The sequence below is a fragment of the Chitinophaga arvensicola genome, from assembly GCF_900110835.1.
GTDB classification, from domain to species: Bacteria; Bacteroidota; Bacteroidia; order Chitinophagales; family Chitinophagaceae; genus Chitinophaga; species Chitinophaga arvensicola.
Window position 1 is genome coordinate 4,113,310 of the sequence record NZ_FOJG01000001.1, and the last position, 104,490, is coordinate 4,217,799.

General features: G+C 45.9%; 82 protein-coding genes, 1 pseudogene and 1 riboswitch (1 of these 84 only partly in view). Of the genes and pseudogenes, 37 read left to right on the forward strand and 46 right to left on the reverse strand.

Going from position 1 to position 104,490, the window contains the following annotated elements; translation table 11 throughout:
- The 6 genes from BMW79_RS16900 to BMW79_RS16925 all read right to left on the reverse strand — a co-directional run.
- On the reverse strand, nucleotides 1-1,983 hold the 5' portion of the coding sequence (locus BMW79_RS16900; protein WP_089896651.1) for a PVC-type heme-binding CxxCH protein. It extends 1,206 nt beyond the left edge of the window; the window shows 1,983 of its 3,189 coding nt (coding positions 1-1,983); the start codon lies at nucleotides 1,981-1,983; its stop codon lies off the left edge, out of view.
- A gap of 37 nt (nucleotides 1,984-2,020) precedes the next feature.
- Entirely contained in the window at nucleotides 2,021-2,893 is an 873-nt protein-coding gene (locus BMW79_RS16905; RefSeq protein ID WP_089896652.1) for a ThuA domain-containing protein, read from the reverse strand.
- A 130-nt stretch (nucleotides 2,894-3,023) separates the two neighbouring features.
- Nucleotides 3,024-3,974 (reverse strand): 2-hydroxyacid dehydrogenase, encoded by a 951-nt coding sequence (locus tag BMW79_RS16910; RefSeq protein ID WP_089896653.1) that lies wholly within the window; start codon nucleotides 3,972-3,974, stop codon nucleotides 3,024-3,026.
- A gap of 3 nt (nucleotides 3,975-3,977) precedes the next feature.
- Entirely contained in the window at nucleotides 3,978-4,463 is a 486-nt protein-coding gene (locus BMW79_RS16915) for a VOC family protein (protein WP_089896654.1), read from the reverse strand.
- Between the two features lie 24 nt (nucleotides 4,464-4,487).
- Nucleotides 4,488-5,654 carry a mandelate racemase/muconate lactonizing enzyme family protein gene (locus BMW79_RS16920; RefSeq protein WP_089896655.1) on the reverse strand — a complete coding sequence of 389 codons (1,167 nt, stop codon included), beginning with the start codon at nucleotides 5,652-5,654 and terminating at the stop codon, nucleotides 4,488-4,490.
- 19 nt (nucleotides 5,655-5,673) lie between these two features.
- Nucleotides 5,674-6,558: a sugar phosphate isomerase/epimerase family protein gene (locus BMW79_RS16925; RefSeq protein WP_089896656.1), complete on the reverse strand. Its 885-nt coding sequence runs from the start codon at nucleotides 6,556-6,558 to the stop codon at nucleotides 5,674-5,676.
- Between the two features lie 281 nt (nucleotides 6,559-6,839).
- Here BMW79_RS16925 and BMW79_RS16930 point away from each other — a divergent pair, with 281 nt between their 5' ends.
- Entirely contained in the window at nucleotides 6,840-7,772 is a 933-nt protein-coding gene (locus BMW79_RS16930; RefSeq protein ID WP_089896657.1) for an AraC family transcriptional regulator, read from the forward strand.
- Nucleotides 7,773-7,782: 10 nt separating this feature from the next.
- On the opposite strand, the gene BMW79_RS16935 is transcribed toward BMW79_RS16930, so the two are convergent.
- The 3 genes from BMW79_RS16935 to BMW79_RS16945 form a co-directional block, all read right to left on the reverse strand.
- Entirely contained in the window at nucleotides 7,783-8,262 is a 480-nt protein-coding gene (locus BMW79_RS16935; protein WP_089896658.1) for a hypothetical protein, read from the reverse strand.
- Nucleotides 8,263-8,389: 127 nt separating this feature from the next.
- On the reverse strand, nucleotides 8,390-9,934 hold the full coding sequence (locus tag BMW79_RS16940) for an FAD-dependent monooxygenase (RefSeq protein WP_089896659.1): 1,545 nt from the start codon (nucleotides 9,932-9,934) through the stop codon (nucleotides 8,390-8,392).
- A 40-nt stretch (nucleotides 9,935-9,974) separates the two neighbouring features.
- Entirely contained in the window at nucleotides 9,975-10,790 is an 816-nt protein-coding gene (locus BMW79_RS16945) for a helix-turn-helix domain-containing protein (RefSeq protein ID WP_089896660.1), read from the reverse strand.
- Nucleotides 10,791-10,913: 123 nt separating this feature from the next.
- Between BMW79_RS16945 and BMW79_RS16950 the strand changes: the two genes are divergently transcribed.
- Entirely contained in the window at nucleotides 10,914-11,144 is a 231-nt protein-coding gene (locus BMW79_RS16950) for a hypothetical protein (protein ID WP_089896661.1), read from the forward strand.
- A 27-nt stretch (nucleotides 11,145-11,171) separates the two neighbouring features.
- Here the strand turns inward: BMW79_RS16950 and BMW79_RS16955 are convergent, their stop codons facing one another.
- Entirely contained in the window at nucleotides 11,172-11,576 is a 405-nt protein-coding gene (locus tag BMW79_RS16955) for a hypothetical protein (protein WP_089896662.1), read from the reverse strand.
- 76 nt (nucleotides 11,577-11,652) lie between these two features.
- On the opposite strand from BMW79_RS16955, the gene BMW79_RS16960 reads away from it, so the two are divergent.
- Together BMW79_RS16960 and BMW79_RS16965 are read left to right on the forward strand one after the other, a co-directional pair.
- Nucleotides 11,653-12,534: a helix-turn-helix domain-containing protein gene (locus BMW79_RS16960; protein WP_089896663.1), complete on the forward strand. Its 882-nt coding sequence runs from the start codon at nucleotides 11,653-11,655 to the stop codon at nucleotides 12,532-12,534.
- A 79-nt stretch (nucleotides 12,535-12,613) separates the two neighbouring features.
- Nucleotides 12,614-13,738, forward strand: coding sequence for an FAD-dependent monooxygenase (locus BMW79_RS16965; protein WP_089896664.1), 1,125 nt, complete (start codon nucleotides 12,614-12,616; stop codon nucleotides 13,736-13,738).
- 73 nt (nucleotides 13,739-13,811) lie between these two features.
- On the opposite strand, the gene BMW79_RS16970 is transcribed toward BMW79_RS16965, so the two are convergent.
- The 6 genes from BMW79_RS16970 to BMW79_RS16995 form a co-directional block, all read right to left on the reverse strand.
- The gene (locus BMW79_RS16970) at nucleotides 13,812-14,687 is read right to left on the reverse strand and encodes a glycerophosphodiester phosphodiesterase family protein (protein WP_089896665.1); all 876 of its coding nucleotides are present in this window, start codon (nucleotides 14,685-14,687) and stop codon (nucleotides 13,812-13,814) included.
- Nucleotides 14,688-14,704: 17 nt separating this feature from the next.
- A complete protein-coding gene (locus BMW79_RS16975) occupies nucleotides 14,705-16,246 on the reverse strand; it encodes a RagB/SusD family nutrient uptake outer membrane protein (protein WP_089896666.1) in 1,542 nt (513 codons plus the stop codon).
- Between the two features lie 18 nt (nucleotides 16,247-16,264).
- Complete coding sequence (locus BMW79_RS16980; protein ID WP_177192211.1) at nucleotides 16,265-19,495, reverse strand: TonB-dependent receptor; 3,231 nt, start codon at nucleotides 19,493-19,495, stop codon at nucleotides 16,265-16,267.
- A 247-nt stretch (nucleotides 19,496-19,742) separates the two neighbouring features.
- A complete protein-coding gene (locus BMW79_RS16985) occupies nucleotides 19,743-20,717 on the reverse strand; it encodes a FecR family protein (protein ID WP_089896668.1) in 975 nt (324 codons plus the stop codon).
- 80 nt (nucleotides 20,718-20,797) lie between these two features.
- A complete protein-coding gene (locus BMW79_RS16990) occupies nucleotides 20,798-21,379 on the reverse strand; it encodes an RNA polymerase sigma factor (protein ID WP_177192212.1) in 582 nt (193 codons plus the stop codon).
- Between the two features lie 283 nt (nucleotides 21,380-21,662).
- Nucleotides 21,663-22,733 carry a flavin monoamine oxidase family protein gene (locus tag BMW79_RS16995; RefSeq protein ID WP_089896670.1) on the reverse strand — a complete coding sequence of 357 codons (1,071 nt, stop codon included), beginning with the start codon at nucleotides 22,731-22,733 and terminating at the stop codon, nucleotides 21,663-21,665.
- 251 nt (nucleotides 22,734-22,984) lie between these two features.
- Here BMW79_RS16995 and BMW79_RS17000 point away from each other — a divergent pair, with 251 nt between their 5' ends.
- The 3 genes and pseudogenes from BMW79_RS17000 to BMW79_RS17010 all read left to right on the forward strand — a co-directional run.
- Nucleotides 22,985-23,884, forward strand: a complete 900-nt coding sequence (locus tag BMW79_RS17000; RefSeq protein ID WP_089896671.1) for an AraC family transcriptional regulator — start codon at nucleotides 22,985-22,987, stop codon at nucleotides 23,882-23,884.
- Between the two features lie 195 nt (nucleotides 23,885-24,079).
- A complete protein-coding gene (locus tag BMW79_RS17005; RefSeq protein ID WP_089896672.1) occupies nucleotides 24,080-24,832 on the forward strand; it encodes an SDR family NAD(P)-dependent oxidoreductase in 753 nt (250 codons plus the stop codon).
- Nucleotides 24,833-24,856: 24 nt separating this feature from the next.
- Nucleotides 24,857-25,288: pseudogene (locus tag BMW79_RS17010) on the forward strand (thioredoxin family protein); the annotation flags it as partial.
- Between the two features lie 215 nt (nucleotides 25,289-25,503).
- Here the strand turns inward: BMW79_RS17010 and BMW79_RS17015 are convergent.
- The 4 genes from BMW79_RS17015 to BMW79_RS17030 form a co-directional block, all read right to left on the reverse strand.
- Nucleotides 25,504-26,886 (reverse strand): efflux transporter outer membrane subunit, encoded by a 1,383-nt coding sequence (locus tag BMW79_RS17015; RefSeq protein WP_089896673.1) that lies wholly within the window; start codon nucleotides 26,884-26,886, stop codon nucleotides 25,504-25,506.
- Nucleotides 26,887-26,905: 19 nt separating this feature from the next.
- Complete coding sequence (locus BMW79_RS17020; protein ID WP_089896674.1) at nucleotides 26,906-30,082, reverse strand: efflux RND transporter permease subunit; 3,177 nt, start codon at nucleotides 30,080-30,082, stop codon at nucleotides 26,906-26,908.
- A gap of 82 nt (nucleotides 30,083-30,164) precedes the next feature.
- Nucleotides 30,165-31,322, reverse strand: coding sequence for an efflux RND transporter periplasmic adaptor subunit (locus tag BMW79_RS17025; protein ID WP_218150327.1), 1,158 nt, complete (start codon nucleotides 31,320-31,322; stop codon nucleotides 30,165-30,167).
- A complete protein-coding gene (locus BMW79_RS17030; RefSeq protein WP_089896675.1) occupies nucleotides 31,319-31,927 on the reverse strand; it encodes a superoxide dismutase in 609 nt (202 codons plus the stop codon). The genes BMW79_RS17025 and BMW79_RS17030 overlap by 4 nt, the downstream gene beginning before the upstream one ends.
- Nucleotides 31,928-32,228: 301 nt before the next feature.
- Here BMW79_RS17030 and BMW79_RS17035 point away from each other — a divergent pair, with 301 nt between their 5' ends.
- Nucleotides 32,229-32,843: a helix-turn-helix transcriptional regulator gene (locus tag BMW79_RS17035; RefSeq protein ID WP_089896926.1), complete on the forward strand. Its 615-nt coding sequence runs from the start codon at nucleotides 32,229-32,231 to the stop codon at nucleotides 32,841-32,843.
- Between the two features lie 190 nt (nucleotides 32,844-33,033).
- Here BMW79_RS17035 and BMW79_RS17040 read toward each other — a convergent pair whose 3' ends face one another.
- Both BMW79_RS17040 and BMW79_RS33745 read right to left on the reverse strand, forming a co-directional pair.
- Nucleotides 33,034-34,383, reverse strand: coding sequence for a GDSL-type esterase/lipase family protein (locus tag BMW79_RS17040; RefSeq protein WP_089896676.1), 1,350 nt, complete (start codon nucleotides 34,381-34,383; stop codon nucleotides 33,034-33,036).
- A gap of 101 nt (nucleotides 34,384-34,484) precedes the next feature.
- On the reverse strand, nucleotides 34,485-34,700 hold the full coding sequence (locus tag BMW79_RS33745) for a hypothetical protein (RefSeq protein ID WP_143059189.1): 216 nt from the start codon (nucleotides 34,698-34,700) through the stop codon (nucleotides 34,485-34,487).
- 350 nt (nucleotides 34,701-35,050) lie between these two features.
- Here BMW79_RS33745 and BMW79_RS17045 point away from each other — a divergent pair, with 350 nt between their 5' ends.
- The 6 genes from BMW79_RS17045 to BMW79_RS17070 all read left to right on the forward strand — a co-directional run bounded on the left by BMW79_RS17045 (nucleotide 35,051) and on the right by BMW79_RS17070 (nucleotide 43,648).
- Nucleotides 35,051-35,713 (forward strand): hypothetical protein, encoded by a 663-nt coding sequence (locus BMW79_RS17045; RefSeq protein ID WP_089896677.1) that lies wholly within the window; start codon nucleotides 35,051-35,053, stop codon nucleotides 35,711-35,713.
- A gap of 107 nt (nucleotides 35,714-35,820) precedes the next feature.
- Entirely contained in the window at nucleotides 35,821-36,519 is a 699-nt protein-coding gene (locus tag BMW79_RS17050; RefSeq protein ID WP_089896678.1) for a DUF1826 domain-containing protein, read from the forward strand.
- Between the two features lie 601 nt (nucleotides 36,520-37,120).
- Nucleotides 37,121-37,693, forward strand: a complete 573-nt coding sequence (locus BMW79_RS17055) for a discoidin domain-containing protein (protein WP_089896679.1) — start codon at nucleotides 37,121-37,123, stop codon at nucleotides 37,691-37,693.
- Nucleotides 37,694-37,755: 62 nt separating this feature from the next.
- Nucleotides 37,756-40,875, forward strand: coding sequence for a SusC/RagA family TonB-linked outer membrane protein (locus BMW79_RS17060; RefSeq protein ID WP_089896680.1), 3,120 nt, complete (start codon nucleotides 37,756-37,758; stop codon nucleotides 40,873-40,875).
- Between the two features lie 63 nt (nucleotides 40,876-40,938).
- Entirely contained in the window at nucleotides 40,939-42,741 is a 1,803-nt protein-coding gene (locus BMW79_RS17065) for a RagB/SusD family nutrient uptake outer membrane protein (protein ID WP_089896681.1), read from the forward strand.
- Nucleotides 42,742-42,949: 208 nt separating this feature from the next.
- The gene (locus tag BMW79_RS17070; protein WP_089896682.1) at nucleotides 42,950-43,648 is read left to right on the forward strand and encodes a response regulator transcription factor; all 699 of its coding nucleotides are present in this window, start codon (nucleotides 42,950-42,952) and stop codon (nucleotides 43,646-43,648) included.
- A gap of 150 nt (nucleotides 43,649-43,798) precedes the next feature.
- On the opposite strand, the gene BMW79_RS17075 is transcribed toward BMW79_RS17070, so the two are convergent.
- A complete protein-coding gene (locus tag BMW79_RS17075) occupies nucleotides 43,799-45,319 on the reverse strand; it encodes a glycosyltransferase family 39 protein (RefSeq protein ID WP_089896683.1) in 1,521 nt (506 codons plus the stop codon).
- Between the two features lie 287 nt (nucleotides 45,320-45,606).
- Here BMW79_RS17075 and BMW79_RS17080 point away from each other — a divergent pair, with 287 nt between their 5' ends.
- A complete protein-coding gene (locus tag BMW79_RS17080) occupies nucleotides 45,607-46,113 on the forward strand; it encodes a hypothetical protein (protein WP_143059190.1) in 507 nt (168 codons plus the stop codon).
- Between the two features lie 41 nt (nucleotides 46,114-46,154).
- Here BMW79_RS17080 and BMW79_RS17085 read toward each other — a convergent pair whose 3' ends face one another.
- Nucleotides 46,155-46,643, reverse strand: coding sequence for a hypothetical protein (locus BMW79_RS17085; protein ID WP_143059191.1), 489 nt, complete (start codon nucleotides 46,641-46,643; stop codon nucleotides 46,155-46,157).
- Between the two features lie 69 nt (nucleotides 46,644-46,712).
- Here BMW79_RS17085 and BMW79_RS17090 point away from each other — a divergent pair, with 69 nt between their 5' ends.
- The gene (locus BMW79_RS17090; protein ID WP_089896927.1) at nucleotides 46,713-48,614 is read left to right on the forward strand and encodes a GxGYxYP domain-containing protein; all 1,902 of its coding nucleotides are present in this window, start codon (nucleotides 46,713-46,715) and stop codon (nucleotides 48,612-48,614) included.
- Between the two features lie 59 nt (nucleotides 48,615-48,673).
- Here BMW79_RS17090 and BMW79_RS17095 read toward each other — a convergent pair whose 3' ends face one another.
- The 6 genes from BMW79_RS17095 to BMW79_RS17120 all read right to left on the reverse strand — a co-directional run bounded on the left by BMW79_RS17095 (nucleotide 48,674) and on the right by BMW79_RS17120 (nucleotide 58,683).
- Complete coding sequence (locus BMW79_RS17095) at nucleotides 48,674-51,142, reverse strand: zinc-dependent metalloprotease (RefSeq protein WP_089896686.1); 2,469 nt, start codon at nucleotides 51,140-51,142, stop codon at nucleotides 48,674-48,676.
- 10 nt (nucleotides 51,143-51,152) lie between these two features.
- Nucleotides 51,153-51,599 carry a hypothetical protein gene (locus BMW79_RS17100; RefSeq protein ID WP_089896687.1) on the reverse strand — a complete coding sequence of 149 codons (447 nt, stop codon included), beginning with the start codon at nucleotides 51,597-51,599 and terminating at the stop codon, nucleotides 51,153-51,155.
- A 56-nt stretch (nucleotides 51,600-51,655) separates the two neighbouring features.
- The gene (locus BMW79_RS17105) at nucleotides 51,656-53,164 is read right to left on the reverse strand and encodes a RagB/SusD family nutrient uptake outer membrane protein (protein WP_089896688.1); all 1,509 of its coding nucleotides are present in this window, start codon (nucleotides 53,162-53,164) and stop codon (nucleotides 51,656-51,658) included.
- A gap of 19 nt (nucleotides 53,165-53,183) precedes the next feature.
- Complete coding sequence (locus BMW79_RS17110; protein ID WP_089896689.1) at nucleotides 53,184-56,606, reverse strand: SusC/RagA family TonB-linked outer membrane protein; 3,423 nt, start codon at nucleotides 56,604-56,606, stop codon at nucleotides 53,184-53,186.
- A 190-nt stretch (nucleotides 56,607-56,796) separates the two neighbouring features.
- Complete coding sequence (locus BMW79_RS17115; RefSeq protein ID WP_089896690.1) at nucleotides 56,797-57,990, reverse strand: FecR family protein; 1,194 nt, start codon at nucleotides 57,988-57,990, stop codon at nucleotides 56,797-56,799.
- A gap of 84 nt (nucleotides 57,991-58,074) precedes the next feature.
- Nucleotides 58,075-58,683, reverse strand: a complete 609-nt coding sequence (locus BMW79_RS17120; protein WP_089896691.1) for an RNA polymerase sigma factor — start codon at nucleotides 58,681-58,683, stop codon at nucleotides 58,075-58,077.
- Between the two features lie 135 nt (nucleotides 58,684-58,818).
- On the opposite strand from BMW79_RS17120, the gene BMW79_RS17125 reads away from it, so the two are divergent.
- The 3 genes from BMW79_RS17125 (at nucleotide 58,819) to BMW79_RS17135 (ending at nucleotide 60,077) form a co-directional block, all read left to right on the forward strand.
- Nucleotides 58,819-59,145 (forward strand): ArsR/SmtB family transcription factor, encoded by a 327-nt coding sequence (locus tag BMW79_RS17125; protein WP_089896692.1) that lies wholly within the window; start codon nucleotides 58,819-58,821, stop codon nucleotides 59,143-59,145.
- Entirely contained in the window at nucleotides 59,142-59,627 is a 486-nt protein-coding gene (locus BMW79_RS17130; protein ID WP_089896693.1) for an SRPBCC family protein, read from the forward strand. Before BMW79_RS17125 ends, BMW79_RS17130 begins: the two co-directional genes overlap by 4 nt.
- Before the next feature lie 84 nt (nucleotides 59,628-59,711).
- Complete coding sequence (locus BMW79_RS17135; protein WP_089896694.1) at nucleotides 59,712-60,077, forward strand: MmcQ/YjbR family DNA-binding protein; 366 nt, start codon at nucleotides 59,712-59,714, stop codon at nucleotides 60,075-60,077.
- A gap of 101 nt (nucleotides 60,078-60,178) precedes the next feature.
- Here BMW79_RS17135 and BMW79_RS17140 read toward each other — a convergent pair whose 3' ends face one another.
- The 10 genes from BMW79_RS17140 to metE all read right to left on the reverse strand — a co-directional run bounded on the left by BMW79_RS17140 (nucleotide 60,179) and on the right by metE (nucleotide 76,472).
- Nucleotides 60,179-61,141, reverse strand: coding sequence for a PorP/SprF family type IX secretion system membrane protein (locus BMW79_RS17140; RefSeq protein ID WP_089896695.1), 963 nt, complete (start codon nucleotides 61,139-61,141; stop codon nucleotides 60,179-60,181).
- A 28-nt stretch (nucleotides 61,142-61,169) separates the two neighbouring features.
- Nucleotides 61,170-66,203 (reverse strand): MBG domain-containing protein, encoded by a 5,034-nt coding sequence (locus tag BMW79_RS17145; protein WP_177192213.1) that lies wholly within the window; start codon nucleotides 66,201-66,203, stop codon nucleotides 61,170-61,172.
- A 551-nt stretch (nucleotides 66,204-66,754) separates the two neighbouring features.
- Entirely contained in the window at nucleotides 66,755-68,275 is a 1,521-nt protein-coding gene (locus tag BMW79_RS17150) for a DUF6770 family protein (RefSeq protein ID WP_089896697.1), read from the reverse strand.
- A 71-nt stretch (nucleotides 68,276-68,346) separates the two neighbouring features.
- Complete coding sequence (locus tag BMW79_RS17155; RefSeq protein ID WP_177192214.1) at nucleotides 68,347-69,741, reverse strand: M48 family metalloprotease; 1,395 nt, start codon at nucleotides 69,739-69,741, stop codon at nucleotides 68,347-68,349.
- Nucleotides 69,742-69,839: 98 nt separating this feature from the next.
- The gene (locus BMW79_RS17160) at nucleotides 69,840-70,664 is read right to left on the reverse strand and encodes a phosphatase PAP2 family protein (RefSeq protein WP_089896699.1); all 825 of its coding nucleotides are present in this window, start codon (nucleotides 70,662-70,664) and stop codon (nucleotides 69,840-69,842) included.
- A 71-nt stretch (nucleotides 70,665-70,735) separates the two neighbouring features.
- Entirely contained in the window at nucleotides 70,736-71,182 is a 447-nt protein-coding gene (locus BMW79_RS17165; RefSeq protein ID WP_245752515.1) for a 6-pyruvoyl trahydropterin synthase family protein, read from the reverse strand.
- 35 nt (nucleotides 71,183-71,217) lie between these two features.
- Nucleotides 71,218-71,871, reverse strand: a complete 654-nt coding sequence (locus BMW79_RS17170; protein WP_089896700.1) for an epoxyqueuosine reductase QueH — start codon at nucleotides 71,869-71,871, stop codon at nucleotides 71,218-71,220.
- Nucleotides 71,872-71,884: 13 nt separating this feature from the next.
- Complete coding sequence (locus BMW79_RS17175; RefSeq protein WP_218150328.1) at nucleotides 71,885-72,811, reverse strand: methylenetetrahydrofolate reductase; 927 nt, start codon at nucleotides 72,809-72,811, stop codon at nucleotides 71,885-71,887.
- A gap of 30 nt (nucleotides 72,812-72,841) precedes the next feature.
- Nucleotides 72,842-74,113 (reverse strand): serine hydroxymethyltransferase, encoded by a 1,272-nt coding sequence (locus BMW79_RS17180; protein WP_089896702.1) that lies wholly within the window; start codon nucleotides 74,111-74,113, stop codon nucleotides 72,842-72,844.
- A gap of 55 nt (nucleotides 74,114-74,168) precedes the next feature.
- Nucleotides 74,169-76,472 carry a 5-methyltetrahydropteroyltriglutamate--homocysteine S-methyltransferase gene (gene metE / locus BMW79_RS17185; protein WP_089896703.1) on the reverse strand — a complete coding sequence of 768 codons (2,304 nt, stop codon included), beginning with the start codon at nucleotides 76,470-76,472 and terminating at the stop codon, nucleotides 74,169-74,171.
- Between the two features lie 151 nt (nucleotides 76,473-76,623).
- A riboswitch (cobalamin riboswitch) is annotated at nucleotides 76,624-76,822 on the reverse strand.
- 124 nt (nucleotides 76,823-76,946) lie between these two features.
- Here metE and BMW79_RS17190 point away from each other — a divergent pair.
- The 3 genes from BMW79_RS17190 (at nucleotide 76,947) to BMW79_RS17200 (ending at nucleotide 78,736) form a co-directional block, all read left to right on the forward strand.
- Entirely contained in the window at nucleotides 76,947-77,450 is a 504-nt protein-coding gene (locus BMW79_RS17190; protein WP_245752516.1) for an Lrp/AsnC family transcriptional regulator, read from the forward strand.
- Nucleotides 77,451-77,474: 24 nt separating this feature from the next.
- Nucleotides 77,475-77,822, forward strand: coding sequence for a hypothetical protein (locus BMW79_RS17195; protein WP_089896704.1), 348 nt, complete (start codon nucleotides 77,475-77,477; stop codon nucleotides 77,820-77,822).
- Nucleotides 77,823-78,001: 179 nt separating this feature from the next.
- The gene (locus BMW79_RS17200) at nucleotides 78,002-78,736 is read left to right on the forward strand and encodes a 3-keto-disaccharide hydrolase (RefSeq protein ID WP_089896705.1); all 735 of its coding nucleotides are present in this window, start codon (nucleotides 78,002-78,004) and stop codon (nucleotides 78,734-78,736) included.
- Between the two features lie 132 nt (nucleotides 78,737-78,868).
- Here the strand turns inward: BMW79_RS17200 and BMW79_RS17205 are convergent, their stop codons facing one another.
- On the reverse strand, nucleotides 78,869-79,618 hold the full coding sequence (locus BMW79_RS17205; RefSeq protein WP_089896706.1) for a DeoR/GlpR family DNA-binding transcription regulator: 750 nt from the start codon (nucleotides 79,616-79,618) through the stop codon (nucleotides 78,869-78,871).
- Nucleotides 79,619-79,768: 150 nt separating this feature from the next.
- Here BMW79_RS17205 and BMW79_RS17210 point away from each other — a divergent pair, with 150 nt between their 5' ends.
- The 7 genes from BMW79_RS17210 (at nucleotide 79,769) to mgrA (ending at nucleotide 86,065) form a co-directional block, all read left to right on the forward strand.
- Nucleotides 79,769-80,944 (forward strand): MFS transporter, encoded by a 1,176-nt coding sequence (locus BMW79_RS17210; RefSeq protein ID WP_089896707.1) that lies wholly within the window; start codon nucleotides 79,769-79,771, stop codon nucleotides 80,942-80,944.
- A 121-nt stretch (nucleotides 80,945-81,065) separates the two neighbouring features.
- Nucleotides 81,066-81,941, forward strand: coding sequence for a sugar phosphate isomerase/epimerase family protein (locus BMW79_RS17215; protein ID WP_089896708.1), 876 nt, complete (start codon nucleotides 81,066-81,068; stop codon nucleotides 81,939-81,941).
- Between the two features lie 46 nt (nucleotides 81,942-81,987).
- Nucleotides 81,988-82,377, forward strand: a complete 390-nt coding sequence (locus tag BMW79_RS17220; RefSeq protein WP_089896709.1) for a VOC family protein — start codon at nucleotides 81,988-81,990, stop codon at nucleotides 82,375-82,377.
- 5 nt (nucleotides 82,378-82,382) lie between these two features.
- A complete protein-coding gene (locus BMW79_RS17225) occupies nucleotides 82,383-82,988 on the forward strand; it encodes an HAD family hydrolase (protein WP_177192215.1) in 606 nt (201 codons plus the stop codon).
- Between the two features lie 193 nt (nucleotides 82,989-83,181).
- Entirely contained in the window at nucleotides 83,182-84,063 is an 882-nt protein-coding gene (locus tag BMW79_RS17230; RefSeq protein WP_089896711.1) for a helix-turn-helix domain-containing protein, read from the forward strand.
- Between the two features lie 68 nt (nucleotides 84,064-84,131).
- The gene (locus tag BMW79_RS17235; protein WP_089896712.1) at nucleotides 84,132-84,869 is read left to right on the forward strand and encodes an SDR family oxidoreductase; all 738 of its coding nucleotides are present in this window, start codon (nucleotides 84,132-84,134) and stop codon (nucleotides 84,867-84,869) included.
- Between the two features lie 164 nt (nucleotides 84,870-85,033).
- Nucleotides 85,034-86,065 (forward strand): L-glyceraldehyde 3-phosphate reductase, encoded by a 1,032-nt coding sequence (gene mgrA / locus BMW79_RS17240; protein WP_089896713.1) that lies wholly within the window; start codon nucleotides 85,034-85,036, stop codon nucleotides 86,063-86,065.
- A gap of 95 nt (nucleotides 86,066-86,160) precedes the next feature.
- Here mgrA and BMW79_RS17245 read toward each other — a convergent pair whose 3' ends face one another.
- Complete coding sequence (locus BMW79_RS17245; protein WP_177192216.1) at nucleotides 86,161-86,964, reverse strand: helix-turn-helix domain-containing protein; 804 nt, start codon at nucleotides 86,962-86,964, stop codon at nucleotides 86,161-86,163.
- A gap of 126 nt (nucleotides 86,965-87,090) precedes the next feature.
- Nucleotides 87,091-88,128 carry an SDR family oxidoreductase gene (locus tag BMW79_RS17250; protein ID WP_089896714.1) on the reverse strand — a complete coding sequence of 346 codons (1,038 nt, stop codon included), beginning with the start codon at nucleotides 88,126-88,128 and terminating at the stop codon, nucleotides 87,091-87,093.
- A 421-nt stretch (nucleotides 88,129-88,549) separates the two neighbouring features.
- On the opposite strand from BMW79_RS17250, the gene BMW79_RS17255 reads away from it, so the two are divergent.
- From BMW79_RS17255 to BMW79_RS17290, 8 genes are all read left to right on the forward strand, one after another.
- Nucleotides 88,550-89,386: an STM3941 family protein gene (locus BMW79_RS17255; protein ID WP_089896715.1), complete on the forward strand. Its 837-nt coding sequence runs from the start codon at nucleotides 88,550-88,552 to the stop codon at nucleotides 89,384-89,386.
- Nucleotides 89,387-89,484: 98 nt separating this feature from the next.
- Complete coding sequence (locus BMW79_RS17260; protein WP_089896716.1) at nucleotides 89,485-90,057, forward strand: RNA polymerase sigma-70 factor; 573 nt, start codon at nucleotides 89,485-89,487, stop codon at nucleotides 90,055-90,057.
- Between the two features lie 65 nt (nucleotides 90,058-90,122).
- Nucleotides 90,123-91,085 carry a FecR family protein gene (locus tag BMW79_RS17265; RefSeq protein ID WP_089896717.1) on the forward strand — a complete coding sequence of 321 codons (963 nt, stop codon included), beginning with the start codon at nucleotides 90,123-90,125 and terminating at the stop codon, nucleotides 91,083-91,085.
- 125 nt (nucleotides 91,086-91,210) lie between these two features.
- Nucleotides 91,211-94,480 carry a TonB-dependent receptor gene (locus BMW79_RS17270; RefSeq protein ID WP_089896718.1) on the forward strand — a complete coding sequence of 1,090 codons (3,270 nt, stop codon included), beginning with the start codon at nucleotides 91,211-91,213 and terminating at the stop codon, nucleotides 94,478-94,480.
- Nucleotides 94,481-94,504: 24 nt separating this feature from the next.
- A complete protein-coding gene (locus BMW79_RS17275; RefSeq protein WP_089896719.1) occupies nucleotides 94,505-96,226 on the forward strand; it encodes an NHL repeat-containing protein in 1,722 nt (573 codons plus the stop codon).
- Nucleotides 96,227-96,259: 33 nt separating this feature from the next.
- Nucleotides 96,260-96,994, forward strand: a complete 735-nt coding sequence (locus BMW79_RS17280; protein WP_089896720.1) for a DUF4397 domain-containing protein — start codon at nucleotides 96,260-96,262, stop codon at nucleotides 96,992-96,994.
- A gap of 9 nt (nucleotides 96,995-97,003) precedes the next feature.
- Nucleotides 97,004-98,176 (forward strand): IPT/TIG domain-containing protein, encoded by a 1,173-nt coding sequence (locus tag BMW79_RS17285; RefSeq protein ID WP_089896721.1) that lies wholly within the window; start codon nucleotides 97,004-97,006, stop codon nucleotides 98,174-98,176.
- Nucleotides 98,177-98,377: 201 nt separating this feature from the next.
- Nucleotides 98,378-98,983, forward strand: a complete 606-nt coding sequence (locus BMW79_RS17290; protein ID WP_089896722.1) for a DUF6630 family protein — start codon at nucleotides 98,378-98,380, stop codon at nucleotides 98,981-98,983.
- Between the two features lie 82 nt (nucleotides 98,984-99,065).
- On the opposite strand, the gene BMW79_RS17295 is transcribed toward BMW79_RS17290, so the two are convergent.
- The 3 genes from BMW79_RS17295 to BMW79_RS17305 all read right to left on the reverse strand — a co-directional run.
- Nucleotides 99,066-101,012 (reverse strand): OmpA family protein, encoded by a 1,947-nt coding sequence (locus tag BMW79_RS17295; RefSeq protein ID WP_089896723.1) that lies wholly within the window; start codon nucleotides 101,010-101,012, stop codon nucleotides 99,066-99,068.
- A gap of 14 nt (nucleotides 101,013-101,026) precedes the next feature.
- Complete coding sequence (locus BMW79_RS17300) at nucleotides 101,027-101,995, reverse strand: PorP/SprF family type IX secretion system membrane protein (RefSeq protein ID WP_089896724.1); 969 nt, start codon at nucleotides 101,993-101,995, stop codon at nucleotides 101,027-101,029.
- A gap of 54 nt (nucleotides 101,996-102,049) precedes the next feature.
- Nucleotides 102,050-104,490, reverse strand: a 2,441-nt coding sequence (locus BMW79_RS17305) for a T9SS type B sorting domain-containing protein (RefSeq protein WP_143059192.1), incomplete at its 5' end; no start/stop codon positions are given.

Here is a 104,490-nt window from a genome sequence, read left to right on the forward strand (position 1 = left end):
CAGGGTATGTTCTTTTGTTCCCAGGAAGCCGATGGTATTGTTGATGAGGAAGTCGCCCTGCACTTCATCCGGAAAATGACGGCTGGACACAAACTCAAGGCCTGATGTAGGCCGTACTTTGTGTTTGTCTTCTATCAGCTGGATGGATTTATGCGTAGCCTGGCCATACCTTGGTAATACCGTGCCGGGAAGCATCCAGCGTACATCCGGACTGGAGGTTTCCGCGAAGAAGGGTTGTCCCCAGTCATCGAAGGCAATGCCCCATGGATTGGGAATGGAAAGCTGTGCGGTGCGTTCCAGTTTTTTCCTCCTGGGATCATACCGGTAAAAACCGCCGTTGGAGCCGCGTACGGTGCCGTAGGAAGTTTCGATATGCGTTTGCAGAAATACACCTTCTCCTGAATAGATGGCGCCTGAAGGATCCACTGTAAACGCGTGACTACTGTGATGGGTATCATGGTCATCGAATCCGCTGAGCAGGATTTCTGTTTTATCTGCTTTATCGTCGCCGTCAGTATCTATTAACAGTTTAAGATTGGTGCCCTGTGCCACATAAACTCCTTCCGGCGCTATTTCAAAGCCAATGGGCAGGTGGAGGCTATCGGCGAAGATGGTTTGTTTATCGGCTTTGCCGTCGTTATCGGTATCTTCCAGGATAATAATTTTATCATTGGGCCTGGCATCTCCGGGTTTGTAATGCGGGTAGCTGGGCATGGTAGCGATCCATAGGCGGCCTTTATTATCGAACGACATCTGCATCGGTTTGGCCAGCTCAGGAAACTGTTCTTCAGAAGCAAAGAGTTCAATCTTGTATCCGGGTGGTACTTTCAGCGTTTTAACGGCTTCCTCTCCACTGAGATACCGCAGACTTCCATTTTTTGCAGGATTATAGTTGGTTTTAACTACCGGTAATACTTTGGTGTTTTTATCGGCGGCGGCGATGTCCATTTTTGTTCCTTTGGAAGCGGCCTGCCAGATGGCGGTATCACGGATAGCCGTCATCTCACGGATTTTCTCTATTTCGGCGGGATAGTTATCTGGTCCGTATGGATCATAACGGCGACCGTATACATGCACACCATTGGGAATTTTATAATCGTTGAGCCACATCCAGTTCTTTTCCATCACGGCGTTGTGTACCAGCTGGCGGTTGGCGGTTGCTTTTGGAGAAGTGTTTCCAAAGATCTGGTCGGCCAGCAGCAGCCCCAGTTTTTTATAACCGTCGTCGTTTAGCTGTGAACCATCGATGGTTAAAGGTGATTTGGCCTCTTTATACCATTTTTGAGACGGTGTAAAGGCATCCACAAATAACACGTTATTATCATCCGCTACTTCCTTCATGGCCTGGGTATACATGGCGAGGTTTTCATTTTCCTTGCGGCCATCAGGCAGATCATATCTCCCGGAAAGATTTTCAAAAGCAATAGGGGAGACGATGGCCAGTTGCGGTGCAGAGGTGCCATTGTATTTTTGTTTCAGCGTCCATTTTATAAAGGCATCCAGTTCGCCTTTGTAATTGGCCAGTCCTTCTTTGCCGCTGAATGATTCGTTGTAGCCGAAGAAGGCAATGATCACATCGGTTTTGAGCCGGGTGAGCCATTGATCGGGTGTTTCAAAACGTCCTTCACTGGGGCCCTCCATGGTGGCTACTTCACTGGCCAGTTCCGGGCAGAATTTTTCTGCACCGGGAAATGCCCAGGGAGAATTCCGTGCAGAATGCGGACGGAATCCGGGTGTTTCCCCACCATCGCACATATTGCGTATGAGTAGTTTATAATCCGGGTGGCGGACAAATAATTCCGTTTCGAAATGATCATAGTTGATCATTCTCGATCCCAGGTTATTTCCGATCAGGGAAATATGGGAAGTCGCGGAAATAGTGAGTGGAGCAGGCTTGTTGGATTTACAGGCATCCAGTATTATTATCGCCAATGCGATGGGAATAAGCGGTGCATAAATGCCAGCTTTTAATAGTCTGAACATCTTCAATAAATTTAGCTGCGTCAGGAAGCGTTGATTATTATTTCGTCACACGGTAGGGCACCTGGATATCCAGTTTTCCTTTCCATTTCTTCGGGATCTTGAGGCCCAGTTCATAGTGAACGGCGTTGATGACCAGGCGTTGAAAGGGTTCCTGCTGGAAGTCTTCCGGATGGCCCATGGTAGTCATAAAAACGCGGCCGCCGAAACTATTGGTGCCTGTCCAGGCAACTGGGTTTTCGATGGCTTCTTTATCAGGATTCACCGCTTTGCCCATCAGTAGCCAGGTAGAACCTTTTACAGGGTAATCAGGCAGCACGCGGTATAACCAGGAGCGTACGTGGAAATTGGTAGCTACGCCGGTGAGTATTGGATTGTTGGCCTGCGCCGGAATGATGTGTACATCTGTGCTGCTCTCGTGTCCGTAGTGGGTATGTCCGGCAGCGCCGCCCCATCCCGGAGGAGCATTCAGGGCAAATTCCCCGAAGGCATTCCATTTTTCATTGGGATCTCCGGCCGGAAAATGAAAAGCGTGGGTAGTGGTGCGGAAGCCCATTACCGGTTTACCGGATTTCAGATAGGCATCGATATGTGCCAGTTGATCTGCTGGAAGTCTGCGCCAGCGCAGATAGAACACTGCCAGATCGGCGTCTTTCAATGCTTCCAGGCCGGGAATGTTTTCTTCGCTGTTATGATCAGGGGATGCTTTCAGAACGATCGTTTTCATGCCATAATCCTTCTCCAGTGCAGCGGCTATCAGTGGCAGGGTTTCTTCACCGCTGTATTCATGATCTCCCGTTACGAAAACAACCAGTGGCTTTTTGGCTTTTTTGGATGATTGCGCAAAGAGTGAGCCGGTGCAGGTAATGCTGGCAATGACCAGGAGTAATAGGTAAACGCAGAATTTTTTCATTTAAGCAGAGATTAATGATGACCGTTTTATTATACGCCGGGTACGGTATGGCATAGCTGAGTTGGTGCTGAATTCAGCGTATGGTATCGTAATAGTATTTTGTTTATGCTGACAAATAACCGGTTGTTGCTTACAACAGCGCATCCCGGTTATATATACTGTTTTGTTCGGGTGGTTCACCGGTGAGTACCGCCACTACATTGTTGATTGTGAGCAGGCACATTTTCCGGTAAGTGGCTGCTGTAAGGCTGCCGGAATGCGGTGTGATAATGGTCCGCGTGTGATGCACAATAGCAGAATACCGCATAGGTGGTTCCTCTGGAAGCACATCCGCCGCAAAGCCCGCGATCCCTTTGGTATTTAATGCGTGCAATAATGCGGCATGGTCAATGAGCGCTCCTCTTGCCGTGTTGATCAGTAACGCCCCCTGCTTCATTAAGCACAATTGTTTTTCTCCTATGAGCCGGTCTGTTTCTTTATTAAACGGAAGATGGAGACTCACTACATCTGAATGTTGTAATACTTCTTCGAGGGGGGCGTATCTGTAAGGAAGATCCTGTGCAGATTTGCTCCAGTAAAGTACTTCCATGCCAAAAGCATCTCCCAGTTTTGCTACCCGCCTGCCAATATTTCCCATTCCCAGTATGCCGAGGGTTTTACCGTTCAGTTCATCGCCTGCATACTGACTACGCCAGTTCCAGTTGTCCTGTTTTACCTGGGAAACCGATTCATACATCCGGCGCATCAGCATGAGCATCAGGGTCAGGGTATGTTCCGCAATAGTAGCTGCGTTGCTGCCGGGAGCATTGATGACCGGGATTTTTCTTTCCGTTGCTGCTGCTACGTCTACGTTGTCCAATCCTACGCCACATCTGGCCACCACCTGTAAATGCGGGCAGGCAGCTATGAGTGGTTGATGGATCAACCCTTTTCCCCTCGTGATGATGGCATGGACCTCTTCCTGTTGCAACACGTTGTTCAAACTGGCTTCATCATACCCTGTGAATACATTCACTTTTTCCTTAAGTATGGCTAAAGCTTCGTCTGCAACGGTTTCGAGCAGCAATACGTTTTTTTTCATCTGTTATTTATGATATAAGGTGGCATCGTCCGATCTGTATCCTCTGAAATCATTTCTGTTGGAAACGTATAGTCCTTCTTCGTACAGTTCATCTGTAAAGATCCGTGGGTCTGTTTCTGCTCCCGGTACGGAGGAAATTTCCACGAGGTTGCCGGCAGGATCGCGCACAAACATCTGCATGGCGCCGTCGGGTAGCTTTCTTACTTTTCCCCATGGATGTATATCGATAACATTCAGTTCCTTCATCCGGAAGAAAATACTGCTAAAATCATCTACCTGCACACAGATATGTCCACGGAAGGAGGTTTTGTCTTCCCATTCGGAAATATGCAGCTGTTGTTCTTCATTGAACCTGAAAAACATCACCGGGTAATCGAACCGGAAAGCGGCAAGTGGCTCCAGGCCTAATTCATGCTGATAGAAATGACCTGCTTTTTCCAGGTTGTCTACAATCAGTGTAACGTGATTTATTTTAAGTGCTTTGGCCATAAGTTGGTATTTACAAGATCACTTTTAAACTTTTTGTTTATACTCTTTTACAAAATCCCAGTCTGGCGTAACACCCAATCCTGGTGCGGTAGGCGCGGGTATCCGGCCATCTGTAACGGTAATCTGTTCTTTCACCAGTTCATACATCATCGGATTTCCACCTGATGAAAATTCGATGATCGTGGCGGATGGCGAAGCAAAAGCTACGTTCAGTCCTGCCATGAAAGAGAAGGCGGAGCCCCAGCAATGCGGCGCCAGTTCCAGTTGATGTACACTGGCCAGGTGTGATACGCGCACTGTTTCTGAAATACCGCCAATGATGGCTGCATCGGGCTGTATCACATCAATGGCTCTCAGTTCCAGCAGGTCGTTGATATCAAAACTGGTATACTCGCTTTCGCCTGCAGCGATCGGAATATGTGTGGATGCTCTTACTTCCGCAGTTCCTTTTTTGTTATCCGGACTGATGGGTTCTTCGAACCAATATAAGTTACAATCTTCTACGCCACGGCAAAACTGTTTCGCTTCCGGAACGCTGAAGGTGCCATGTGCATCGGCCATGATTTTGATATCCGGTCCTAATGCAGCCCTCGCCGCTTTTACCCTGTCGATGCTGTTTTGTACAGTCTGATCCATCACGCCCACGCGCATTTTTACACTTTGAAATCCTTTATCTACGTAGCCTTTCAATTGTGCGCCAATGTTGTCAACATCTGCCCATCCGCCACTGGCGTATGCCGGCATGTAATCGCGGCAGGTACCTCCGATCAGGTCCATCACCGGTACCTGGAGCATTTTACCTTTGAGATCCCATAAGGCCGTATCAATGCCGCTCATAGCGGATACGGTGAGACCTCTTCTTCCGAGGATCGGAAATTTCCTTCCCCTCGACAGCGCATAATGGTCGCGGGTACCGTTATACATCTCTTCCCATAAACGGGTAATATCTTTGACTTCCCTGCCCAGCAATGCGGGCTTCAGCTCATTTTCGATACAATTAACAATAGAGGCGCATACCCCCGAAGACCCAACCGCCGCTTTTGCTTCTCCGAATCCCTGCAAACCGTCTTCTGTCGTGATCACCACCAGCGTCATGTCAAAATTGGCCAGGAGCCCATAATCCGACGTGTGTTGTTTTTCTTTAGGAACGGGACAGCGTAACCAAAATGCTTCTACATTAGCTATTTTCATCTGTTAGCAGTTGACTTCTTTAAATAAGTTTTGACAAAGTATTGAATGATTGGGTGGTCAGCATGGTATAGAACTCTTCTGTTACCGCTGTACTGCCGTGATCCTGCAGGAATTTCTCCTGTTCGGAAGACAGGTTCTCCGGATTTTCATCGATAGAATCCGGGTAAGGATTGGCTGGCGTACGATCCAGTGGTGCACAGAATTCTACGGAAAGCACGTCATTGTAATTGATTTCACGTAACGTAGCGATGATCTTTTCCCAGTTGAGATGGCCCATACCGGGCGCCATCCTGTTGTTATCTGCCACGTGAAAACCAATGAGTTTTCCTTTGGATTTCCTGATGGCGGCAAACATATCTGCCTCTTCGATATTCATGTGAAAGGTATCGAGGCAAACCCCGCAATTGGGGCCTACTGCGGCTGCCAACGCCAGTGCCTGATCAGCCCTGTTGATAAAATAGGTTTCAAACCTGTTGATCGGTTCAATACCTATCAGTATGCCGGCAGCTTCACTGTACGTATATATTTCCTTCAGGGCGTCCACTGCCCAGTTCCATTCTTCCTCCGGTCTTCCGTCGGGAATGATTTTTCCAACGGTGCCGGGTACCACCGATACCATATGGCCATCGAGTTCCTTTACCATTTTGATGACATCCTTTACATACTGCACTGATTTTGCACGTTGGGCCTCATCCCTGGCGAGCAGGTTACGTTCTCCCAGCATCAGGGTAACAGATCCCCAGCAGGAAAGGCCATGGGCCTTCATCAGCTGGTTGATGCTTTTTGTGTCGTACTGTTCGGGATTGCCGGCAATTTCAAGTTTGGTATATCCAAGCGCAGCTACTCTTCTGATAGTCGTTTCTATCGTTTCGGATCGCATCCAATTGTGTATCGCTAGTTCCATAACGCATTAATATATAAAAGTGGATGAATGGTTTCTACAGGTGATTGCTACTTAAACTTTACTTGTCCATCATAGAAGAATAACCAATGGCATAGCAGCTTTCATGCGTGGCCCGGCCGGTTTCATAACAGGAACGTTTATAAAAAATTCATTGTATCACAAACTTATTCAGACTTCCGTTGAAATAAAAGTACTTCATTTGCAAGATATCAATACTATATTTACCATAATTCTGTTTTTTTGCTTTAGAAAATAAATAGTGTACTAAAAATAAAGACATTATGAAAGTTTCTTACCGACCCGTGTCTACTCCGGAGGTTTCATACCGGCATATTTCTACCCCGGAGGAAGCCAGCTTTGTGGTAAAAGAATTTTGTCAGCCGCGATTCACGAATACTTTCCATTTTCATCACGGGTATGAACTGATCCTGATTGTAAAAAGTGCCGGCAGGATGTACGCAGGAAATAAAGTCATGAATTATCATGAAGGCGAAATTTATATGTTTGGTCCGGGTCTGGTGCATTGCTTTTGTAACAATAGCACCCCTGTGGGCAGCGACGAGATCGCGCATGCTATTATCATACAGTTTACAGAAGATTTTATCGGCAAGGATTTTTTTGATAACCTGGAGTTACGGAAGATAAAAGAACTCATGCAGCTATCTGAATACGGTATCAAATTCAAGCAAACCTCTTCTAATGTGGATTCCCTGTTTTTTCAGTTCAGGGCCAATCAGCAAATGAAAAACCTGATCCTGCTTTTGCAGATCCTGGATGAGTTGTCGTTCCGCAGTAATGAAAGTGTGCAGCTGCTCACAGATGATTCGAGGAAAATACGGTATAAGGATGCCGACTCAAAAAAACTGGAATCGATCTTTAAATATGTGCTGGAGAATTACAATAATCAGGTAGATAGCAAGTCGGCCGCCTCACTGGCCTGTATGAATGAAGCTGCCTTTTGCCGCTATTTCAAAAAAAGAACGACTAAAACGTTTTCACAATTTGTAAATGAAATCAGGATCAGTCATGCTACGAAGTTGCTGATTGGCACGGATACCGGGATCTCTGAAATATGCTATGCCTGTGGCTTTGACAATATTTCCTATTTCAACCGGCAGTTCAAAATTTACCAGGGCAAATCTCCCAGGGAATATCGCAAGGCATTTGAGGAGAGTAATGCCGTGGCGCCGAGTTTCCGGCCAACGGGGGAATGAGGCTCTTTTATCACATGGTCATAAACCAATGTTGATCGTTATGTGCATAATATCTGTCCAGGTCACCAAAATCTTCTTCTTCATCACATCCCGCAATATATGTCAATGCCTTCGCTGCGTCCGGGTCTGTATTTGTTTTCAAGTATGCAATGGTTGCGGGAAGTCCCATGAAAGGCACTAGTTCAATATCCACACCACAATAGGTATCAAAATCTGTATTCTTCGCTTTCCAGACAAGCAGACAATCTCCGATCTGCCGGTGCAGGGCTACCATCAGGCATCCAAACGCGATATCCTGTATGCCGATGTCGTGCATGTAGGTTTTGCGCAGATCGACCAGCGACGCAAGGAGCCGGATGGCAAAATTCCTGTTGGTGCGCACCTGCAATGCGTTGTAGACTTCCAATTTATTTGCAATCATCCAGGTTACATCATCAACCGGAATCTCTTGATGAGTGTTGAAATGATCAAAGATAGCCTGCATGTTCATGGTGAAAGCGATTATAATAACGGATCAGTGGCATTAGCAGCGAATTTCATCAATACCTGCACAAAAGTAATCAGATCAGTTATATCAGGCTATTGAATGTTTTTGACTTGATAAAATGATGGGCGATCTATGACTTTTTTTCATGTACGGTCCCGGGAATACCGATGAACCAGTGCGCCATCGCCTGTTCCAGTTCGCTGTAATCAGGGGTTGAGGCAGCCGCCCATGCAATATACCCATCAGGACGTATCAACGCAGCGCTCAATCCCGGCTGTTCTTTCGCCCGTCCGGCCACATACAATACATCATATTCATCTGCCAAAGTTTTCAGGAAAGGATCCGTATTAAAGTCGATCAGCCATCCCCGGCCATCGCTCAGCAGCTCACTGATGGTGGTACCATCCTGCCATTCAAAATTTGGAACACTATGTCCTGTTAAAGGATGGGCGCCGTCCAAAGGGTAATGGGTATGTATGCCCCATACCCGGCCAGCCATATAGGTGGCCCCATCGCGGGTATTGATCAGGTCGCGGAAAATGGCGTATAAAGCGTGTGCTTTGGGTGTTGGTTCCATGATGGCTACCTGGGCGCGCGACCAATCCAGCACTTGCGCCCCGATGGGATAACGTTCTGTATGATAGCTGTCCAGTAAGTCTGCGGATGCCTTACCATGTATGGTATTGGCGAGTTTCCAGCCGAGGTTCATGGCATCGCAAAGTCCGAGGTTAAGTCCCTGGCCTCCCAGGGGAGCGTGAATATGTGCGGCATCACCGGCTAAAAATACCCGGCCATTGCGGTAGGCAGTGGCTTGTCGTGCCCGGTCGGTCCAGGTAGTAGCAAAATGCAGGGAGCTGATGGTTACAGTTGTATCGGAGATACGGCGTAACACTTCCTGCACCTGTTCGGGTGTGACAGGTTGTTTGGAATCGTGAAATGCACCGCCGTCAAAATCCTGTATCACTACATACCCCGGTTGGGATTGAAGATACATACCCGTGGCAGTGACATTGCGGCCGGGGTTAAGTTTTTCGGGATCAGCGAGATCTATTTTTGAGGAGTAACCCGTGAATGCCGGCTCTGTGCCTGCAAATTCAATACCGGCGGTCTTGCGGACAATGCTGCGGCTGCCATCGCAGCCTACCAGCCATTTACTTTGAAAAGACTGGCCACCTGCCTGCACGCTTACCCCATCGGCAGTTTGATGAAAGCCAGTGATGGGCAGTCCCCATCTGATCACTACTCCCAGTGCTGCTGCGCGGTGGGTGAGCACTGTTTCCAGTTCCTCCATGGTAGTCACCAGGCTGGTTTCAGTGGAACCCGGCAGCCGGTTGGTCCATTGTGAAGTATCGATATTGCTTTCAAGAAATGGAATGCCGGCAAAGTGTCCTGCCTGGCGGCCTGCGCCCTGCGCAGCATTGGCGTTTGGTTTTTTTAGATGTTTGTGGAGCTCCAGTTCACTCAGTAGTCCGCGACGGTAAAGCGCTTCAATAGTGGGGGCGGAGAGGCCGCGTATACCGAATGGCGCCTGCTTTAACGGCGAATGCGGAGTGTCTGCTTTTTCCAGTATAAGAACAGCACAATTGGCCAGGGCAAGTTCACAGGCGAGGAACAGCCCCACAGGTCCGGCGCCGGCAATGATCACATCAGGTATTGTTGCGGATGTATTTGTCATATAGCATGATTATGACACAAAATTCCGGAATGCTGCTGGCTCAGGATTGTATAAATGCGACAAAATCTTTTTCTACGGCTTGTTTTCTTTTCTTTGCCTTCCGCGCAAAGGCGGCGGGAGTGGTGCCGCAGTAACGCTTGAATTCTTTGCTGAGGTGGGATTGGTCCGTATAACCGAGTTCATGTGCCAGTCCGGCAATATTGGTATCCGGATGAAGCCAGAGGTGATTGCGTACCTGTTCAAAACGTATGAGTGCAGATACGTCTTTTACCGTATAGCCGGAAGAGTGCTTAAACTTTCTTTCCAGGGTACGAACAGTAGCATGTGCCGCCGCTGCAACTCCGCTTACCGGCATAGTGCCATTGGCTTTTCTCATGGCTACACCTGCTTTGAACAGCATACTATCCATCCCTACCTGCGACCGTGCTTCCAGGAAATACTGCTTGAGGATCGTCAACGCTTCATCAATATTACCCGCTTTTATTAATTGGCTTAAGGTGGATTGCAACCGGGCGATAGGATGCTCAAACATGTGTACACTGTTTTTCCCGGAAGGAAGTCCGAGCAGATCGAACACAGTCCAGGGAAAGCACCTGACACCAATCACCTCCAGTACGTTTGTTGCCTTTAACACCACCGGCCGATTGAGCAGGCCCATCATAAAGGGAGATGGCAACGGCTGCAGTTGTTCCTGGTGCGAAATACTACAGGTGCCGCCGAAATAAAAAATAATCTCCGCATAGCCATCCGGTAATATTTCGAAATCGGACGGCTGTTTTCCGAAGTCTCTTTTGTGGTACCAGAAGCACTTGATGGTATCCTGCAGCGCTTCAGGGGATTCAAATTCCTGGTGCATCCCGGCAATTTAGCATAATTATTTATAGCGATGTTGCCGCTTTATCGGCACATTTTCCCGGCATGTCTATTTGTGATTAAAGGAGATAGGGGCATGGAATAGTTTTGTGTAACAGACATTTTTATGAAAGCAGCCACAGAACGTAAGATCATCCGCTGGTTACACCTCGTACTCAGCATTCCCATCCTGGGGTACATATATGGGCCGGTAGCCAATATTCCACCAGCTGCCAATGCCGTGCGCTGGGTATTTTTGCCGGTGGTAGTACTCAGCGGGCTCTGGATGTGGAAAGGGCACCTGCTCCGGAAGAAGTTACCTAAACGGGTACATCATTCTTCCCGGATGGAAAGATAACGGAGGAGGCAGGCGATCCTGGTGGATTTACTTTTCCAGCGTTACTACTTCGACTTCTACCTTCGTCTTACCTTTTTTTTCCTTTTGTTTGGTTTTGGTTAATATCAGCTTGCTGCCGCTCACAGACACAACATAAGGCTGCTTGTGCTTTTCCGGTTCACCCATAAACACCTGGTTACCCTGAATACGAAGCGGCAATGTTTCGGTATGCTTGCCAAATTTCTGGCTGATTGTTACAGTGGTGGCTGTGAACGTATACGTTTTTTCTCCGGCCTGATATATTTCTTTATCTTCTTCTGTCACTGTTCCTGCAGTGGTCTCTGTTTCTATTTTTGAAAGCGCCTTCCAGGTCCCGTTGAGATTTGGAATCGCCTGTTGGGAAAAAGCTTGTCCGGATAATAACAACGCCAGAAAAAAGAATACGTTTTTCATAAGATCATCAGTTTATGATTTATAAGTTACTAATTTTAAGGGAAATAACCGGTTATTAAACAGTACTTGAAAAGTGATGCGTAAAAAAACTACCTCCATCCCGGTGAATGTAAAGGCAGATGAATCAGGCATAGGTATTTCCATTGAAAGAATGTCTGCTAAAGATTTACCCGCCGCGGATAAGGCGATAATAGACGCTTTTATAGCATCCGGGCAATCACACCGGGAGGATGGTCATTCTTTCTTTTTGCTGGAAGAGGGAAGTGTTTCCATAGAAATTGATTTTCAGCAACACAAAATACCGCGTTCATCTGTGTTGTACATGCACCCAAACCAGGTACATCGTATCACTGCGTTTAAGAATGTGGTAGTGAGTAGTTGGTCCATTAATAATGAGCACCTGCGGCCCGAATACCTGGCGTTGCTGGAGAGCATCGTACCCGCAAAGCCTTTGGTATTGAATAAAGAAACCTTTTCCCTTTTTTCTGAAGCGGTATCGCTTGGGATAAAATTTTCCGAACGGAAGGAGGATAAACTATATCAGTCGTTATTGAGAGACAGCTGTAACGCGTTGGTGGCATTGGTAATTTCCCAATATCTGGATGAAGCCGGATCAACAGGGAAGCCCTCGCGCTTCCAGGTGATTACCAAAGCTTTCCGGGAGATGTTGGAACGCAATTATAACACCGGAAAACGACCCACGGCATATGCACGTGAACTCAATATATCTGTTCCTTACCTGAATGAATGCGTCAAAAATACGACCGGCTATTCTGTATCCTATCATATACAACAACGTGTGATCCTGGAAGCCAAACGCTTGTTGTTCTATTCAGACAGATCGGTGAAAGAAATTGCTACCGAACTGGGATTTGATGATTACCCCTATTTTTCCCGGCTGTTTACCAAAACAACAGGCATGACACCGCTTACCTTCCGCAACAAAAACCTCGGTTAGTCCAATACTTACCCTCTTTGGATATTTTGTATCCCCGTGATGTGTAGTTCCTTTACAGCATCAAAAAGGAAATTACACCATGAACATACAACAACAAAAGAAAGTACTTATTTCCGGCGCAAGTTTCGCCGGACTATCAACGGCTTACTGGATGCATCAACTGGGATACAAAGTAACCATCGTTGAAATTGCAGGCGGCCTCAGAATGGGCGGTACACCGGTTGATATACGTGGCAATACCGTAGATATCGTGAAGCGTATGGGCATTTTTGACCAGATCAAAGCCCATAGGTTACAATTGGAATTGTGGGAATTTAAGAATGCCGACGATGTAACGGAAGGCTCGATGTTATTAAGAAAAGAAGGGGAGCCGCTTCCGAATGATGAATTTGAAATAGAGCGGAATGTCTTACTGAATATTTTATTTAATACCGTAAAGGAAAGTACTGAATTTATTTTCAACAACAGGATCATAGCATTGGAAGAAGGGGAAGATGAAATGCTGGTTAACTTTAAAGACGGGACAGAACGGGCATTTGACCTGGTATTTGGCTGTGATGGTATACACTCTGCTGTAAGGGACCTCTGGTTTGGTAAAGAAACGGAGTATATGCATTTCCTTGAACAATATTTTTCCATCTCCATCGTCCCGAAATCGCTGATCAGACAAAAAACGGCGCAAATGTATAATGTGCCGGGCAAGTCCGTTATGCTTAATGCTTACAACGATAAGACCGACATCGTTCTTTGTTTTGTGTCAGAAAACGAAATTCCTTACGACTATCGTAATGAACAGCAACAACTGGAAATCATCCTGGAACAGTTTACCGGCGAGGGCTGGAGAATCCCTGAATTACTGGAAGAGGTAAAGCAATCGGAAAATTTCTATTTCGATAAGTTATGCCAGATCAGGATGCCTTCCTGGACAAAAGGCAGGGTGGCATTGATAGGCGATGCCGGTTATTGCGCTTCACCAGCTGCAGGAATGGGTGGGTCGTTGGCGATAGATGGGGCTGCGGCGCTGGCAGCGGCTTTTGAAAAGCACGAAGGAAATTTTGAATTGGCGTTTCAGGCATATAACAAAGATTTTCGTCCGTTTATTGAACAGGTGCAGGCGGAAGCCGTGAGAACAGAACTGGAATCGCTGGTGCCAAGAACAGAAGAAGCCATCCGCAAAAGAAATGCGCAAAGTACTTTCTTTTAATACAGGCAGAGTATTATTGATGCAAAAAGCCCTACAGTATTCAACTGTAGGGCTTTTTTGTTCAAGGGCACCGTTATTGATGCCGGCCTTTTTTCCTTAAATACCGGAGCAGCTTTTCCGGTAAATCAGTCTGAATAATATTTGCCTGCGGATACTTTGAAAACAGCAGGTCAAATCCTGTATTTTCATTTGCTTTTTCCATATTATCTATTTCGTCAAGTGCGTTGATCCATACCCGTGAGCCTGCCTTGAGGATATCGGTCATGAGCTTTTCTGTATAAAAAGAGGGATCAACGTGAATCGCCGGAAACTTGCCTATACCTAAGATGGCAGCCGTTTCCGCTGCATCATGTGCCCGGGGCATAATGGGAACCTGCTTACTGATGCTTTGCAGAAAAGTAGCATCCTGGTAATCATAAATAAAGAACAGGATCTGTTTGGTGGTGCCGGTGGAATTTATCAGCGCATATGCTTTACGGGCTGCTTCCTGGCCATCGGCTTTGAAATCAACGTCTATGATAATCTTCCCTTTTGCCAGCAGCAATGCTTCCTTGAAAGTCGGTATCCTCTCAGCGGTCGGCTTCCCGTTGTGTAGTAAAGGGAATTGTTTCAGCTCTTCATAAGTAAAGCTGCTGACTTCTCCTTTCTGTCCGGTAGTGCGGGTAATGGTTTTATCGTGCATCAATACGAGTATGCTGTCTTTGGTCAGACGAAGATCGATTTCTGCGATATCAATACCCTGTTTGATGGCTTCGCTGATCGCGGCCAGCGAGTTTTCCGGATAGTTGGTATGGGCGGAGCGATGGGCTGCCACCAGGATCCGGTCCGGGCGTTGGTGGAAATCTTTTAAAATGAGATCCACGTTTGCTTTGGAAGATTTGGTAGTTTGTGCCTGAACAGATGCCCAGGTACCACCTAATATGAGGGCAATAAAAAAGTAGCGTTTCATTCGTTCTTATTTTTGATTTAAAAATATCCCTCGTTTTGTGGGAATTTAACGGTCGATAAGTCTATCTGCGCCTGCGGAATAGGACGTAATACGTGATATGCTTTTATGTTGACCGCATTGGGATTATATTTCTTCACCCTTTCTACCAGTTTACCCGTGCGTACCAGGTCCATCCAGCGCATGCTTTCGCCGCCCAGTTCCCGGGCGCGCTCATCCAGGATCTGATCTATGTTCAGTTGGGCGGCGGTTACTTCCGGTAATTGCTTACCTGGCTTGGCTGCCCTGGCTCTTACTGCATTGAAGTAGGGAAGGGCTTCATCTGCTTTTCCCGCCAGCATGAGGGCTTCTGCTGCCAACAGGTAGGTTTCGGAAAGACGATATACGAAGAAGTCGCGGAACCCATTGAGGTCCTGTACGCTGGCACGGGTAGGATCATCGTGTTTTTTGATGGCCCAGTGCATATTGTCGTTGTTCGGCGCAATAAGGGACGTAACGCCGGGGGAGATCTGCCATACTACGGTATCGCCTATCTTTTTTCCGGCTGGCAGGGTAGCGGTATTATTATATGTCCAGGTATAACGGAAGGTAGCGTCAAAGCGGGCATCGTTCTGGTCAAACAGCTCCCGGAAAAACGCGGTAGGCCTGAACCTGGTATAAGGACGGCCACCTTGCAGCAGATCGCGTTTTAAGCCGGCAAACTGGTCATAGGCAGGCGTGAAGAAAGCATGTCCCTGGTTACCGTCGTCATTAAACAGGGCGTTGTTGATGTATTGTACGGCAAATACAATTTCCGTATTCCGCTGATTGTTGTAATCAAATACGCTACCATAAGTCTTTACCAACTGGTAAGGTCCTTCTTTGATTACCTTTATAGCGGCGGCAGCGGCGCCTTCGTTATCTTTCAATAACAATTTTATTTTTGCCAGCTGATGAAGGGCGGTACCTTTGGTAATCCGGCCATAATCAGGGGAAGTCCAACCCAGTTCATCGACTGCAAACTGGGTATCTTCCAGCATACTTTTCCAGATCTCTGCTTTGGCTGTTCTGCCGGCATCTGTTACCACTCCTTTGGTTTCATGCGCGGAGTACACCACATCTCCAAACTGAAGGGTGAGCCAGTAGTAGTAATGCGCACGTAAAAAACGCGTTTCTGCTTTATACTGTTTTTTAAGTTTATCGTCCATGGTCACGAGGTCGATCTTGTCAAGAACCGTATTGGCAGCATTGATACCGGCATAGCAATCGTTCCAGATACCATTGAGATAATCATTGGCCGGATTGAGGGCCGTGGAATAATCGTCCATAAATTTGTAGCCGCCATCTTTCCCATGCTGGAAAAGATCGGTACCCATAGTGGTAGCGGTAAACCCTTTTTGTGAGCCGTATAGTCCCCGCAGTTTGCTGTATACACCGGTAACACCGTTGGCAATGCCGGCCTGGTTGCTGTATATGGCTTCCGGTACCGGTTTATAGAGATCTTTTTCGTCCAGGCTGCAGGAAGCAAACATCGTGCAGCTGAGGGAGATGGCAGTAAGTATATGAAGTTTATTAAATGGCATAACCTGTTGTTTTAATCATTAGAAAGCAGCATTGAGACCGATGGCATACATTTTCACTGTAGGGTACATGGCGCGGGTGCCGTCTGATTCAAATTCCGGATCCTGTCCTTTGTATCCGGTGATCGTAAATGGATTTTCAGCGCTCAGGGTGATTTTCAGCGTTTTAATGGCGGCACGTTGCAACCATAATTGCGGAAGGGAATAACCCAGGGAAAGATTTTTTATTCTTACGAAAGAGGCGTCTTTATAAGCCAGTGTTGCGCCCTGGTATACGCCTTCCTGGTTTTTATCAGGCCGGGGATTTTCGTTGGTAGGATTTTCCGGCGTCCAGTAATCTACATTGATATTGTTGTACCTGCCGGCCAGGCGGTTATTGTTTTCATACCACCTGGAATAGATCAGGTAATTCTGTCGTGTATTGATCACCACATTCAGCTCCATGCCCTTATAGGAAAAACGGTTGGTCATACCGCCAATCCAGCCAGGGAATTGCGATCCGAGGATCATACGGTCCTGGTCACTGTATTTTTTATCTCCATTTTTATCCAACAGCTTTATCTGTCCTGGTTTGGCGCCGTAAGAGGCAGCCAGTTCGGTTTCACTGGTTTGCCAGATCCCCGTTTTCTGATAATCATAGAATACTTTGATAGGCTGACCAATGAACCATTGGTTACCTATATCATCTTTTCCATCTCCATACAGTTGTACAATTTCATTTTTGTTGGTAGAGAAGTTCAGATCGGTAGTCCATTGAAAACCGTTTTCAGTATTTATATTGACGGTCGATATAGTAACTTCCCATCCTTTGTTGCGCGTGGCGCCAATGTTTTCCAGTACTTCAGTGTACCCGGTGCTACCAGGGATACTTCTTCTTAACAGGATATTTTTGGTGTTGGAAATATAATGTTCAACGGTACCGGTAATGCGATCATTGAACAAACCAAAGTCGATCCCGGCATTCAGGGATGCGGTAGATTCCCACTTAAGATTTGGATTCGCAATGGTAGCGGGCTGGAAGCCGTTCATACCTGTTTCACCAAAAGCATAGCTGCTTTTTTTGAGCGTACTGAAAGTACCATAAGGCAGGATACCATTAAAGCCGGTGCTACCGTAACTCAAGCGCAGTTTCAATGTATTCACTTTAGGGAGCGCCTGCATAAATGGTTCTGCATCTACACGCCAGGCAACGGCGGCAGAAGGGAAGTACCCCCATTTATGACCAGCGGCAAAAACAGAAGAACCATCGGCCCTGCCGGTAACTGTAAAGAGATAGCGGTTTTTGTAATCATAATTGATACGCGCCATGTAAGACAGTAACAATGATTTGCGGTAGTCGCTCGTGATACCGGTTACTTCGCCTGCTGTTTCCAGGTTGTGATAGCTCTGGGCCTCATAGGGCAGCTTATTGGCACGGATACCGGAGCTGTTGATGGTTTGCTGCTGGGAGCTTTGCAACAGGGTAATGCCCAGGCGCTGCGACTTTGATAACTGCTTATTGTATTTGAGTATATTCTCTACCGTTATCGAGAACATGTCTGAATTGCTTAAACCTGCGGTGGCATTTCCTCCCTGGTTATCATCCGTTTCACTGCCTTTAAAATAGCCATCTTTGGAAGCTTCCATTTCCGGTCCGATATTCAACCGGTAGGTGAGGTCTTTGAAGATATCCCATTCGCCGTACATACTGGCAAATACACGCGTTTTATAGCGTTGGTTTACGGTGTTCCGAATAACCGATAGTGGGTTTACGCGCTGGCCTTCGTCGTTGTTGGGACGGAACAGCAGTTTGCCGGTACTGTCGTAGGGAATACCGAGCGGATTTAAACGCAGTGCGTTATCAAATACCGTATTGTCTGTCACATTCTGGGTGGACATACTCGCCAGGGTAGATACGCCCATGCGGATACGGCTGTTGACCTGGTGGTCGAGGTTAATGCGTAAGGCGCCACGGGTAAAATCTGTTTTGTCGATGATCCCTTTTTCCTTGAAATAGTTGAAGGAAACGGCAAACTGTGTTTTTTCTTTACCACCGGTTACAGACAACTGGTGATTCTGTTTGGCGCCGTTGTGATAAATAAGATCCTGCCAGTCGGTAGATCTGCCTTTCGCCAGTGACTGGAGGGCAATATCATCAAAAAGCGTGGCGTCTGCCGGGTAATTGTTATTGGGATCGGCTGTTCTGGCGGCTTCGCGGCGAAGTTGTGCAAACTGTTCACCATTCATCAGATCCAGTTTCTTTGTGATGGAAGTGGCGCCATAATAAGCATCGTAGTTCACGTTGGTTTTGCCGGCTTTTCCTCTTTTGGTAGTAATGATCAACACGCCATTGGCTGCACGGGAGCCATAGATGGCGGTAGAAGAAGCATCTTTCAGCACTTCCACCGAGGCAATGTCATTGGGGTTGATTTCATTAAAACCTCCCACCATCGGGATTCCGTCCAATACAATCAAAGGGCTGTTATCATTTTTGATAGAGCGCTGTCCACGCAGGAGGATATTAGCGCCGGCGCCAGGTTCGTTACCACTGCTGAATACATCCAGTCCGGCTACTTTACCTTTTAACGCCTGTGCAGCATTGGTGGTAGGTTGTTCGGCAATTTCGCTTCCTTTTACGGAAGAGATGGAACCGGTGATATCTCTTTTTTTCTGCGTTCCGTAACCCACTACTACTACTTCTTCCAGCCCTTTTACATCTTCCTGCAGTACGATGGTGCCGAGATGACCCACCGCCACGGTTACTTCCCGGCGCATATAGCCAGACATGGAAAAGAGCAGGATATCGCCTACAGCGGCATCTACGGAAAAAACGCCTTCGTTGTCGGTAACGGCGCCCCGGTTGGCATTTTTAACGGCTACGGTTACACCTGGCAGCGGGGTACCTTTTTCATCAGTCACCTTGCCTTTTACTTTTTCCGCAGCCAGTACGGTAAAAGCGGGAGATGGAGGAGGAGTAGCAGCCTTTTCTTTTTCCAGGATGATGATCTTGTTGTTTTGTATTTTGTACGTCAGCCTGGTATTACGTAGGAGTTCATTGACCGTCCAGGCCACTGTTTTTTGCCTGGCTTGCAGGTCCACGGTTTTGTACGGCGCAATCACCTGTTCATTATAGACAAACAGGTAGTTTGTTTTTTGTTGAATGATGCTAAATGCTTCTTTGAGTGATTGCCGGGAAAAAGAGCAGTCGATGGTTTCATCGCCGGTACGCGACTGGCCTTTGGAAACGGCTCCCAGCAATAGTTGCGTGCTCATAAGAATAAGGATAAATAACCTGCATCCTGTTTTCATGATCTGTTGAATTAAGGACACGACAATCCTGGTATAAATTTTCATACCTTTATACGGGTTTTAATAATTGATTAAATCGTTAATAAAATCCAGAGAGAAGGATCAATAAGTGATTGGCGTTACGCATTGATCTTTTCTTTTTAAGCGGCCGGCGGGATTTATTCCTGCCGGTTTTTTAATGACCTTATGTGATGGGCATAGGCAATATGTTTTAGATGGGTTGTTTACGAAAAGTAATATGTTCACCTGCTGTGGTATAGTAGAGTTTATTGGCCAGGCAAAGTACTTCCAGTACTTCCTGCAGGGAATCAGTAGCCTCAATCCCTGCGGTAATACGATAGGCGCTCAGGGAAGGGCTGGCAAAAGAGATCTTTTTATGGTATCTGTTCTCCAGCGTGATGGCGATGATATCGAGTCTTTCATTGTTAAAGAGCAATTTGCCGGAGGTCCATCCATTCACTGCTTTTGCATCTACATTTGTTTTACTGACGGCAGGAGACGCGGTGTTGATGGTCAGCTGTTCATTGGGTAGCACCACTACCTCTGCTGCAGTCTGTTGTGCGTCAGCCTGCACGGCCACTTTCCCCTGTTGTACGGTCACTTGCAGGAAAGCCAGTTGCGGGTAATTACGTACATTAAAGATGGTGCCCAGTACGCGGGTGCTGACCTGACCAGATTTGATGATAAAAGGACGTGCAGGATCCTGTTTTACATCCAGGCATATTTCCCCAGATAACAATTCTATCTTCCTGTCGGTGCCGGTGAAATGGGCCGGATATCGCAAACCGCTGCCCGCATTGAGCCATACCTGGCTGCCGTCGTCGAGTGTGAAATGCAAGGGAACTCCTTTTGACGCAAATACTTCCTGCCAGTTTTCTTTGGCCGGACGGGGCAACCATATCAGCATCCCGGTACCTATGATGAGCAGCAGGGACGCAGCTATTTTTAACAAGGTAGTGCGTTGCATGGGCACCCGTTTAGGCTGCGGTGTAGTCTGTTGTTGTACCTGTTGCCAGATGCTGCTTTCGAGTTGCTCAAAAGGAAGTCCGGAAACATCAGCTTTACTGTTATCGCCAGCCTGCTGATACCATTGTTCTATTAATAGTTGTTCTTCCGGGGTACATTTCCCGGCAATATATTTTTTCAATAACTTTTTGATGTCCTGCATGGGCATATTAAAAGGCATGTACCTTTCATTAAAGACAGTTGAAATTAAAAAGGGGGGTAGATGCCGGCAGAATATTTTTTATAGGAACTGCGATTTACCTAGCAGAAAAAGGAAAAGTGCGCCATTTTATGACGGAGGGTGCGGATGGCATTGCTGATCTGCTTCTTCACGGTTTCCTGCGACAGCTGCAATTGATGGGCTATTTCTCTGTGAGTAAGCGCTGTTTTCCGGCTCAGCTCAAATACTTCCCGCATTTTAGCGGGGAGCGCGCGTATTTCACGCTCCATACGGGCGGTCATTTCTTTTTCGGTGATGTATTGGAGAGAGTTGTTGTCAGTGCCTGAAATGAAATGTTTCAAAGAAGACAGGTGTGTCTGGTAAGTACGTTTGGATGCGAGCATATTCAGTACCCTGTTTCGCGTAGCTACATACAGATAAGCGGCCAGAGAGCCGGACAGCTCTATGCTGGCGGCTTTGGTCCACAGGGCGGTAAATACTTCCTGTACAATATCCTGGGCATCTTCTTCCTGTACTAATATGCGGTATGCCTGGAGGTAAAGTACGCCCCAGAATCTTTTGTACAATTCTTCAAACGCAAGGGTATTGCCCTGCTGGAATTGTTCCAATAGCGCTTCATCATTGAGTTCATCTAGCTGGCTGGTATAAGTGAATTGGTGCATACTGGCCTTTTTAAGGCAGACTGGTTGTCTGACATCCCTCTCAAAAGTAATACGACCTGCAGACATTGCATATTAAATAATTGTAAGCAACTGCGCTGCAGATATAACATGGAACGATATAAGTATAGCTAATTTCTGTGTCATATCAAATATAATCATTGTAGCTTGAAAAGAAAAAATGAATCAGAGACGATGAATGCGCCTTGGACATCTCCGGCATTGATCATATTACAAAGGGCAGATGAACTCATCTGCCCTTTGTAATATGATCAATAGATGGTTATCAGGCGAAACCTGCATAGTGCAATGCTTCGACGGTTCTTTTCGCAGCAGATACAGCTCCTTCCATATAGCCGCCGCAAACCGCAGATGTTTCAGTGCCACAGAAGAATAACCTGTTATTCATATAAGGCTGATGGAAAACCGGATGCCCGTTGTACTGGTGCGGGCGTTGAATGAAAGCCGTTCCGGAAAGAAGATATTCATCATTCCATACTTTATCGTAGTATCCCACGGCCTGCATTATTTCGTCGCCAAACAGTTCCTGCAATTGCCGCAATACAAATTCCTGCCGCACTTCCTGTGAATAATGGGCGGCTCCGGGATTTAAAAAACCGGTCAACGCATATTTATCACCGTCATAACTGGAGTGATCATACATTTCCGTTACCATGCCGGCATGACTGTATAACATCCCCGACATCTTCTTCGATCTCCAGAAAGGCGCAGTAAATTCAATGGTGAATTTAACCGCACCGGCCATCCAGGTTTGTACGGCGGGCAACACATCCGTTACGGCTGCCGGTAGTTGTGGATGAAAGGTAATTCCGGCTACCAGCAATTGCGGAGGAATACAGGTGACTACGGCATCGGCTGTAATAGAGCGGTCAGCACCCATGCTAACCACAAGACCATCCGGTGCGGCGTGAATGGCCGTAACCCTTGAATTCAGAGAAACGGCATGCTCACCGATACGGGCCAGCAAAGCATCAATGAGTACTTTTGTACCGCCCGCCAGCCGGTAGGAAGGCGCGTCAGATGCAGGAATATAAAACTGTTGCGGCGGCTCAAAAGATTTAGTTTGAAAAAGGGAGATGCCTTCCGCAAATTGCGGAAACCTGGTAAGTCCCAATTCTTCCGTGAGTGCTATCAGGTGCGGGGGCTGATCCGAAAACCAGGTGGCGCCCAGTTCCATCGGAGTACCCCGTTGTCCCGTTTGGGTCTGAATACGTCCTCCTATACGCGGAGAGGCTTCCAGTATATTGACTTTTGTTCCTGCCTTATGCAACAGGTAGGCCAGTGTAAGCCCGCTTAACCCTGCGCCGATAATGGTGATCCGGTTTGTTTTTCCCATATTGCAAAATTGTGGGTATTGAAACGCAAGTCTACTGTACTTTTGGGAGAATTCATGGTAAATTCCGGCAAATCGCCCCTGGCTGTTGGCGCATAATGCCCGGGCCATGCAGGCCCAAAGGTGGTCTGCTTCTTTCAAATGCAAGTCACCGGCATTGCTACTTTAACCAACATCCGGTAACTTCGTTATGATTTGCATTCAGTAAAGTTGCAGCTATCTATCGGTGTGTTCATTCAAAAAATCCGGCCGTCATGAGTAAAGAGAAAGCAAATGTTATCAACGAGTATCATCTGCACAAAGAAAAGCCGCAGCAGTTGCAGTTTGCCATTCATGATCTTGGCAGCTACCTGCGGAAAAACCAGGCTGATACCACTAAGCCACATATCCACAGCTATTACCAGATCATCTGGTTTCAGTCGGGTAAGGGCACGCATTTCGTAGATTTTAAAGCGTATGATGTATTGGAGAATGCGATCTTTTTTATCGCTCCCAACCAGGTGCATTATTTTGATCAGCATACAGATTATGAAGGGGTACTGATACATTTTAATGAATCTTTTTTGGTGCAGAAAGATACAGAGATAGACTTTTTTTTAAAATGCAGTTTGTTTAATAATCCCTATCAGACGCCATCCTGTTGCATCGGTAAAGGTATTGAACCGATACTGGGAGAGTACATTCAACAGATCAATGCGGAACTGGCAGAGGATACAGCATTTGGAAAAGAAGAATTGCTCAGAACCTACCTGAAATCTTTTCTGATACAGGTACAGCGACGTAAAAATGAATATGATAAAATCCAGGGGAAGGCCCCGTTTTTGGTGGACGAAAAACGTTTGCAGCTCATACATTTTGTAAATCTTATCAGTGAAAATTATAAAAAAGGACTCACGGTGGCGGAATATGCAGCTATCATGCATGTTTCCCCGCGTACCCTGACAGATCTTACGCATCAGCAATTGAATAAAACCCCGTTGCAGATGATACAGGAGCGTATCATCCTGGAGGCGAAACGCTTTTTGTTGCACTCCAGCCTGAATGTAAACCAGGTGGGCTACCGTCTTGGATTTGACGATCCTTCTTATTTTGTAAAGTATTTCAAGAAGCACGCAGGTATTTCTCCATCCGGGTTCCGTAAAACGGTACAGTAATCAACTACCTCGTCTATAGCGGAATGGTTTATCACCTATGTCCCATAAAAAGCACCCTGGCATTCCCATCTCTCCGAAAATTACCATTCATTTTCACTTTTGTCCCTTTCCTGGGGGAATAGTGTGAGCGAATTTTGCATTGTAAACTTTTCGCCGGAATATCATTCCGGTAGAAATAACTTTAAAATAGCAAAAATGAAACAAGCATTAATCGTGGGCGGCACTACCGGTATTGGCCGGGCAACAGCAGAACTGTTACTGAAACAGGATGTGGAAGTGGCCATCGTGGCGCGGGACAAAGAAAATATCATAGCGGCTGAAAAAGCGCTTTCCAGGATCGGTAAGGTGAAATTTTACCAGGTAGACCTGGCGAATATGACAGCAGTAATGGCTTTCGCAGCCGGTATCACGACGGAACTACCTGAACTGGCTTACCTGGTAAATGCCGCCGGTTATTTTAAACCGAAAACATTCCTGGAGCATACGGAAGCAGACTATGATACCTATCATGCCTTTAATAAATCCTTTTTCTTTATTACCCAGGCAGCAACCCATGTTATGAAAGGCAATGGGGGAGGAGCTATTGTAAACGTAGGTTCTATGTGGGCAAAGCAGGCTATCAAAGCAACGCCTTCTGCTGCCTATTCTATGGCTAAAGCAGGACTGCATAGTTTTACACAACACCTGGCCATGGAACTGGCCGATTACAACATCCGCGTCAATGCAGTGTCTCCTGCGGTAGTGGTAACGCCCATCTATCAATCGTTTATTGAAAAGGATGCGATCAAACAGACCCTTGAAGGTTTTAACGGCTTTCACCCGATTGGCCGCGTAGGGCAGGCCGAAGATGTGGCGCAGACGATCGTCTTTTTGCTGTCGGACCATACCAGCTGGGTAACCGGCGCCATATGGGATGTGGATGGTGGCGTAATGGCCGGCCGGAATTAATAAATGCCTATTTTTGTGGTGCATATGAACTACGAAGCGTATAAGCAGCTATTTGACGAAATACTGGATAACCCGAATCCCGGGTATCCGTATAACAACGAGCAGTATTTCAATTATACCAGGTTGAATAAGTCCCGCATGCGCCGCTGGGATAAACAGCTGGTGCTGGACGAAAAGCTGGTAAACAGGATAAAGGAAATATCTGAGCGGCAGCATTGGATAATAATTACGGAGCCCTGGTGTGGAGATGCCGCACATATCATTCCCTTTCTGATACGGATGACGGAACAAAATGACGGGATCAGCTATGATATCCAGCTGCGGGATACGCCTCCGTTGCTGATTGAAAGCTACCTGACGGCTGGCACCAAAAGTATTCCCAAACTTATTGTGAGGGACATGGCCGGCAATGACCTCTTTGTATGGGGGCCCAGGCCTGTTGGTGCGCAAACGCTGCGGGAGCAGCTGAAAGCAGATCAGGCAGATGCGGAAGCCAGCAAGGTAGCACTTCAAAACTGGTATAATGAGGACCGGGGCAAATCATTGCAGGAAGAATTGGTGAGACGGTTTCTCCGGTAGAAAGTGATTATTTAACGACGTACACACGCAAGAAAACCCAATGCTCAATCAAGCGCATTGGGTTTCTTGCTTTTACTAAAACCTAGTCCAAACTACATGGCTCCACCTCCCACTGCCCTATAGAGGGCAATAACCGCCTGCCATTGCTGCAATTGATCTCCGATCTGTCCCATCTGCGCAGAAAGTAAATGCTGCTCAGAAGTAAGTACATCTGTATAATTAGTTGTTTCGCTGTAACGCAACAGGTCTTTTGTAAATTCAACCGACTTCTCCAGGGCAACGAGCTGTCTTGAACGGCCGCTTTCTTTTTCACGGGCCGATTGCAATGCGTATAAAGCATCGGATACTTCTCTGCCTGCGGTCAGCAAAGATTTGCTGAAATTGTAAAATGCTTCCTGTTGCTTTGCCTCTGCTGTTTTCAAACGGGCGGTATTTAATCCCCGGTTAAAAACAGGTTGTGTAAGTCCTCCTACCACATTGGCAAAAAGCCCTGTACCAGTAAACCATTGAGAGAAGTCAAAACTGCTGAAACCTCCGCTGGCGCTTATACTTAGCGTTGGGTAGAAGGCGGTTCTGGCGATATTGGTCATTTCGAATGCGGAGCGGAACGTTAGTTCTGCCTCCTGCACATCTGGTCTGAAGCGGAGTAACTGTGCAGGTACTCCTACCGTCAGTGTGCCGGGTAGCAACTGCGTGGAAAGACTGCTCCGCTCAATGGTCCCGGAAGGCATGCTTAACAACATGCAGAGTAAATTTTCTGTTTCCCTGATCTGTCGTTTTGTATCAGGAATGGCTACTTCCACGGTATACTGGTTGGCCTCACTTTGTACAATGGCAGCACCATTTACAATAGCAGAGGCTTTCAGATCCCGCATGGCGGCCACATCTTCTTTCCTGTTTTTCAGTGTGAGTTCCAGCACTTTCAGTTGTGCATCCAGCGCGAGCAGTGAATAGTAGGCCACTGCGATATCGCTGACGAGTTTACTCCGGATAGCCCGTTTAGCAGCGTCGGTAGCCAGTAAATTGGCCAGAGCAGCGCGTTTCCCGCTTCTTAATTTTCCCCATATATCTGCTTCCCAGCCGGCGGTGAAACCCAGGTCATATTGCGTGGCACTGTTAATGATGCCGTAGCCTTGTGGAAAAGAAAGCCGGGATTCTTTTACCGACACACTTCCATTCAAATCGGGGAGGAAGGCCAGTTTGCTTTGCCGGTAACTCGCCTGTGCCGCCATGATCCGCTGTACGGCCATTTTCATATCCAGGTTTTCCTGTAATCCTTTTGCAATGAGTGCCTGGAGTGTTGTGTCTTTAAAGAAGTCGCTCCAGTTAACGGAAGCGATATTGGCAGTGTCGGTACCGGATTGTTCCCGGTAGAGGGAGGAGGGACCGGCCTCCGGAGATGTGTACGGCCTTGTTATCTTACAGGAAACAACCGATAACCCTAATACCACCAGTCCTATATATCCATATTTCATGATGCTTTGTATTGAACGTTTAAAAATGCACAGGGCTTCTTTCCATTATTTCTTCCTGTTCCTCTTCCCTGCGTTCTTGCAGCGGGTGTCCGCTGATGCGTTCGTGTAATGCCTGGAATATGATAAAGAGTACGGGTATAACGAAGATGCCGAATACGGTTCCTATTAACATACCTCCCACAGCGGCTGTACCGATGGAGCGGTTGCTTAATGCGCCTACTCCGCTGGCCAGCATCAGAGGAATCAGCCCGAAAACGAATGCGAAGGAGGTCATGAGAATAGGACGTAACCTGGCCGCCGCTGCCGACACCGCCGAGCGCACAAGACTTAATCCGCTGTGCCTGCGTTGTACAGAAAATTCAACAATCAGGATAGCGTTTTTGGCAAGTAACCCGATCAGCATAATAAGACTGATCTGGAGGAAGATATTATTATCTAATCCTGCTATGCGGGCAAAGAGAAACGCGCCGGCCAGTCCGATGGGCAAAGACAATAGTACCGCCAAAGGAAGTATATAGCTTTTGTACTGGGCACTCAGCAGGAAATAAACGAATATCAGGCAGAGACCGAAGATAATGAGGGTCTGATTGCCACTGTTGATCTCTTCCCTGGTCAATGCGCTGTAGTCGAAATCAATGCCTCTCGGTAATGTTTGCCTGGCTACGTCCTGGATGGCGCGGATCGCATCGCCCGAGCTGTAACCCGGATTGGGGGCTCCACTCACGGCGGCGGCAGTATAAAGATTGAAACGGTTGATAAATTCCGGACCACTGGTTCTTTCCAATGTAACAAAAGAAGAAACCGGCGCCATGTCGCCTTTATCGTTCCGGACATATATCTTTTCCAGGTCGGCTTCTTCTGCACGGTAATCCGGGGTTGATTGCAACATTACTTTATACTGTTTACCAAACCGGTTGAAATCAGAAGCGTATATACCTCCGAGATAGCCTTGCAATGTTCTTAAAAGGCTTCCCACATCTACACCCGCTTCTTTCGCCAGCGGCACATTCACTTTCACTTTGTATTGCGGCAGGTTGGTGTTATATGGTGTAGCCGCGTACATAATTTCAGGACGTTTTCTTAAACCATCCATAAACCGGTCAACAGAGGAACCAAAATTCTCGTAGCTGCCACCTGCTTTATCCAGTAATTGTATTTCAAATCCTGAGTTATTGCCAAATCCCTGAAGGGTAGGGGCAGCGAAAAAGATGATGTCAGCTCCTTTTATCTGTCGTGTTTGTGCAAATAGTTGCCCTACCAGGCTATTGATATCCTGCCCTTTCTTCGTCCTTTCTTTCCAGGGTTTCAGGGCAATGAACAGGCAGCCGTAAGCGCCGCCGGTGCCACTGATCAGGTTCATACCCACCAGGCGGGAACTTACTTCTACTTCCGGTATGGCGCGAACAATACTGTCTACCAGGTCGGTGATCTTCGTGGTTTGTTCCAGCGTAGAAGCGGGCGGTAAAATAATATCACCGTAAATAGCGCCTGAATCTTCGTTGGGAACAAAGCCGGTAGGAGTGGTTTTCAGGAAGAATACCAGCAATACGGCAAACCCGGCAATACCTGCTACGCTGATCCATTTACGCTTGACCAGGAATTTAATAGCGCGTATATACCTGTCCGTTATAGCGGTAAACGCGGTATTAAATGCCATGAAGAATCTTTGCAGCAGGTTCTTTTTATGAACGGTTTCTTCATGATGAGGTTTCAGGAACAGGGCACAAAGCGCAGGACTTAAGGTCAGCGCATTTACCGCTGAAATAATAATGGCTACCGCCAGTGTAAGTCCGAATTGTTTGTAGAATACACCTGCAGAGCCTTGTATAAAGGTAACCGGTACAAACACGGCGGCCATAATCAGGGTGATGGATATAATAGCCGCACTGATTTCATGCATGGCATGCAAAGTCGCTTTCCTGGCAGATCTGGCGCCCTGGTCTATTTTTGCGTGCACGGCTTCCACTACTACAATGGCATCATCTACCACAATCCCGATGGCCAGTACCAGCGCAAACAGGGTTAGCAGGTTGAGTGTAAAACCAAATATCTTCAGGAAGAAGAAAGTACCGATAATCGATACAGGTACTGCAATGGCGGGGATTAAAGTAGACCGGAAGTCCTGCAGGAAGATGAATACAATGATGAATACCAGGATAAACGCTTCTATCAACGTTTGCACCAGTTTGGCGATAGAAGCATCGAGGAAACTGTTGACGTTATTAAACGTGGCCCATTTCACGCCAGCTGGAAAATTGACGGACGCTTTATTCAGCATCGCTTCCACTTTTTCGTTGATCTCATGTGCATTTGCACCGGCAGATTGTATCACAGATCCTCCGGAAGAAGGGTGAGCATAGGCGGTCAGGTTCATGTTGTAATTGAATGCACCCATTTCTACCCTGGCTACATCTTTCAAACGCAGTATCTGGCCACTGTTGGTGGCCTTCAGCACGATGTCTTCAAATTGTTCAGGTGCTTCCAGGCGGCCGGTATATTTCAGTACATATTCAAATGTCTTTTTACTGTTTTCTCCCAGTTTGCCCGGAGCGGCTTCAATGTTTTGCTCCGACAGGGCTTTCACAACATCGTCCGGCATCAGTCCATAAGCGGCCATTACATCGGGTTTCAGCCAGATGCGCATGGAATAGGTCTGGTCGCTCCAGATCTCAAAATCCGCTACACCAGGGATACGTTTGAGTTCCGGGATGATATTGATGCGCATGTAGTTGTCCAGGAAGCTGATATCATACGAATTACTTTCACTGTAAAGGAAGAATCCGAAGATCTGCGCATTGATTTTTTTGGTGGTAGTGATACCTGTTTTCAATACTTCCGGCGGCATTACGCCTGTGGCTTTTGCCACGCGGTTTTGTACGTTGATGGCGGCCAGGTCCGGATCGGTACCCTGCTCGAAGTTGACCGTAATAACGGCGGTGCCGTCGTTACTGGCTTTGGAGGTCATATAAGTCATATGCTCCACACCGTTGATCTGTTCTTCAAGTGGAATGATCACGCTTTTCATAACCACATCGGCGTTGGCGCCCTGGTAGGCTGCCGAAACCTGGACCGTAGGCGGCGCTATTTCCGGGTATTGTGAAATGGGTAGTGTGGTAAGTCCCAGAATTCCCAATATGACGATGATGATGGAGATAACGGTAGAAAGTACCGGGTTATCTACAAATTTCTTTAACATAATTCTCTATTTTCCGGGTAAAGCAGTAGCTAAGGCATGCCTTGTGAGAGGCATTGCCTGAGCTGAATGGACTGCCGTTAAATTATCGTGCAGCCGTTGCTGTTACGGTACTTTTGGGTTTGATTTTATCGCCGTCTTTTATCGTTCCCACATCTTGGGAAACGATGCGGTCGCCGCGTTGCAGCCCGCTTTTTACGATAAAGGCATCACCTGCCGGGAGGGCGTTTACTTTAATCTCAACGGATTGTGCAGTGCCTGTGCTGTCGATCTTCACCACAAATTTTTTGCCCTGTACTTCGTAGGTTGCTTTGGCGGGTACAATCAGCGCATTTTTTACCGGTTGGGAAATGCGGATGGTGGCGCTGCTTCCGCTGCGTATAATGCCTGATTTATTGGAGAACAGGGCCCGCATGCTGATAGCACCTGTGGCGGAATTGATTTGTCCTCCTGTTGTTTCAATGGAACCTTGCTCCGGGTAAATACTGCCATTGGCCAGTACCAGCTGAACAGGTGGTAATTGTTTCAGTGCATCTTCGGAACCACTATGCCCCGTATTATCTATCAGGTCGAGCAACTGCTTTTCCGAAAAGGAAAAGTATACGTGCACGTTAGAAATATCGGATAATACGGTAAGTGGTTGTTCCGCTGTGCTGCCCACCAGGCTTCCCTTTTTGTAAGGAAGGATGCCTATTACGCCGGCAGCCGGACTATATATAGTGGTATAACCAAGATTGGTACTTGCGTTCCTGAGTGCGGCCCTGGCCTGCGCCAGTTCTGCCTGCCGGGCATCCAGTTCCAGGTGAGCCGTTTGCAGATCGAATTCACTGATAATTTCTTTCTTCACCAGTGGCTCGGTTTTCAGTACTTTCATTTGTGCAGTGTTTACAGCCGCTTCTGCTCTTTTGATGGATGCCTGTGCAGTAACCACTTCCTGTTCATACACCGGGTTACTGATACGGAAAAGTAGCTGTCCCTTTTTCACCTTTGCACCTTCGTCTACCAGGATATCGGATATATAGCCGTCTATTTTAGGTCTGATGTCTACGTTCTGTTGCCCGCGTACAGTGGCCGGGTAATCGAAATACAATTCAGCATCTTTTGGAGCGATTGTAATAACAGGAAATTCCTGCGGCGCAGATGGGCCTTCCGTGTGTAGGTTGCTTTGACCGCAACCTACCAGCATCGACAGCAGGATCGCTGTCATGCCGGTATAAGCTGCGTATTTTATAGGTTGAATCATTTGTTGGTGGTATATAATTGAGAAGCTTGTTTCCAGTTGAGCAGGTTCCAGTAAGCGCCCAGGTAATCGGCGCGTTTGTTCTGGTATTTGAGATAATAAGCGTGTTCCCATACATCTACACCGATAACAGGAATACCTTTTACCTCTGCAATATCCATCAGTGGATTATCCTGGTTGGGGGTAGAAGTGATTTGCAGGGTACCTTCCTGGTTCAATATAAGCCATGCCCATCCGGAGCCGAAGCGGGAGATGGCTGCTGCGTTGAATTGTGCCTGGAACTGATCAAAAGAGCCAAACGTGGCATCGATCGTGTCCGCCAATGCTCCTTCAGGAGCGCCTCCGCCGGCAGGAGAAAGACTTTCCCAGAAGAAACTATGGTTCCAATGCCCTCCTGCGTTATTTCTAACGGGTGTGCTGATGGCGCCTGCGTGGGCCACCAGTTCGACCAGCGTTTTGTTTTCGTGCGGAGTGCCTGCAATGGCTTTATTGAGATTATCTACATACGCCTGGTGATGTTTTCCATGATGTATTTCCATGGTTAAGGTATCTATATATGGTTCCAATGCACTGTGCTCATATGGAAGAGATGGAAGTTGAAATGCCATGATATTAGTTATTAGGATGAGAAATCTGTTTACGCCTCAAAAGTAGAACAAAAATATTAAACCAAATAAACACTGTGTAAAATATGTTAAATATTGATAGGGCTATAGGAATTATTTATAGAGGTAATTATTATTATAAAGTATTGATTTTTAGTTATTTAAAATGTGTTTTAGATATCGTGGCTACCATCTGACCGTATTCAAAAAACGTAATACAGGGTTGTAAAAGCATATTTCAGTGGGCATTATGCCTATTAAACCAAATATTCTTTTTGTATATTTGCGTTTAATATTTTTAGCTATGATGGGAGAAAATGAAAAGGCTTTACTCATCCTGAAGAGAAATGGTCCTATGCCACTCATTGCATTGGCAAAGGAACTAGGACTGTCTACCGAAGGGGCGCGCTTTCATCTGATAAAGCTGGCCAATGAAGGTCTTGTGGTAGCATCAACAGAAGTGAAAGGTCGCGGGCGTCCGCAACAGGTATGGGCATTGGCACCCGCCGGACATTCCCGTTTTCCGGATGCACATGCGGAAATATCTGTGAAGTTGATCAATAAAGTAAGAACACTGTTTGGCGAAGAAGGATTAAAATCTGTGATAGCCGCAAATGCAGAAGAGAGCAAAGAACGTTATTTAAAAAACATAGGCGACGACAACGAATTGGAATCACGCGTAAGAAAGTTGGCCGCATTGCGTGACCAGGAGGGATACATGGCCCGTTACGAGAAAGCAGGAGAAAGTTATCTGCTGATTGAAGATCATTGTCCCATTTGTACTGCCGCTACTGCCTGTCAGGGTTTCTGTAAAGCTGAACTGAATATTTTCAGGGAAGTGCTGGATGCTAAAGTAAACCGGGTAGAACACGTGCTGAACGATGGAAGACGTTGCACTTATAAAGTTGAACCCAAATAAAAGTAACTGATCATTGTTTGCACTTCCCATTCCCCAAATTTTCCTTTTTAAATAAATCCCGCTCATTACCATCAAACCTTGGAATGTTATATTAGCAAGTGTTTCGGAATGAAAGAACATCGTTTTTTTGCTCATTAAAAGCGGGCATCTCTTTTAATGAGATACCCGCTGTTGTCAATACAAATATTTTTTACTGCACTTTTATGGAAGACACCTGGTCGTTGGCATTGGGGCTCAATGTAGTAAAATTGGGCGTGTCGCTGGTTCTGGTCCATGAGGTGCCGCTGAAATTATCATCTGCATACATAATCAAAGTACGGCCTGCGGGTACTTTTACAGAGGAAGCCCAGTCATTCGGAATGCCTTTGGCCGCCATCTGGGACAGGGTGTAATTGCCTACTGGTATCGGCTGACTGGCAGCACCGCCATAGTTCACATCCTGGTAAAAGGTTACCGCACTTGCCGGTACACCGGTGAGATAGGGTTCTAAGATTGGTTTCAACAGATTGGCGGCTTTAATATTGCCGCTTACACTTGGATGAAGGCCATCGGTATAATCAGCGTTGGTCATCCAGCCGTCCGTGTTGATATAATGCAGTTTGTTGTCGCCGGCCGCAATCCTGGCATTGACTGCCGCAAGGGTGGGTGTTGTTTTTACATTGATAAAGGTTCTCATGACAAAGATCTCTGCATTGGGAAATTTGTTCCGGATGTTAGCCAGAAATGCGATGTAAGAACTCTGGAACTGTGCGTCTGGTACCTGTTTGCCGTTATCATTGGTCCCCAGGTTGATGACAATGATCTTGGGCGTATACCTGGTAAAATCCCAGTCCGGTGAATTTGCCTGTGAGGAATTCCGCTGTTTGAAATACTGCACTTCCATACTTCCTTCATTTGCATAACCACTTACCAGTGTAATGCCGGGGTAGGCAATCTGTGTATGTTCAGTACCTAACAGCTCAGAACATACCCACGGATATCCGGAAACGTTAGCCTGCGCATCGGTGTAACCGGCGGTGATAGAGTCGCCTATCCATTCAATCAGGTCCGTAGCTGCTGAAGGAGCGCTGGTGGTGGCGCCCGCATCCAGGATAAAGCCCTGGAAGTTGAATAGATAGTCATAGTCCTTGCCCTGTGCTACACTGATAGTGTGAGTGCCGGACGATAAGGGCGTAGGCGTGAGGTTAATTGTTCCGCTTGCATTCAGATAGCTTACCCATGGGCCGTTATCAATTTTAGCAAAATAATGGGTAGGGTGCCCCACCTTCATCTTTATGGTGGTGCCGGTAAATTTTACGCGGAGATAGCCACCACCCCAATAGTTCGTATACTGACTCGTATCGCCAAAGTTCCACCGGCCGAAGTATTTGATATTGGGGTCGCCCGGTGCGCCAGGAATAGCAGTGAGATTCAAGGTAGCGGTTGAAAGGGCTTTGTCGGCCGCTAAAGGCGAAATGTCTTCTTTCAGACGTGCTTTGGTACAGGAGGCCAACAAACATGCGGCTGCCAATAACGCAAAGAGATAATTGCTTGTCTTCATAACATGGAAATTTAAGGGTGGAAAAGGGTTTTTCTTACAGGGCTTTTAAGCAAAGCCTGCATTGATAATGCAAATAAAAGAGGGGAGAATTAATAAAACTATTAATAAAGGATTAATACGCAGGGGAAAGAAGCATTTTCTTTACACATGCCCGTGCAGGAAAGGAAGTTCTTTGGTTGCTGACATTCCTGGAATGAGCTACAAGATAATTTAGTAGCAAAGCTGTTGACGTTGGCAGGTACAAAATTGACGGCAGTGAATGCCTGGAGGGAGCGGGGAAAATGCGGCTGATGATTACAGGAAGTTGCTTGTATCATTTTTTTTCCTATGTTTGTCACAGCAAATCATGTAGGCTGTTACCTATAAAGATGGCCGTTGCTTTAAAAAGCGCTCAGCTACCTGTCATGTGAAGCAGATAGCCAACTCACCATATTCCTTTTACTAATACTATTTTACTATAGACTGTCAGGGTGATTTTCCTGGCCAGGCTCAGTTTGGGCAGTGGATAATGGTAATTAAGATTTTCTCATAAGCAAACATTCAACCGGCGGGGGCTGTCCAGCCCCTACTTTTTTATCTGATTTCTTTTAAGGTGTGGAAGCAGCTCATTATGTTTAATGGTGAAGGGGGATTTTGTATTTTCGTTATCAGCAACGGCTATTAAAATATGAAGATTACAAACGCGGAATATGAGCAGACGATAGCAAACGGGGTTCCGAAAATCCTGGATGAAAATATGTTATTCTGGCATATGTGGAACATCACCTACATATATGATATCCTGGAGAAAAACCAGGAAGGCTATGAAGCGTATGTGGAGCTGCTGCGGCCAATCTGGAACTTTTGCTGGGATGCAGTAGCAGCAAAAAAAATCAACCAGGAACTATTTGAAAAAGTATTTGGAGAGGTATATCCGTTTGAGATAAATGAAGAGGGTGAAATCGAAGATCCGAAGAATATTATTCAGGAAACATATGATGAGTTGAGAGATGACCATCTTCCGGAGTATTGTATCTCTAATTTGATTGGGGCGTTCAGTACAGTATATGATTACATAGGCACCGGGGAACACACCATTTACGATTCCCGGGCAGGTAGTAGAACAATAGGTATGATTTTCCAGATAATTGCTTCTAATGGACTGGGAGTTTCTTTTGATGCACAGAATATTTCACTGCCTATTTTACAGGACGAATTTCAGGCACAGGAAAAGCTGCTGCTGGATCTGATGCAGCCCAATCGTTACACCATTGACCAGAAGTACATTTATCGGAATGCAGACGCGATGAATTCCCTGCGATATATACCGCAGGAAGAGGATGAAGTATAGAAAGATGGGCCATAATAATTATCATTGGCTACCTTTGATAAACGCGATCCGGCGGAGACTTGCCATATTTCCGTACTTCGTTGTCAAAAGATTTGATATTAATTATTATGATAGATTTATCTCATGCGGAGAATCAGATTCGCAGTGTTACGACTTTTCAGGAACTTGTTTCTACGCAATTCAGTGGGAATATAAATGCGGCCTGTTGGTCTCGTACACTCACGGGTGATTTTTCTGAGATTGTTGAAAAGGTGGCGTTAAGCGGAAATATAACAGTCATTGAACAGGAAGAACTGTGTGCGCTTCAGTTGAGTGAACAAGGACAACTTGCACGTGAAATACTATTAAATGACTTTAAGCTATTGACAGCTCACGGCGCATCGCCAGTGCTTAATGTGATCAGTCATTATGATCGGGATGATACGTACCCCTTTTTTCCAACCGATGTTTATTCTTTTCATGTTGATCGTTCTCCCATACCAACAGATACTTTTTTATGCACTTATTATGGTGAGGCCAGTGAAATATTACCAAATTCACAAGGCCGGCAGAAAGTATTGATTCCGGAAATACGAAAAGAACTCAGAAAGCTGTATGATGGCGCAGATGAAGGTTTCGAATCATTCCTGACTGATAATTTCTTCGATCTGCATTATCAGGCTAACACTAACGCGCATCCGGTAAACTTAGGTCTTGGTAATCTGTGGCGGTTGGCGGTTGACCATCCTGAAAGCCAGGTTCCTCCTTGTCTTCACCGTGCCCCAAAGGAAAAGCCCGGACAAAACAGGTTGTTGATGATCTGCTGAACATACCTGTTTAATAATTGCTCTTTTCATAATAGCAGATCCGTTCCAATCCGGTCGTATTCAAGATATCTGCTGCTATTCTATTTTCTCTAACCTCATGTATTGTAAGGGGATAAGATTCCATTTAAAATTTGTTGTATTCTGTTAACAAAAACTCTAAACCGGATTTTATAATTTTATTATAGTTCGTTAATATTATTTGAATATTTCGATGATACTTCTGGCGTTTATCGAATGAAAACAATTCTTATCTGATGAAAGCTATTTTCTTAAAGTTATAATACTTTGTTGTTATTGCATAGGGCCACGATGAGTTGTCCTGACATGCCTGACTATACCATTCCAGCGTCCGGTTATCTGCTGCTCAGTTAATTTTCTGGTTAAAAACATGTTCTCCTTTCCTGATAAATGGAAAGAAGACATTACTATGCCTGAGTTGCTAAATCGATTTTTCATGTGTGAGTACTGTTAACCTGAGATGCTGACTTATACCATTTACCATCTACTGGTTTTAAATAAAACCCGGTAGATGGTCAGGGAAGCGCTATGCCTGTAGTTACCAAAATCCTTATCTACTATAATCAAAGAAAAAAAAGTACGTATGAAATGCTACCAATCAACCAAACACTGTTTATTGATCATCCTGGTTTTAATAGGTGCCGCACTGATGGGATGTACCAAAAAAACAGCGCGTCACTACGACCTGTTGCCACCAGATCCGGAGGAGGAAAAAGACCTGACGCAGCTTGCCATCGGGCTAACTGTAAATATTGAGAATTCTGGTGGTCCTAATGCAAAAGAAGGTTCCAGTAAAGTAATAGATGGTAACATAGATACCAAATTCCTTATTTTCTCATTTGCTCCTAACTTTTTTATAGAACTGGATTATGATATAGCCCAGCGTCTGGACGCCTACACACTTACTTCCGCTGATGATGCAGATGGAAGGGATCCCAAAGACTGGCAGATAGTTGCTTCCAATGATTCTACCAAATGGACGGTGCTGGACGACAGGAAAGGCCAGCTTTTCGATAGCCGGAAAAAAACGGTCAGGTACGAATTCACCAATGCCAACAAATACAAATTTTACCGCCTCGCCATCACATCACTCAAAGGAGGTACCAGTGGCCTGTTTCAACTGGCTGAGTGGAGAGTGATCAGCAGGCCGCATTAATACGCTTATCCAACCAAAATAACAGTAAGCTTTAAATTTTTAATCTACTAACTACATCAACAATGCTTAGAAAACTAAGATTGCTTGTGTTGCTGGCAGGCCCATGCCTGGGCGGAATGCTAAAAACAACTGATGCTTTTGCGCAGCAACCAGATCACATCCAGATCACCGGAAATATTCATGATGAACTCGGAGCCGCCATTCCCGGTGTATCGGTGGTAAACCTGACCACAAAAAATGGCGCCGCTACCAACGCAAAAGGATCTTTTGCAATCAACGCCAGAAGAGGGGATAGCCTTCTTGCCCGCCTGATAGGATATGAGCCTTATACTTTTGTTATCTATAAGACCATAGATTTTGACATCATCTTAAAAGCATCCCATTCCAGTCTGAATGAAGTGGTGGTGGTAGGTTTCGGACAACAGAAAAAAATCAGCCTGGTAGGTGCGCAGTCGACCGTTAATATTGAACAGCTCAAACAACCCGTGGCCAACCTGAGCGCCTCTCTTGCGGGAAGGATATCCGGTCTGGTAGGCGTACAGCGCTCAGGCCTGCCAGGATCTAACAGCGCCGACCTGTGGATACGGGGTATTTCTACTTTTAACCGTTCAGGCAATAGTGCCAGCCCATTACTGGTGGTGGACGGTGTGCAGAACAGGGATATCAACAGCTTTGATCCCGAAGACATTTCCTCCTTTACCATACTAAAAGATGCCTCTGCTACAGCCGTCTATGGTGTGGCCGGAGCAAATGGAGTGATCATCATCAACACAAAGAAAGGAATAGCAGGAAAGCCGGTACTGATGTTTAACTATAACCAGGGCATCTCTTCTTTCACCAAAAGACCGGAGCTTACCGATGGCGTAATGTATATGATGCTGCGCAATGAGGCAGAACGAAATTCAGGACTCACGCCGGAGTATTCCAATAACACGATCAACTCCACGATCCGGAAAGAAGACCCGAATTTATATCCTGATGTAGATTGGATGGACGCTATATTTAACAATACCAGCCAGAACAGACGTGCCAATTTCAGTTCCAGAGGCGGAAGTGACAATGCCACTTACTATATCGGTCTGGCTTATTTCGATGAGCAAAGCCTGGTGAAAACCGATCGTCTGCAAACCTATAATTCATCTCCCCGTTACAAGCGATATAATTTTACTTCCAACATCAATATGAACTGGACGAAGACCACCAAATTTGATCTTGGGATACAAGGATATATTTCCAATAACAATACGGCAGGTGTGTCTCCGGAAGATGTTTTCAGGAATGTGATGCAAACCAATCCGGTACTGTATCCGGTGATGTATCCGGGCAACCTGGTGCCGAGCGTGAATTCTCAGGGCGCACAACCTAATCCCTATGCGCAGATCACCCAGACAGGATTCAAGAATATATTCACCAACCAGGTTTTTTCCAATGCGAAATTAACACAGGATCTGGGAGCTCTCGTTCCCGGACTGTCGGCCTATGGACTGTTCTCTTTTGATGTCAGCAATGTGCATGAAATAGACCGCACCCGGCAAAGAAGCGGATGGCTGATCAATAAAGCCCGTCCCTATAAGGCAGACGGCAGTATTAACCTGAACCTCATTTCCAACGGAAGTGATGCGCTGGGTTATGGCAGGGCAAATAATTCTGTGAGACAACTTTATATCGAGTCTGCTTTAAACTATGAACATAGCTTCGGTAAAAAAAATAACGTGAGTGCCATGCTGCTTTTCAACCAGCGGGAACAGGTGCAGGCATTTGCAGGCGATGTTCCAGGCTCTATACCTTACCGTAGCATGGGACTCGCCGGAAGAGGCACCTACGCATATGATAACAAGTATTTTGCTGAAGTGAATTTTGGCTACAATGGCTCTGAAAACTTTGCCCCCAGCAGAAAATTTGGCTTCTTCCCTTCTTTTGGTGTAGGCTGGGTATTGTCTAATGAACAATTCTTTGAACCTATAAAACCCGTTTTCCAATTCTTCAAACTCCGTTATTCTGACGGTAAAGTCGGTGATGGTGGTAACGGAGGGAGAAGATTTGGTTACCTGACACTGGTAGCCACCAATCCGGGCGGAAATGATGTTGGACTGGATTTCGGTAAATCCGGATCGGTCATTGGCAGAGATGGCGTTGTTATCACAGATTACGGCACCGACGTTACCTGGGCTACCTCTCACAAACAGGATCTGGGAATGGAGTTTAAAACCCTGGGAGAGAAGCTTTCCTTAACGGTGGACGTATTTAAGGAAAGACGCTCAAAGATCTTTCTGCAAAGACAGTCGCTATCTTCTTTTGTAGGCCTTAACAGCAATCCATGGGCAAACCTGGGCGTCATCGACAACAAAGGTATTGAGGCCACCCTCGAATTATTGCCGGTTAAGATTGCCCGGGATATGACGTTGGATCTGCGTGGTACCTTCAGCTACAACCGCGATAAAGTGATTGAAAATGACCAGCCCGCCCAGCCATTCCCCTATATGGAGCGTCGGGGTACCAATTACAACGCCACTTTCGGGTATGTGGCAGAAGGACTTTTTACAGACCAGGCAGATATTGACAAACATGCAGATCAGACCAGGAACCTGGGCAAGGTGCATCCGGGAGATATAAAGTATAAGGATATGAATGGAGATGGTATCATCGACGCCAATGATATGACCCGTATCGGCAATGGAGATGTACCCACTACCATTTTTGGCTTTGGCGGTAATATTACCTGGAAAGGCTTCTATATCGGGGTATTCTTCCAGGGAGTAGCAGGAGCAGACCGGCTGCTGGGCGGAGATGGTATCATACCTTTCAACAACAGCACCGGACCCGAAAGGAGTAACCTCTTTGCTATCGCTGAAGACAGGTGGACACCAGACAATCCCAACCCCAATGCCTTCTATCCACGACTGGCATACGGCAATGCCGATAATAAAAATAACTCGGCCACTTCCACCTGGTGGGTAAAGGATATCGGCTTCCTGCGCCTTAAGACAGCAGATTTTGGCTACAACTTTCCTAAAGGTACCCTTAAAAGAATGGGATTAAAAAATGCCCGGTTATATGTACAAGGCTTAAACCTATTCTATTGGAGCAAGTTCAAGTTATGGGATCCGGAACTCAACACCAGCAATGGTACAAACTACCCTTTAACAAGATCTGTCAATATAGGTCTCCAGGCAAACTTTTAGCCGTATTTGCCACAAGTATAAAATCAGCCTGCTACCCGATTAACAGATAAAACTGACATGTAAATGAAAAAGACATTCATCATACTGACCACGCTCCTGGCATTAACTTTTTCTTCCTGTAAAAAGTACCTGGATCTGGCGCCCGATAATTTAATGACCATAGACGATATATTCAAGTCGAAACAGAGCACCGATAATTTCCTGGCCAATGTATATTTTTCTTTGCCCAATGAGCTGGAACAGCGGTTTACAGGTAATGAGAACTCCGGTCCCTGGACGGGGGCCAGTGATGAGTCAAAGTATAACTGGTCTTTCAACTATACCAATGTGATGAACATGGACGTATGGACAAGAACCGATAACGAGGTAAGTACCTATTGGACCAACTATTACAAAGCCATACGCAATGCTTCTTACCTCATCCAGAATATAGACAAGGCCAATTCTGCTGAAGTCAACGACGCATTAAAGAAACAATATAAGGCCGAAGCGAGGGCGCTTCGGGCCATGTTCTATTTCTTCCTGGTACGTACCTACGGCCCGGTAGTGCTGCTGGGCGAAAACCCTATTGACGTTAATACCCCGGCAGATCAGTTGAAGCTGTCCCGCTCTCCATTTGATAATTGTATCGATTTTATCACCACGCAGCTGGATCAGGCGGCGGCAGACCTGGGAAGCGACATTCCGGGAGGAAAGGAGTATGGCAGGATCACCAGCGGCGTGTGTAAGGCCTATAAGATCCAGGCACTGATGCTGGCGGCAAGTCCCCTCTGGAATGGCAACGCCGACTACGCCAACTTCAAAAACAGCGACGGCACCTTGCTGGCAAGTACCAGTTATGATCCCGGTAAATGGAAAAAGGCAGCGGATGCGGCAAAAGAATTCCTGGACACCTATGTCCCCAAATACTATGACCTGTACCGGGAGCAGGACGATGATCCCTTTACAGCTGCGTACCTGTCGTGCAGAAATGTGATGACAAATGAATGGAACAAGGAATGGATTTACGGCCGTCCCAACTCTAATAGTTATATGCGCTATGACAGAACACCGTTTCACGCGGGCCTGTCGGCAGATGAGCATGGAGCAGGCGCCCATGGCGCTACGCAGGCGATGGTGGATGCCTATTTTACAAAAAACGGATTACCCATCACCGACCCTGCCGCCGGGTATACCGCTGGCGGTTTTTCCAGTTTTCAAGCCCCGTTTGATGTGACTGCCCGGAGTACTTATAACCCGTGGACGAACAGGGAGCCCCGTTTCTACGTAGGCATCACCTACAACAACAGTTATTGGCTTTACCAGACAGGCGGCGTTACCATTATTTCCAATATGGAAAAGAGCGGGAACTCCGGCAGGGATCAAAGTACTTCTGACGTGTCGCCTACCGGGTATGTGGTACGGAAAGATGTGGCCGGCAACGACAATAGTCGCGGCGTAGTATACCTGAGGCTGGCGCAGATCTTTCTCGACTATGCCGAAGCCCTCAATGAATCCAGCCCGGGGGCCGCTGATATATTAAAATATCTGAACCTGGTACGCAGCCGGGCAGGCATACCCGGCTATGATGGTGTATCCATTCCGGTGCCTTCCGGTCAGGCTGCCGTACGGCAGGCCATCCGGGCGGAGAGAAGGGTGGAACTGGCCTTTGAAAGCGTACGGTATTTTGATGTCCGCCGCTGGAAAATTGCTAAAACCATGGGGAACGGGCCGGTATACGGTATGAATTTAAATGGAAACGGCCCTGATTTCTATAAAAGTACGGTCATCGAAACAAGGACATTTACGGACCGCGACTATTTATTCCCTATTCCCTATCAGCAGATCTTAATTAATCCTGCACTGGTGCAAAACCCAGGCTGGTAAGACCGCAGATTTCTGAAGGTTGGAAATTTACCGTTAACCATTAAACAGGAAAGGTTCCAATGCTCCGGCAGCCTCCCGGGCAGGAGCATTGGTTTTGTTATCGTCAACAGCACCACTGGTAGCTTAAAATGATGATTTGAGTTGTGACAATGCACAAGAGCATTCTTAAATGCAAAGAGTATCTCGTTTGCTCAATAAATTATAACTGATGGAAGCAAAAATTCTCCTGGTTGAAGATGATGTAGATCTGGGAAATTTGATCAGACAATGTTTTGAGATAAATGATTTCCAGGTCGATGTTGTAGCAGATGGAAGAGAAGCATACGAACTGATGGATAAAAATCCAGGGCATTATAATCTCCTGCTGATAGAGGCTTCATTACCTGGTATGGATGGGTTTGAGCTTGCGGAGAAAATAAAGGATATGGGCTGTGATACCTGTTTTGTTTTGTTTACTCAATGCGGAAGTAAAGGAGATCGCATACGTGGATTAAAAATTGGCGCCACGGATTGTATTTCAAAGCCGATAGACGTCGATGAACTTATACTTCGGTCGTACAACATTATCAGGCGTTTGTCTACCAGATTTTTATTTGACAGAAATGTTATCCAGTGTGGTGATGTGCGGCTCAATAGCGTATCAATGATGCTTTATGTAGGGTCGCGTGTTGAAATGCGGGTGAGCGCCAGTGAATCCGTACTACTGAATTTTTTGCTTAGCAACGAAAACAGGTTGGTAACCCGCAGGGAGATATTGGGTCATTTTCAAAAAAACAGTCACCCTTTTAGTGGACGTAGTATGGACGTTTTTATTTTCAGGTTGCGCAAGCGCCTGGAGGCATCCCGGTTTGTACGTATCGATTCTGTGTATGGCCGGGGATTTATTTTAAGCGTAAGAGACAGATAATTTGAAAAATTACCTCGCGGGCAATACCCCTCGCCTTTAAATCCTTGATGCTTTTCAGCGTAATAAATCAGATACGTTAAAAGGTCTGCTCCAGTTTATGAAAAAGGATTTTTCGGAGTTTTCATTGAGATCAATATTTAAAAAATGCACCTAATATTTTTTCTCTTCTACAATTTCATCTTTTATTCGCTGCCTTATGTCGATGTTGGCGCCCGTAAAAAGGAAAATTGTTGTTCCGTATTCCCGTGCATTCGGATTGGTGATCGCATCAGCTGCCACGCCGGTACGGAAATAAGCACCTGTTTGTTGCAATTCGTCATCCTTGTCAGAATAGTTTTTTACTCTGATCAGGTTTTCATACCGCTGGTCCAGTACAAACCAGTTGATATAATCGGCATTGAATGAAACGGCCTGTATCCCTTTTTTAGAATAATAATTTATGGCGCCTGCCTGTCCATAATTATCACAAAGTACCATGGTCTTGCTCCGGGTGGGTAGCTGCGCATAAATACTATCCACTTTGTGAGCGAGTTCCTGCCATCCAAGCATGTCTGCAAAGTCCTGCGGTAAGGCATGGTCTTTACCATCTTCCCAGCGAAGACGTCCCAATCTTTTATATTGCTGCTGGTGTTTCAGGATATATTCGGGACCATTATTTGGAAAAGCAACCTTGTACATTGGAAAGAAGGCAAGCAGGGGGATTATAATTACCAAAGGGCGTAAATATCTTTTCCAGTCACCCGACAATGCCCTTGAAAGAAAAACAGCACCAAAAGCCATATACACCGGATATACTCCCATGGCATAATAATCTTTTGCCTTAAAGTAGATGAAGATAGACAAGGTGAAGATGAATGTCCAGAAGAAGAGTCTGTATTTTTGAAACGGTTTGTATAATACCAAGGCACCTAATCCAGATAAAATCACAACTGCTGCACCAAAAAAGAAAAGCAACTGGGATTTTAAAAAGTCTGCCCTGTTCACATTCACTAATTGGTAGCGCGCTAACTCTTTCATGTGACGAACAACCGGAAAATCGTTGTTGTATTGCCATAGCAGATTGGGAAGAATAAGTACTAATGCAAGTAAAGCTGCCAGATAGAGTCCCTGACGGGTAAATACTTTTCGTTGAGGTGATAGTACCAGTGCCGGAAGAAACCCGAGGAGCAGGAATATTATGTTGTATTTATTCAGGAATCCAATGGCGAAAACAATGGCGGCAAGGAACAGCCATTTCTGCCTTTCGGAATTGATATACTTTATGGTGCAGTAGTAAAAGGCCGTCCAGCTCAGAACATCTAATGAATTAGGCTGGTAGAAGATATTTAAAGCCAATATGGCTGAAAATAGTACACAGGTTGCTCCTGTAATTAACGCGAACAGATCTCCGCCTAGTTCTTCAATTGCCTTCCATACTATCAGGATCGTCAAGGCTCCGAATAGCGCAGGAAAGAACTTAATCCAGAAGATTGAATTTCCCAGCAGCATGATCAGAAAGGAAATCCAGGAAGTCACGGGAGGCACCGATAAGTAGCCCCATGCCAGGTGGTGTGCCTGATCAAGATGTAAATACTCATCCCGTTGTAAATCGTATTCAGGGCTTATCAGTATATATTGTAATAAGAATTTTAATATGATGAATCCTGCTAAAACTATTGTTCTTTTTTTCATGAGTAATTATTAATACGGGTTTGTAATAAAAAGACATTTATTACAGTTATCATGTGCGCTTTATACGGGATAAAATATGAACCAAGATAAAAAATTTCTTTTAGCTATTGAATGGAAAAAAAGATAAAGTATGAATGGAGGTAGGCGTGGGGGGATTATTCTATTTCTTCTATGATCAGTATTTGTCTATCTTTACTATGTCTTCTACATTTAAGTATTCAGAAATTTGCTTGAAACGGATTCCCGTGGATATTGTGCACCTGTTATCCCGGACAAAAATAATTTTAATGAAACCTTGGAACAGTTTATTAACCCCAGCTACAATACTGAAACTCCGGATATTCATATGCCTGATGTTGCTGAACTGCATCGTTTTTGCACAAACCGGACCCGCAGGACATCCCGCTTTATCTGTTACACTGAAAAAAGGATATCTGCTCGTTTTTTTAGAAAAGGTGCAGGGCGCAAATTTATATCGCCAACCCAGAATTAAGTTAGGCCGGACTTTAAGAAAGATTAAAGGTTATGATGATAACAATGTTTCATCGCCTGTACTAAAGGTTTCTCCTGATGGTTCCTATCTCGCTATGGATCATATTATCATGGGCTATGTTTACCGGTCTGAAAAGGATAGTGTATACCATGAAAACTATAGCTGTGTCATTGTAGATTTAAAGAAGGCAGCAGTAATACGTTATCTTCAATCGGATTGTGATGGCGCCTGGGATGAAAATCGTAAATGGATTAGTAATGCAAACAGGCATTTGCCAATATCCGGCAAGCACAGCCAATAAACCCGCTGGTTATTTTTGCCAGGCATAGTCAAAGGATTGGGTTATTTCTCGCTTGTAATAGATGCTACACCTCCTGTTTGTATTTCATTATCAACGTAAAGTTCATAAAAGTCGCAGCTGTAGGTTACCGATCCCATGGATGCGTGAGGGCGCAGCTGGTATTTAAAATTATGAATAGCATGTATTTTACCGTCCGGTAGCCTTAAATAAACAGTGTCGCTTAGTCCGATCTCTTTTTCCCAAAAGCAATATCGCTGGTTTCTCAATGTCTTATTTGATATATCTGTAAACTTTATCTCCTCCCATTTCCCACGTCCGTCCCGGGAATCCGACAGTTTGACCCGGATTCCTTTTGTTCCATCGACAGTAAAGTTATTGAGATAAATGCCAAGTCCGCTAATGGTTCTTTGGGTTCCACAATCTTCGTTTCCTGTTGTATGATTGCCAGATGGACGACAAGCTTCAAAAGCAGTTATCAATAAAATAAAAAAAACAACCCGGCATGAATTACTTTTAACACAGATTCTCATGGTAAAGCATTAGACCTGAACACCGCAAATATCTTACCACGACAAATCATCTTAAGTTAATCAATGATCATGATAAGAAAGGCCGTCATAGCAGCCACCTTGCTGACAAGTATATTCCACGTTAATGCGCAAACGAAACAACCACGGATTGGGATGCTGGACATGAACTACACGGTTCATTTTGATCTCCGATACAAGGACAGTATAAAGATTGCCTGGGACCATACGCATGCCATGGCCACATTACAGGGAATTGTTAACCGGAAGTATCCGCAATTGTATATTTTCCTGGTAGAAAATGAAGGTATTAATATAGACAGATACTGGTGGAATAAATACCGGCAGCGCGACAAATGGTTATCAGGAAGAGATACCGTGTTGTATCCGGATATAGTCTCGGTGATAGCTGCCTATCAAAAAAACATCAGGGGTGCTGTTGTGTATGATCCGGCAGTAGCGGCTACCAGCAATATTGCTTCTTCCATAGCCGGATTGGAGGACCTGGTCGCCATCCGCTACGATACTTCTCCGGGCAGTCTTTATTCACAGGTAGTTATAAACGGCCCCCGCTTACCGGTAAGGGTCTGGCTGGTGAATAAGAACGGAACTTCCCTGTTTACCGGCCGGGGGACCGTGCCTGGCACACAGCGGCCTTCCACAGGCTCTGTCAAGAACGATGCGTACAGATGGTTTATTACGAATTATTTAGCCAAAGGGAGATGTAATACGGCATATGGCGCCTATTATATCGACCAGGCATGGATGACTCATCCGGGCATAGCTGCCAGGAATCATCATACGCTGAGTAATCATGATTTCTTTGTGAGCCGGAAGGGATTCTTCTTTGATTTAAGCCCCTGGAGCGATGAACAGGCCACAGATGATCCACAGCAAAAAGCAGGTACCGATCTGGAGACAATGAAAGAGATCCTGTTGATCGCCTACAAACAAAATAAAGGGAAGAAATATGCGTATCTCGGAGGGTTTCCTCCATGGGCCTATAAGTATACACAGCATGCCAAAGGCAGTCACGAAGATGTGGCCACCGAATGGGAATATTCAAAAGTTATCAGCGCTTACAATGCCTTTAAGGATGCAGACGCCATCAACTATGGAGCGTTGGCGAATGCTTCGTTCTGGCAGCATTTCCCACTAAAGAAAAAGTACCCGCAGCCCTGGATAACGGCCGACAGTCTCCGGGCACGGGGCTACCTGACTGCTGAGGGAAAAGTAAATGTAAACAAACGGAATTTTATCATTTTTTATGTGGGCGATTATGACGCCTCGTCCTGGGTATCACAAACTACGCCTACCATATGGGATAGCCCCGGGAGAGGTAAAGTCCCCTTGATGTGGTGTATCAGCCCTGTCTTGGCCGAGCGGATACCCATGGCCCTGGACTATCGCAGGGAAACAGCTACCGCCAATGATTATTTTGCGGCCGCCGATAACGGTGCCGGCTACCTGATGCCTGGTATGCTGCAGGCGCCACGACCGTTATCAGGACTTCCGGATGGGGTACAAGCCTGGGCGGCGCATAATAAGCCGTATTATCAGCGTTGGGGATTGTCCATTACAGGATTTATTATCGACGGGCATGCACCGGGACTTAACACCAAAGGAATCAATGCTTATGAGACATTTAGTCCGAATGGCATTATACCACAGAAATCTCCGCTCACTCTACTGCATAACAATATGCCGGTATTAAGAGCGGGTGATGATGTGAATGAAGATGATCCCCGGGAAGCGGCAAAGCATATCCTGCAACGGGTGCGGCAGCGGGAAGGGGCGGTTCCATTCCATTGGTTCCGGAATATTCTGAAAGATCCTTCCTGGTATGTGAAGGTGATGAAGGAGCTTCAGGCGCTGGATTCTTCCATTGAGCTGCTGGATGCGCCGGCATTTTTTGAGCTGTACCGGATTTACCTGAAGGAAAACCCTATTGCTGCAGCGGGAAAAGTTCAATGATCCAGTTATAAAAAAGGCCGCTTTGCTTTCGCAAAACGGCCCTTAGCTTTCATAGGGAATTACATGGTGTTTTTGTTGTTCTGTAATTGGGTAATCCTGTTCTGGAGATCTTCCAGGTGCATTCTGCTCATGGCATCTGAAGTATTTGGAATAGCTGTTTTAATTTCCTGTTCCAGTAAATACATATCAGCTTTCATAATGGAGGAGGCGTCCGTTTCTGACATTTCAGGCGTTTTAGCAAGTACTATACCCATCAGATTAGCAAAGTAAGCTTTCTGCAAAGTCCTGGAATAACTGTCTATCACTACTTTTTTCTCTTTCAATCCTTTCCAGATGCCCTTGTGAACGGCTGTGATATAATCATTGAGCTGTAGCGCATTTTCTCCAAACCGGTTCATATTTGCTGAAATAATATTCATCCTGGATACATCCAGTAAGCTGTTTATTGCGCGTACCTGCAGATCTTCAACGAAATCAGGATTGTTGGGGCTGACAGGCGTTTCCACCTTTGCGGTTACAACCGGATTTTTCAGCCAGAGCGGTGTGGTGAAAAGTTGCTGGTTGAAGAATTCCACTGCTTCTAACTGCAAGGCTGCCGGTACCATTTCAAATACTTTCATGGTATCGCCATCGGGACGTAAGGTTTTATGTATGCCTGCAATGTTGAGTAATACGTGATCCAGGTAGCGTACATACTGTCTTTTTACATTCAGATACATCTCCGCAAGATTTTCCTGTACACCTCCTTCTTCGTAGGTCCATTCAGGTAAGTGCGGTACAATGCGTTGCAGGTTTTTAATACCATATGTGCTTGCTTTCACGGCATTATCGCCCAGGTCTTCTGTCTGGTTACGGGCATCTATTTTCTGGGTTTCTCCATCACCGAACCAGAGCCTTGGATTTTTTGCAAAGCGGTCGCTGATCCATTTACGTACAATCCTGGTATCTTCGTCCACATCTTTTGCAAAGGAGGCTTTGTAGCCCCATTCTATCGCCCATTTATCGTATTCGCCTATCCGGGGAAAGAGGTATTCCTGCGGGATATTATCTTCCGGCTGCGCTACATAGTTGAAGCGGGCGTAGTCCATAATGCTGGCGGTGTGTCCGTGTTGCTTCAGGTAGGCAAGGCTTCTCAGGCTATCTACCGGTGTACGGGAGCTGCTGCCAAAGTTGTGACGCAGCCCGAGGGTATGGCCTACTTCATGACTGGAAACAAATCGTATCAGCTGCCCCATCAGCTCTTCGCTGAATTTGGCCTTACGTGCGGCAGGATCGGTGGCACCTGCCTGTACCTGGTACCAGTCGTGCACCAGCGACATCACGTTATGGTACCAGCCTATTCTCGTTTGTATGATCTCTCCGCTGCGGGGATCATTTACGTGAGGGCCATATGCGTTGGCTGTTTCAGAAGGGAAGTAATGCAGTACGGAATAACGTACATCGCCCAGTTGCATGTTGGGGTCGTTTTCCGGCCATTCTTTACCAATGATGGCGTTTTTAAAGCCGGCCTGCTCAAAGGCTTTCTGCCAGTCGTTAATACCCAGTATCAGGTATTTACGCCACTGTCTGGGAGTGGCAGGGTCAATATAAATAACGATAGGTTGCTCAGGTTCTACCAGTTCGCCTCTTTTCCACCTGGCTATATCTTTGGAGCGGGGTTCCAGTCTCCACCGGGTTACCACCTGTCTTTTTTCGACTTTTTGCTGACTGTCTGCAAATTGGTTGAAGTCCTCTGTGAAGTATCCAACACGCGGGTCGAACAGTCTTTGTTGCATCGGTATTCTGGGTAGTGCAACAAAGGAGATATGCGTCATTATACTAACAGGCTCCGGTGGTGTGCCTTTTGCTGCAGTCAGGTCTTTAGAAGTGCTTATCTCTACGTTTATAGGATAAACAAGAATCGACTTTACTTTGGCATTTTTCACGGAGGAATAAGTGGCTTCTTTTGACAACTGGCTTTCACCTATCTCATTGATGAAAGTGTTTCCTGTCAGAAAAGCGGTGGCATCTATTACATAGGAAGTGGAATCAGCAGAAATGGCCCTGATGGGAAAGGTATAGGCGACAGGGTTATAGTTGGAACGTTCTACTGCTTTATAGATATCGTCTTTAACATCGGCCCTGTTGACCAGGAGATTAAATCTGATGGTAATGGTGGAATCCTCATTTTTTTCAAATTGTATAACTCTTTCTTTCAGTTCTTCGCCTGCAAACATTGCGGAGCCTGCGGGTGCATTTTCCAGCCGGTTCACGGTCATAATATCCCGGCGCAGAATGGAATCAGGAATTTCAAAATAGATGGAGTCTTTGTATTGATGAACGGTGAATAATCCCCGTTTGGTGTCATAGCCGGCACTGATCACTTCTTTGTAGGGTTTGATCTGCCTGTTATCTTTTGGTAATGTGGCAATGATGGCAATTACCTTTGCGGTATCCTTCTTTGCGGTATCTGTAGCGGGCGCCTGTGCTGCTGCACCTGACGCCGCTGCCAGAAAAGCAAATGTTACTATTCCCTTCTTGATAGGCATCTATATTGGTTTAAAAGTTGAAACAATCGGATTGGAAGGCGGAGAATCCTTCACCAATCCTGGTGATATTTACTTCCTTGTAGCCATTGGCTAATTTCAGGAAATAGGCGGCCCTGGAGGCAGAGCGGCCATCCCATATCAGTTGCACGGGAATGGAGAAGACTTTGTCTCTTTTGATCAGGTACGCAGCGCTGAGCGGCTCCATAGACTCATCTGCACGAAGGTCTATCACTATACCGCCTGGCTGTTCTTTTGCCCATTTGGCGAGCCAGGGAATAGCTACAGGCCGGTAGGTGTTCAGGAGGTTCACAAGCGCTTCGTCATTGGCCGGATCGGCTAAGTGAATAGGCAGCTTTTCTTCATCCGGTGGCAGCTTTTTTCTGGCAGCTGGTCCTTCGGGCATACAGCCTGCCGACAGGATAACCATCAGCAGGATAATGAGACATTTTTTATTCATGGTTTTTGTATTGTTTTATCTTTCTTTTATGGCGGAAGAAGAGAAACGGTCAACAGCTAGTATCCCGGGTTCTGAATAATATGCGGATTATCAGACGTTTCCTTGACGGGTATGGGATATAATAGCTGGGTGGTTTGCCAGGGTTGCTTATAGGTCAGCTGGCTCAACACCTTATCTGCTTTTTGTGTACGTTTCAGGTCCAGCCACCGGTGGCCCCATTCGGCGAACAGTTCTACCCGTCTTTCCTGTGCTACGGCGTCCAGCAGCGCTTCCCTGGTACCGGCGGTGGTATTGGCCAATCCGGCCCTTCCCCGGATGATATTGATATCATCTGCCGCTCCGGCGTTGTTATTAAGTTGTGCACGGGCTTCTGCGCGGATAAGATACTGTTCAGCCAGGCGCAATACCATATAGTACTGGGGCATGGGGCCATTTACCTGGCTTTCCTGTTCCGTATATTTAAATGCGAAGTAGTACGTCATGCTATTATAGGGAGCTATTGCTGGTGTTGGCAGGCTGTCGGTCCATTTTTCCTTACGCTTATCGCCTCCTTCAAAAGCGGATGCCTGCTGATCAGACAGATAATAGGCAGGGACTAAATAAGGGACGAGGAGAGGAAAAAAATCAGGGTCCTGATATAACAGCTGCGTTGAAGGGTCCAGTGCGGTATAGCGGGTAAGTGGCACCATGTTTTTTCCTTCCCATGTTACATTCCCCGGTTGTATATTTATAGCATTCAGCATCAGTTGCCAGATCGCTTCCCGGCTGTTCTTCAAAAACACTTTTTCCGGTTCTGCGAGCAATGTGAACTGTCCTGCGTTGATTACTGCAGTGGCATTTTTTTCTGCTTCTTCCCAGTGTTTCACGTAAAGATGTACTCTGGCCAATAAGGCGGTAGCAGCCCATTTATTGGGTCTTATGCGTTCTCCGTTGGTGATAGCATAATCCGATCCCAGTTTTGATTTTGCATCTTCCAGGTCGCTGATCATCTGGGTATAAACACCATCAGCAGGCGTTCTTTCCATCAACACGGTTTTTGTATAATCGGTGGTAAGTACCAGGGGTACATCTCCGAATGAGTTGACCAGGTAGAAATAACAAAAAGCTCTTACAAATTTGGCTTCTCCGATACCCTGTGCCCGGGTACTATCTGTAACGTTTGGCGACCGGGAGTTATTGATGCCCTCAATTATTGCATTGGCTTTGTAAATAATCTGGTAGGCGGGAACCCAGATACCGTTACCCGGCACGCCGTTGTTGATGTTAATTTTGTTTGACAGGAACTGGTAGTCTTCCGCATCAATGGTGCTGTTCTTATTCACCAGTTCATCAGACGACATGCCACTATAAATGGTGAAGCCGCCATTGCTGAACGTCATACTGCCTATTCCTGTAATCAGCTGGGAGTAAAGACCAGCGAGTGCCGCATCCACCATTTCCGGCGATTCGAATACCTTTTCTGTATTGATGGTTTTGGTAGGCGGATTTATTTCTATCAGTTTTTTGCAGCTGCATGAAAATGTGATCAGGCAGGCCAGCAGTAGTAACTTATATGGTTGTATCATATTTATTCAGGATTGTTGATCAGAAAGTACTGGAAAACCCGGCAGTAATCGTTCTTACAGGCGGCATAGAACCAAATGACGTAACATCGGGGTCCAGTCCCTTGTATTTGGTGATGGTAAAGAGATTCTGGGCATTCACATTAATAGCCAGGCGCTCCATTTTTATTCTCTTTAACAATTGTTTGGGCAGGTTGTATGATAATGCGACCGTTTTGATACGGATATAACTGGCATCTGTATAGCCTCCGTCAGAATAGCTATAGTTGTAAATGTCAGGGTCATATTTTGCACTCAGTGCAGGCGCTTTGCTTTGCTGACCAGGAGTTGTCCACCGGTTCTCATAGCTCCATAGCGGCATGTTGCCGATGCTGACCAGGGTCGGGCCTGTAGCGTTTAATCCCACTTTTTTCTGGAACTCCGTCATTATGCTAAGCGACAGATTCTTATAAGCAAACTGGTTGTTAAACCCTCCCGTAAAATCCGGCACTGTTTGCATCCTGATATACCTGTCATCTCCTGCTGTGCCAGGGATCACTCCTTCCACTCTTTTAATACTGCCGTCATGATTAATATCTTCATATTGATATTTACCGGTAGCCGGATCAATACCTTTTAAATGAAAGAGGTAGGTCTGGCTGATAGGCTCGCCCACTATATACCTGCTCCGGTAAGGAGATTCGTCCAGTTTCGGATAGGAAAGCAGTTTGTTGACGTTTTTACTGATGTTGAAGCCGGTGTTCCAGGAAAATCCTGTTTCCCCGAATACCTGAAACGTAAGGATTCCTTCCCATCCTTTGTTCTGTACTTTGGCCGGCAGGTTTGCCAATACGGAACTGAATCCGGTATAGTTGGGCGTAAGGTAATCTACCAGCTGGTCATAGGACTGTTTGTAATAGCGGGATACATTCAGTGTAAGCCGTTCGTCAAAGAATCCCATATCTACAGCTACTTCCGCCTGCCGGTTTACTTCCCAGTGGAAATTGGGATTGAATTGCAACTGGGAAGAAAGCGGTACAACGCCATTGTACGAAAGAAGATAGGGGTCTGTATTACCCCATTGTGTGAGGAATTTATAGTCGGAACTAGGATCGCTTCCCGCAGTACCATAACTTCCCCGCAGTTTAATTAAACTGAAGAATGCCGGGAGAAACTGCTTCATCCAGGATTCCTGGCTCATGATCCATGCGCCACCAACGGAGCCGAAATTACCAAACTGGTTGCCCGGACCAAACCGGCTGCTGCCATCACGGCGCGCGTTCAGATTAATTACATATTTTTTGTCCCAGTTTAAGAAGATACGGCCGAATACCCCGGCATATTTATATTCTGCGTAGTTATCTGCGACATTGATACTGGCAGCGTTGGCAAAGCTGCCGAGCAATGCGTCATTTACAAATCCATAGCCGGTAGTGCTGGTGGCGCCGGTGATGGCGTTCTGCAAGGTAGCTCCTGCCAGAATGGTCAGTTCTCCTTTTCTTTTAATCTGCCCGTTGTAGGCTAATTGTGGCTCCACGCTCCAGTTGGTACTGGTACTGTTACCCAGGTTTCTTGTGCCTGATCTTTTAGTGGTGGTATAAGGATCCTGAGACGCAATAGGGGTTAATATAGTTTGTGTATTACTCAGATTGTTATAACCCAGGTTAACTTTTAGCTCCAGGCCTTTGTAGAGTTTGTATTGCAATGCAAGGCTACTGTATAAACTTTTGCTTTTGCTGTCGTTGGGTGTTAACAGGCCGGAAAATGGCATAGTAAGACCTGCCGCCTTCCACTCCTTATAATTCAGATTCCCTTGTTCGTTGAAGATGGAAGGCGCATTAGGGGGTAGGGAAGTGGCCTGAGGGCCTAACCCAATATTAATGGTATTGGCAGATGAAAAATTATAACTGCCGTTAAAGGTCATCATGAAGCGCTGGTCCTTGCTTTGGTTGGTAATGCTATATCCAACTGATGCTTTCTGGTTGGCGCCACTATGCGTAGTGATGTCTGAAGTGCGGCCATAAGCGCCGGATAAACGGAACGTGGTTTGTTGGGTACCTCCCGACACAGACGTTTGTGCATTCATCCAGTTCCCGGTTCGTCCCCATATGTATTTTTGCCAGTTGGTATACCTGGTGCTATCCAAAACAAACAGGTCTGGTGCATAGCCCGGCGATCCGGGTTGCGGGGAAGGTGTAAGGCCATCGTTTTTAAAGGCTTCTTTACGCATGGCAATGTATTGTTGCGTATTCAGCATATCCCATTGCCTGGTGATAAAACTTACGCCCTGTGAAAAGTCCAGGTTAAAGCTGGTTTTTCCGGGTTTCCCTTTTTTGGTAGTGATCAGTATTACCCCATTAGCTCCCCGGCTACCATAAATAGCAGTGGCGTCTGCATCCTTCAGTACATCGATCGACTCAATATCCGAAGGGTTGAAGTTGTACAGCGGACTTATACCGCCTGAACCCTGCGACTGCCGGGTTTGGTCCATTCCTCTTGAAACGGCGGTTTCACCTGGAGCATAAACGGCATTCGATGTTAAATCCAGTACAGTCAGTGCCACCCCATCTACCAGGATTAAAGGATCGCCAGTAATAAACGGGTTCAGACTGTTCCTTCCCCGGATCTCTATTTTCACAGCTCCACGATCGTATCCGGATTGCTGGGATATGACCATTCCCGGTACTCTTCCCTGTAATGCCAGTAACGGGTTCTGAATAGGTTGTTTTTGAATTTCCGCTGCTTTAACAGATACCACATTTCCGGTTGCAAATCTTTTTGTAGTAGTGCCATAGGCAATTACTACCGTTTCATCCAGGCTATTCATTGTCCGTTCCAGTTCGATATTAAGCATACCATTGTCTGACATTGGAATTTCCCGGGGCTTAAATCCCATGCAGCTGATAGCCAGCACGGAGTTCAGGGGAACATCGGCAAGAAAGTAAACGCCTGCGTCGTTGGTAATAGTCCCTTTTACCTGGTTTTTGATCTTCATGGATACGCCGGCTACCGGTGCGCCATCGGCGGTGATGGTACCATAAACGCTAATGACGGAATCCTTGAGACTACCTCCCTTTACACCGGGTTCTTTCTGTTGTTCCCTGTTTACTTTTTTAGCGCTCAGGAATATGGTATTGTCTTCCATACGCCAGTTGATAGGCTGGTTGGCTAACACCTGGTTCAGAAATGCGTTTAATGAAACATTGGCAACAGTGAGCGTAACCGGTTTGGCATCGTTATACAAATTGCGGGGTGCTAAAAAGAAGACCCCTGTTTGTTTATTCACTTTATCCAATACTTCCTTCAGGGTAGCATTTTTAACAGAAAGCGAAATGGTTTTGCCGGCTGTCTGGGCTTGCGCTGAGATGGCAGCTGACAGCAGCAGTACGATCAGCATTTTCAGGAAGCGTAGATTGTAGTTGGCATTTACCCCTTTGTTCCAGCAGCGACATGCTGTTTGTTGCATAAATTGCGAAAATTTTGGTTGTTAAAAAATTGGCCACAGGCGAGACTTTTTCAGTCTCCCTCACTTGACGGCAGCGCTATACGGCTCCCATTTTCTTTTTTTTACAGCGCATAAGATCCCCTGGCAGCACTGCTTTGATCAGGAGCAGCGTCACCGGTTTCTTGAATGTACTTGGAGGGATGTTTTCCCGTTATGGCAAAATGATCAGCCGCTTGTTTTCAAGCCGGTAATTGATCTGCCATTCTTTCAGGGCTTTCAAAAATGAAGAGAGTGTTACATTCCGGCTCATTTCACCAGTAAAATAGATATCGGGTATCTTATCATTCTCATACACTACTTCTATGTCATACCATCTTTCTATTTCTTTCATCACCTCTTTTAAGGAGGCGCCTTCCAGGTTAAATGCACCGTTTTTCCATGCTACCGCTTTATTGATATCAGCGTCAGGAATGACCTTTATTTTATCAGCGGCATCTATGTCATGAGCAATCTTTATCTGTGCAGCCTGGCCCGGTTTGAGGATCACTCTTCCGGAGGCGGCTGTCCCTTTTATTGATGTATGTTTTACAGCTACTGCGCCGCTTATCAAAGTGGTGTTGATGGTGCCGTTATCGCCGTAGGCGTTGATGTTGAAGCTGGTTCCCAGTACTTCTACCTGCGCTTGGTTGCCCGCGCTGATCCGGAAGGGCATTTTACTGTTCTGCGCTACTTCAAAGTAGGCTTCTCCTGTGATTTCCACTTTTCTTTCGGTGCCATTGAAAAGGGTAGGATACCTGATGGAACTGGCGGCGTTCAGCCAAACCATTGTCCCATCCGGCAGTTGCAGGTTGAATTGCCGTCCTTTGGGAGTGTTGATGGTGTTATAAGTTACCTCATTGGCCGACCCGGCTACCGGGTTGTAGGAAAGTTGCCCGCTGTCGAGCAGCACCCGGGCGCCATTTTGTGAGGCCACCAGTCCGTTTTTTGCACTGTCGAGTACTACCTGGCTGCCATCCGATAGGGTAAGTATGGCTCCTTTATGCGCCGGCGCCACATCTGCCATGGTTGGTGTGTGTATGGTTTGATGTTGTTGTAATAAATAATAAGCAGTACCTGCTGCCAGTAATAAAGTAACGGAGGCTGCCGCCCACCACCGGCGGAGTGTGAATACGCGGGGTATTACGGCTGGTGCTTTATCAACGGCTACAATAGCCTGTAAAATAGCCTGTGCTTTTTCTGCAGGTATATCAGCGGTAGTGGTTGTACGAAAGAACGATTGCTCCAGCAGTTCCTGTGCAGGAACTGTATTTTCCCTGTCGGCCAGCCAGCTTCTCAATATATTCATTTCCTCTTCAGTGGCCTTACCGGCCAAAGCCCTCTCATAGATCTCTAAAACTCTTTCCATAATCAAACTTCACAATGATTTTAGTTGTACTGTATATAAAGACAATCGTGGTTGAGCGTTTGGGGGGGATAACAAAAAAAAATTTCAGGAAAATAATATAAGACAGCATACGATGGCTAAAACATCGCCATTTGCGTGGGCCATGCAGTAAGCTCTTATACTTTTCAAAGCCTGGTCCAGGTGGTATTTAATGGTTTCCGGAGCAATATTCAGCAATGCGGCGGCTTCTTCCCGTTTATATCCCTGTTGTTTGATCAGCTCATAAGTTTCCTTTTGCCGGGTGGGGAGCCTGGCAACAGCGGTGTTGAGTAATTCCCTGAACCTGCTTTCATCAGCCGTAATACCCGGGTAGGAGTTGCCTTCATGCACTTCTTTCAGCCATTCCTGGATGGTCCGTTTGTGTAATTGCTCTTTTTTAATAGCGTTGAGGGTAAGGTTGGAGGCAATCCTGTACAGCCAACCGGGGAAGTTGGTTATATCAGGCAGGGTGCTTCTGTTCAGCCATACTTTCAGAAAAGTATCCTGTACAATTTCTTCGGCAAGCATTTCTTCTCCTGCCATTCTTAAGCTATTTGTGTAAACAACAGGCCGGTAGTGATCAAATAACTGTGCAAAAGCATTCACATCACCTGCGGCGACCAGGTTAAGGAACTCCTGTTCATTAGTGAGTAAATGCTTTTCTGTAATTGGCATGGAAACTTTCCCTGTTTATGGTTACGTGGGCGCAATATTAGCAAAATAGGAAGTTAAGAAAAAGGGATATTTTCAAAAATATTATTTGCGCAAGTGAATACTTGCATTTATATTTGCAAGCAGATACTTGCATTTATGAAAATCAGAAGAGATGTTTACCAGGCTATCGCCGATCCTACAAGAAGGGAAATCATTAACCTGGTAGCCGCACAGTCCTACAACGTAAATACTATTGCAGAAAAATTTGATATGACCAGACAGGCCATATCCCTGCACATTAAAATACTGGAGGAATGCGGTCTGCTGGTGATTAAACAAAACGGGAGGGAAAGGTTATGCGAGGTACAGTTAGATCAGCTGGATGAAGTAGCAGGCTGGATAGATCAATCCCGGAAACTGTGGACGAAGCAGTTTGAAAAATTAGATAAATACTTACAACAACAAAAAACCAAAGGAAAATGAAAACGAATAAAGAAGATCTTTTAATCACACATCTGTTTGATGCGCCACGCCAACTTGTTTTTGAGGCCTGGACGGATCCGGAACACCTGCAGCATTGGTATGCGCCGGATGGATGTACGATCACATTTAAATTGATTGATGTGAAAGTTGGTGGCAGATTTCATTCTGTTATTCATGATCCCGTTCATGGGGCGTGCTGGATAACCGGCATGTACCAGGAAATAAAGGCCCCGGAAAAACTTGTTTTTACAATGGAACTCAGTAATGAGCAGGGGATACCCGTTAGCGCCACCGAAGCAGGAAAATCAACGGATTGGCCGCCGGCCATCGTTACCACTGTCATTTTTGAACAGGTTGGGGAGCAAACAAAACTTACCCTGCACCAGACGGTAGCCGAAGCGGAAGCCAGAAAAACCGGCGCTTACCAAAGCTGGTTCAGTATGTTCGATCGTTTGAATGCGCTGTTACTGGTTAATAAATAGAAGTATTGTTGTGTCTTTTATTCCCGCCAATGAATTATATTTTGGGCGATATGATACCATTTGTTTAAAAATTATTCAGCAATAATGAATATCGAAGAACTGCGGGAATTTTGCTTGTCACTGCCTTTGGCCACAGAATATATGCCTTTTAAGGAGGAGTATCTGATCTTCCGGGTGTACGAAAAATGGTTTGCGGTTATTCCTATGAATGATCCTGACCTGAAAATTTCGATAAAGTGCAGCCCGGATAGCGCGATAGAACTCAGGGAGCGTTACAACAGTGTAAATCCGGCCTGGCATTTCAATAAGAAATACTGGAATAGCATCCTGCTAAATGGAGACATGAACGATGCTACTGTAAAACAATGGATCCGCCACTCGGTAGATCAGGTGGTTGGCAAGCTTTCAAAAGCAACCCGGCTGGAATATGGGGCGCTTAAAACCTGGTAAGCTATATAACATCTGTATGCTATGAAGCATCATCTGCTTAAATGATAAGCGCCCCCAAAAGTTGCTGACTTCCGGAGGCGCTTATCTAAACAGATATCATATTACCAACCCATTTTAGGCATTCCGGATTGATTATCTTTTAATAATTTAAACCCAATGCAGAGCACATGACTACCTTTACTGTAAGCGGAAATATGCTTACTAACTCCCCACTCATATAAATAGCTGATCGAAATGCTTTTGATGATATTCACTCCAAAGCCGGCGCCTACAGCATCATCTTTTATATAGGTGCTACCGATCCACCCGAGGTTTTTGTACCACAGCTTTGCATTGATATCATACAGAAGCGGATTGGCAAAATCGGATTTAACCACACCGGATAACCACAGGCTGGTGGCCTGATCCTCAAAGCGGAATACGTAACCGAGCGAGCTAAGTAATTGGCCTCTGTATTTCGACTCGCTCTCAGGCACATCAACAAACTTCGAAGAAATGATCTGCATCATCGATACACCTGCAAAAAAGTTTTTGCCATTTAACAGTAAGCCTGCATTCAGATCGGGTGTATATTTTTTTGACAGGGATGCCTGTACACCTGCGGCAGGATCGCCGGGTTGATCCGGATTAAGGCTTTTGGCAATATCGTACCTGGTGCTACGCAGTCCGCCTGCAAAACCGGCAGATAATACCAGTCCTTGCGACAACGGCAAATGATACGCATAGCCCAGATTTAAGTTGAGGGTAGTATAGGGGCCAATCTTATCGTAATATAGATTTAAACCTATACCGTGGCCTTTACTGATAACATCCTCCTGCTGTTCATCCGCTTTTGTTTTTAAGCGCATTTCGCCGTTTACCCAGGCGGTAGAGGGGGCGCCGTCGATGCCTACCCATTGTTTATTGAGACCCAGCCGTAACTGGCTGTAGTCTTCTATTCCGGTGGCTGCTGGATTCAGAAATGATGGATTAAGGTTTAGTGCCGATTGTTGCGGGCGTGTTTGTGCAATGCCCGCATAAGAGAGGAACATCGTGAACAAAGACGTTATTATAATTCGTTTCATAGTAATTAATTATTTCAGTTTTGAAGACTTACTTTAAAAGATTTAACCATCCTGTAACAGGCGTATCACCGGGTGTTTTAATAACGCGGTAGAAGTATACACCTGCTGGTAAATCTTTACCAGCATTTTTTCCATCCCAACGGGAAAAATTCTTAGACTCAAAAACAAGCTGTCCGTCACGGTTGATGATCGCCACATTGGCTTGCGGATAGTTGGCCAGCTCAGGAATGGTCCAATAATCATTAACGCCATCACCATTAGGAGAAAAAGTATTCGGTATGGAGATGTTTTGTATAGCCAGCTGCCAGCTAAACTGGCTTTTGCATCCCTGTTCTCCTGTAACGGCTACGGTATAGTTACCGGATGTTTTTACGTTGATGGTATTCGTTGTTTCCCCATTGCTCCATAAGTAACCAGTGCCGGAAGGTGCTGTCAGTTGATAGATACCTGCTCCTGCCAGTTGCTGAGAGATATTACCCGAAGGTGCCGGTAATACTGTCAGTTGTCCGTTTACGTAATTGAAGCTATAGTTGGAAGCAGCACCATCTGATGGTGTCAGTGCATAGTTGCCTGCCGTTTTATGTGACGGTATATTTACAACCGGTTCTTTGTTCAGGGCTGCAACGGTCTCGCCATTTTTAAACCCTGTATAACTTACAGGCACTGCTGCGAGTGGCTCTTCCGGACAGATGGTTTTATCACCTGCTGTGGCCGTGAGGACTGCTTTATTGATTACAAGACTGGCCGGATTATAATGAATCGTGTAGTTGCTGTTGAGCGCCAATGTCCGTTGTTCGATGGTGTAGCTGCCGGCATTGTCGCCAGTTGCCCTGCCCAGTGTGCCCGTAAAGGCATCATTGGGAAGCAATGCAGGGGATACCGTATATGTGAATACAGGATCGGCATCACCATACACCTTGCTTTTTGCTTCAGCGGTAACAGTAACCTCCCTGGCTGTTACGGTTAGGTTATTACCCGTATAGGAAATGCTGTAATTGCTGTTTAGCGCCAGACTTCCCTGGCTGATGCCGTATGCACCAATGCTTTCTCCGGCTGTTCTGCTCAGTGAGCCGGTGAATTTATCGCCATTTACCAGTGCGGGTGATACGCCATAGGTCAATGCAGGATCTGCCTCGCCATATGCTTTGCTTTTTGCGGCAGCGGTAACTGTGACTGGTTTGGTGGTTACCCTTAAATCATTACCCGTATAGGACAGGATATAGTTACCGTTCAACGCCAGCGTTCCCTGGTTGATGCCATATGTACCGATATTTTCTCCTGCTGTTCTGCTTAATGCGCCGGTGAATTTATCGCCATTTACCAATGCGGATGATATGTCATAGGTCAATGCGGGATCCGCTTCGCCATATACTTTGTTTTTTGCGGCTGCGGTTACAGTAACCGGTTTGGCTGTGATAGTTAAATTATTGCCCGTATAAGACAGGATATAATTACCGTTCGAAGCCAGCGTTCCCTGGTTGATGGTGTAGGTACCGGTGTTTTCTCCAGCTGTTCTACTTAAGGCGCCGGTTAATTTATCGCCGCTTATCAATGTGGGTGATACACTATAGGTAAATGCGGGATCTGTTTCCCCGTATGTTTTGCTTTTAGCGGCTACCGTAACAGTGACCGGTTTGGCATTTATGGTTAAATCATTACCCGTATAGGAGAGGAGGTAGTTGCCATTCAGTGCCAGCGTGCCCTGGTTGATGGCGTATGTGCCTGCATTTTCTCCGGCTGTTCTGCTTAAGGCGCCGGTGAATTTATCGCTGTTTATCAGCGCGGGTGATACGCTATAGGTCCATGCCGGATCCGTTTCTCCGTATGTTTTGCTTTTTGCGGCTACGGTAACCGTGACAGGTTTGCCAGTTATCGTTAAATCGCTACCGGCATAGGAGAGGATATAATTACCATTCAATGCCAGCGTTCCCTGGTTGATAGCGTATGTGCCTGCATTTTCTCCGGCTGTTCTGCTTAAGGCGCCGGTGAATTTATCGCTGTTTATCAGTGCGGGTGATACGCTATAGGTCCATGCCGGATCAGTTTCTCCGTATGTTTTGCTTTTAGCAGCTACAGTAACCGTAACTGGTTTGGCAGTTATGGTTAAATAATGACTCGCATAGGAGAGGAGATAGTTGCTGCTTAATGCCAGTGTTCCCTGGTTGATTTCATATATGCCGATGTTTTCTCCACTTGTTCTGCTTAAGGCACCGGTGAATTTATCGCTGTTTATCAGTGCAGGAGACGCGCTATAAGTCAATTCGGGATCCGTTTCTCCGTATGTTTTACTTTTTGCGGCTACCGTAACCATGATCGGCCTGGCGATGATGGTTAAATCATTATTCGTATAGGAAAGAGTGTAGTTACTGTTCAAAGCCAGCGTTCCCTGGTTGATGGTGTATAGACCCACATTTTCTCCTGTTGACCTGCTTAATGCGCCGGTGAATTTGTCGCCGGTTACTAATTCAGGTGATACGCTATAGGTCAATGCCGGATCTGCCTCACCATATTTTTTACTTTTAGTTTCCGCAGTAACGGTAACCGGTTTGGCGGTGATGGTTAAATTATTAGCGGTATAGGAAAGGGCGTAATTGCTATTCAACGCCAGCGTTCCCTGGTTGATGGCATACGCACCGGTGTTCTCTCCGCCTGTGCGGCCTAATGCGCCGGTAAATTTATCTCCTGGAATTAATGCAGGCGTAAGCGTATAAGTGAGTGCAGGATCTGCCTCACCGTATATTTTGCTGATTGGATCGGCTGTTACAGTGATGCTTTTAGGGTTTACCTGTAACGTCCGGTCAATGGCCGTAGCAGGAAGGTAATCGCCGTTGCCTGCCTGCGAGGCGGTGATGGTAGTAGTACCGGCACCCACAATATGCACCTGGTTGCCTGTTATGGTTGCTACCGCAGGATTGCTGCTGGTATAGGTGATCGCTAATGCGGAGCTGCTGGTGGCACCAGGAGCAAAATCGGCTTCTCCATAAGTTTTAGCCGGCATGTTGTTAAACGTGATGTTTTGCGGAACCGGATTATGTATTTTAATATCTGTGGTGGGGGGAACGTTGTTAAGTGTAATCAGGGAGCTGCAACCGTTTTTGCTCTCAATAGCAGCGCCATTCAGGTGCAGCGTGTTGCCAATGGAGATACCGTCCGGATCCTGGTCAGTAGCGCTTACGGTGTACCTGAATAATAGAGCGGATGAGCCGCTGCCGGAAACATAGTTTGCGGAAACAGTACCACCTGTATTAAGTGTAAGTGGCACAGCAGGAACGCCCCCTGAAGTATTTACTACCACATCTTCCGTATAAGTTACGGTAAATTCCAGCGGGTCGCTGCCTTTATAGGTACCCGCCCCAGGTACAGATAAAGCCGTAATAGCCGGTTGAGGATTTACTTTTACGGTGAAATCAGCAGGAGTACCGTCGCAGGCGTCGGCAACCGGGGTGACAGTGAAAGTTACATCAGCGGGAGCAGTGGTGGTATTCGTCAATGTACCGCTGATGTTACCCGAACCGGCAGCTGCAATACCTGTTACAGCGGTTGTGTTGCTTCTTGTCCAGTTAAATGCGGTGACGCCGGAAGATCCTGTCAGTATAATCGGGGTGATGTTATTGCCTGAACAGATAGTTTGTGACATCGTTGTTGGTGAAGTAATGACCGCTCTGTTCTTTACTTCTACTGTAGCTGTGACAGGGTCGGGGGTACAGCCATCAGAAGTGGTGGAGGTAATTGTAAAAGTGACCGTTACGGGGGAAGAAGTGGTATTCTCGAGTATGCCGCTGATATCTCCGGTGCCACTTGCCGCTATGCCTGTTACGGAGGTGGTGTTATCGCGGGTCCAGTTGAAAGTAGCACTGGTCGCCGTATTGGTTAATGCAATGGTGCTAATTGCTGTGCCAGGGCAAATAGATTGTGATGCGTTACTGACTTGCGTTGTTCCGGCATTTGTTACCGTAAATACTGCACTTGAAGAAAATGCACATCCATAAGGATCGGTATAGTCGTAGCTAACCACTTGTGTGCCCGCCGATGGATCAAAATATCCGCCGCTGACACCGGTGCCTGAATATGAGCCACCTGCCGGTGAGCCGGTGGTTAATTCGATAGGGGGCTCATTGGAGCATATACGTAATGGCGCCGTAAAATTGACGGGATTAGTGGCGCATACGATGGTTACAGAATAAAACTTTGATGCTGAGCATCCACTTGCATCAAACACGGTAACTGTAAAGAAGAACGTACCTGTAGCGGTAGGTGTTCCAGACACAACGCCACTGGTAGACAGCGTAAGGCCGGGAGGCAATGCGCCGCCAGTAATGGCGAAGGAAGGTGGTCCTAATGTGCCGGTCTGCGATATTGTTTGATTATATGCTGTACCGGTTCTGCCAGAAGGGATACTGGCTGTGGTCAGCGTTATTTCCGGACATACGTAGGGTACATATGTTACCTCGTCAATACCAATGTAGTCGCTATTGGGGCCAGCGGGGCCACCATTGGTCACAAAATACCGGAATGCCAGTCTGCCGGAAGTAGGGGCTGGCAGTCCTGATATCGTAATGGTATATTGTGCCCAGCTTTCCGGGTAAGTACCTGTTGTCTGTGTTGGGTTAATAGCCAGCAGTAAGTCGGTAAAATCGCCAACACCGGGAGCTGTACTACCCACATTGATACTGCCTCCGTTTGCACTCATACGTACTTCCAGGCGATCGGGCAAATCGGGATGGCCGTCTGCTATAGTAGGTTTGCGTGTATAAAACATGAGCACATCGCCGTTACGGAGCGTGCGGTTTGGCATAATCAGCCAGTTGCTGATGGTACCCGTACCTGCTACGCTGTTCGCATCTACGCCAATATAGGCATCGTCGGCACCGGCGTAAGCATTGAAGGGACCCGGATCAGGCAGTGCCGTGGTGGGCTTGCCCTGAAACCAGGTTGCTGAACCCGGCAGAGTACTGTTGTTTTGTATAATCCATCCGGATCCTGAAAGGGTACTGATATTATTAAAACTCTCCGTATATCCCTGCGCGTAGCCGGTGTTCAACCGTAGTAGGAACGTTAGCAAAAGGAATAACCAGCTTTTTGGGATAAATAGCAAGCGGCAGACCTGTAATTTTGGTTTCATGAAGATGTATGTTGCTTTTTTATTAAAGTAGCATTGAATTCATAGCACGATCCTCCAGGAGCGCATATTGCTCCCGTTAATCGTGAGATAGGACTAAACTAATCGAGGCTTTGCCAAACGGTATAGGTTGGCTACAGAGGTGGTTTAATCACGCATTTTCGAATAGTATAGGGATTTATTAAATGATATTTCTGCTGTTCCCGTTTTCAGAACGGGTGCAATGTAATAACATTCGTTATACGAAAATAGCGTAAAAATACTTATTATTAAAATAGTTTATATAAAAAGGTGGATTCACTAATACGATCGGCTAAACGCAGAAACTAAATTGAATACTGCAATCTGCATGAATATCTTTACACGGCTTTGCCATGTTTGCCTGGAAAGGACTGTGCAAAAAAAGAGCTGGTCTGAATAAGACCAGCTCCTGGAGTTCCAGTTAACTTATTCATCAACTTAGCAAGCACTCTTTTTCTTATATGCGGTGCTGCTTAGCTTATTTTTTCGAGATGACAATCGAGGCGTTTATCTTTTTTATAATATTCCATAATCATGATGGAGCCTGGCTTTGCCGGTAAAATTCTGGATTTGCTGGCTTTTGATTTCAGGTTTATTTTATCCTGTTTAAAGGTAGTGCCATTAAACCGGATGGTGTTAAAGGTTTGCCCCTTGTAATCACTGCTTCTTACATAATCGCTAAAGCAGAAGGAAAAGGTGATATTGTCCTCGTCAACAGTAGTAAAGTTATAGTCAAATGCGCCTGTGCTTTTTAACATCATTGCGATCAGGTGCTGGCTGTTGAAGTCCGAAATGGCACTTAATTCTGCATTGTTATTTGTTTTGTCGTACACTTTGGCGCCTGTTACTTTGAAGTTTTTATCGAATGTCATTACCACCATATCGGTTGTAATAATTTTTGTAGCCCCTACATTGGTGCCAGCACCGGCAGCGGCGCCTAATACTTTTAAGGCAACACCGCCGGCGCTTACCTGTCTTTTATAGCCTTCACCTACCACATACATATTCCCGTTGGCTGCTTGTACCATGTTATGAATATAGAGGTAGCCTACTTCGTCGATTTTACCTTTGCTATTGGTACGTAAATATTTGGCAAAATCTTTTTCCCAGCTGTTATAGGTTTTGGAAAGCACTTTTCCACTGGTCGTTACTTCATAAACTGCCAGTCCTTTACTGGCATCTTTGGCGACGTTGGCGTCTTTATCGAAATAGGTACCCATTAATATGAATTTGCCACCTTCCTGCTTAACTTTCAGGGAAGTCGGCAGCAGGAGGTATTCATCATTTTCTCCATCCAGGTCAAATACTTTTTTCTTTGTTACAAAGTTGATGCCCACAATGTGAGCAGATATGCCACCGGTTAGCAGGTGTTTTCTTTTCAATACCTGCAGTACAATTAAGCTGTCGGTATTACCCAGGTATTCGGCAAAAGCTATCCGGTCGTTGTCATCGTTGGGGATATATTTCCAGTATGCCTTTGACTGGGAACCGTAGAAATCCACTTCATAAGTACGGTCTTTTCCATCTCTTACCGGCATAACAGATACATAGCCTTTTTCGCCCACGTCAAATACGTTATTGTTGGTGCCATCGTCTGTATGCAGTGTTTTGTACTGCTCCATCAGTTGTTCTGTTTTCCTGGAGTATTCGCTTGTGTAATTGTTGATCAGCTTACCATCCAATGAATATATTCTCATGTTAAGGCTTCTTTCCTTTTCGTTCTGGAAAAGAAAAGATAGGCTGCCGCCATTGTAACCGGCTTCCAGCAGGTTGATGTTTTTGGAATCCTGGAATTTGATATCTTTTACCTTGTTCAGATTTTCATCCAGGATCTGCAGGGTATATTCGTTTGTTTTTCTGTCGACTTTATCACTCAGATAAAAGAAAAAGTAGCCTTTGATCTGCTTGTTTTCCATAATAGTACCACTACTCTGGAAGTAGGTAGCATATACATTGTCGACCGATAATTTGTTTTGTGCGTGTGACAGGGACACGCCATGCTGAGGAACAGCAGGACTGTCAGCGTTTTTTTGAACATCATTTCAAGGTTTTAGAAGGGGATTGTTTATTGATTATGTAATTGTCTTGCTTTATTGTATTCCCGCATAAATGCTGCGTAGCCGTTCATTTGGGTATGGAACGCGCTGAGATAATAGAATGCAATGGCCGGGTATTCTTCGAGGTATAGATTTTGGATCATCTGTAACAGTACATTATAGTTTGCCGGATAATCCGGTGCCGGGAGTTCTGTTAGTTTGCCGAGGGTATGTGTTTGCTGTGCATCATAGCAGCTGTTGAGTATTTTGCCGATTTGTGTTACCAGGTAAGGATCACCGGGCTTTTCCTGTAGCAGTAAAAGGGTATAATATAAGCTCCTGGTATAATTATCGTTTTCGTAAGCGTAGGCGATTATTTCGTACTTAAAGGCCTGTCGCAGGGAATCGAATGCTGGCTTGCTAACGATGTTCCAGGCAGGCTGGCCGTCAGGTCGCGTGGTAGTATATGGCTTGAGCAGGTTGATACGCTTTTTGCAGTCGGGATGTGTTTTAAGGGAGTCCTGTAACTGATCGTCTTTTTCCAGTTTGGCGTGTCCGCCGAGTAACCCTTCCCGTTTGGAGATCCATCTTTTCCGAAAGGGATAATCCGGGGCGTTAAACAGCTGTTGCAGCTTTTCGGCGGTACGCAGGGTATCCACATCGATATTATCGAGCAGTGTAAGTGCGGAGAGCGCGCCTTCCAGGTTAAAGCGGGTATGCTGCATAAATATCATGCCCATGGAGTCTGCGGCTGATTCATGATCCCTGCTGTGTTTGCGACTGTTGAAGGTAAGGCCTTTCATCAGTTGTTCCAGACGTTCCCGTTTACCGTATTCGGAGGATTTGATCTTTTTCAGTTCATCCTGCATGTCTTTACCGTTCATGGTATTTACATACCGGGCAATGCTGTTTTCACTATGCTGCAGGTAGTAATGCGCGAGTTCATGGCATAGTACAAAGACCGCCTGGCTTTCATTTTCCAGTTCTTTGAACAGCCCCATATTAAAGAGAATAATTCCTTCTCCTATATAGCTGGCATTGGGTACGCCGGAGCGCGAAAAATAGCAGTGTACCTCCAGTGGCTGCAGTAGTGGATTGGCCTTGATGATTTCTTTTACAAGGGCATCCAGGTATTGTTGTGCCCCGGTAGCAGTATAGATTTCCTGTTTGTCGAATTTGGATTTGATGTTATCCCAGCGCTGGTCGTAAACCGCTGTCAGTTCTTTTTTATTTTTTGCCGGCAGTTGGGCGATATTGGCTTTATAATGTGTTTCAAATTGTTGTTCCAGGCTGGCCAGCATCCGCTCATTCTGGGGGACCGGTTTAAACATCTGGGCATTTCCGGTAATAGCAACAGCAATACACAGGAGGAAAACAATACAGCTCCGGGCCATTACAAGGCGCTGGAAGGAAAACATACTCATAGTTAGGTAGGTTATAGGTCTCCCGAAACTAATATATTTATTTTCAAATGGTGGAAAATAGCATGCTAAACTTTTCAAGCAGGAAGCGAACTTTTGTGCTAGAATCCCATTGCTACGGCTTTTTTCCGCTCCAGTTCCCGGTGATGCCGGAACACACTTTTGGTTACAAAATGCCCAAGCGCCAAACCAATCCATACATCGCTGCTCCAATGTCTGTTTTCGTACAGGCGTGTTACACCAGTCATGCCGGCAATTCCATACGCCACCCAGGGCACCCAGGGATGATCTTTACCATATAGCTCTGCGAGAGAAGTGGCTACAGTCATTACCGTCAGGCTATGGCCGGAAGGGAAGGAGGTATGTTTTTTCTGCGGATCCTTGCTGAAAGGTGCTGCAAAATCGAAGGGGGAATCGTAATAGGTAGGGCGGCCGCGTTTTATAACAGTTTTGATAGTAGCATAAATGGCGGTAGAGATGATCAGCGATTTGGCAGTCATCAAACTGCCGTGTTCCAGCTTGCGATCGTGCGTAATAACGCCGGCTACATACATACCGGCCACGAGATAAGGAGAGTACGCGTTTCCGAATGGTTCAATCTGATCGGTTACGCTGGTCATGAAGTTGGTTTGATTATGTACAAAAAAGTGCTTGATGCCATAATCGTTGGCTACCAGGATACCGGCTACGCCAGCCACAGCGCCGAGGCGGATGAAATCTTTCTTTTCCCAGTGCGCGGGCCGGGCTACTGTATATTTCAGATCCCTCCAGATGCTTCCCAGGTATACGCCGTTGATGCGGTACCGGATAAGGGTATCTGCGGCATTCACGGTGGTATCTCCGGGCGCAGTGGCGATACTGTCGGATTGCGCGCAGGTACCAAAGGGAATGACAATCAGTAAAAAAGCAATCGGGAGAAATTTCATTTATGCAAAAGGCTTCAGATGGAGCGAATGTAATATTTTTTATAAAAATCTCCCCTTTACATTATAGTTCTTTATCCAAAACACTCCGCACTGTTATTCTCCGTCTCTGCCAGTCTCACTGAATGAAGCAATACGCCCTCATAGCCCTCAATCGGCACTTTGAGTTGTTTGAAAATTTCAACGCAGAGTAATTCAGTGGAGGCCATCTTGCCAGCCATAAAATCTACGTCCAGGTTCAGGTTCTTATGGTCCAGTTTTTCGATGATATAATCATTGATGATTACCTTCAGCTCTTTCAAATCTATGATATAGGGCCTTTCAGGATCCACATCGCCTTTTACCGTTACGAAAAGCTCATAGTTGTGGCCATGATAATGAGGGTTTGCACATTTCCCAAATAGTTGGAAGTTCTCTTCTTCGGTCAAATCCTGCCGGTACATCCGGTGTGCAGCGTTAAAACGCTCTCTGCGTGTAATAAAAGTCAGCATTGTCTGATGGTCATCTCTTTTTATCTCCATACACGGTAAAGAAGGGACATTCCCTCTTACTATGTTTACAGGTTATTATTACTATAATATTTTTCACCAAGTTTGATCTTTTCCCGTCCGTTTTCCATACGCCATTTATTGGTATCGCGCAGGGAATAGGCACAGCCGCAGTATTCCTGCATATAAAACGCCTCTTCCTTGCTTATCTCGAGCATGCGGCTGGAACCACCCTGTTTACGCCAGTTATAGGTCCAGTAGTTGATGCCTTCGTAATGACCAGCAGCTCTTATGCCGGAATCATTTATCTGCTCCATGTTTTTCCAGCGGGAAATTCCAAGTGAACTACAGATGGTATCAAAGCCATGTTCGGAAGCGTATAGGGCTGTACGTTCAAAGCGCATATCAAAGCACATGGTACAACGAATGCCTCTTTCGGGCTCCAGTTCCATTCCTTTTGCCCTTTCAAACCAGTTATCGACGTCGTAATCAGCATCTATGAATGGAATGCCATGCTTTTCTGCGAAGCGTATATTTTCCTCCTTCCGGAGATCATATTCTTTTTTGGGATGGATGTTGGGATTGTAAAAGAAGATGGTAAAATCTATCCCTGAGGCAATGATTGCCTCCATCACTTCCCCTGAGCATGGTGCGCAGCAGGAGTGTAGCAGTAGTTTTTTTCCCTGGTTGGGAAGCTCCAGTTTTTGACGGATAAAATTCATGTGCATTTTGTGATTATCCAACAGATAAGGCGGCTGTTTGCCTGATACCTTTAGCTGAAAGCATTGTTCCGATGGCATTTACCATATAGATAGACGCTTCGATCTCATCTTTCCTGATAGCTACACTTTCGATATTAAATCCAAAGGGTATGCATTGTTCTGAACAGAATGCCGTTAATTCTTCTGCTATATCCAGGCAAACATTCACAGATTTTTCCAGCATGTTTTCCGCATTTTTCAGCTCAACTTTAAGGTCTTCAGGCACGTGGATACCCAGCCACTCCATAAAGTGCAGGGTTTTCTCTGAGCCGCAGGCGGTGAGTGTGAAAATGATGGTAGGAGGTGTTATCTGCTGATCACGACAGGTGCGGCAAAGATCTTCTATCATCTGTTTGGCATAGTCTACATTGAATACACATTGCGAAACGAAGTAGGAAACTCCGCATGCTGCTTTTTGCAGTATGCGGCTGTCTTCATCCTTTAGTTTGGCGTGTCTTTCAGGAATTGTCACTGCGCCAACTACAGAGGTATCTTCATGGTTTTTCCAGATCTGGTAGGCATGCGGCAGACTTGTTTTTACCTGGTAGTTGGGGGACGGTACACCAACGAAAACAGGATAGAAATTTTCTTCTTCCAGGCGATGAAGCCAGGATGTTAATTCCTGTTCCGAAAACTTTCCTGCCGGACGGTAAATAATTTTCGGGATTTTCAGGTCTTTAAGATGGTTGCTCGCAAATTGAAACGGATCTAAAGCATTGATAAAGGGGAACGGCCGTTCGGCTGATGTGCGATCCGATTCGTCCTGCACATCATACACAATCAATGCATCTATATCGAGCGGCACGAGCCTGTTCATGGTTCTTGCAGCAATTTCAGCTACCCGTTCAGGTGGCGTTTCTTCCTTTGGCGGTGTGATACCGTATGTCAGAATCCCAGACATGCCGGACCTTATCTTCTCCAGGAACATATATTATTTGTATAAAGGGTTTGCGGCCATTAACAGTGCTACCTGGCGGCGCACATTTTCCAGGGTTGCTTCATCAGCCGGATTGGATAGCACGGCATCGATCATTCCTGCGATCTGTTGTACATGATGTTCTTTCAGGTCACGTGAAGTGATAGCAGCAGTGCCTATTCTGATGCCAGATGTGACAAATGGCGATTTATCGTCGAAGGGTACCATGTTTTTATTTACTGTGATACCAGCAGCCCCCAGTGCATTTTCAGCTGCTTTACCGCTGATGTCTTTGTTACGGAGGTCGATCAACATCAGGTGGTTATCCGTACCTCCTGAAATAATCTGATAGCCCATGTCCACGAATGACTGTGCCATGGCGGCGGCATTCTTTTTTACCTGTGTTACGTAGTGCAGATAGTCATCGGTCAATGCTTCGCCGAATGCTATTGCCTTGGCTGCAATGATGTGTTCCAGCGGACCGCCCTGTGTGCCTGGAAATACGGCCATATCGAGCAATGCCGACATTTTCTTCAGTTCTCCTTTTGGGGTCTTCTGGCCGAAGGGGTTCTCAAAATCTTTGCCCAGCATGATCATGCCACCACGAGGACCACGAAGGGTTTTGTGAGTAGTAGTGGTTACAATATGGCAATGGGGCATGGGGTCATTTAACAGGCCCTTGGCTATTAGTCCTGCGGGATGGGAGATATCTGCCATTACCAAAGCACCGATCTGATCAGCCACTTCACGGATAAATTTATAGTCCCAGTCCCTGGAGTATGCGGATGCACCACAGATGATCACTTTCGGTTTTTCTTTGAGGGCAACGCTTTCCAACTGTTTGTAATCAATATAACCGGTATCTTTTTTTACACCGTAGAAAAATGGTTGATACAGTTTGCCGGAGAAGTTGACCGGCGAACCATGTGTAAGATGACCGCCATGGGAAAGGTCAAATCCTAATATTTTATCGCCGGGTTGAACGGTGGCCAGCAATACTGCTGCATTCGCCTGTGCGCCGGAATGTGGCTGTACATTCACCCATTCCGCACCGAACAATTCCTTCGCGCGATCGATGGCGATGGATTCGATTTTATCTACGACTTCGCAGCCGCCGTAGTAGCGTTTATCGGGCAATCCCTCTGCGTATTTATTGGTCAGTGCGGAGCCGGCAGCTTCCATTACCTGCTTGCTTACAAAGTTCTCAGAAGCGATGAGTTCAATGCCGTTTTCCTGGCGTTCCTGTTCTTCTGCGATCAGCTCAAATATTGGTTCGTCTCTTTTCATATGTTTAAAGTGGCTGCGGATGTTTTATATCCGCAGCCGGTAGTTATTGTAATTTTTATATTGTTCCTGCCACGCTGATCTGCTCACGTGCCTGTTTCGCTGCCTGCACCATATTTTCCAGTGCAGCTTTGGTTTCAGGCCATTTGCGGGTTTTCAGGCCGCAGTCAGGATTTACCCAAAGGTTCTGCGCGGGTAGCAGGTCTGCGGCTTTTGTCAGCAGCGATACCATTTCCTCCTTGCTCGGAACGCGCGGAGAGTGGATGTCGTACACACCGGGTCCGATCTCGTTAGGATATTCGAAGTGGGAGAACGCGTGTAACAGTTCCATCTGTGAACGGGATGTTTCGATGGTGATTACATCCGCATCCATGGCAGCGATGTGTTCAATGATATCGTTGAACTCACTGTAGCACATATGTGTATGGATCTGTGTTTTGTCTTCCACACCGCTGGCGGTTACACGGAAGGCTTTTACCGCCCAGTCCAGGTAGTGAGGCCGTTTTGCTTTACGTAAAGGCAATCCTTCACGGATAGCTGCTTCATCGATCTGAACGATACCGATGCCGGCTTTTTCCAGCGCCACAACTTCATCACGGATGGCCAGTGCGATCTGGTTGGTAGTGATATCGCGGGGTTGGTCATCGCGTACAAATGACCATTGCAGAATGGTCACAGGACCAGTCAGCATACCTTTCATCTGTTTCTGGGTTTGTTTTGCAGCGAAGGTGATCCAGCGCACGGTCATGTCCTGCGGACGGCTTACGTCACCAAAGATTACCGGAGGTTTCACGCAACGGCTACCATAACTCTGTACCCAGCCGTTCTTGGTAAACAGGAAGCCATCCAGTTGTTCGCCGAAATATTCCACCATATCATTTCTCTCAAATTCGCCGTGAACCAGCACGTCGATGCCCAGTTCTTCCTGCCAGCGGATCACTTCTATTGTAGCATCTTCGATGGCTTTTTCATACTGCCCGGTGGTAAGGTCGCCTTTTTTGAATTTAGCACGCAGCTGACGGATATCGTCGGTCTGCGGGAATGAACCGATGGTAGTAGTAGGGAATGCGGGAAGGTTAAAGCGTTCGCGATGTAGCTGTTGGCGTACAGGGAATGCACTTTTGCGGGAAGCATCGGCTTCGGTGATGGCTGCTACACGATCTTTTACCTGTTGTTTGTGTACTTTTTGAGAAGTCCTTCTGCTTTCGATGGCTTTTTTGTTCGCTTCCAGTGGTGCGTTGTCACCTGCTGCAATCTGCTTCAGTTCTACCACCTCTTTCAGTTTTTGTTTAGCAAAGGCCATCCAGTTTTTGATTTCCGGATCGATCGCTGTTTCCAGATCAAGATCGATGGGGCTATGCAGCAAAGAGCAGGAAGGAGCAATGATTACACGGTCACTGCCCAGTTTGGCTACTGCCTTATGAATGTAGGCCAATGACTTTTCGTAATCATTTTTCCATACGTTACGTCCGTCTACTACACCTAATGAAAGTTGCAGATTTGCGGGAATCAGTGCCAGCACTTCCTCCAGCTGTTCAGGCGCACGTACCAGATCTACGTGCAGGGCGGCTACCGGAAGATTTACTGCTATCTGTGTATTATCCAGCAACGCTTCGAAATAGGTAGCGATCAATAATTTCACGCCACTTACCTGTTCGGCTATAGCACGGTAAGCATATTCAAATGCTTCTTTATCTTTTTTAGAAAGGTCCAGTGCCAGGCAAGGTTCATCCAGCTGGATCCACTGCGCGCCCTGTTGTTTCAGGCGATTGATTATTTCTACGTAAACAGGTACCAGGTTTTTAATCAGGTCGATACGTTCAAAACCCTGTTCTTTTTCTTTACCCACCAGCAGATAGCTAACGGGGCCTACCAGTACGGGTTTGGCTTTGTCGCCAAGTGTTTGTCTGGCAGCAGTATATTCGTTGAATACTTTTTCGGAGTGTATCTTAAATGACTGGTGAGCGGTGAATTCCGGCACGATGTAGTGATAGTTGGTATCCATCCATTTCGTCATTTCCATCGCGGTAATATCGAGGCCGTCTTTCTGATAACCTCTCGCCATCGCGAAGTACAGGTCAATTTCGCTGTTACCTTTTACAGCAGACACAGGTGCATAGCGCTGTGGAATAACACCGAGCAGCAGGCTGGTATCCAGTACCTGGTCATAATAACTGAAATCGTTGCAGGGGATGAGGTCAATACCGGCTACCAGTTGGGTTTGCCAGTTTTCTTCCCGGATGATGCGGGCGATCTGGTGTAATTCTTCCAGACCGATCTTGCCGGCCCAGTAGGATTCACAGGCTTTTTTCAATTGTCTTTGGCCACCAATGCGCGGGTAGCCGAGGTTTTGCGTTAGCATCTTTTCCAATGATTTAATGAAAAATTTGTAAAAGTCTCTCGACGGGCTTCTACGGCCAACTGCGAAAAGGGCATACTGCGGCATGCAGGAAAGGGAATTTCCTGTAAAAAAATACCATCAGATCAGACCATTTACTTTATTGCGCGAAAGCACCGTCTATCCGGAAGAGGCAGGTCTCCTGACTTATAACATTTCAGCCGCCCTTCCCGTCCTTTTACAGACAGTGGGCATTCTCCGGCTGAAACTGATGAGTGTTACTTACAGTTGCGCGACAGCCCGTGATTTGCACACGGTTCCCTTTTAATCTCCCGTCGGACTCTGACGGGAAAACCTATTCCGGTTTGATAATTAAAGTAAGAACTAGCTTGTATTTAATTCCGCACAAAGCTATTAATTTGATTTAATAGATGGTTAAAGGAGGAAATATCAGTAAAAAAAAATATTTTGAGGCGTTTTAAAAGATGAATCAACTGTTTGAGGTTGATTAAAGGTATCAAAATAGAAAATTATTCTATGGAAGAAATGCTGGATCAAACTGATCTCCAATTACTTAGGCTGCTGGCACTGGATGCCAAAATCACCACTAAAGATCTGGCAGCTAAGGTGAACCTGTCCCCATCACCGGTTTTTGAAAGAATAAAACGGTTGGAAGCAGGTGGCTTTATCAAAAGGTATATTGCCTTAATAGATGCGGAAAAGCTGAATTACGGTCTGATCATTTTTTGCAATATCAAGCTTAAGCATCATGATAAAAATATCGGACATGATTTCGTAACAGATATCATGAAACTGGATGAAGTAGTGGAGTGCTATAATATTTCGGGCGACTACGATTTTTTGCTGAAAGTATATGCAAGAGATATGAAGCATTACCAGGATTTTGTATTTAATAAACTGGGATCAGTAACGAGCATAGGCAGTACACATAGTACTTTCGTGATGTGCGAGAATAAGAATACATATAATATTAATTTCTGAGAAAGGTATATCGAAGAAAAGAACATGGGCTTATTTAATGTATTGACAGCAAAAATCTCCTGTCCGGATTGTGAGGAGAAACATGACGGGAGGATTCAATTTAAGTTTGGTGATACCTGGCAATTTGAATACGTAATGGGAGATACTATTACATGGGGAGGCAATGATATCGGAAGTGCCGGCCTAAAGCATGTTAAGGCCTATGGCATCATTGAATCCATCATCTGCCCCTTTTGTAATAAGGAGAATATTGCAGAGGAGTATGACATTTTTATAAAAGAGAATGTAATAGTAGCCGCAGTTAGAATTGAAAGCATGAAGGATTATCTGGATGGAAATGGCGAGTATGTTCCGTTCGGAGAAGAGATCTGAAAACAGGCCGGCGTTTCCGGCTGTACTGCATAATAAGGCTTGTGAGTGAAAACTTACAAGCCTTATTCTTTTTAAAGAATGGTATATTTTTATTTGCAATTAACTGCAAATTTGCATTTATTTGCATGATTGCTTTTCGATCGCGTAGCATACCTATTACTCATTCCAGATAATTTTTTATGAAAAAACTCTCCGTATTAATCGCTGTAACAGCTGTCCTCTTTACCGCCTGTGGCTCTCCAGAGGTTAAAGACAATGAACTTTCCGGGAAAGAAAAAGAGCAGGGGTATCAGTTGCTGTTTGATGGCAAAACTTTAAATGGCTGGCATCTCTATAATCAGGGTGATACTGCCTCTGCCTGGGTTGCCCAGGATGGGGAACTGAAATGTCTTCCCGGCACGGATGCCGAACATGGAGACCTGGTAACTGATCAGGAGTTTGAAAACTATGAACTCAGTTTCGACTGGAAGATCAGCAAAGAAGGAAACAGCGGTGTATTCATCAATGTAGTGGAACATCCAGATAACCCCACTGCATGGGCGTCAGGTCCGGAGTATCAACTGCTGGAAAAAGGGCATCATGATTATGAAAAAGAAATGAAGCGTTCCGGCTGCCTTTATAGTTTCTCTCCACAGTTAAACCCGGTGGAACTAAAATCGTTGGAAGACTGGAATCATTCTGTGATCAGACAGGAAGACGGGAAAATTGAATTTTTGCTCAATGGCGTAGTAACTGCTAAAGAAGATTTCAAATCCGATCAATGGAAAAATGCGGTTGCCAATAGTAATTTCAAAAGTTTCCCTGCCTTCGGCAAACAGACAAAGGGACGCATTGCCCTGCAGGACTGGAATAAAGGCATCTCTTTTAAAAATATCAAAATAAGAAAGATAGAAAAAGCAATGGCTGCTTTATAATTGCGGACATTTATCACCACGCCTTTTTCGGAGTTGCTTGCAATAAGAAAGCAGTTCCGGAAAAGGTAAGATAACCGTCGTCATTTCTGTTTTAACCTTGTCCTGCTGTTTGTGGAATAAATGAGCAGGGGATCAGATGATTTTGAGGTTGTTAAAACGCAGGTCATCCAGTTTGGGATCATCACCTGGAAGTTCAGTTACCAGCACTTTAATTTCGGGAAGCCCGCAAACGATGAAAGGTTCGTTGGTGCCTATTTTTTTGCTGTCGCTAAGAACAGCCACTTTTTTAGCCCCTTTCAGCATTGCTTTTTTTACAGCTCCATCTTCCCTTATTGCGGAAGTGATGCCGAATTCTTTTGAGATCGCGCAGGTACCCATCAGGTAAAGATCCACTACAAATGCAGCGGCCTCTTCACATGTTGCGGCGCCTGTATTTGTTTGTGTGATCCTGTCATATTTCCCCCCAAGTACAATAACCTCGATATTCCGGAATCTGGCCAATAGAGGCACCAGGGCCATATTATTGGTGATAATCCTTAAAGAGGCATCGATCGGTAAATACTCCGCTACTGCGCATATCGTAGTGCCACCATCCATAAACACACTCATCCCGGTTTTCAGCAAATGCTGTACTTTCATGGCTATCACTTCTTTTTCGGTCGACTGAAAATCAGCACGGTCCTGGAAGGTAAGCGGGGTTTTGTCGCGTGAGATGGCGCCTCCTCTGACTTTCGACAGCAGGCCATTTTCGTGGAGATAGTCAATATCTCTCCGGATGGTGTCCTCGGATACTTCCAGGTCTGCAGACATCCCGCTATACGTAACCGTCCCTGTATCCTTCAAACTGGAAATGATATGCTTGAATCGTTTTTCTCTGATCATTTGCAACAAATATAATTGTTTCAATCTTTCGCATAAAATCCTGCTATCATAAACCACTTTGAATATTAACAGCCCCGTGACATGCGGAAAGTCTCTTACTAAGTTATGCGTTAATTTGCAAATTTGCAACAATTTGCATTAATTTGCGGTATGGAAAATAATAAGGTAACGACGGAAGCCAAAAAAGCGACACAATATATATTTCTGGTGTGTGGACTTGCCATATCGAGCTGGGCTCCTATGGTGCCTTTCGCAAAAGAGAGGTTACAGCTCAACGACGGGAATCTTGGTTTACTGCTACTGCTGCTCGGCGCCGGGGCAATTGCTATGATGCCGCTGAGCGGATATTTTTCCAGACGTTATGGTACCCGTATCGTTATAATGATTTCAGGACTAATCGCCGCGATCTCTTTGCCAGTATTGTTATTGATGCCCAATCCCTGGACAATGGGAGCCGCGCTTTTTATTTTTGGCGCCGGAGTTGGCGCTATTGATGTAGCCATGAATTCTCATGGGATCCATGTTCAGAACCGATATGGACGCCCCATTATGTCATCCCTTCATGGGCTTTTCAGTGTTGGCGGACTATGTGGCTCTCTGGGGCTGGGATTATTAATGAGAGCAGGGCTTGATCCGTTAACTGCCGCTATTTTAATTTCCGTATTGCTCATAGTCATTCTGCTCTGGAAATATTCGTCTCTTTTTTCCAAACAACAGGAAGACGAGGGCCAGGAAGCGCATGCAGGTGAAGAAAATAAAGTAGAAGCCAGGTCAGGATGGTTTAGCCGCAGGGTAATTCTTCTTGGTGCGGCATGTTTTGCTGTATTTCTATCAGAAGGAGCCATCCTCGATTGGAGCGCTCTCTTTTTAAAAGAGAACAGGGGCGTAGATGCTGAACTGGCTGGCGTTGGCTATGCCGCTTTTTCGATTGCCATGGCAGCCATGCGGCTATTAGGAGATCGCATTATAGAACGACTGAATGCCAGAAGTGTAGTGGTAGGTGGTGGCCTCATCGCAGCGTTGGGAATTTTCATTGCTGTAGGAACGCCCTGGGTGCTCACTACGTTGCTGGGCTTTGTACTATTGGGAATAGGCGCGGCCAACATCGTACCTGTTTTCTTTAGTGAGGGCGGCAGACTTAAAGGAATTCCCGCTTCCACCGCCATTCCCGCAATAAGCACAATGGGCTATGCTGGCCAGCTCGCCGGCCCTGCATTGCTGGGATTTATCGCTTACCACTTTTCCCTCACAGCAGCACTGACCTTTACGGGAATACTACTTTTGAGTGTTGCGCTGACTTATGCATTCAGGAAACCCGGTGTTTAATTACAGCCCCCGCAAAGCAGAATAGATCACATTTTTGATCAGGACCTGGGGTAATCGGGCTAATACCTTACACCTACTTATAGTAAGAAATCACCAGACAGTATTTTAAACAAAAACACATATGCGTAAATCACAGAAATCAATATCAGGAATTGTACTGATTGCCATCTTGTTCTTCACCGGAATATTCACGTCAAATGCACAAACAAAGAAGGACGTTGGCCTGCAGCTTTACTCTCTTCGCGAATTACTGCCGAAAGATGTAAAAGGAACATTGGAGAAAGTTTCTCAGGCAGGTTATACCCAGGTAGAGCTGTACGGGTTTAATATCAAGGATCAGTTCTGGGGCTTAACGCCGGTAGAACTCAGGAAAATCCTGGACGAGTATCATCTGAAGCCCATCAGCGGCCATTTTAATATGACGCCCTATTTTGAAACCGGTGATGAAGCCGAGCTGAAAGCAGCTATTGATGCCGCTAAAATTTTAGGGCTGAAATATGTTACTATTCCCTGGCTTGAGTCAGATGTGAGAAACAGTGCTGCGGATTATATATCTGTGGCAAAGAAACTCAACTATGCAGGTAAGCGATGCAAGGAAGCCGGACTCAGACTGGCATATCATAACCACGACTTTGAATTTATCAGGTATGGTAATGAAACAGGAATGGACATCCTGTTAAAGAATACAGATAAAGCGCTGGTTGATTTTGAAATGGATATTTACTGGGTTATCCGTTCCGGTCTTCAGCCGTATGCACTTTTCAAGGCCAATCCCGGAAGGTTTGCGATGTGGCATATTAAAGACATGGATAAATCAGATCCGCATCTGAATACAGAAATTGGCGCAGGAACAATCGACTATAAGGCAATTTTCAAACACGCCAAACTCTCCGGAATGAAATATTTCTTCGTAGAGCATGAAAGTAACTATAAGCCTGATATGATTGGTTCCATCCAGCAAAGCAACCGTTTCATAAAACAGCAGATTCTGAAATAAACCCTTATATAAAGGAATTTCAATTCTACACTAATACCACCCGCATATGAAAATTGAGCATTTAGCCATCTGGGTAGATGACCTGGAACAAATGAGAAAATTTTATCTAAAATATTTTGATGTTGTAAGCGGAGAAAAATATACAAACCCTAAGAAAGGGTTTACTGCCTATTTTTTGACATTTGGAGAAAGCAAAACCCGCCTGGAATTAATGAATAGAACGGACATCGTGAATGAACCCGACAAAAGAGGATTTATGAAGGGGATCGCTCATTTTGCTATTTCCGTTGGAGGAAAGGAAGCGGTAGATAGCCTGACAGAAAGACTTAGAGCCGATTACTATTTCATTGAAAGTGAACCACGGACAACAGGTGATGGATATTATGAAAGCGTGGTGTTAGATCCGGAAGGGAACTATTTGGAAATCTCAGCTTAGATATTATGATTAACACTATCGTATTTGATTTTGGCGGCGTATTGATTGATTGGAACCCAAGACATTTTTACAAAAATGTTTTTTCCAATGACCAGGAAATGGAGCATTTTCTTACAGAAGTATGTAGTGAAGCATGGAATCTGCAACAAGATAAAGGCCGGCCGTTTGCAGAAGGGATCGCCCTTTTGAAAGAGAAGCATCCGGAACACGCAGAAAACATTGCGCTTTTTTATAGTAGCTGGGAGCAAATGTTAAACGGAGAAATTGCCGGAACGGTAGATATCTTAAGACGATTAAAATCAAAGTACAAGATCTACGGATTGACAAATTGGTCTTCCGAAACGTTTCCCGTGGCCCTTGAAAAATTTGAGTTTTTAAAGCTATTTGACGGTATCGTTGTATCGGGGATTGAAAAAATCATCAAACCGGAGAAAAAGCTATTCCAGGTTTTATTGGATAGATATGATCTGCATTCAGCAGATTGCCTTTTCATTGATGATAATATTTTAAATATCAAAGCGGCGATTGACCTGGGTTTTCATGCCATACATTTTACAAGTCCGGAGAAACTAAAAACGGATTTACAGGCATTGAAGGTCGTTATTGATTAAAAACATGCGTAATAAGCGCCGGCAAAGTAACGCTTTCTTTCAGCGGGATGTCCCAAAAAATGAATCTGTCCGATTCGGGGGGAATGAATACATTTGGTTTAACTTTCAGGATCAGGGAAAGGCATATAACGGAGTGTGCAGTTGAGAGGAAGCGGCTACCTTGCCGGCATACACATGGATAAATTAATCAATAATGGAGGAGACGACAGGGTTACTGGAGAAGATCAGGCAACATGATAAATTATCGATTGCCCTGAACGAAAATTGTACGATCCTATTACCGGAAGACGTGATGCGTGTGTTGCGTAAACCCCACCGGCTTTCGTTTTATTATTTCCAATACATGGAAAAGGGAACGGCGACATTCAAAACCGATTTGAACGAATTCACTATAAATACCGGGGAACTGGTTTTCGGATTTCCCAATCAGATCTTTACCAAGTTGCCCTATGATATTAACATGCGGCAATACGCGCTTTCATTTGACGAGCAGACATTGACGCAACTACCCGGTGCATATCCGTTTCTCGTTAATCCTTTTAATGTCAATACCATGACCTTTGATCCTGCTACGCAACAGCGGGTGAAAAACTTGTTGTCAGGGCTGTTTCAGTTGTTGCATACCTCCGGAAAACAAAAAAAAGCCGAGGTCATCCTGGCGCATCTGCATACGTTACTGACGGAATTTAATACTGCTTATTTTGAGCAATACCAAAGTCAGCATGGTACTACCGGCTCCAAATTGTCGAAGTACATCGCTTTTAAACTGGCGGTAGAAACCCAACTGACCGAGCAGCATGATGTGCAGAGTATAGCAGACCAGCTGGCGTTGACTTCCAGTACCCTTTATGCCATTGTAAAGGAATTTGGCGGTGTTTCTCCGAAGGAATGGATAATAAACCGGCTCATGATGGAGGCGCAGCGGAAATTGCAATACTCCGATATTTCGGTCAAGGAACTCGCATATGAACTGGGATTTAGCGATCCCGGCTACTTCTCCCGGCTTTTCAAAAAGAGTATCGGTAAGAGCGTTAGCCAGTACCTGGCTGAATTAAAGGATTTGTCCCACAATTAAAAAGATTTGTCCCCATCGTCCGTTTTACCGCTGGCTACTTTTGCTTATCACTAAAAAAGATAAGCAGGATGAAGTCAGCATTAGTAACAGGAGCCAACAAAGGAATTGGTTTTGAAGTAGCCAGAATTCTCGCTCAACAAGGTTTTTTCGTTTATTTAGGTAGCCGTGATTCCAGTCATGGGCTGGCAGCAGTTGAAAAGCTAAAGGCGGAAGGACTTACGCATGTTTTAGCCGTGCAACTGGATGTTACCAGCCAGTCATCTGTTGATGCAGCACAAAAGATCATTGCCGGCAGTACAGAGGTGCTGGATGTATTGGTAAACAATGCAGGCATTGGCGGAGAGTTTGATCAATCGGCCCTGGACACAGGAATAGATCAGTACCAGTCCGTTTTCGATACCAATTTTTTCGGTGTAGTCAGGGTTACGCAGGCATTTATTCCTATGATGAAACGGTCGGCAGCCCCAAGGATCGTCAACGTAAGCACCGCTATGGCATCGCTTTCCCTGGCAGCGGATATTGGGAATGCGAGATATCCTAAAAGATATGTCATTTACCAGTCGTCCAAATCAGCCCTGAATATGTACACGGTACAATTAGCGTATGAACTCCGGGATACCGCATTCAAGGTAAATGCCGTTTGCCCCGGTTGGACAAAAACAGATTTTACCAATCAGCAGGGAACCAGTACACCAGAGGAAGCCGGACAACGTATTGCCAAATATGCACTGATAGGGGATGACGGACCCACTGCGCAATATTTCAGCGAAGAATACTTTCCGGCGCCGGCAAATTGTCCCTGGTAAACAAGCGGGCGTAAAGCAGGATAGATGAACAGGTCGTTTCCAAGAGAGACGGCCTGTTTTTTTTGACCAGGTGAGTTGCACTACTGCTGCCCGGCACCGGCATTCGGGTTTGAATATTAATAACCGTTTTGGTAACTTGTAAAGCAAAATTAAATATCAACAATATGAAGTGGATACCCAAAGATAATCGCTACGAAAGCATGGTCTATAACCGTTGCGGGAATAGCGGATTGATGTTACCTGCTATATCAATGGGATTATGGCATAATTTCGGGGACGATACCCCTCACGCCAGGAAGGTCGACATCTGTACTACTGCATTTGATCTGGGCATTACACATTTTGATCTCGCCAATAACTATGGGCCTCCTCCGGGAAGTGCGGAACTTGCCTTTGGAAGAATCCTGCGGGAAGAATTTGCGGGATTAAGGGATGAGCTGATTATTTCTTCAAAAGCCGGATACAACATGTGGCCTGGTCCTTACGGCGAATGGGGCAGCAGGAAGTACATCACTGCCAGCTGCGATCAGTCGCTTAAGCGGATGGGATTGGAATACGTGGATATCTTTTATTCCCATCGTTATGATCCCAATACTCCTTTGGAAGAAACTATGTTGGCGCTGGATCAGCTGGTGCGCTCCGGTAAAGCATTGTATGTGGGAATATCGTCTTACAATTCTCAAAGAACAAGGGAAGCGTATGATATTTTGAAATCTCTGGGTACGCCGTTTATTATTCATCAGCCAAGTTACTCGATGTTAAACAGATGGGTAGAAGAAGACGGGCTGCTGGATACATTGGAAGATCTGAAAGTTGGCTCCATCGTTTTTTCGCCATTGGCACAAGGAATGCTTACCGATAAATATCTTAAAAGTGTACCTGAAGATAGCCGGGCGAAACAGGGAAAATCATTGCAGGAAGGCTTCCTTACTGAATCCAATATAGCGCATATAAAGGCATTGAATGCTATTGCGGCTGAACGGAATCAGACGTTGGCCCAGATGGCTATTGCCTGGGTGTTGAAGAAAGGCCGCGTAACTTCCGCGCTCATAGGAGCCAGCAAGGCGCAACAGGTGATCGATTGCGTGGGGGCTATAAAAAATATTGAATTCACCGATAGTGAGCTGAAGAAAATTGATGAATATGCAAAGGAAGGTGGCGTTAATATATGGAAGCAATCTGCTGAAATAGCCTGATCCCGCTTCCGGCATGATGATTAACAAGGCTGTAAGGAGCAAATAGCTGCTTACAGCCTTTCTTTATTGCCGGTTATCAGGAAGAAGAAGTGATGTCATCCGCATTCTGTAGGATTATATCCAAAATGTTTCTTAAATGCAAAAGAGAAATGCGACAGGTTTTCAAAGCCTGCATCGATGAATATTTCGCTGGGTTTATATTTTTTTACTGCAATCTGGTAATGTGCGTGCTCCAGTCTTTTTTGTGTAAGCCATTTTCCCGGAGAAGTGTTAAACAGCTTTATAAAGTCTTTTTTAAAAGCACTCAGACTACGACCGGTGAGCAAGGCAAATTTTTCAAGTGGAATATTGAACCGGAAATTTTGTTCCATAAACTCCAGGAGATTTACCTTGCCCGGCTGGTTGAAAGTACTGAGCAACCTCCTGACATCGGGATTACACGCATCCAGCACAGTAAGGCATTCCGCAATTTTGATGTCCGCCAGCGTTGGTGGTAATTCTTCCTGCAATTCGAAATAAGGTACCAGCGAGCTAAACAGGCTTTCCAGTAACGGATGTTTTTCCAGTGCGAGATGCCCTGTCCATTTGCCTCCATCGGGATTATCGATGTCGGAAGCATAGAATTTTCTTATCAGTGCTTCCGGGAACAGGATGGAGAGTGACCGGAACGGCACACCATCTGTTGGCAGTTTTGCTAACCGGCCCAGCTGCCTGCATGGAATAAGCAGGGTAGTTCCCTTTGTAAAACGATGCAGCTGATCGGCATAAGATAATTCCAGGATTCCTTCAAACACGTATACCAGCGCATGTTGATCCAGTATCATTTCCCGGCTGTAATGATTCTCTCTCTTGCAGGAAACAAAAATTCTACCTTTAATATGTGCTGCAGGTTGCTCCATATAACTAAGTTAACAAATAACTCCATATCTGCCCGGGACGAGATCCTTTGTAAGTATCAGCTGTTGAGGCAGATGCCGCCAGTATATAAAAGCGGTATACCGGCACTGATGTTTTGTAATTTTTGATCAATTCACCAGTCCTAGCCTGATCAGGCTTTCTGCTGTGGCGTAAACGGCTTCCCGGTTACTTCTTGGATGCCAGTCCAACAGACGGGTTGCTTTATCGTGACTCGCTTCTTTAGTGACCCCCAGAAAAGGAACTATCAATTTTATTTTTGAATTAAAAAGCGCGGTAATTCTGATCAGCCAGTCAGGGATTTCTTTACCTGGAACTTTGGCGGCCTCATCGCCAAAATTTTCACGTAATATATTCGCGATGTCCAGCATAGACATGGCTTTGCCGGCTACTGCAAGAAAACGTTCTCCGTTAGCCACCGGATTTATCATGGCAGATACATGCAGACTGGCTACATCACGCACATCTACATAACCAAACCGCATTTTGGGAAGTCCCTTCAGCTTACCAGACAGCATCTGGTGTATCATCTGTATAGAGTGGGAATAATCGGCGCCGAGTACAGGACCCAGTACGCCAAATGGGTTTACCACAGACAGCTCCAGCCCATTGCCCTCATTTTTGATGAACTCCCACGCAGCCCTTTCAGACAGCGTTTTTGATTTCTGATATGCCGGAATATTTTTGTTGGGATCTGACCAGTCTTCTTCTGTATAAGGTGTTTTTTTATCAGTTCCAAAGCCAATAGCTCCGAATGCAGAAGTGAGTACTACCCGCTTCACGCCGGCATATTTCGCGGCCCGCAGCACATGTAACACGCCATTGACCGCAGGTATGATGAACTCGTCCTCATGTGTGGCATCAGGACGGGGAGTAGGGGACGCGGGATGGATAACATATGTGCAGCCCCGGACGGCTTCCTGCCAGCCATCTTCCTTTGACAGATCCGCTTCCACAAATGATAAATGATCAAAGTCTGATATACCACCGGTAGATAACATCTGTTTTACGTCGGCTATACGATTAAGTGACCGCAGACTGGCCTTAACTTTGAAACCTTTATTCAGCAAAGCGATAATACAGTAGCTGGCAATAAATCCGGAGCCACCTGTTACCAGCACCATTTTATCGTTATTGGATATGTCCATATTGTTATTTTTTACAAAAGTAGATACAGCCAGGTTTTAATACTTTGCTTAAAAGTTGTTTTTACTTTGTTTAAAAGGTTTAGTGGCGTATATTGTTATTGGTCATGACTTTTTAATTGTGGTTGTAAGTATTTCCCCATAATATCCAGGGAAGGATTTTGTTAAGCCGGTTTGTGTTTTTACCCCACAGATTAAATCTTAATTTAATTTTTTTTGTTAGAATTAATATACTATGCGCACCATTACTATTGAAGAACATTTTGCTACCCCGTTGTTTCTTGAGGGGCAGAAAGAAACCACATTGCCTGGCAAAAACGCAGAGGCACTGCTGAAAATTTAAACAGAACAGGATAAGATTGTTAAATATAGAATTGTACAGGACATGGTATCAGTAGAACAAGCAATAAAAAGGGGCCGTCGTATGATCACTTACCCATTTTTGTTGATCATTATTATATCCACGGGCATCACTTTCAGCTTTCCCTTGTTGATCAATCAAATAATATTGCTGCCTTTCCTGCTTCCGCTGGGGTTGCTGCTGGGATTATTATACCGTGCCTTTGCTATTCCCAAATGGCGTATATGGGCGTTTGCCAACGTAAGAAATGTGCATGAACTTTCCCGCAGGGCGGCTTACGCCGGATTAATATTTGAAGAGGGAAATAAATTCCTGTCAAAAATGGAGATCTGGTCCGCAGCAGATAAAGCACAATGGGAACAGCTCCAGGTCAGGTTTCAGACAGCAGACATATTTATCGAAGATCCTGATGTGCCCGCAGAAACCATCGTTTACTTTTCGAAAGCCGCCAAGCTTTTTTTCATTTTCTTGGGGTTGCTCAGTGTTTCTTTTGGATTGCTGCTCATTTTCCTGCCACAAACAAAGCCATTCAGCGCTGGCAGCATATGGGGATATTGCTGGGGGGCTTTTCTGATTTTGAGCATGGGCTATTTTACCTATATAAACGCGAAAGACCTGTTTAATAATAAGCCGCAACTCACTATCAATAATGAAGGCATCGAATGTGTGAATACCCGGTTTACCAGTTGGGCGGACGTACGTGATATCGATATTGTGGTACGGGGTTCAGGGAAGTCGCGCAGTCTTCACCTGGTGTACCGGCATTCTTATGGCACCACCGATCTTCACCTCGACGGCTTTAATATGAGCCGGAAAGAACTGGATAAACGGATAGGAATTTACCGGGGCAGATTTGCCCGGCGGCAGACGCGTCCGGGGAGTAGCACAGCGTTGTTTTAAAAAGGGGGCGGCATCTTTACGCTTAAAACTGCAACCATTTAACATTGCAATAACATGCAGCGGCTAACTTCGTGTACCAAATTGTCCTGCAATCAACCATGTACACAGAGCTAACTGACATTGAGTTACTGGAACGGATCAAATGCGATGATATACCTGCATTTGAGGCATTGTATCATCGTATGTGGGAAAAGCTGTTCCTCTTTGCGCAAAGCCGGCTTAAAAGCAAGGCAGACGCGGAAGACGTAGTGCAGCAGGTTTTCATGAATATCTGGGAACAGCGCTCTGTGAAAAACATTACCGGCTCCTTATCCAGCTATCTTTTTACCGCCGTCCGTTATGAAGTCATTGACCAGCTGGCAGCCATGTTGAAAGACCAGCAGAAGCTGGTACATGTAGAAGCGCACATCTTGCCGGGTTTTAATCAGACATTGGAAAATTTGCTGGCCAAAGAAATGGATAAAGAAATTTCTGAACATATTCAGCATATGCCGGAACAGATGCAACGCATCTTCCGGTTAAGCCGGGAAGAGCAGCTGAGCCCCAAAGAAATAGCTAAAACCCTTGCCATTACAGAGAAAACCGTCCGAAACCAACTCAGTATCGCGGTAAGTAATCTGCGCCCGCTGGTAAAAGAGAGCCTCGTTTTATTACTGATCCTCCACTCATAACAATTTGGTAATACAGCCGACCGGGATAAAATGCCCCTTTTCCGGGCATATATAAAACGGTCTTCATGGAGTTACACGAATTACAGCAAATCATACATAAATACCGGCAGGGAACAGCCACTCCGGCGGAAATCCGGCTGGTAGAAACCTGGTTGCTGCAAACAGGAAGCGAAGCCACCTGGTCGTCACCCACCGAACGGGATGTAACGGAAGCGCGTATTTTAAGCAAGCTGCGTACAGGTATAGCGATCACACCAAAGGTGCGCCGCCCCTACTGGCAGCATCCGCTTATTCGTATAGCCGCCATGTTTATATTGTTCGCAGGCATCAGCTATACAACCTATCAATACCGTTATCACCTGCTGGATTATCTGAACCCTGTTGAAAGATTAACCGTCAGCACAGGTGCCTACGACATAAAACAGGTGGTACTCCCCGATAGCACGCTTATCACCCTTGCGCCGCATAGCCGTCTTACCTATCCCGGGAAATACCGTGGCCCTAAAAGAGAGGTAACACTCAATGGTAAAGGCTATTTCAGCGTTACCAGGAACCAGCAGCAGCCGTTTTGGGTACATACAGAAAGTATAGATATACACGTACTCGGAACTTCCTTTGTGGTGAATGATCAGCTTCAGGATAGCACCGCAGCTGTAAGCGTATTGACAGGAAAAGTGAACGTAAGCCACCAACAGGAATTCCTGGCTATCCTTACCCCAAATAAAGGGGTTCGTTTTAATAAATCCACCGGAAAATCAAGTATCAGGGAAGTGGATGCAGCCATGCAAACAAACTGGATAAACAAACGCCTGGTATTTGAAACAACACCCCTGACAGAAGTCCTGAAAACGTTGCAGGATCACTATCACATCGTTATTCAGTCAACCGTGGAGTTAGAAAATGGAAAGGTATTTACGGGGACATTTACCACCACTGATTCACTCACCGATATGCTCGATATTATCACTATTTCAACAGGCTTGAAGTATCAACCTTTAAATCATCATACCATAAAACTATACCGGTAAAAAACCGGAAGCGTCTCGCGAACGCCCCGGTTATACTTTAAAAAATGCCCATTGGTCATGGGATATTTCATTGATGAAGTCAATGAAACAGGGACACTTTTTTTCAAAAATAAACTAAAAACGGAATGAAAAGATTTTTATGTAGTGGTAAAGAGCGGGTACTAAAACAATGGGGCCGTATGATTACCTGTTTCTTTACAATTGCTTGTATGGCATCTGTTGTGAACGGACAACAGATGGTACAACAAAAAATCACCATTGCCTTTAAGGCGCAAAGCCTGGCCGATTGCCTGGAAAAAATTACTGCGCAAACAACTATTCGTTTTTATTATGAAGGCAACGAACTTAGGCAAAGCAGTCAGCAACACACCGCTGGTTACAACAACCAGCCCTTATCTGTTATATTAAATAAATTACTCGAAGGAACAGGATTTACGTGGCAGGAAGTCAATCAGAAGATCGTGATCAGAAAGATAAACGCCAATGACCCTAAAAAGCCTGGTGCGTCTCTTCCACAAAAAACTCCCGGTAAAATAACCGGTAAGGTAGTGGATTTTGAGAATGGTGATCCGCTTGTGCGTGCGACCGTTAGTATTGAAGGCAAGCCGTACAACGCCACTACCGACGAAAAAGGAAATTTTAGTTTGCCCGGTATGGAAGCGGGAAATTATACGTTAGTGGTATCATACGTGGGATATAAAAAAGGCCGTGTCGAAAATATAAAACTGACAGATGAGAAAAGCCTGGTAATAGACGTAAAGTTGCAGGCGGGCGGTGAAGACATGATTAACATGAAGGGCGTTGTAGTAACTGCCAGGAAAAGCAAGCGGGTGGCCAATACTACAGATGCGCAACTCGTCAATGAAATTTATTCCGCACAATCAGTTATCTCCGGTATTTCCAATGAACAGATCTCCCGCACGCTCGACCGGGATGCTGCTGAAGTGGTAAAACGGGTATCTGGTGTAAATATATCTCCCGATAATTTCGTAATTGTTCGCGGACTTGGAAAACGGTATAACCTCACTTTTCTGAATGATGCCATGGCGCCAGCCACTGATGCAGACAGCCGGTCTTTTTCATATGATGTGCTTAGCAGCAATGCCATTGACCGCATGGTGGTATATAAATCACCCTCCGCCGATTTGCCGGGTGAGTTCTCCGGTGGATTGGTGAAAATATACACCAAGAAAAGCCAGTTGACCCGCCAGGTGGATATACAACTCTCCACCCAATACCGGCCTAATTCTACTTTCCATGACGTATGGTCATATACAGGCGGGAAGTACGATTTTTTAGGTTTCGATGACGGCACGAGAAAGTTGCCCAACGGAATTCCAAGGGCAGAAAAATTTAACCACCTGACGCCGGCAGAAAATGCCTTGTACTCGCGGCAGTTTAAAAACAGCTATGTTCTCAATAAATCCTATCACGCTATTCCCGACCTCCGGTTCAACATAAATTATTATGACGCCTGGAAGATAGGAGGGAAAAGCCTGAAAAACCTCACCACAGTTGCCTATACCAATACTCACGAACAGCGGGAAACGGAGCAGAATTCTCTATACAAATATCACGATAGTAAAATAACGCAGGGCATTCATGCTGCGCGTCTTTCTCTGCTGCAGAGTAATGAGATACAGCTCAATAAGCAACTGTCTGTTGAACTTCGCAACTTTTTTAATGTAAACAACCAGCGTGTCGCCATGGAAGACTATCTCCAACTGGAAGACTATCCCGGCAATGAATACAGGCATACCAACCTTTATTATGTAGAGAACCGCCTGTATTCAGGTCAACTGGCAGGTACATATCTTTTGGGCGCCGACAAAAGAAACACCATAAAGGCCAATCTGAGCTTTTCCAGCATACAGAAACAGGAGCCAGATAACCGGGACTATACCCTTAGCCGCGACGCCCGGCAGAAAACGCCGTGGATCCTGGGAACAGAAGTTGTTTCTTATTACATGCTGTCGAGAGCATTTAATGATGTAAAGGAAAAGAGCTACCAGGGAAATGTCGATCTTAATTATCATATCAATGATACCTGGGGTTTCAAAACGGGTTTCTATCATGAAACCAGGGCCAGGGACTTCAGTAACCGCACATTCATCCTGCTTAACGGCGTAAATCTGTACGATCCTAACCTGGCGATCAACGGTTCCAAACTCTCCGGGGAAAATGGGAATGTACTGGCTAATCACAGTATAGAAGAGAAGTATCTCCAGCATTATTTTAATACAGATATGTTCAGAGAAGATGGTACCGGTTATAGATGGGTAGAGAAAACGACACCGAATAACCAGTATTATGCTGATAATGTTATATCTGCCGGCTATCTCAGTACAGACATCAACCTGCTGGAAAACCGTTTGAATGTATTGGGTGGCGTAAGAGTGGAAAATAACCGTTTCCGGATTCTGGGCAGCTATGAGAATGGCCTCGCCGCTTATCCGCTGGTGGTAAACCAACCTATCACTTCCGTATTGCCTTCGGTAAATATTTCTTACAAAGCCGACAGCAATTTCATCATCCGTGTTGGCTATGGTAAAACGTTGAACAGGCCCGAGTTCAGGGAAGCCGCACCAGTGCAATATACCAGCTACGTAGATAAAGAAACCTATACCGGTAACCCGAATCTTACTACGGTAAACATACATAACACAGAACTGAGATTGGAGTGGTATCCAAATAGCAGCCGGAAGAATGAAATGATGAATATTGGCTTCTTCTACAAAAGCCTGGATAAACCCATTGAAAGATTCCGGCAGATCTTTTCGGAAGGATTTGACCAGCTGGTATATACCAATACCGGTAAGGCCACTGTATATGGCATAGAAGCAGAAGTGAGAAAGGATTTTGATTTTATACCGGGTGGATTCTTCCGGAAAATATCTACCGTAATAAACGGCAGTTGGTTTAAAAGCAATGTGGATGTACCTCCCTTGCCGCAGTTTATTGGCTATAGCGCCGCGCGTTCCCGTCCTATGCAGGGGCAATCGCCTTATCTGATCAACGCATCCCTGAATTACGAAGATGCCGGAAGAGGCACCAAGGTATCTTTTACCTACAACCGGGCTGGCGATTACATTTATGCAGTAGGCGCCAACAAAGGAGAGCGCCTGGATGCAGATATCATGTTAAAGGGCCGCGATCAATTGGATATTACCTGGAGACAGCGTATCAGTAAGGTTTTTAGCATCAATGCAGGTGTACAGAACGTGCTGAACGCACCTGTATTATTTTACCAGGACTGGAAAAATAACTACCACTACGATAAACAAACCAGTCCGATTCCTGACCAGGGGACAGGCTTATACGAAGCCTCCGACCTTATTTTCCGCAAATTCTATCAATACCCTTATTACTCGTTTGCGGTGAACATGATTTTTTAAATGATAATTAAACAGCAATATTTTATGAACATAAAAGCAGGCGGAAATATATTTTTATGGCTATTGTGCAGTCTGTCGGTATTCTTTTTTTCGTGTACCAAATTTAAAGAAAGACTGGATGACATGAACAAGGAATCGGGCATCATAAGAGTAGTGAAAAACGCGAACACTATTGAAGAAGCACAGATCGATGAAACGATTACGATATACGCCAAAATAGGTCAGCCGGAAGCTGCTATCAAACTTTATGTATCGGGTGTGGAAGCCACTGTAATCAGTCGCGGACAAACAATGGGGCTACTCCCGGGAAGAAATGACAATCTCCGTGTGCCGATGGACACCTTTAACATAGTGGTGCCAAAGGCTGCCAAAATAGGCCCCGGTAGCATTTATTTCAGCGTAAACGATGCCGTGCAGCCCGCACTGAGTTTTAATATAAAACGCCCCGACATACTCATACCCAATAAAGTGCTGGTAGTACCTCAGCTCTTTACATACTCAGATAGTACACAACGGGAAGACGGTAGTTTCGACTATACAGTTCCGGAAGTACTGAGAGACGGACCCGCCGGCAGCGCTGTGGTAAATATGACCGCGAAACTTACCTATGACAAAACCCTCGGCTGTTTTTACTTCCTGGACTATCAGCGGAGTGACCGATCCTATCGCATCCGCCGGCTGAAAGATGGCGTAGTATCCACCATTGCAGGTGGGGGCGCCAATTACTTCGCCACTACGGGTGCCGCTTTGAAATTGGGTGCAGAAGCTACTAATAGCATTGGTGTAGCAGGACTGGATATGAAGCCGGGGCCCGATGGCAAACTGTATTTTACCAATTCATTTACCATTGCATCGGATCCCGTTACCGGTTTGCAAAGTGCCTATTCCCTGATTCAATGTATCGATCCGTCAACAGGAAAGGTAGAGATCTTAGCGGGTAATAACGGTCGCTCGGTAGACTATTACTATTCCAATTATCAAAAGAGTTTCAGAGGATTTGAGGATGGAGGGAAGGATTCAGCCCTGATCGGTACACCACGTGCGCTGACGTTTGACAAACAAGGCAATCTCTATTTTATTGATGGGGGAACCTACTTCGGCACCTTACTTCGCAAGCTGGCTAAAGATGGAAGTGTGGAAACTGTATTGGGAAAGATCAACAGGGAATATGCGGAATTTGTGGATGCCGATGATAAAACGTATTCCGTGATCACTTACTCCGAAATCGAGGAACACAGCGATGGATTTGGAGATGAGGTGCGCTTGTATGGCGCTATCAGCATGGTGCAGGCAGGTAACGGCAAATTTTATGTTGTAGGCGCAGGCGCAGGATGGCAGACCAATATCGTGGAAATCAATATGGATACCAAAGAGGCATCTACGGTGGTAGGCCTGCCGGATGGGCAGCGGACAGACTATACAACCGGTACGTTTAAAGAAGTGGGGCTATCCATTGTAAGTACGTTCGATGTTGATTTTGACGGGAATATACTCTATGGCCTGAATGCCATCTACAAAATGGATTTACAATCCGAAACAATTTCCCAGATGACCCGGTTTACAGGGTTTCCTCCGGAATATACCTCCGACCGCCAGTTTATGCAACACACACAACCCGGTACCAACTGCATTCTTGGACACCTGAGCAGTGTTGTATTTGACCAGTTTGGTAACCTGTATGCTGGATACGACAATGTATCTGCCGGAGTGGATGTAAGGATGGTTAAAGTGGTGATTGAAAGATAAGTCACAAATTTTATTCAAGAACAAAGCAAACAGATGAAAAGATCCATTATCAGATTTTTATGTGCCGCCATGTTCATAGCTGGCTGTACCAAAGATGCCGAGATGCCCGTTTCTCCCGCGCTATCCTACCTGATGGTGTACAATGGCTCCCCTGATTTTTATGGCGCAGGCAGCATGGCATTTGTAAATAATGCGTTGTACGGTACACGCAGTTATAACGAAAACGGAGCAGGGCTGGTAGGCGCTTTCAATTTCTCCCGGTACTCCTTTATCGATACAGGATTGTATCGTATGGCTTTTACGGATTCCGCCACCATACCGGCTAACGCTACTAAAATCACAGAAACCTTACTGCAGTTTGAGAACGAAAAGCATTATACCGTTTACCTGCTGGATAGTCTCGGCTTTTTTGATATCCTGTATACACAGGACGACGTAGCCCCCGATCCGGTAAAAGCTAAAATAAGACTGCTGCACCTTAGTCCTGATGCAGGAAAGGTATATCTCCGGATAGATACCGTACTTATAGGCGGCATCAGGGAAGTGGGTTTTAGAAACGTGAGCGGCTATACGGCTGTATCAGCCGATATAAAGCCAGGTATACGGATCATGTATAAAGATGAAGCCGGCGAAGAAAAAACGCTGGTGCGTAAATCGTTTCCATTGGAAGCAGGTAAGTGTTATACCATGATATTGCGTGGCTATAAAACTCCTGCCGATGGAAACATAAATAAAACCATCAATTTAAGCACCATTACTAATTTTTAGTATCATATCATGACAAGGATATACATATTTCCAGGCCTCCTGTTGCTCGCGCTGACCACCATCATAGCTTGTAAGAAAGACCCTGCCGGTACCGAAGGAATCATTATAGATGCCGTAAAAATAGAGAAGTTAAGCAGCAGTTTTGCGCAGGCCGGGGAGGAGCTGACCATATACGGTAGTCATCTCATTCAAAAAGATGTTGTTACCGAAGTGTTTGTTACCGGCCGCCCCTCGGAGGTCTTGCACTCATCTGCAGATAGCATTACCATTAAGGTCCCTCTGAAAGTACAAACCGGTAAGGTAATGGTGACCCTTAGTAAAGGCACGAAATTCAGCAGTGCCTATGGACCGGATATTGTGGTAAGACCAACACCGCTGATAAAAAGTTTTGCCCCGCTTTTTGCCTATGGTGGAGATACCATTGAACTGTATACGGAGAATTTTAGTGAGATAGCGACCAATAACGAGATTTTTATCGGTACAAAAAAAGTACAGATTGTAGCCGGAAAAGGAAAAGACACCATCCTGGTAAAGTTGCCGGAAGACGCTGCCAGCGGTACTTTTGCATGGCATACTTATAACGGTCCACTCTTTAAAACAGCTGCATCTTTCCCGGTAAGACAAGCCCGTTATACCGCCAATACGGTGGCGCAATGGCTATACCAGGATCCCGGCTATTCGTATATGGATACGTTAGTAAGAGGTTATCCCGACCTGGCAGGAGGGAATTACCTGAGTGTACACAAAACAGTTTACGATACCGTATTACAGTATATCAATTCTTCCGGCAGAAAGTATACTATTTTCCTGCCATCCAATGCCGCTTATGAGAAGAATACCTCTAAAGCCGCTTTTCTGGAGAAAGTAAAAAACAGGCCCTATAACTACAACAGTATGCTGGCCAATACCATTGTGCCCGGTGAGAACATGCGGTTGGCGGATATGCAGGACGGAGACCGTCACCCCACCGCCTATACGATGAAGCTTGCTTTCTGGGAGTACGAAGTACCGACAGATGATTACAATTTTATACAGATTATTATCGAAGACGGCGTAAAATATGCGCAGGTTTGGGGGCCCTATGACCAAACCCAGCCCAGGGTAAAAATATTACGGGAGCACCAGGTGGGAAACGCCACTATTATTGAAACAGACGGAGAACCGGGGGTAGTATCTTACTAGGTTCCTGTCTTTCTGTATGTAGCCGCCGGCCTGATTTTGGGCCAGCAGCTTCATGGTAACAATTTGGGGTAGCTGAATGGATGATCGGGTAAAGGCTCATAATTTTAGCATGGCATTTTCCGGAAAACTTAATATTTTCGGTTCTTCGGGGATGAGCATGAATCCTGTTTCTGTATTGATAAACCTTAATATGTGGTCGCTATGAACTTGAAATTTGTTCCTTATTTCTTTACTGCGGCCGAACAGGCTGCTTTACCTTCCTTTAACCACGACCAGGAGGTACTGGATTTCCTGATTGATTCCGGATACCTGACAGTGACCGATTGGAAAGCAGAAGACGAGCCTTACCAGATCGGTCATTTCATCAGAAAGAGGGGAGGAGAACTTAATGCAGGTGCAACGTTCGATATCGAAAGTATATACCAGCTGCTGCAGGAGCAGGTCGGCAGCATGGCTCCCGGTGATAGCATTCCTTTTTTGCTGGAACAGTTCCAGGCGCTGGTGGAAGAGGCTGGTCTTTCTATTGTATCGTTGAATCGGGGCAATGACAGTTACTATATCGGATTGGTGCCCACCCGGGATTTAAAGCAGCTGAAGAAACAATCCGATGATTTCTGGAATTGGAAAGCATTTGGGGATTTATCCGGAGAAGTGCTTTATACCGTATACTGTTCCTGTGGTAGTATGAATGTCTGGCAGGTGAAACGTGGTGATATTATCACGGAAGATACCTGTCAGGATTGTGGCAGGGAGATTTTTGATAAGGAAGGTAAATCGACGTTTGAAGTTATCCGGGATTATATTTAGTATAGCGGTTAATTTGCCAGGCATATAAAAAAGGAAAGACGCTCTGTAAGAGCGTCTTTCCTTTTTATATGCAATATCATCATCAGAATTTCAGGATCGTAAATTCTGTACGCCTGTTGCGGAGATGCTCTTCTTCTGAGCATTTCACACCATTGGCGCACTTATTCAGTAGCCTGGTTTCGCCATATCCTTTGGCCGTGAGGCGGCGGGCGCTGATGCCTTTGCTGACCAGGTAGGCTACTGTGGCCGCTGCGCGGCGTTGCGACAATCCCATGTTGTAGGCATCATTGGATCTGGAATCTGTATGTGCCCCCAGTTCAATGTCCCAGGTAGGATTATCCTGGAGAATGACCACCAGTTTATCGAGTTCTTTGGCAGCATCCGGACGTATTTCTGATTTGCCCAGATCAAAGTAGATGTTGTCTATTTTGATAGGTTTGTTGAGCTGCGGCTGTTCCATCTGTTGATTCCTGCGAGTATTGACAGTGGTGGTATTCAGCGTATCCCTGGCAATGGTGATGTACTTTGTTTTGTGGAAGCTCAGTTCATATTTGCCACTGTCTACCGGCTGTTGATAGTGGCCATCTTTGTCGGTAATAATCTTTATCGTTGTTTGTGTGATGCGGTTGCGGAGTGTAATTTGTACTTCCGGCAATGGTCGGTTCGTTTTCCGGTCGGTGACAATACCACTGATTACAAAAACAGGTTTCACCGGAACAGGCGCCGGACGGAAACGGTAGATGTCGTCGCTTCCTTTACCGCCTTCCCTGTTGGATGCAAAATAAAGGGAGCTGTCGAGGGCAGCGGGAGCGAAGTCGTCGTGGCTGCTGTTAACAGGCGTACCTGCGTTGGTGACCAGCCATTGATGGCTTTTATAAACGGCTTTAAAGATATCCAATCCGCCCAGCCCGGGATGTCCGTCACTGGCAAAAAGGAAATTCCCTTCGGTATCGAAGGCCGGCGTGCGTTCATTACCGGGTGTATTAATGGACATGCCCATGTTCACCGGTTCGCCCCATTTTTCATCCTTCTTCACGGTATAATAAATATCTGTTCCTCCCTGGTGTTCCGGGCCCTGGTTGGAGGTAAAGTACAGCGTATCGCCACTGGGATTTACCCACGGATCTCCGAGAGAATATTGCAGGGTGGCATTATAAGGGAATTTCGGCGCCTTCATCCATCTCTCTTTATCATCCCTGTTAATTTCTTTGATACCGATATTCATGGTTAAGATAGAATCCTTTCCCAACACAGAAGAAGCGCGTTTCTCAAAAGTGGTAATGGCCAGAAACATCGTGCTGCCGTTCGCGTTATAGGTGGCGTTGGAGCTGTGATAATCTCCGTTAACACTACGCTTCTCCAGTGGCTTTATAAGGGCGCTGTCTCCAGTGGTTTCGTAGAGATGCAGGTAGCTGTTGCCGGTCCAGGTATACATTTTCTTTTTGATACCTTCGTGTTCGAAGAACGCTGATTTTCGTATATCCTTGTACGGCCGGTCGGAGGCGAAAACATATTTTTCGTTGATCCTGGTAATACTCCAGTCTGAATAAGGAGAATTGAGCGCGGCCATGTTTTCCAGTGTTCCCTTTACAATCATTGCCTGTGGCTGGTTACCCAATAAACAACCTGCTTTCATCTGCTGCGCCAGCTTGTTGTCAGGATTTGCCTGAAGGTAGTGGTCGAGATGGGTGAGTGCATCGGTGTATTGTTGATTGTTCATCAGGATACCGGCATAATGTAATTCATCTTCCGGGGTAAACTGTCGTGTTTCCCAGAGATGGGCATACCAGGTGGCTGCCTGTTTGTAGTCTTTGGTCAGCCGGTAGCTGTCGGCCGCTCCCCTGGCTGCTTTGGCGGATGGGTTTTTATGATATGCTTTTTCAAAAAGCGGTTTGGCCTTTTCAAAATTATAGAGCTGATAAGCTTTGTATGCTTCGGTATATGCGTATTGTGCACTGGCATGCTGACTATAGCCTGCTGCTGCCAGTAACAGTAGTGGTATTAATTTCCTGGATGCGATCATGATCATACAACATTACAGCGTTAGAAATAGCGTGGCGACATCATCCTCGCGTTCCTGCGATTGAAAAAGTAGCCGATAGACAACTCATGGGTAGGGTAATTGGTAGCGGCAGTGCCATTCAGCGTCATATCATAGGCGTAGCCTACACGGAGTTTATCATTTACAAATACCTCTGCCATAAATACCAGTGCGGCCGGCTTTTTCAGGTTAGCCTCCAGGTTGGATTTATGAAGATAAGTAGAGCGGTAAGACCCTCCCAGCCATAGTTTCTGGCTGATGAGTACAAAAGCGTTCAGGTCTACACTGACAGGGCCGGCAAGATCTTCTTTTACCAGCACACTTGGTTTCAGTATCAGTTCTTCCGATAAAGGAATCAGTCCGCCCGCAGTAAAATACAGATGCGGTTTTAAAGGCAGGTACTCTTTCAGCGCAGTTGATTTCTGGAAAAACTGGGTCAGCAGGTTAGATGCTGATACACCGGCGAAGAAACGCTCCCTGTTATAAAAAATGCCGAACCGGGCATCAGGTAACATCCTGTTGTTTTCGCCGTTCACCAATGCCGGATCGGTGATGGAAGAAGAAGTGGTGAGCAACGACATATCCAGTCGCTGCTGCATAAACCCTCCGCTGATGCCCAGCGCCAGCCTGGAGGAGCCATCCTGGTTCACCGGAATACGGTAAGCATAGGTAGCATATACCGAGGTGGTATTCGATGCCCCCAGTTTGTCGCTCATCACCTGTAGTCCCAAACCAACCCGGTCGTTGTTCGCACTTCCGTCTACGGCCACAGAAAATGTTTTGGGTGCGCCCGGGTAGTTGGTCCACTGGTTCCTGTAGAAGGCATGGATGTTCCATTGCTCCCGGTACCCTGCATAAGCCGGGTTCACATATATTCCGTTGAACATGTACTGACTAAACTGTGCGTCCTGCTGTGCGGAGGCGGTAACTCCGCACAGGATGAAGATTAGAGCAGATAGGACTTTATTCATTGGTATTTTTTTCAACATTAATATTTGCATAACACTTCATTCTATTCTTACAGGTTACCGGACTAACTGTACCCAACCTTTCAATGATATTTTATTGTTGGAGGTAGTCGGACAAACCAGTTCGTAATAGTAGGTACCTTCATTCAGGCCTGATCCATCCCAGTTGTTGCGGTAATCGTTGGAACGGTATACTACGTTGCCCCAGCGGTTGAATACGATCAATACTGATCCCGGATACCGGTCTATTCCCAGTATGATAAACTTATCATTGATACCATCGCCGTTAGGAGTAAAGGCGGTCGGAATAAAGATATCCGGACCTTTCGCCTCAGAGCTGACAGTGGCGGTATTGTTTGTCAGATCAGGATCGGCATTTTCACCCGTAACAGTAGCAGTGTTATTCACCGGACCTCCGCTCAGTAATTTTGCACTCAGCGTCAGTTTGATCGTCTGTCCCGGCGCCAGGGTATCCAGTTTCCAGCTCATGGTTTTGGTGGCAGGATCATAACTTTCCTTACCATTTTCCACGTTGGTTTTAATCTGCATATCACCGATGTTGCTGGCCAGGATATCTGTCACCACTATATTGCTGGCGCCTTTGCGGCTATTATTGGTGACACTCAATTCAAAGGTGACATTTTTGCCCACGGTTATTTCCGCCGGAGGCGTCAGGATTACCTTTTTGACAGACAGGTCAACCAGGCGTTTCGTAACGTCGATCGTAACGGTAGATACGTTTGATGCAAAGCCCGACTGGTCCTGGATGTAATAGGTAAACTGGTCGGTGCCGCCAAAACCTGCCTGTGGTGTGTAAGTAACGGTGCCGTTCCCATTGTCTTTTACGGTACCATGCTGTGGCAGGTCTTTGATGTATACGGTATGACCGGTATTACCATAGGTATCGTTTTTAATGACATTAATCACTACCGGGTCTGGTTCTTCTGTGCTGGCTGCGTCATCCCTGGTGCTTAACGGCACCGGTACAGGTGCAACCGTGCTGCTGTTGTTGCTGCCTACGCGGTCTGTTTCATTGCCGGCAATGGTAGCGGTATTGGTATAGCTGCCCGTTTTATTTATGGTAACGGTCATGGTCATTTCCGCCGTTGCTTTGTAAGCCAGGTTACCAATGGTCCACTTGCCTGTAACGGCATCATAGGTGCCAGTAGAAGCTTTGGAAGATTTGTAGGTATAGCCTGCAGGGAGTATATCCGTTACCGTTACGCCTGTAGCATCGCTCGGGCCATTATTGCCTGTTTTGATGTTGAATGTAACATCCGAACCATGTGGCGGCGCCATGTTGGAGATTTCTTTGCTGACAAAAAGATCTGTCACCGCATCAGGCGTAACCGTTAACGTGCTGGTATTATTAGTAGTTACCGGATCTTTTTCATCTGCTGATACTGTGGCGGTATTGGTGTATTGGCCGGTGGTATTTACCAGGGCTTCTATCTGCAGCACGATGGTTTCGCCGGCATTCATGTTGCCGATGGTCCAGATACCGGTCGTCGGATCGTAGCTTCCTTTTCCGGCGGTGGCCTGCAGGTAACGGAATCCGGATTGCAGTTGATCGCTTACCCGTACGTGCGTGGCTTTGCTGGCACCATTGTTCTTCACGGTAATGGTGAAGGTGACTTTATCGCCGGTACCCGGAACGGTTTTGTCTATCGTTTTGGTAACCTGCAGGTCCGCTACAGGTACCGGTGTAGGAGCGGTAATAGCGCTCTCATTATCTCCCGGCACTTTATCTTTCTCATTTCCGCTGATAACCGCCACGTTACTGTAATCGCCTTCCGGTTGAACCGTTGCTTTGATTTGCAGTGTGGCCGACTGGCCATTTGCCAGGTTGCCGATATTCCATTTTCCGCTGCGTGCGTCATAGCTGCCGGTAGTTGTGCTGGCCTCATCGAAATGATAACCGCTTTGAAGTATATCCGTTACAGTTACTCCGGTTGCCGCAGAAGGTCCTTCGTTTTTAGCAGTGATCGTAAAGGTGACCTGGCTGCTTACATCAGGAGTGCTATTGTTGATGGTTTTTACCACCTGGAGGTTAGTTACGGCAACAGGAACCGGTGTAACACTGCTGCTGTTGTTGGCAGTGTTGTGATCTGTTTCTGTACCGGCGATGCTGGCGGTATTGGTGTAGTTGCCCGTTGCCAGCACTTTTGCGGTAATAACAAGCGTGGTTGTCGTTTGTGCGTTCATGGTGCCCAGTGTCCATTTACCATCTTTGGAGAATGTACCGGAGGCAGGTGTTGCCTGCACCAGCTCATATCCTGCGGGCAGCACATCTGTTACCACCACGTTGGTCGCTGTGCTGGGCCCGTGATTCGAGGCTTTGATGGTAAACGTAACGTTTGTACCCACATCAGGCGTCGTATTATCTACTGTTTTCACTACTTCCAGGTCGGTTACCGCTACACGGGTAACAGTCACGCTGCTGGTATTATTGGTAGTTACCGGGTCATGTTCTGTACCGGCGATAGTAGCGGTGTTGG

Bases quoted from the DNA above. Each gene is read 5' to 3' on its own strand.
- BMW79_RS17255 (WP_089896715.1), top strand. From the start codon at position 88,550: ATGATCACTTACCCATTTTTGTTGATCATTATTATATCCACGGGCATC.
- BMW79_RS17055 (WP_089896679.1), top strand. From the start codon at position 37,121: ATGAAATGCTACCAATCAACCAAACACTGTTTATTGATCATCCTGGTT.
- BMW79_RS17175 (WP_218150328.1), bottom strand. From the start codon at position 72,811: ATGTCTGGGATTCTGACATACGGTATCACACCGCCAAAGGAAGAAACG.
- BMW79_RS16930 (WP_089896657.1), top strand. From the start codon at position 6,840: ATGAAAGTTTCTTACCGACCCGTGTCTACTCCGGAGGTTTCATACCGG.
- mgrA (WP_089896713.1), top strand. From the start codon at position 85,034: ATGAAGTGGATACCCAAAGATAATCGCTACGAAAGCATGGTCTATAAC.
- BMW79_RS16920 (WP_089896655.1), bottom strand. From the start codon at position 5,654: ATGAAAATAGCTAATGTAGAAGCATTTTGGTTACGCTGTCCCGTTCCT.
- BMW79_RS17045 (WP_089896677.1), top strand. From the start codon at position 35,051: ATGAAGATTACAAACGCGGAATATGAGCAGACGATAGCAAACGGGGTT.
- BMW79_RS17200 (WP_089896705.1), top strand. From the start codon at position 78,002: ATGAAAAAACTCTCCGTATTAATCGCTGTAACAGCTGTCCTCTTTACC.
- BMW79_RS17180 (WP_089896702.1), bottom strand. From the start codon at position 74,113: ATGAAAAGAGACGAACCAATATTTGAGCTGATCGCAGAAGAACAGGAA.
- BMW79_RS17070 (WP_089896682.1), top strand. From the start codon at position 42,950: ATGGAAGCAAAAATTCTCCTGGTTGAAGATGATGTAGATCTGGGAAAT.
- BMW79_RS17195 (WP_089896704.1), top strand. From the start codon at position 77,475: ATGGGCTTATTTAATGTATTGACAGCAAAAATCTCCTGTCCGGATTGT.
- BMW79_RS16960 (WP_089896663.1), top strand. From the start codon at position 11,653: ATGCGTAAAAAAACTACCTCCATCCCGGTGAATGTAAAGGCAGATGAA.
- BMW79_RS17000 (WP_089896671.1), top strand. From the start codon at position 22,985: ATGAGTAAAGAGAAAGCAAATGTTATCAACGAGTATCATCTGCACAAA.
- BMW79_RS17230 (WP_089896711.1), top strand. From the start codon at position 83,182: ATGGAGGAGACGACAGGGTTACTGGAGAAGATCAGGCAACATGATAAA.
- BMW79_RS17225 (WP_177192215.1), top strand. From the start codon at position 82,383: ATGATTAACACTATCGTATTTGATTTTGGCGGCGTATTGATTGATTGG.
- BMW79_RS17050 (WP_089896678.1), top strand. From the start codon at position 35,821: ATGATAGATTTATCTCATGCGGAGAATCAGATTCGCAGTGTTACGACT.
- BMW79_RS17235 (WP_089896712.1), top strand. From the start codon at position 84,132: ATGAAGTCAGCATTAGTAACAGGAGCCAACAAAGGAATTGGTTTTGAA.
- BMW79_RS17160 (WP_089896699.1), bottom strand. From the start codon at position 70,664: ATGAAATTTCTCCCGATTGCTTTTTTACTGATTGTCATTCCCTTTGGT.
- BMW79_RS16995 (WP_089896670.1), bottom strand. From the start codon at position 22,733: ATGGGAAAAACAAACCGGATCACCATTATCGGCGCAGGGTTAAGCGGG.
- BMW79_RS17135 (WP_089896694.1), top strand. From the start codon at position 59,712: ATGAATATCGAAGAACTGCGGGAATTTTGCTTGTCACTGCCTTTGGCC.
- BMW79_RS17300 (WP_089896724.1), bottom strand. From the start codon at position 101,995: ATGAATAAAGTCCTATCTGCTCTAATCTTCATCCTGTGCGGAGTTACC.
- BMW79_RS17290 (WP_089896722.1), top strand. From the start codon at position 98,378: ATGAACTTGAAATTTGTTCCTTATTTCTTTACTGCGGCCGAACAGGCT.
- BMW79_RS17095 (WP_089896686.1), bottom strand. From the start codon at position 51,142: ATGCCTATCAAGAAGGGAATAGTAACATTTGCTTTTCTGGCAGCGGCG.
- BMW79_RS17090 (WP_089896927.1), top strand. From the start codon at position 46,713: ATGATAAGAAAGGCCGTCATAGCAGCCACCTTGCTGACAAGTATATTC.
- BMW79_RS17035 (WP_089896926.1), top strand. From the start codon at position 32,229: ATGATGGGAGAAAATGAAAAGGCTTTACTCATCCTGAAGAGAAATGGT.
- BMW79_RS17085 (WP_143059191.1), bottom strand. From the start codon at position 46,643: ATGAGAATCTGTGTTAAAAGTAATTCATGCCGGGTTGTTTTTTTTATT.
- BMW79_RS17250 (WP_089896714.1), bottom strand. From the start codon at position 88,128: ATGGACATATCCAATAACGATAAAATGGTGCTGGTAACAGGTGGCTCC.
- BMW79_RS16925 (WP_089896656.1), bottom strand. From the start codon at position 6,558: ATGGAACTAGCGATACACAATTGGATGCGATCCGAAACGATAGAAACG.
- BMW79_RS17265 (WP_089896717.1), top strand. From the start codon at position 90,123: ATGGAGTTACACGAATTACAGCAAATCATACATAAATACCGGCAGGGA.
- BMW79_RS17245 (WP_177192216.1), bottom strand. From the start codon at position 86,964: ATGGAGCAACCTGCAGCACATATTAAAGGTAGAATTTTTGTTTCCTGC.
- BMW79_RS16945 (WP_089896660.1), bottom strand. From the start codon at position 10,790: ATGCACCAGGAATTTGAATCCCCTGAAGCGCTGCAGGATACCATCAAG.
- BMW79_RS17115 (WP_089896690.1), bottom strand. From the start codon at position 57,990: ATGGAAAGAGTTTTAGAGATCTATGAGAGGGCTTTGGCCGGTAAGGCC.
- BMW79_RS17075 (WP_089896683.1), bottom strand. From the start codon at position 45,319: ATGAAAAAAAGAACAATAGTTTTAGCAGGATTCATCATATTAAAATTC.
- BMW79_RS16955 (WP_089896662.1), bottom strand. From the start codon at position 11,576: ATGAAAAACGTATTCTTTTTTCTGGCGTTGTTATTATCCGGACAAGCT.
- BMW79_RS17275 (WP_089896719.1), top strand. From the start codon at position 94,505: ATGAACATAAAAGCAGGCGGAAATATATTTTTATGGCTATTGTGCAGT.
- BMW79_RS17165 (WP_245752515.1), bottom strand. From the start codon at position 71,182: ATGGAGATAAAAAGAGATGACCATCAGACAATGCTGACTTTTATTACA.
- BMW79_RS17155 (WP_177192214.1), bottom strand. From the start codon at position 69,741: ATGAGTATGTTTTCCTTCCAGCGCCTTGTAATGGCCCGGAGCTGTATT.
- BMW79_RS16905 (WP_089896652.1), bottom strand. From the start codon at position 2,893: ATGAAAAAATTCTGCGTTTACCTATTACTCCTGGTCATTGCCAGCATT.
- BMW79_RS17080 (WP_143059190.1), top strand. From the start codon at position 45,607: ATGAAACCTTGGAACAGTTTATTAACCCCAGCTACAATACTGAAACTC.
- BMW79_RS16970 (WP_089896665.1), bottom strand. From the start codon at position 14,687: ATGAAACGCTACTTTTTTATTGCCCTCATATTAGGTGGTACCTGGGCA.
- BMW79_RS17295 (WP_089896723.1), bottom strand. From the start codon at position 101,012: ATGATCATGATCGCATCCAGGAAATTAATACCACTACTGTTACTGGCA.
- BMW79_RS17280 (WP_089896720.1), top strand. From the start codon at position 96,260: ATGAAAAGATCCATTATCAGATTTTTATGTGCCGCCATGTTCATAGCT.
- BMW79_RS17220 (WP_089896709.1), top strand. From the start codon at position 81,988: ATGAAAATTGAGCATTTAGCCATCTGGGTAGATGACCTGGAACAAATG.
- BMW79_RS17100 (WP_089896687.1), bottom strand. From the start codon at position 51,599: ATGAATAAAAAATGTCTCATTATCCTGCTGATGGTTATCCTGTCGGCA.
- BMW79_RS17125 (WP_089896692.1), top strand. From the start codon at position 58,819: ATGAAAATCAGAAGAGATGTTTACCAGGCTATCGCCGATCCTACAAGA.
- BMW79_RS17140 (WP_089896695.1), bottom strand. From the start codon at position 61,141: ATGAAACGAATTATAATAACGTCTTTGTTCACGATGTTCCTCTCTTAT.
- BMW79_RS17040 (WP_089896676.1), bottom strand. From the start codon at position 34,383: ATGAAGACAAGCAATTATCTCTTTGCGTTATTGGCAGCCGCATGTTTG.
- BMW79_RS16950 (WP_089896661.1), top strand. From the start codon at position 10,914: ATGAAAGCAGCCACAGAACGTAAGATCATCCGCTGGTTACACCTCGTA.
- BMW79_RS17025 (WP_218150327.1), bottom strand. From the start codon at position 31,322: ATGATTCAACCTATAAAATACGCAGCTTATACCGGCATGACAGCGATC.
- BMW79_RS17110 (WP_089896689.1), bottom strand. From the start codon at position 56,606: ATGCAACAAACAGCATGTCGCTGCTGGAACAAAGGGGTAAATGCCAAC.
- BMW79_RS16935 (WP_089896658.1), bottom strand. From the start codon at position 8,262: ATGAACATGCAGGCTATCTTTGATCATTTCAACACTCATCAAGAGATT.
- BMW79_RS17065 (WP_089896681.1), top strand. From the start codon at position 40,939: ATGAAAAAGACATTCATCATACTGACCACGCTCCTGGCATTAACTTTT.
- BMW79_RS16965 (WP_089896664.1), top strand. From the start codon at position 12,614: ATGAACATACAACAACAAAAGAAAGTACTTATTTCCGGCGCAAGTTTC.
- BMW79_RS17215 (WP_089896708.1), top strand. From the start codon at position 81,066: ATGCGTAAATCACAGAAATCAATATCAGGAATTGTACTGATTGCCATC.
- BMW79_RS17130 (WP_089896693.1), top strand. From the start codon at position 59,142: ATGAAAACGAATAAAGAAGATCTTTTAATCACACATCTGTTTGATGCG.
- BMW79_RS17210 (WP_089896707.1), top strand. From the start codon at position 79,769: ATGGAAAATAATAAGGTAACGACGGAAGCCAAAAAAGCGACACAATAT.
- BMW79_RS17005 (WP_089896672.1), top strand. From the start codon at position 24,080: ATGAAACAAGCATTAATCGTGGGCGGCACTACCGGTATTGGCCGGGCA.
- BMW79_RS17120 (WP_089896691.1), bottom strand. From the start codon at position 58,683: ATGCCAATTACAGAAAAGCATTTACTCACTAATGAACAGGAGTTCCTT.
- BMW79_RS17105 (WP_089896688.1), bottom strand. From the start codon at position 53,164: ATGATACAACCATATAAGTTACTACTGCTGGCCTGCCTGATCACATTT.
- BMW79_RS16915 (WP_089896654.1), bottom strand. From the start codon at position 4,463: ATGGCCAAAGCACTTAAAATAAATCACGTTACACTGATTGTAGACAAC.
- BMW79_RS16985 (WP_089896668.1), bottom strand. From the start codon at position 20,717: ATGCCTTTTAATATGCCCATGCAGGACATCAAAAAGTTATTGAAAAAA.
- BMW79_RS16910 (WP_089896653.1), bottom strand. From the start codon at position 3,974: ATGAAAAAAAACGTATTGCTGCTCGAAACCGTTGCAGACGAAGCTTTA.
- BMW79_RS17030 (WP_089896675.1), bottom strand. From the start codon at position 31,927: ATGGCATTTCAACTTCCATCTCTTCCATATGAGCACAGTGCATTGGAA.
- BMW79_RS17170 (WP_089896700.1), bottom strand. From the start codon at position 71,871: ATGAATTTTATCCGTCAAAAACTGGAGCTTCCCAACCAGGGAAAAAAA.
- BMW79_RS17020 (WP_089896674.1), bottom strand. From the start codon at position 30,082: ATGTTAAAGAAATTTGTAGATAACCCGGTACTTTCTACCGTTATCTCC.
- BMW79_RS17015 (WP_089896673.1), bottom strand. From the start codon at position 26,886: ATGAAATATGGATATATAGGACTGGTGGTATTAGGGTTATCGGTTGTT.
- BMW79_RS17205 (WP_089896706.1), bottom strand. From the start codon at position 79,618: ATGATCAGAGAAAAACGATTCAAGCATATCATTTCCAGTTTGAAGGAT.
- BMW79_RS16990 (WP_177192212.1), bottom strand. From the start codon at position 21,379: ATGCACCAATTCACTTATACCAGCCAGCTAGATGAACTCAATGATGAA.
- BMW79_RS17260 (WP_089896716.1), top strand. From the start codon at position 89,485: ATGTACACAGAGCTAACTGACATTGAGTTACTGGAACGGATCAAATGC.
- BMW79_RS33745 (WP_143059189.1), bottom strand. From the start codon at position 34,700: ATGATACAAGCAACTTCCTGTAATCATCAGCCGCATTTTCCCCGCTCC.
- BMW79_RS16940 (WP_089896659.1), bottom strand. From the start codon at position 9,934: ATGACAAATACATCCGCAACAATACCTGATGTGATCATTGCCGGCGCC.
- BMW79_RS16980 (WP_177192211.1), bottom strand. From the start codon at position 19,495: ATGAGCACGCAACTATTGCTGGGAGCCGTTTCCAAAGGCCAGTCGCGT.
- BMW79_RS17060 (WP_089896680.1), top strand. From the start codon at position 37,756: ATGCTTAGAAAACTAAGATTGCTTGTGTTGCTGGCAGGCCCATGCCTG.
- BMW79_RS17285 (WP_089896721.1), top strand. From the start codon at position 97,004: ATGACAAGGATATACATATTTCCAGGCCTCCTGTTGCTCGCGCTGACC.
- BMW79_RS16975 (WP_089896666.1), bottom strand. From the start codon at position 16,246: ATGCCATTTAATAAACTTCATATACTTACTGCCATCTCCCTCAGCTGC.
- BMW79_RS17270 (WP_089896718.1), top strand. From the start codon at position 91,211: ATGAAAAGATTTTTATGTAGTGGTAAAGAGCGGGTACTAAAACAATGG.
- metE (WP_089896703.1), bottom strand. From the start codon at position 76,472: ATGCTAACGCAAAACCTCGGCTACCCGCGCATTGGTGGCCAAAGACAA.